The sequence below is a fragment of the Lacipirellulaceae bacterium genome (assembly GCA_040218535.1).
Lineage (GTDB): Bacteria > Planctomycetota > Planctomycetia > Pirellulales > Lacipirellulaceae > Adhaeretor.
Map to the genome: position 1 here is coordinate 1 of JAVJRG010000005.1, position 115,343 is coordinate 115,343.

Here is a 115,343-nt window from a genome sequence, read left to right on the forward strand (position 1 = left end):
GGCTACGAGACGGCGCACGAAGAACCCAAGAAAGGCTCGTTGAACTCTGCGGACAAGTCCTCGAACTCTTCACCGAAACCGAGATCCGAAACTACTTTCGACATTGTGGGTACCGCTACGAATAGATGTAACACGCTCTAGTCGATCTGGCATAATTGCGATCCCGGTATACTAACAGCCTTAGCATACAACTGAAGCCGGCTAGTTCTGTCCACCCCGCTGCTTTTTCTTCGCACCGATAATCGACTTGTACAGCTTCCCCCGCTGTCGGTCCTTCTCGCGTCGCTCGGCAAGTGACTGAGAGTTCCGAGCCTGTTCGCGGCTGAGCTTCATGAAGCTTTGATAACGCCGCTGGTCGAGTTCGCCTGACTCGATAGCCGCCTCGACTGCACACCCGGCGTCCCCTTCATGCGCGCAGTCGTTGAAACGGCAACCTTCGGCGATTTGCAGCACATCCTCGAAGAGGTCGCTGATCCCCTCTTCGCAGGCAGGCAGTTGCAGCTCTCTCATGCCAGGGTTGTCGACAAGCACGCCACCGCTGGGCAGCAGGTGGAGCGACCGCCAGGTGGTCGTGTGCCGGCCCTTGCCGTCGTGCTCGCGAATACCGCCGGTGGCCAATTCTTCATCGCCGATGCCCCGTGCACCCAGCGCGTTGGCCATCGTTGATTTTCCGACCCCGGACGAGCCCAGTAGCGCGACCGTCTGACCGGCACCGCACCAGGGGAGGAGGATCTCGACTTCGCTCCTCTGACGAGCATCGATCGTTTCGACGAGCAGCCCAGGGTGAAGCCGCTCGGTCTGTTGACGTAATTCAGTAGCGTTGTCGCAGAGGTCGGCTTTTGTGAGAACGACCACGGGTGTGGCACCCGCTTGCAGGGTCAGTGCAAGATAGCGTTCAATGCGTGAGAGGTTGAAGTCTTCATTGCAGGAACAAACGATGAAGATCGTATCGATATTCGCCGCGATCATCTGCGGCTTCACTTCCTCACCCGCAGCTTTGCGGTAGAGCAATGTTTGCCGCTCGAGGAGTTGCAGCACGCGGTGATTCTCAGCGTCGAGAACGAGCCAATCCCCCACGGCGATGTCACCGCATGACTCTGCAAGTTGAATCGGAATCCGAAACTCGTCCGCCTCGCCCAGCATGAGGAGTTGGCTGCCAAAGTGCGCGGAAACTCTCGCAACCACAAACGGAGGGTCATCCTCTGGCGGCAGTTGTTGCTCGAAGTAAGGCTTCCAGCCGAGCGTGCGAAGCTTTGCGTCGGTCATGCGTTTATTCCTGCGAGGAGGTGCTTACCGATCTTGCTCTGCGTGTTAATAATTATGATCTCAAACAAATCCGTGTCATCCGTGCAATCCGTGTCCGAAAAAAGAGAAACCATAGCGGCTGATTCGCTCCTCCAGACACAAGGCCTGCCGGTGAGGTTCGGTACGATCATGGCGGCATAAAAAAAGCCTCCGGTTCGCTGACGAACGGGAGGCTTGATGATTCGAAATGGTGCTGGGAGCTCGCTACACCTGAATGTACTCGCTCACCAGTGCCGGCAACGCCGAGGCACTACCCTTCACGGCTCCAAAGCCGCCGTATTCCTTGATTTCAAGGTACAGCAAAATATTGCAGACCAGCAGCGCAATCAGTGCGATGAGTAGTAGGACGGTGTAGATGTTCCAGGCCGACTTCTTCGTCAGCACGGTTGGAACGCTAGCCTGCTCGAAGCTTGGTTGCGACATTGTCGCCCTCCTGAATAGGTCCTTGCTGGAAACGTCGCAGCACTTTTGCCACTGCTTGGTCGGGAGCCGTGCGGATAATCTGAGCTCTTCCGAGATATTTCTCGCCTCGGAAGACCTCTACGGTTTGGTTCACTTTCAGCCCATCGTCGGCACCGACGGTAATCTCGATGAGCAATCCGCTTGTGTTTCTTTGCGTCTTGCTAACTAACCCGCGAACGCGTGGCTTCACTTCAGCGTTTGGATCGATATCGCTTTCGCGAAGTGCGGAAGTAGCGATTCCAAGTTGTTGAGCCAACTGCACGTTGCGCTCTTTGACTTGCTCCAGCTCACCCTTGGTGGTGTGCAGCTTGCTCGTCGCGGCGACCGCCTTGCTGAACGTTTCGTCGCGTTGCTGTTGGTTCGTGCGAATGTCTTCACGGAGCTTGGCGACTTCTTCTTGGAGCTTCTCGTTATTCTTCTCTGTGGAGGCAACCAACGCTTCAGCACGGCGGCGCTCCTGACGAAGTTCGTCGAGTTCGCGCTGAATCCCCGTGTTTTGGTTTTGCATCGCGACGCGTTCACTCTCCAGCTTGCTCAGGTCCTGGAGCGCGGCCTGTTTCTCAGCGTCGAGTTGATTGAGCTTGTTCTCGTAGGAACTGGTCAGCTTCTGATTTTCATTCTGAACCTTGGTCAGATTCGCCCGTAGGGCGTCGGCTTCCTCTTTCCAGTTGGTATGCGTCGAATAGACGAGCATAGCCATGGCCATCATGAAAATGCTCGCAACAGCAATGCCGACGGTGAAAATCTTTCCGAGTAGGTTCATAGCTTGATTCCGGACGAGACTCAACTGTGAATGTCGAGTCGGTTTTCAAGTGCAACTTTAGCGAGAGCGGCCCAGAACTGGCCCGCCCAAAACAGGAAATCTACCTACTAGCAGTATAGGCAGGGGCGAAAATGGGTGTCAAACTTTGCCCCACCATTTCGGCCTTCCCCAAGCGACGGGGGTAGGGTTCTACCGAGTGTGCGGGAATCAACAAGGAAAAGGCCCGTTCTCCCTAGGAAATCACTCGATCGTACTCAGCATGAGGGCCAATCCAAAACCAAGCCACACCCTCTGGGTGATCCCGACCGAGGACGCGATAATTGAGCCCTACCCGAGCCGACCAAAGCTCGTGCTTCCCGGTGATTTTCTTGAACTGGAGGGAAGGATGCGAGGAGTTTTCTTTGAGCAGAGCGAAGTTCTTGTCTGCTAATTTCTGGATCTCGGGCGGCAGTTGGTGGTAAAGCCGCCAAAAGCGAGGCAGGGCAAAGTGTTTCACAGAGGCTTCGCCTTACCAGCAGCTATCTCTGCGTCGACTTCGTTGATCAAGGCGTCAAGCTTGCCGGAGTTGAGGTCCTGCTCTATCTGTTTATCCCAAGCTTGAGCTTGGAACTCCGCAAACCAATGAGATAACTCCGCAAATTCCTCTTTGGAGAGTTGGCTAATCGCAGTTTCTAGTTCTTTGACGCTCATGCCCCAATTATAACATTCGTCTTGTCGGTGAGGCCAGCTTCTCACCCTGGAAAGCACCCGCAACCGGTGCCGCAACTGCCACTTGGTGGAGTGGGGTCGCTGATCACTTGAGTCGTTCCAGCCACGACGCTGAGCTTTTTGAGCAGCTTCTTGCTGCCGCACTGTTCGCACTCGGGCTGCTCCTCACCGCGAACAAGTAATTCCTGCTCCTCGTCGCAATCTCGGCAAATGAACTCGTAGAGCGGCATGGATTATTGGCCTCGACCCCTAAATACTGATCGGCCCGATTCTTAGAACTCGGGACGCTTCAAAATCTCGTTGGCGATGATCACCTGCTGCATCCCGCCAGGGCGGGTCAGCAGATCGACGACTTCTTCAGCTGCCGTCGGGGCGGCGACCTGTTTGGCCTCTTCGGGCTTGCGTTCCAAAGAACCGAGCTTGTGGTCGAACTTAGTGCGCAGATGTTCTTCGAGTCGTTCGTCTGCGTACCCAACTTCCTCTCCCAAGTGAGAAACGCGCTCGGCCGTGTCGAGGTGGCTGTCAATATGCGTGGCGACGTGCTCAGCGACGGTTTCTCCCCGGCGAATGGGGTCAACGCGGGAGGGTTGCTGGCGTGGGGGCGACTTTCGTTCAGGAGTTTGACGCTGCGAAGTCGGGCGTTGCGGTGCGTTTGGTCTGCGGGCCGGTTCTTGCTGGGGGCGGCGGGGTTGGTTGGCTCGCTCGCGACGCATTTGCCGTTCGCGCTCTGCCTGGCGCTCGGCGATTGGTTTCCGCTGAGGCACCTCTTCGAGCAGGACGGGCTCAGCCGGGGGGCGAGGTTGCTCGGCAGGTGCTTCGCCCCGAGCCCGTTTGAGAAAGTCTTCGACCTCTTGGCGGAGCTTCTCGTCGCCCCCGCCTCCACCTCCCGCACCTTGCGGACGAGGCACACGATTGGGGCGGTTTGGTTTGGGCTTCCCCTGCGGATTGCGATTCGCCAGCAACTGCGAGAGCCCAGCCATCACTAGGATGACGATTCCCAGGATCGACTCAAAGGCGTCGGCGATGAACAGGGGGATTTTCATGAATGGTTTTCGCGAACTCTAATTGCGTCGGCTGCCGCTAGTGGCAATAGCGTCTCGCATATCGGTATCGGCTTGCACGTTCTTCAGCTTGTAGTAATCAAGAATTCCCAATCGCCCCGACCGGAACGCCTCGGCCATTGCTTTGGGAACTTCTGCCTCCGCCGAGACGAGCTTGGCTCGGTTTTCTTCGATTGCGGCGAAGTTCTCTTGCTCTTGAGAAACGGCCATCGCTCGCTTGCCTTCGGCCTTCGCGCGGGCGACACGGGTGTCGGCTTCCGCTTGATCCGCCTGCAGGCGGGCTCCGATGTTGTCGCCGACGTCAATATCGGCAATGTCAATCGAAACGATTTCGAACGCCGTCTGGGAATCTAACCGCCGAGCCAGCACCGCTTTGGAGATGCTGTCGGGGTTCTCTAGTACATGGGCGTGCGTTGGGGCGGAGCCGATTGCGCTGACGATGCCTTCACCAACGCGGGCGATGATGGTTTCTTCGGTCGCACCGCCGATCAACTGGTCGAGATTTGCTCGCACCGTCACGCGCGCTTTCACCTTAAGTTGGATGCCGTCTTTGGCGATGGCATCCAGCGAAGGTCGCTTCGATTCCCGAGAAGGGCAATCGATCACGCGGGGGTAGACGCTTGTCTGCACGGCTTCGAGGATATTTCGTCCGGCCAAGTCGATCGCGGTCGCCTGTTTGAAGCCAAGATCGATGATCTTCGCCTTGCGGGCCGCAATGATCGAGCGAATCACCAGTGGCACGTTTCCACCAGCCAGGTAATGGGCTTCCAGGGCTTTGGTGGTGATGTCGCCATCGTATTCGTCCAAGCCCGCCTGGACGGCCATGATTTTGCTACGGGTAATAACGGTTGGGTTCACTTTGCGGAACCACATACGGAACAGGTCGAAAATGCCAATACCCGCTCCGGTCGTGATCGACTGAATCCACAACCGCATGAAGCGAGCCGCGATGGCAATGAAGATAATAAAGCCAATCAGCAGCGCGAAGAGGATAATCAGCCAAACGGTGTTGCCACCACCTTCGAAAAGTTGGGCGATTGGGAGAGACATATTTTCTAGGTTCGTGAAGAAGTAGGTGAGTGCTTTGAAAACGTTCCTAACTGCTGACAGCCCAATGGGTTGAGGCACTGCTGGCGTCGCTCAGGCTGTCTTATTCGCTTTGTAGTGCTTCCGCTGTCGAAATGCAAGGATGCGCCGTGGCTCAGTCTTATTCTCACCGCAGGAACCGCACAGTTGCTACAGCTTCTCAAAAGTAGAGGCGAAGTGCATGCTTATTGGCTACGAGTCCCATATTCCCGTCGATTACTCAATCCGTACTGACCGATGCAACCGAAGGAACTGATTCCACACTTCAGCGGGGCTTCGTCGGGACATGTCTTCAAGTTCACTAAGAATAACAGCTTCGGTCTGCCTATTGGCGAATCTTCTGTGCGGCCCGTTCGACGCGGTGCCGGCGCGTGCCGAAGACGGTTCGGACCCCCAAGCCAATCAGTTCGAGGCGGCCTTGGAGGATGCCAGTTGGGAGCAACTCGCCCTCAAAGTTGCCACTGACGCCCTGGAAGAAGCACCCACTCAACGGGACGAATCGGTTGAGCCTGCACAGGGTTTGGCCCCTTCGCTAGGAATCGCGCTAGGCACCTTGCCGTTGCAGCAACAACTACGGGCGAATCCGCGGCGGCGGAATCAGCAGCGCCCCGGCGTGGCGCTGGGGCTAGCGAGCACGCCTTTCATGATTGGTGATACTTCAGCAGGAACCTGCTTTTCCCAGCGGGGTATCATCTTCCAGGATTTCGGGCATCCTACGCTCACCTGTAGCCGTTTGAACGTTTCGGAAAACAATACCGCGATCCCCGTCGATCGTATCTATTACAGTTACCGCCATTTTCACAATGCGACGCAGTTGCAGTTGTTCCAGTTCCAGCAGCAACTGAATTATGATCGCCACACGATCGGCATGGAACGCACGTTTGCTGGCGGCATGGGGAGTGTCGAAGTTCGCTTGCCCATCGAACGACGCCTCCGTTCGGACGTGATTAGCATCATTGATCCGGCGGGCAGCGGCGTTGTCGATCTGATTGCTGACAATGATTACGAGACCGACATCGGCAATGTCTCGTTCATCTCAAAGATCGCTTTGTATGAAACCAACAACTTCCTGCTGACAGGCGGCCTGGGCGTCACTGTTCCTACGGCACGCGATGTAAATTACGCTTTTGCGGTCAACACAGGTGTCGACTTGAGCCCGCTGTTTCCCGGACTCACTTCGAACTCGCTTGGTACGTTTGTCTACGAGTACACGAACGAAACCACTTACCTGTCTCCCTTTGCAGCTTGGTTGTTCACGCCCGATTCACCCAAGGCTCGTTGGTTCCATCAAGGCTTTTTGCAAATCGAAGTTGCTGCCAATCCTTCTACCTTGGCCGCGCAGGGATCGATCACGAATAACTTTTTCGTCAACGGCTTAGGAGCTGGCGGAAACATCGTGCAGACTCCTGGTGCTCAGCAGGTGCTTGTCGATGTGTTTGCCCAAACCCTTATGCGTCTGAATCTTGGGCTCGGTTATCAAGTGACCGACGACACGGGCGGGTTGATTTCCAATGTTCGTGCATTGGCGGAACTGCATTACACCACCACGCTTCAAGAAGCCAATACCTCGGATGTTCCGCTGGAAGTTCCAGCCGCTGCTGGGGTCGGTTTAGCACCGGGACTGCAGGTCTCCAGCGTCGGGAATCCTGACCCTCGTACGGACATCCTCAACGCGGCATTGGGTGTTTCCGCCGACGTGGGCCGTTTCGTCATTACCCACGGTTTTATCGCTCCGCTGAAGAGCGCCCCCGATCGGGGATTCGATTTCGAGTACAATTGTCAGGTACAGTTGCCGTTTTAGGGCGACCTTCGAAAGATTCGCTCCAGAGCGACTACCCGTCGGCTTACGCCTGACGGCTCGTTGACTTGGACTATCACGCTACCCGACATGCCTGCACCTGAGTCGCCACGTTCCGAAAAGGATCTTTCCGATCCCCACGAGACCCAACGCGAAAGCCCTCAGTCGACGAAGGGGGGCGAGGCGAAGCACCGCGGGACTCACGCCACACGTGTCCCCGAACCTGAAGAGGTGCGCGGGGAACGTGAACGCTTTACGATCCTGCGGCCCCATGCTGACGGTGGGCTGGGTAGGGTAGTCGTCGCTTACGACTGGCAGCTCAGCCGCGAGATCGCGCTCAAAGAGATTCTTCCCGCCCACGCGGACGATCGCGTCAGCCGTCAACGTTTTCTTCGCGAAGCCGAGATCACTGGGGCGCTTGAGCATCCGGGCATTGTCCCCGTGTATAGCTTGGGCGAGTTTGCCGACGGGCGACCGTTCTATGCGATGCGGTTTATTCTGGGTGAGGATCTTCGCAAAGCGATTGAGCAGTTCCACGGAAAGAAACCGACGCGCCTCTCAGACAATTTCGAGCTGCGGCAGTTGCTCGGCCGATTCGTTGATGTGTGCCAGGCAATCGATTACTCGCACCATCGGGGAGTCGTGCATCGCGATATCAAGCCCGAGAATATCATGCTCGGCGACTATGGCGAGACGCTCGTCGTGGACTGGGGACTCGCGCGCCCCACCGACGACACGCCAACGGTAACTGATGCCGCCGAGACGACGGTCACTCGCTCGGGACGACTGACCTCGCGATCGAATCACCCTCAGTCCACACGAAAGGTCAGCCCTTCCCCCCAATCGAACCCCTCGCACACCCGCGACGGCCAGGTGGTCGGAACGCCAGCTTACATGAGCCCCGAGCAGGCCGTTGGCCGTCTTGATCTCTTAGGGCCCGCCGCGGACATCTACAGTCTGGGGGCGACACTCTATCATTTGCTTACGGGATCCTCGCCGATTGACGGCAGCACCAGCGACATTCTGGCACGTGTCCAGCGGGGTCATTTTCCACCACCGCGCGAGCGGAACCCGCTCGTCCCTAAACCGCTCGAAGCGATTTGTCTCAAGGCAATGCATCGTCAGCCAGAGGCTCGTTACGGCAGTGCAGCGGAGTTGGCTCTTGATCTGGAGCATTACCTCGCCGACGAGCGAGTCGAAGCCTTCGACGAGCCGCTGTGGATGCGAACTTGGCGTTGGGTACGCAACCATCGCACAGCCGTGCTGAGCACGATGGCGGCTGCAACGGTGGCGCTCGTCGCGCTGACCGCGGGGGTGATTCTGCTAGGAGCCGCCAACCAGCGAGAGCGAGCCGCCAAAGATCAGGCGACTGCTAATTATGCGGAGTCTGTCAAACAGCGTGACCGTGCTGAGGAGAACTTCCGGCTCGCTCAGGAAGCGGTCCGCGAGTATTACGTGCAAGTCAGCGAAGAAACACTGCTCAATCAACCGGGAATGCAGCCTTTGCGAAACGCCCTGCTCGAACGTTCGCTTGCCTACTTCCAGCGATTCTTGGAGCAACGCAAAGACGATCCGAGTGTCCGCAGCGAGTTGGCTTTAGCCGCTTACTATGTCGGGCAGATAACCGAGACCGTCGATTCACCGAAGGCGGCTTTGCCGTTTTATCATCAATCGCTTTCGCACTACGAAACGTTATTCGAGGAGTCGGAAGTCGCTGCGGAGTTAAAGTCTGCTTATGCGCGTGTTCTGAACGCCATCGGCGGTGCCCATCAGAAAATGCAAGAGCTTGATGAAGCGGAGAAGTTTTATCGTCGAGCCTTAGTTGAACGAGAAGCGATCGCCAAAAACAACACGGAGGATTACCAGCCGGCACGGGAACTGGCGAACTCGTTGATGAATCTCGCAACACTGTCGCACCTGCGGCAAAACTATCCGGACGCGATTCGTGAAATGCAGCATGCCCAAGCGATTCGCCAGGCGCACCTCACGGGCGACTCACCGCCCCTCAAATTGCTGCGGGACTCAGCCATGGGCTATTACAATCTGGCCTTTACGCAGCTTGTCTCAGGAGCGAATGCTGAAGCGGAACGCAACTTCACTTCGGCAGAGAAGACCTTCAAACAACTGCTTGAGCGAGAACCCGAATCACTCAATCACGCGCATCGGCTAGCGATGAGCCAACGCAAACTGGGTGACTTGGCGGGTGCCTCAGGAGACGAAAGCCGAGCGATCCGCCATTACTTGCAAGCCGAAAGCCGCCTGCAGACGCTGGTGGACAAAAACCCAAGTGTCCCCAAGTTCGCTGCCGATTTGTCGAGCGTGCTGATGAATTTGGGCGCTCAACAGTCGAAAGTGGCAGCCAAGACGCCGGCGCTAGAGACGCTAACCCGTGCGGCAACGCTGCTTGAACGATTAAATGAAGGCGAAAGCCCCACACCACGCTATCGCCGTGACTTGGCAGTGACGCAGCGAGCCATCGGCGAGTTGCTCATTCAGCTTGAACGGGAGGATGAAGCGACAGAGTGGCTAGAAAAGTCACGAGAATTGCTGCAACAACTCGTGCGTGAGTTTCCTGGGGAAGTGGAGTATGGAGAGTTGTTGCAGGAGACGCTGAGACAGATCGAGCAAATCCCAAGTGCCGGTTGAATCCGTAACCAACAAATAAGCAGAAGTTCTTGAACGAAACCCCTTCGGGGTAAGTGTTCGACGAACATCTAAGATTCGTTCAACTCATCAATCCCCTCGAGCCCAAACTCCTCGATCGGCTTATTGAGCAGATCCTTCTCGCTCGTAGCCAGCCCGGCTGCTTCGTGCTGCTCGGCGCGGCGGACTACCACGCGGTTGGAACTGACCTCGACGACCACGACCGCTTCACCCGGTTCGATGGCTCGGCCTTGGCTCACCGCATCGAGGAGCCTGTTGTCGACCAGCACATCACCGCTGGGGATCATTTTCGTCTTGGCGACGCCCACTTTGCCAACTAGCTCGCGGCGAGGATCGTGCGGCTTGGTTTCCTGCTCGTCAGGTAGCTCGCCAAGAAACGCTTTACCCATCGGCGTGTGAGGCCACGCCTTGAAGGCGAGCCCCACGACCGTCGGCACGGCGACCAGCGCAATGGCGATAAACGAGAGCCCTGTGGTTACGTCCTTGCGGAAGGCCATTACGAGACTGGCCGAGAATGCAACCAGGGCGAAAAAGCTAATCACTCCGCCCGAGGGAATGAACACTTCCAGCACGATGAGCCCGCAGCCCACCAACATGAAAACCACAGCCCAGCCAAGCGGATCGAGAAGCGTCATCGGTGTGAGAGTTTTCAGTTGGCAGTGTTCAGTTTTCAGTGAGGACGAGAAACTGAGTTTAGCATACCAGCAAGCTTCTACCTATCGGCAGCTTGATACCGAGGAGCGATCTCGTTCATCCTAACCCGAAGCGTGAGCGAGGGGCCACGCTATCACAACTTTTCCCTCGCTTACGCTTCGGGTTAGGAATGAGGAAGCCACTCTACCCCACAGCACGGACCACCACGCGCGTCGCTTTGGCGTCGACGACGATGATTGAAGTGCCGCGGTCAAGTGGTTCGCCTTCGGCGACGACGTCGACCAGTTCGTCGGCGATCAGTGCTTTGCCGGTCGGGCGAAGGTCCGTGCGGGCGACGCCCCCTTGGCCAATGAGATGCGAGTAGTCGGCAAGGACCTCGCGGTGCTCTTGTTCGATGCGTTCCTCCGGCGCAGGCGGTTCGAGCATGATGCGATTAAATACGGGTGCATTGGGAAGGTACCGACGGAACGTCATCCCCAGGGCAATCACGCCCACAAAGGCTCCGGCCACCACGGTCAGCGAACGGCGCAGCTCGCCCATTTGCACTTCCGTTCTCGGAATTACGAACGTCTGGCTAGCAAGTACAAGGGACAGGATGACCATCGCCCCACCACCAAGCCCAAAGATGCCAAAGCCGGGCAGAACGAAGACTTCGAGCAAGATAAAGAACAGTCCGGCGATGAAGAGCAACGCTTCCAACCAACCGGCCGTTTGATCGAGCGACTTGCTCCAGAAGAATAAGAGGAAAGCCACGGCGGCAACAAAAGCGCCGATGCCCACGCCTGGCGTCTTCACTTCGATGTAGAGTCCGGCCAAGCCAATCATCACCAGCAGGGTCGCGAGAGCTGGAGAGGCAAGTGCTTCGATGAGTTGTAAGGCCCAGTTCGTTTCGACTAATGGTGGAGCTTCTTCGAACCCGTAAAGCTGCCAGAGCTGGTCCGAGTTCTCGACAACGGTCGTCGCGACTCCCTTCTGTTGCGCCACATTCCCTTCGAGCTTCAACGAGCCACCATCGACAAGTGGAGCAGCGGCCCGCCGCCAGTCAGCGCTATCCTTACGCTGCTCGGCTTCCGCCTCGCTCATGAGACGCGTCTGTCCGGTGGTTTTGTTGGTGTACTCGAAGATCTCGATCGAGGGATCGATCGTTGCGCTCAAGAGCGACCAACTCTTTCGCCGAACGTCCGCCAGATCGCGAACGCTAACAAGCGCTGCGGAAAGCTCATCGAACTCGTCGTTCTCGTTTTTCTGGTTTGGAACCTGGAAAGGATTCTCGGGGGCGACCTTCCGATTGTCTTTGGGTGGCGGGGCGATCGGCTGACCCGCGGCAAGCGTTGCTTCGGGGTGCATGACCAAGCGGTCGCAGGCCAGTGCAATCAACGCAGCTCCGCCGCGGGCTTCTGAAGGAACGTAAGCGACGGTCAGCACGGTCGCGTCTAATCGACCAAGGATGTTGGCCAGTGCGGCACTCGCTCCAAGATCACCGCCGGAGCTCTCGATCCGCACGCCGATCCAATTCGCACCTCGTTTGAGTTCGCGCCCGATGAGAGTTTCTAGCTGGCTGGCGGTGCTCGGCGTGATACGACCACGAATCTCTAGCAAGATCGGCACGCGATCCTCGACCAACGTGCGATCGATCTCCAATGCTTTGACGGGAATGTCGAGACCACGAGCGACGGTCGTCAGGTCGTCGGCCAGTCGTTGGACGAAGCCGAACTGCCGCCCTTCGCGACCCGAGAACCTCGCCAACGCCCCAGGGGCGACAATGGTTTCCTCCGCGATTACTTCGCTGTCCTTCCGAAACTCTTCCAGCTCATCGGCGGTCAAGAAAAGCGTGCGGTTCTCGCTTTCGACTTGAATGACCTCCGCTCGGGGGTCGAGCATCGCGGCGACCAAAGCGAGAGGAACGTTTCTGCGTGTCTCGGCGATTTCCTGATACGCAGCACGGACCGTGGCGGTCAGGCCCTCGCGCTCGTCGACGCCGGCCTCGCCAATCTCGGCTTCCGACGCCATCAGGATCTGCTCGCAGGCGATCACGGGCAACACTGAGTGCCCGCGAATCGTTTGCGGGAGATAAGCGATCGTCTTGATTTCCGCCATTTCGCGACTGGCAAGAAAACGCGCGAGCGAAAAGGCACGTTCAAATTGACTTCCCGCTCCGCCCGCTGCATCAGCCGCCTTCGGCTCGAATCGAAGCACCAAGATTGGTCGATTGGGGTCGCCCTGCTCCCGGGCTTTGGCAATCAACTGATCGCGAACACGTAGTAAGCTTTGCCGCAGCGATTGGTCCGCGTTCCCAGTAATCGGAAGCGGCACGGGCAAGAGGGCCGCTGGCGTCGAAGAGACTTCTTGCTCTGGAGCCTCGCCGTCCAGTGCTGCCTCTTGTGCGGTCGCTTCGCCCGAGGGGAATGTCCCAGAGAGGAATGCAAGCGCGCAGAAGCACAGCCCTAAGCTCGTGTTCCAGATAATTGAGCGAAGGCTCGTCATGCTCTGCTCCTCGCACCCGATGGATTTTCCGTAGCCGCCTCTCACTAGCAATTATACGTTTCGCTCTTGGGGGAGCAAAGCAAGCAGCCGAGGACCGCGGTTTTGAGACCGTTTCTATTCGTATTCGTTAGGCAACCGCAGATATTGGGAGGAAAACAACGGCAGAGGCGTGCTAACGATAATCGGCCTGCGTTGCCATTCTAAGCTGGCCGGAGATTCCGTAATGGAGGATGCCACCTTCGGTTGGCTGGGTCGTCGACATGCCGATAGGGCCAGAGAGTTCGGCGGAGAGGATTCGGCAAGTTTCAATCTCAATGGCAACTTGGCCAGCAACAACCATCTGCATGGGTGAGGTTTCGTTAGGCATGGTTTCGATCTTTGCGTCAAAGATCGCCAGTGGGCTTTGGTTTTTGGCCGAGGGTTGGACCTCCCGGAGCGTCAGTTCGAATCGCTTGATGCCGCCCATGTCGTCATTCATCCCGAAGAGGCTCTTCGCCACTTTCCGTGGAACCAGCAGACGTTGTCCCACTTGTGGTTGCTTCTCTAGCAAGTGCTTGGCAAGCAAGTTGGGTTTGCCGAGTGTCTTCAGTGAGTCGGCGACGATCTTGTACTCCTCAAGCGGCGGCATTTCCCCCTTGAGGTCGGTGATCGTTGTTTTCTCACCAACGCGGCTAAACAGGTACGACTTGCCTTCGACCGGTTGAGGATCGTCGAGGGAGGGGCTCGTTTCGCCGGGCACCACCATACGCGACAGAGGAAAACTAACGCGTGCCGCCTTGAACTTTTCACCATCAACCTGTGTGACCTCAATGGCCCGTTTTTGGCGGCGAACCATCTTATCTTCGCTCTCGTGAGCCGTCTGGCCGGACTGCGAGATGACCGTCTTCAAGTTGATTTCAACGGCGACCTGCTGCTGGACGCGATCGCCGATGCGTGTGGGGATCTGGGAGAAGCGAACTCTTGGATGCCCGACTGCTGAATTGGCGAATGCGTTTGACGGCGAAACCGCAAGCGTCACGGCAAACGCCAACGAGAAACGAATGAACAGATCGTGGAATTTCATTTCAGCGCCTCGTTTCGCCGCGGTGCTTGCACCGCGCTAGTGTTGTTAAGAAAGCGCCGCGGATGATCGAAACCTTACGCGCAAGGGTCAAGAGCAAGTCAGCAGAACAACCCGAAGCGGACCCTACGAACGTAGCATCGCCTCGAGCGCCGCCAGTGCAACCGGCCAGCGTTGTTGTCCGTTTTGCACCGTGTTCCACCACTGCCAGAGCGTGTTGGCGGCACCGGCTGGTAGGTCGCTCGTGAGGTGCCAGGCGGCTAGGGCGGCTTCGATTTTCTGGGTGTCACACGTCGTCAACTCCACCTCTTCCCCGGCGGCTAGCGCTGCGGGGAGGTTTGCTAGCGGAGCAACCACGGCGAGCCGCGCTGGCGAGACTTGGTCAGTGAACGCTGCTAAGTCGTAATTCAATTGGGCCAGCAGCCAGGCCAGTCGCACGGTTTCGGGAATCTCTGCCACAGGGTTGGTCAGAACGGCTTCGTAGACGACTCGATTGTTCCTGGAATGTGCCGTCCCGTGGCCGCCGACGTAGGGCGAAACAAGGATCACCTCGGCAAACTCTGGCACAATCGCCGGGTCGGTCATTCGGCCCATCGCTCGCAGCAACCCAGGCCCGCGTGCTTCCCACTGCTCCTGCAGCGGGCGACCACGGACTGCGAGCTGCTCAGCCACTTCTGGTTGAACTTTCAGGAGCGCCGCTTCGAGGCCCGTGATATGGCCTTCCAAATGAGAGACCGCCGTCGGGTCGCCCGTGGTCAGGCGGGCAACAGTTCGCTCCGCTAGTTCACGATTGTTTTCGTATTCCGCGGAGAGGCTGCACAACTCAAGGAGAGCTTTCCGCGGATCACCGAGCATCATCAACTCGGTATGCAAAGCGGCTGCTACGGGAGCAATCGCAACTGCTAGCTGATCGTCAACGGTTGGCAGTCCTTGTTGCTGGCAAACAGCAGCGTGCAAGCACGTCGCCGACAGGCTCGTCCTCCAACGAAGTTCAAGGCTCATCCAAAAATCCCTGTTTCAAGTAGCCGAAAGCCACGATTCTAGTCGCTCTGGCGGTCTGGTGTCACGCCTGCTACTCTCCGCCGCACCCTCAGGTTCCCGGCTTACGGGTGCCGTGCCTTTCAGTTTGTTTCGAGTTCACTCCATGTTCAATTTCTTGCGTGCTGTTCGCTTGGCATTTGCCGTCATCCTAAGCTTGGTCACGGCGGCGAACGCTCAAACCTCGCCTTATCAGCAGCCAGCACAGCAGCGGTCTCAGAACGTTGCCGCGACGCCGCAGCGTTATCCCCAAGTCGATCAGCCGCAGATCCAACAGACGCAAGCGACCACCGACGCGCGAATTGCTGACAGCCGTGGTCTCGCGAACGGTGGTGTGAACCGGCAACCGAGTTATCAGCCCCTCGACCAGCGTCAGCCGGCAGGACAGCTCGGCCAACCCATTGCTCCCGGAGTACAGCAGGCAGTCCAAGCGCCGCCACAGCAAGCTCCGCCGTTTCAGTTGACGGACGTCGAGCGGCAATTCGTCCGGCAGATTCTTGAGATGTGGGAGAATCGCAGCAACGAGGTCAAGACGTTCAACGCCGACTTCGTTCGTTGGGAATACAATCACGCCTTTGGCGGAGTCGACCGTGCGATGACGCAAAGCGACGGTCAGCTCACTTACTCGAAGCCCGACAAGGGGAGCTTCTACATCAAGAAGATTCACCGTTGGGTTGCCGAGGTTCCAAAGAATACCGCCAAGGATGCACCCGGAAACTGGGTCGAACAGAAAAACGAAGTTGGAGAGCATTGGGTTTGTGACGGCAAAGCCATCTACGAATACGTCCAACGCGCCAAGGAGCTGCGCGTCCAGTCGATTCCCCCAGAGATGCGTGGCGAAGCGATCGTCAACGGTCCGTTGCCGTTCTTGTTTGGAGCAAAGGCAGATGATTTGGAGCGGCGCTATTGGATTCGCTCCAAGCAGTCGGATCCTGAAACGATTTGGCTGGAGGCTTACCCCCGATGGCAAGCCGATGCCGCGAACTACCGCATGGTGGACGTCATGCTTGATCGCAAGACCATGCTTCCTAAAGCGATCCAGGTGCACGAGCCCAACGGGCAGAGCCGTAGCGCTTATATGTTTAAGTCGCCGACGATCAACGGCAAGCTGGATGGCCTGCTTGGTAACATCTTCAGCGCCCCGCGGACTCCACTCGGCTGGAAACGTGTGGTCGAGCCAGCCCCAGCAGCAGCTCAAGGCTCGCTGCCCCAAGCCAAGCAATCGCAAGCGATCCAACGCTGAGCGACACATCAATACAAGCCCGACGCGCAAGCGAGTGAATCACTCGGTAGTCACCAGTTCACTCGCTTGCGCGTCGGGCTTGTATTTCGTTGCAATCGCTACAAGCGTGCTGATATGAATCGCATCAGCGAAGTTTGCCAATCGGCGGAGCCGGGAGCAAGTCGCAACTAGCTTGCGTAGTAGGCTTGAAGAGAACGTCCCGGCGAGCCCCAATCCGTTAGAATCGGGCTCGCGGCTAATCTCGTATTGCGATCTCTTCGATGTCCACTGACGCTATGCTTGCCGAGCAGCTTGAAGACGCCCCTACCACGATTCCTTTCCAGCCGACCAGTACCATCAAGGTGCTGCATGTGATCAATGGGGAGCATTTCTCAGGCGCCGAACGCGTGCAAGATTTGCTCGCGGTGAATCTGCCGCGCTGCGGATACGAGGTCGGTTTCGCCTGCGTGAAGCCCGACCGTTTCCCCGAAACACGAGAATCGGCGAGCCCGCTCTTTGAGCTACCGATGCGGGGCCGTTTCGATTTCGCTTGCGGTCGTCGCGTGGCTCAACTCGTGCGGGACGAGCAGTATGCGCTCATTCACGCTCACACACCGCGCTCATTGCTGGTGGGCAGCATCGCTGCGAAGCTCGCGGGCGTGCCCTTGATCTATCACGTTCACAGCCCAGCGGGGCGCGACTCGACGCGTCGCCTGGCCAACTGGGCAAACCTGTGGCTTGAGCGTCGCTCCGCTCGGCGTGCGGCACGACTTGTCGCCGTGTCGCCAAGTGTCCGGCAATACATGATCGAGGCAGGATTCCCGGAAGAGAAAGTGGTTTACGTTCCCAATGGCGTTCCGAAGATCGACGTAGCCCCGCGCACCGAAACGCCAAAGAGTTGGACCCTCGGCATGGCCGCGCTGTTTCGCCCGCGGAAGGGCATTGAAGTGCTGCTCGAAGCATTAGCTTCGGTGCGATCCACGGGGCTTGATGTTCGGCTACGTGCGATCGGCCCATTCGAGACTCCCGAGTACGAATCGGAAGTAATGGCCCTTGTCGAGAAGCTCGGCGTCACTGATGCGGTCGATTGGACCGGCTTTGTGACGGATATCCCTGCCGAGTTAGCCGAGATCGACGTCAGCGTTCTCCCGAGTCTTTTCGGCGAGGGTTTGCCGATGGTTGTCTTGGAAGCGATGGCCGCGGGCGTCCCAGTAATCGCCAGTTCGGTCGAAGGCATCCCTGAGGCAATCCGACATCGCCAGGAGGGACTGCTCGTTGAACCGGGCAGCGTGAGCCAGTTGGCCCTGGCGATCGAAGACCTGGTTGGCAGCCCACTGATCGCCCACCCTGAGCAACACCCGATCGACTACCCCGCCATGAGCGCCGCTGCTCAAGAGCGACATGCGGAGCGCTTTTCTGCCGAGGCGATGGCGGCGAATCTTGCTCAAGTCTATGACGATGTCCTCGGAGTGAGCTCCTGAGCCGAGAAGCGTCAGCTCTCGGGTCGAACTGCTTGAGGGAACAACTTGAGAGCTGACGCTTCTCGGCTCAAGGCTCTGTATTCAAAGCGAACGCGTCTCCACCACTTCAAGTCCTTGTTCGCTCGAGTAGCTCAGTCGTGTGACGTCCTGCACGCAATAGTCGAGCAGTACACCGAAGCGTCCGTCGGCAGAGCACTGCACGAGTGCTTCCAGGTGGCCATCGAGATCGTACACCTGCCAGACGGAACTCGCGGGCTTATCGTTTTCTTTCTGTTTCTCGATAAGGATGGCCACATTGCCCTGCTCCATCCGTACGACATCAGCAATACGACGTTTCGTACCGGCGGAGACACGACGCCAGCGGCTCACTTGGACATACTCAATTTCGCCTTGGACATCACGGACAACCAGGGCACCGCCGAAGTGAGGGGCGATGGTCTCAGCATCTGAGTCCTGCGGCAAAAAACGTCTCGCCGAGGATGAGTCGCTTCGCGAGTAGCATTCTGTCTTGGTTTCCAGGCGGTTTTTGGTGGAATTCAGTGCAACCATGATCGTCTCTCCTGCTCACAAGGGTCCAATTCCGCGGCTCGAAACAAGCCGCTACTAAAGAACTAAGCGAAAACAGAAGAAAGTTGTTACAAGAACTTCGACCCCGCGTGGCCAGAGATGCTGAGAGCCGAAAGCCAACAGCTAAGAAGAGCGGGTGAAGGGAATCGAACCCTCGTCTAAAGCTTGGGAAGCTTTCGTTCTACCATTGAACTACACCCGCGACGCGGCAGGCACTCTCGCTGAGTACCGTACCTCAATCCGCAGTCTATAGCGGAGTCTAACTTGCAGCAAGTTGTCGCCGCGTAGTTTTCAGTTGTCAGTGTTCAGTATATTAGCAGGAACCTGCGGAGGCATTTCATCTAACAGTTCCTACCGCCTACTGCCCACTGCCTACTGATTCGCGAGAAGATTCAACCGCTGCCTCAGTTGCTCCAACCGGCGCTGGGCAGCGCGGTCGAAGGGCTTGAGGAAGTCGCCTTCGTGGTTGCGCTCGGCATTGTCGAGCTGCGTTTGCACGCGTGCAACCAACGTATCGAGCGAACGAGGCTCTCGCAAGAAACGACGCTGGCGTTCTGTGAGCAGATCGTAGTACAGCGAGACCAATTGACGCTGACTTTCGAGTTGCTCGAGCGATTCAACCAATTCGATTAGGCTTCCTGCATCACCCGCGGCGGCGTTGATTAAGGAAGCTTCGATCTCTCGAATACCTTCGTGGTAGCCGGTGATCCGTGCTGAAAGTTCACGGAGGTTGATTTTAACATCAGGCGTTTCTTCGCGAGGTTGTTGGGCGAATTGGCTTTCTTCTTGGAGTGGTTCGACTTTCCGCAGTGGTTGCCCTGCGAAATCTCCTGCAATGGGTTCTTCTTCGAAGGGTTCCTGAAATACCTCGGCGACCGAGGCTTCTTCGCCCCATTCACGAGCGGCAACATACTCAACATCCACCCCTTCTTCTTCGAACGTGTTTGCAGGAGCGGGCTCCGCCAAGTCGGGGGTACGAGAAAAGCTGCTGTTCTTGCGAGTTTTCGGTTGATTCTCGAAAGGAACGATAATGTCAGCCAAACCTCCCGCGAGGCTCGATCCGGTTGCCAGTCGACCCTTCTCACGTGTTTCTTCATTCGCTTGCGGATTCGCCGTGGAAGTAAACTCAGGCGTCTCCGGCAAAGCACGCTTCGAGCCCGGCATCGAGCGGGCCATCGCTTCGCGAATCCAACGGGCGAGTTTCTCATCGCGTTCATCGGTGGCGGGAGCAGCATCCCACTGGCGGAGGACTTCGTTGAACTGTGCGACACGCTTGTCGAGCAGGCGTGTGTCGTGTCGATAGGCGATGTCAAATTGCGTCATCAATTCCGACTCAAGCTGCGCGAGATCTCCGATCGGAGCTTCATTAACTCGCTGCGCTGTGACCGCCACGCCCAAAATGCCGATGGCGAAGAGCGTACTTACGATCGCTGTGATCCGTTCGCTGGTGGACGAGTCGTGCATGAATTTCAATCGCATGGGTTTCATTCCTGAAGAGTGTTTGGATATTTCGCACAAGCCCAAAGCGCAAACGAGTGAATCAAGACGAATGCTTGGGAATTCACTTGCTAGCGCTTCGTGTTGGTATTCGATTGGCTGCTAGCCAGTCCTGTCGCCTAAAGCGTAGAATCGCCTGAGGCGTTGTCAAAATCCTTCCCACAACTGAAGAACGAATGCCCAACGATCTTTGGAAGCCGTTGCTACTGATTACGGTTGTGCTGGTTTTGCCGTTGGTGCTGCTGGCCGTTTGGGGAGAACCGTTCACGGAGCAGCTCGCACGTTGGGAGGAGTCTCCTCCGTCTCATGGGGTGCTGGCCCTTGTGATTGTGGGGGCACTCGCCAGCGATGTCTTTCTACCCATCCCCTCAGGACCTCTCTGCACATTGGCAGGGAGCGTATTGGGTGTTTGGCAGGGTACCCTGGTTGGCTGCGTGGGAATGACGCTTGGAGCAACGATTGCCTTTGCCCTGGCACGACGCTGGGGAAAGCCGTTGGCTGTTCGCTACTCATCGGCGGAGCGTATCGAGGAACTAGAAGACGCTTGCCGGAATCACGGCCCGTGGATGCTCGCCATCACACGGCCCTTGCCGATCGTTGCCGAGGCTTGTGCGCTGCTCGTTGGTGCGTTGCAGATGCCTTGGAGAACATTCCTTGTTACGACGACGATTTGCAATGGCGTTCTCTCGTTGGGGTACTCACTGCTTGGCAGTCAAGCGGTCACCCAAGGCTGGCTGCCTGCGGCGCTCTGCATGTCCGTCGCTTTACCGTTGTTGGCGACTTGGGTCTGGCAACGGGGCTTGGCGAGATAGTTCCGCTAAGAAGACTCATGCCATTTCTTGACAAAGTCCAGAATCCTGGTAGATTACGGGCATGTCAGACGAAACGGCCAAAATATTGCGGGAGCATGGCGTGCAAGTCACTGCTCAGCGTCTGGCGGTCCTGCAAGCCGTTTCAAGGCTTCCGCACGGTACGGCGGACGAAGTGGCCGACGACGCGCGAGCCGAAATCGGGGCGATTTCTCGCCAAGCCGTCTACGATGCGCTCAACATTCTCGTTGAAAGCAACCTCATCCGCCGCATCCAACCGGCCGGCTCACCGGCACGCTACGAGGACCGCGTCGGCGATAATCATCACCATCTGATTTGCCGTCAGTGTGGCGTTACTGTCGACGTCGATTGCGCGGTTGGTAAAAGGCCCTGCCTCACAGCGGCAGAAACTTCGGGCTACGAGATTGATGAAGCGGAAGTCATCTTTTGGGGCACCTGCCCGAAGTGTATCAAAAAGAAGCCTCGTAAGAAGGAAAAAGCGACTCGTTAGACCCTAGCCCCAGGCGCAAGCCTGGGGTTAGAACGCTTTAATACTCACGATTTCAAACCCCAGGCTTGCGCCTGGAGCGAACTCTCAAAAATCAAATTCTCAACTCACCAAAAAGGAGTTTCTCATGTCTACCAACCTCAGCCAATGTCCTTACCTAAACCCTTCAAGCCGCCACACGGCAGCGGGCGTTCAAAACAATGGGGATTGGTGGCCGAATCAACTTAACCTGAAGATTTTGCATCAGCACTCGCGGCTTTCGAATCCGATGGAGGAGGAGTTTGACTACGCAGAAGCTTTCAAGAGCCTCGACTACCAGGCGCTCAAACAAGATCTCCACAACCTGATGACTGATTCGCAAGATTGGTGGCCAGCCGATTACGGGCATTATGGACCATTCTTCATCCGCATGGCGTGGCATGCTGCTGGAACTTACCGGATTGATGATGGTCGCGGTGGAGCCGGCGGTGGTATGCAGCGATTTGCTCCGCTAAACAGTTGGCCCGACAACGCCAATCTCGACAAGGCGCGTCGGCTGCTCTGGCCGATCAAGCAAAAGTACGGCAAGAACCTCTCCTGGGCGGACCTGCTGGTGCTGACCGGCAACATCGCGCTCGAGTCGATGGGGCTCGAAACTTTCGGCTTTGGCGGCGGTCGGGAAGATCGCTGGGAACCTGATGGCGATGTCTACTGGGGTCCCGAGAGTGAGTGGCTCGGCGACGAGCGTTACACTGGCGAGCGCGAGCTAGAGCAACCACTGGGTGCCGTGCAAATGGGCCTTATCTACGTGAATCCCGAAGGACCCAACGGAAACCCGGATCCCTTGGCAGCAGCACACGACATTCGTGAAACCTTTGGCCGCATGGCCATGGACGACGAAGAGACGGTCGCCTTGATTGCCGGTGGCCACACTTTTGGCAAAGCCCACGGTGCCGCTCCGGACGATAATTGCGGCCCAGAGCCTGAAGGCGAGAGTCTCGAACGGCAAGGCTTTGGCTGGATGAACAGCTTCGGCAGCGGCAGCGGGGCGGACACAATCACCAGCGGCCTCGAAGGGGCTTGGACCAGCGAGCCGACCAAGTGGAACAATGAGTACTTCGATAACTTGTTTGGTTTCGAGTGGGAACTGACGAAAAGCCCCGCCGGTGCTCATCAGTGGAAGCCGAAGGATCCGGCCGCAGCCGACATGGTGCCCGACGCCCACGATCCCTCGAAGAAACATCCCCCGATGATGTTCACGACAGACCTGGCCCTCAAAGAGGATCCGGCCTACGGTCCAATTTCTAAGCGATTCCACGAGAACCCCGATCAGCTTGCCGAAGCTTTCTCCAAAGCGTGGTACAAACTAATCCACCGCGACATGGGCCCCGTTTCACGACTGCTTGGCCCTGAGGTTGCCCCACCGCAACTTTGGCAGGACCCGATTCCTGCAGCGGAACATGATCTGATTGACGATGCCGACGTTGCTGAATTGAAAGGAAAGATTCTCTCAGCCGGCTTGACGATTCCCGAGTTGGTGCGCGTCGCCTGGGCCTCAGCCGCCACCTACCGTGGAACCGACAAACGAGGCGGAGCCAACGGCGCACGGATTCGCTTTGCTCCGCAGAAGGATTGGGAAGTTAACCAGCCTGAAGAGCTTTCGAAAGTTCTCGCTGCTTTGGAGAAAGTGCAAAGCGACTTCAACGGCTCGCAATCTGGCGGAAAGCAAGTTTCCTTGGCAGACCTGATCGTCTTGGGTGGTTGTGCGGCGATTGAACAAGCAGCCAAAGCCGCCGGCCATGACGTGAAAGTTCCCTTCGCCCCCGGTCGCACCGACGCCACCGACGAACAAACTGACGCCGAGTCGTTCGAGCCACTGGAACCCACCTACGATGGCTTTCGTAACTACGTCTACCTCGAAGATGGTTTCGACCGCCCCATTGAGGAACTGCTCGTCGACCGCGCTTGCCTGTTGACGCTCACTGCTCCTGAGATGACGGTTCTCGTCGGCGGCATGCGGGTGCTGAACGCCAACACGGGTGGCGCTCCGTTCGGCGTCTTCACCGAAACGCCGGAAACGCTAACCAACGACTTCTTCGTCAATCTACTGAACAACGATCTGACATGGAAGAAATCCGAAAAGTGCGAGCACTTCTTCGAAGGTCGCCTCGATGGTTCTGATGACGTCAAATGGTCAGCGACTGCCGTCGATTTGGTATTCGGATCCAACAGCCAACTCCGCTCCTTGGCGGAAGTTTACGCGAGCGACGACTCGAAAGAGAAATTCGTCACGGACTTCGTTGCCGCTTGGGATAAGGTGATGAATCTCGACCGGTTTGATTTGAAGTAAGAGCCATCAGGCAAGTAAGGCGGTCACTGGCGGCCGCCTTACTTGCCTGTAATAATTTTGGCTTTGGAACTCACCGACTGAGTTGGTTATTTTCGTCTGGTGAAATCGGTGCCGACCAGAGTTCTTCGTACTCTGCTGCATCGACCTCGCGAGAAGTCATATTTAAGAAGCCCACCAAGCGCATCCCTTCAATACCGGTAGCCTCGAAAACGACCGGTGCGTCACTGCCCATGATGTTGCCAGGTACACCGTAGCGTACCTTGAAAGGTTGGCCATCCCGTTCGCTTACGAAGACTTGGTCAACCGTGCCTGGTTCGACCCCGATGTTGGCTAGCTTTTGAGGATTCCAGCTTTTGAGAAACGATTTGAGTTCCTCTTCAGACTTTGGTCCTCGCCAGTTATGGCGACTTTGGTAGGCTTCGTAGAGATTGGCAAGTCGTTGGATGTTTTGGTCGTTCGCTTCGGCGAGTAAGTCTTTCGGGTCCGTTTCGCTGCAGCCGGTGCCAAGGCTTAGGAGAACGAGGCAAATCGCAAGCTTACTTTGGAAACCGAACCATTGAGCGTGATCTTTCAAAATCAAGACTCCTCTCCGGACATTAAGAAATCGACTACCACAATGGGAGGTCGAATGGTTATAGCTCTGCAGGCAAGCCATCGGCACGTTTGCCCATGCGATCCAATACGATTAGGTCGGCGTCGAGCGATATCGAATGGGTCGAACCATCGCCAAATACGGCAAGGAAAACCCCAGAGTGTGCTGATCCGAAGCCCTTTTCGACTTTCAGGCTGCCCTGGTTATTGAAACTCGACGGACGTTGCTCGCCGTCGTTCAAGACCGGAACGGTCTCACGTGAGCAACTATCGACCGTTCTTGCTCCAAACATTCGCATCGTCGGCCAATCGGCGGCACTGTAGTAGCCTCGGATCTCCCAGAATTGGAACGGAGAGTTACGCGGGATCGTATAGCGATCCGCAGCCACAGCTTTCTCGGCAATCATGATGGTATTCGATGAGCCGTCAGTGACACTCTTAAAACCAATGCGGCTGAACTTCGTTACGTCTGTCGCGCCTAGGTCAGTGTGGCCGCCACGGGCGATGATACCCGTCCAAACTAGTTCCTCCTCAGTCCCTTGAGAATTCGACTTTGGAGGTTCGTCCGCTCTCCACTCAAATTCAGTCCACCCTAAATCACAATGGCTAGCCATCACGCCAGCATAGTCACCAAATCGAAAGACATCGGCACCGAGAATTCCGAATCGTTCGCTGCGCGAAGGGCAGTTGAATGCGGCCACCGGTGTGTCAGCCAAACCTGTATCGGTGAAGCCATTGCTTCCTACTGGGGCAGTCGCACGCTGGTCTGCCAAACTTTGTTGTTCCATAAAGGGCAAAATCTGGAACATCCAGCTTGCGTACTCATATCCGTAAAGAGGTCCTTGTTGCGAATCGCGGTCTAGGAACTCGGATACGGAACCTCCAGCAGTCGGATAGGCACCTTGAGAGGATTCCTGATTGAGGCAAGCCAACCCAATCTGCTTCAGGTTGTTGATGCACTGCGTCCGCCGAGCCGCTTCGCGTGCCGCTTGTACCGCGGGTAGGAGCAAGCCAACGAGAACGCCGATAATGGCGATCACCACTAACAGTTCGACGAGCGTAAAAGCGTGGCGTCGGGGGCTTAGTCGTTTGGGCATCATTGGTGTTCCGAGATCAGAAAAGAGGAGATGAATAAGCTGTTATGACGCGGGTGGCTTTGGGTCTCAGGTCCCGCTGACACTCATTGATAGGACTAAGTCTACCATCTATGTAACAGTTCCGCAAACTGTTTTTTGCCGTGGGCCGTTTAGGATCTTGCAGAGGTTCCCCGCAGTCATGCAATGAAATAGAGTATTGGCGACATTCATCAGTTAGACAGACATGGCCAAGCCCTCACGATCGCCAGACGATTCAGCAGCCAAGCCCTCTCCCGAGGTATTGAGTGCTGCGCAATTTGCGACCGAGTTCCAGAGCAGCTACGACCGCTTGTGGGTGTTGGCTGCAGCCATGTTGGGCGATCGCCACCTGGCAGAAGACATTGTTCAAGATTCAGGGATCGTCGCACTAAAACGTTTAGATGAATTTGAAGTGGGAACGAGTTTCGTCGCCTGGATGTCACAGATCGTGCGTTTTCAAGCTTACAACCAATCGCGAAAGCGCACTCGCCGGAGCACGCGCAGCGTTGACCCAATCACACTGGACTCTGAAGCGAGCAATCACCCAGCGACAACCCAGTTACCAGACTCGAAAGGAGTTCTGCCCGCCAACCAAACGCTTTTTGATGATCAAGTGATGCAAGCCTTGCAAGAACTAAGCGATGTGGCACGCGCGTGCCTGTTGCTGAGAACCCTGCATCAGCTCGCTTATGCGGAGATCGCCGCGATGCTCGAGATTGCCGAAGGGACGGCGATGAGTCATGTGCATCGTTCGAAAGCCCTGCTGCGGAAAAAACTGACTCAGAACGCCACCAAGACGGACAACCAGCGAACGAGCTAAATGACACGATAATGCCTGACTTCCACGAGTCAAAATCCGATCAGCCCGACGAGCGCCTCGAAGCGTATCTCGATGACTGCATGACGCCTGAAGAGCGTCAGGCATTCGAATCTGAAATGGCCGGCAATGAGCAGCTCCGTCAGCAGTACGATCTGCAACAGCAGCTCGATGCTTCCCTGGGGCGCTTATTTGTCGCTCCTGCGGCGCCGCCCGACATCCTGTCGCTGGCTGATCGTGAAGGTCCCACCAAAGCTCTTAACGAGTTGCCTGATCGTGACCAGGAGGCTGACAAGGAAACGTCGAAGAAGAATCGCAGAGCCATTTTCGCCCTCCTGGCCGCAATCATTGCATGGATCATCGTAGGAGTCGGAATCGACTTCGATAACCCTAAGAGCCCCTACGATCGCCTGGCATTGGCGGAGATTTACGAGAAGTCAGTCGCCGACGGATTTCAGCCGAAGTGGGTTTGCGACGACGATCGCGAGTTTGCCGAAACCTTTCAACAACGTCAGGGAGTTCCACTGCTTCTGAAGCCGGACGCGCAAGATCTGATGGTCGGACTCTCCTACTTGAGCGGTGTGACTTCGCGGACCACCACCATGCTCGCACGAGTTGATGGCAAGCCGGTTCTCGTTTTCGTCGAACGTCTCGCACTGGATACCAAGCCGGAAGCCCCCTCTTGGAGCAGCGGCCTGGAGCTCTTCCGCAAGGAACTTGGCGATCTCGTCCTGTATGAAGTCACGCCGTTTTCCGAGCCCCGCGTTCTGGAGCACTTCTACATTCCTGAGACGCTTCCTCCGCTGGAGGAATCTGAAGCGTCGGTCGGCGAGGAATAGACTATATCCGAGTATTGATTGTGACTAAGTCATCAAGGCGTAGCTCAAGGTCGCTTGAGCTACGCCTTTTCTATGCGCTCACTGCGAAGCTCATGTCCTTGTCACGAACTCCAAAGTTTTTTTTAAAATTCCTGCAAGAGATCCTGCGTGAGGCAACATCTGTCTCTTGTTAGCGCTAACAAACACTTGTGAGCAACAACGAATCGCTCGTTACTCAAGCTCATCTTTCGACAGACTCAAAACTAGAAAACTAACTCACGGAGAAGAAAAATGTTATTACGAAAAATCAAACTCGTCGCCGCAGTTGTTGTCCTCACTGTTTGCCAGTCGATCAGCGACGCCCAAGCCTCATCAACCACTTTTAGTGCCGCGGGTGGCGATCCGTCGTCGATCCAATCAACCGTCGACGATTTCCGCAATGCTCTAGGAGCGTTGAATCCTTTTACTCCTGTGCAGAATGCCGATGGTCGGCGACAAATCGACTGGGATGCCGCCCCAGCAGCCGTTTCGGCACCGAATCCGTTTCCGGGAGACTTCTTCAACTTCAACGCGAATCCCAGAGCCCGTGGCATTGAATTCACGACGCCGGGGTCGGGTTTTCAACTCAGCGGGGATGTTGATGACGGTACGCCAATCCGTTTTGAAAACATCAATCCAACTTATGTAGACGAGTTTCAGACGTTCAGTGCGGAAAGGCTTTTCACCGCATTGGATAGCACAATCGTTGAAGCGAAGTTCTACTCACCCGTCGATCAAACCACGCCTGCATTGACCGATGGTTTCGGAGCCGTTTTCACGGACGTTGACACCCTTGGTAGTACCACCATTGAATATTTGGATATCAATGGCAATACGTTGCTGACGGAAACGGTACCCGTTGCCGACAAAGGCCTGTCGTTCGTTGGCGTCAAGTTTGACGACAACGTGCTGGCTTCGGTCGTCATCACCAGTGGTGACTTCGTTGTTGGTCCTGATGACGGGATGCTCGGCTACGACATCGTCGTAATGGACGATTTCATCTTCGGGGAACCTATCGGGATTCCTGAGCCTGCCACCGCTGGCCTGGCAATCAGTGCCCTCGGATTGCTGGGCGTACGACGTCGTCGGTAATCGATGTTCGAAAAAAGGCGCCGAGTGCTAATGCTCGGCGCCTTTTTTGTTACGTACGTGCCTATCGGTTCAGCGTGGGCTGATGCCTTAGCTAAAGACTTGTTCAAGCAGTTCATCACTGAGCCAGGGCCCAACTGTTTCGTGCTGTTCAGCATCATCTGCTGCGGGGAACTCTTCAAGCTCGTTCGCGAAGGAGGCCAGTGCCAGATCGCGCCGGGTGTCACCAGAGACTGGGGCTGTCACTGGCGTGAAAGAAGAGAGGGCCAGTGATGGGGTCTCTGCTGGCGATACTACACTTCCTAGATTAGCGGCGATTGCCAACGGCACGAAATCGATACCAGAATCATCGCCTGATGTTGCCGCTTGTACGCTCGAGGCGGCAGAACCAGAGAGACCAACTGTGAAGTTGATGTTGTCGATATAGAAGGCAACCCCTGAACCGTTGCCGTTGACTGGCCCGCCGTTAAAACCTCCATCGGCGACAATGAAAAACGGCTGAGCGGTTGTGGCGTTTGATGGAACCGTATCGGTCAGCGTGATGGTGTTCCAACCGGAACCCGCCGCTGCTCCACTGACGAATCCCGCCGAGTGCGTATTCTGACCGTTGAAATTCATCTGCACGTAGAACACATCGGGGCTGTTGCCGCCCGGATCGTCCAGTGTGGTGCCTGGCGGCACAAAGTAATCGATCGTGTAGCTGTACTCAGTGCCCCGATATTGGGGATCGATTGTCAGCTCGTCGGTATTGATGTTCTTGAACCGAGGCCCACTCCCAAGGACTACTTGGCCGACCAGTGCTCGTGAGGAATCCCCCGTTGCTGCAGATCCGCTGACTTGAGTGACTTGCAACATGTTCGACGAGGTATTGGTGATGCCGCTCGCAGGGTCGTCGTCCTGCCATAAAGTGTTCGTCTGTGACGGAGCAGTCACGAAGTTGATTTCATTACCAGAGCTGAAGAACTTCACGTACAGATCGTTACCAACGACCGTGTAAACCGTGTTGTTGGAGTTGCGAAGTGTTGTCAGGCTCGCGACGAATGGAACACCCGCAGGAGCAAGCACGTTGCCTAGATCTTCGAAGCGAATAACGGTCGAACCATTATTCGGGCCGACGCGTTGGAAGTGCTTGACACGTAAGCCGCTCGAAATGCTGCCGACTCCCTCGGGGAAATCGACGACGTAGTCACCATCGTTTGTCTTAACGTGGGTATTGAAACTGCTGACGTTCTCTTCTGAGCCGGAATCGCCATCAGGCGAGGTGACTCGGATTTCCGCACCCTGATTCGTTGGGCGGAAGAAGAGTTGTGCGTAAACGTCGTCAGACACCCAGGCATTCCAGCCCGCGGGCTGGAAGTCGTTGGAGTCGTAGAAGAACGGATGATTGGTGACGACCGTACGACCGGCACCGCCACCGACGTGTCCTGTTAGCGTTCCATCGACATCGTAAATCGCAGCCGGTGACGCTCCACCGACCGCCTGATTATGGTTCGAACCGCCACTCTGAGTGGCAATGCTCACGCTTGCAGCGGTTCCATCATTCTCAAACGTGGTATTGCTCAGCACGTGGCTCGTAAAGCGGTTCGCTGCGCTGTGGACGCGGAAGGTGTGAGCATCGTCGTCAGCAAAACCGGCGAAGTGGTTACCGTCGAGGGTGTTCGCTCCATCGTAGATCGTATGCCCCGTCACGCGATCGGTAAGGTCCGCATTCCCTTGGCTGTGCCCAACAAACAGCGTATCGGTGATGCGCTGGGTGAAGGTGATAAACGAGGTGATGAAGTTATCTGCGTAACGATTCTCATGGAAATTCGCATCAAATCCACGATGGTACAAAGCAACGTTGTGCTTATAGCCCGTGTAGTAATTGACCTGCGGCTCCTGGGGCGGCAGGTAGTTGTCGCCATCGAAGAAGGCCTTGATCGGCGTTATCCCGTTGATCTTATTGGCCAGCGACTTCTCGATATCCGATCCGCGATCAAAGTTCAGTCCAGCCGGTGAGGAGTGTGACGAGTTATGATCGAACTGCCGCAGGTTCGTACGCTCGGCGTTGACATTGTTGTACTGGGGGTCGCCGGAAGCAGCCCCGATCGCCTCGTCTGGAAGAATAAACCAGAAGCCGGTTCCTTCGGAGCCTGCTGAAATGTTGCCGATCCAGGTGTTGTCGGGGTTGGTAATCCAGTAAGCGGAGGAACTCAAAAAGCGATTCGCATTCTGGCCAACGAAATCGTGCGTGTCCACGATAAACGGATCGTTCGGGTCGGGGGCGAAGTTGCCCACTGCGGCACTACGTCCCACCTTATGGATGCCGAAAGCGATATTGTGAAGGTACTGGTTGCCCGTCTCCACGGCATCTTCCATGAAGAATCCATGGCCGTGAATATCGTGCAGCACATTGCCTTCGACCAGCACATTGTGCGTCGTGTGGATCGTCACTCCGCGATTGTTCGAGTTAGTAACGCTCGAGCCACGCAAGATATCGCCGGAACGATCCCCGGCAATGTGCCAATGAACCGGGTAGCGACCCAGCCGTCCTGTTTGTCCCATCCGATCAAACTGAACACTGTCGATCGTGATCTGCCCGGCGGAGCCCATGATCATCGTGTGCCCGGCGAAGCCGTCGCCCGTGCCGGCGTTGAATCGTGCTCGATCCCCAAAGAAGTTATCGGTGTCGTGGCTGGCAAGCCCTTGGATGCGGACATTCCGGTTGAGGATTGCCACTTCCGCTCGCAGATCAATGTCCCAAGTACGCGTACCGTTGCCGTAGGTTTCAATTTCACCGTAATGGCGCTTGCTGAGCGTCTGATCCAAAGTGATCAGCGACGTGCCATTCCCTTGGTCGGCAATGGCCGTGATGATGCGGACCTCTTCATCGTCGTAGTCTTCCGAAGAACTGGCAATGACGATCTGATCGCCGACCTCCCAATTCAGCGAGCCATCGGTTGCATTGATATTGCCGTCATGGTTCCGGTCGATGGCGTTCTCAACAAGAATCTGCGAGGTTCCCGCTTGCGCCGTTGCTGCAAGTTTCGTGAATGTCAGCTTCTCTTTGCCGAAGAACTGGAGGCGGCCACCACCGGCTGCCATGAGGAACGCATTGTTGTTCGAGATGGTTCCAACGCCTGGCACATTTGTGAACTCGGCGTTGGGGTCTTCACCGGTGAGCGTTACGACAAAGTCGTTAGCGTCGTAGCGATTCGCTGCCGTACCAATTTGAAACACGCCGCCGCTGTTGACGTGGATCCAGTCGGCGGTCAAGGTTTTGGTTGCGCCGCCGCCAGTGCCCGCTGTAGCGTATTGCTGCTGCCAGAGTCCCAAGTCTGAGGCGTCGGTATTGGAATCTCCATCTGCGTCGCCGTTGCCCTGTTGCCAGGAAAGAAAGTCGGAACCATCAACGGTACCGCTGCCATCGAAATCCGCGCCCGCTGCCTCAGCAACTTCGAGCACGCCTTGGATGACGAGTTCTTCGGCAACATGATCCGTCCCGGTCAGCGTGACCGTGTAGCCAGAGGGAATCACCGCACGGTCGGTATCGTCGGGCACGCCAGCGCTCCAGACGGCCGGATCATCCCACTCGCCGGAAGCCACGGCTGTGGTGAGTGCGAGTAAGTTGCGCGCCTCCAACTCTTCAAATCGTAGCCGCACGCGATTGCGTTGCTCAGCTCCCACCGCCTTCATCCGGCGCATGCCTCGCCCTAAGAAATCCATAATGGTAGTTCCGAATCTCGACCAATGTTCCGATGGAGAAGTTTCGCGTTGAAGAGTGCCCCTGAGAAGCGTGAAGATAACGCCGCCAAATCTCTTCTGATCGCGGTTACTGTAGCATCGATTGTACACAATTGGGGCGGATTTGTCGATTGTCGACATCTCGCGTTGTCGGTTTTTTTGACGTTCTGGCGGGTAAGAAGTTGGTCTTTGCCCTATTTCCACCATTCCGCTGCGGAGTTCCACTCGCGCAGCGGACAGTTAGCCATTAGTGCTCCAAGCATAGTAGTGCCTGTTTGATCGCTACGAGCATGCTCAATTTGTGAGCAGCTATCTGGGCTCCTCATCGCTTCTTAACCTCTGGTTCGATCTTGCTTTACATTTCGAAGTTACATTTTGAACCATGAGCTACGACACTCGATCGATTCATCGATGCGAGAAGTGTACTCATCCTTGAAGCAACCTTCGAATTGGCACGAGGGATGCTGTACGGAATGCAAACCTTCCGTCGCGATCAGTGAATCGCGACACCCCCACCCACCCGGTTGTCAGGCGGCGACCAAACCTTCAAGCCGCGGAGACCGGTCTCATGAAAGTCGCATCTTTCGCCGTCGCATTGCTTTGCCCCTCAATGCTTCTGAGCAGCTCGAACGGTATCGCCGACGACTCTGCGACACACAATCTGCTAACGCAAGGCGAGTCCGTGGAAGTCGTGGAAAACGAAGCGGTGCTTGATCTTCCAACGCAGCCTATGAGCTTGCCTCTGGCCGACGGTTCCGTGAACTCCCTTTCAAACTCCGAAGATAAGAGCGAAGAAGACATTGATACTGTGACGGGACTCACAGTCGTTCACACGCCCTTGGGATCTCGCAAGCCGCATCTTTGGGAGCCGTTCGTTCAGAGCGAAGCCATGTCTTGGTGGAACTTTACCAATCTTGAGTCTCAAGAGCTCGTCGAAAGCACGATCATGGTCCACGAATCAGACGAAGCTGCGACACGAATTAGGCCTGCAGAGGCAGAGGAGATAGGCGTGCTGGAAGTCTCGAAGACCATCCCAACGAGCCGGTCCGGTAAGATCGTCAATCCCGGCAGCGCTTCGAGTCCGCTAATAGTCGCCTCATCGATCATGCTGCTGGGGCTGACGTTTGGATTCTATGGAACCGGGCTGGTGATTTGCCTCACTCGATTGAAGGTGGCGCGTCACGCCAGTTAGCAGTCCTAGACTCTGCAACGCCCACTTAAACCACTGGCCCCGCACGGCGGACTTCTTCGGAAGCATCGGCAGCGTATTTCTCGAAGTTTGCGGCAAAAAGTCCGGCCAGTTTCTTGGCGGTCGCATCGAAGGCTTTTGTGTCGATCCACATGTTCCGGGGAATGAGAATCGCGTTGGGGAGGTTCTCGCACTCCAACGGAACTTCCAGGCCAAACACGGGATCGGTCTTCGTTTCGACCTTCAGCAGCGAGCCATCATGGATCGCGTCGATAATCGCCCGCGTGTAGAGCAAACTAATCCGGGTGCCCACCCCGTACACGCCGCCGCTCCAGCCGGTGTTCACCAGCCAGGCGTTCGCTTTGTGGCGGCGCATTTTCTCAGCCAGTAATTCAGCGTATCTCGCCGGATGGAGTACGAGAAACGGCGCGCCGAAACAGGCAGAGAAGGTCGCTTCAGGTTCCGTGACGCCCACCTCGGTGCCAGCAACCTTTGCCGTGTAGCCACTGATGAAGTGATACATCGCCTGCTCAGGCGTCAGCTTGCTCACCGGTGGCAACACGCCAAAGGCGTCGCACGTTAGAAAGATCACATCGCGAGGATGATCACCGACGCAAGGGATCTTCGCATGCGGAATATAATCAATCGGGTAGCTGGCCCGCGTGTTCTCCGTACGCGAGACGTTCTTGAAATCGACAATGTGCGTTTCCGCGTCTTGCACCGTATTCTCTAGCACCGTGCCGAATCGGATGGCGTCGTAAATCTCCGGCTCGTTCCGCCGCGACAGGTTAATTGTCTTGGCGTAGCAGCCGCCTTCGATGTTAAACACACCGCGGTCGCTCCAGCAGTGTTCATCATCGCCGATCAGATCACGGTTGGCGTCGGCGGAGAGCGTCGTCTTACCGGTGCCCGACAGGCCAAAGTACAGCGAGACATCTCCTCCCACGCCATCCTTACCGCCTGGTCCTGAGTTGGCGGAGCAATGCATGGACAGGATGCCCTGCTTCGGCATCAGGTAGTGCATGATCGTGAAGACGCCCTTCTTCATCTCTCCGGCGTACTCCGTTCCTAAAATAACGAACTCACCCGAGGCGAAGTTGAGCGCGACACTGGTCGTGGTGTCGACTCCTTCAACGCTGGGGTCCGCCGTTTGCCGCCCCGCGTTGAAGATCACATAGTCCGGTTCGCCAAAGTCGGCCAGCTCTTCCGCGGTGGGACGAATCAGCATGTTGTGCATAAAGAGTGCGTGATAAGCACGCGTGCAAATCACACGGACCTTGATACGGCACTCCGTGTCCCAGCCCGCGTAGCCATCGAACACATGAGCGCGTTCGCACTGGTTGAAATACTGAATCGCCAGTTGCTTATTCTTCTCGAAGGACTCCGGCGAGAGCGGCTTGTTGACCTCGCCCCACCAAACATCGTCTTTGCTGGAAGGCTCCTCAACGATGCGCTTGTCTGAGGGGCTCCGGCCCGTCTTCTCCCCCGAGTCAGCCGCCAACGCCCCCGACGCGGCAATCGTCGAGCCGTCATGCAAGATGCCCTCCTCATAGAGTCGCGCAGGCGTAGCATTGCGGAGAACGTCGGTCGTGGCGATGCCGTATTGCTTGAGATCCATCGCAGGCATGGGGATTCCGTGGCGTGGTTGAGGTTGCGGTGTGTGAGCCCCCCAGTAAAGCAGATCGAACGCCTCCGTCCTAGCCCGCGAGCCTGATAATGCTTGAGTTGGCTCGCACGGTTTCTTGCAACTCAAACACCGTGGCCGCGCGAGGCGTAGCTCGCGGGCTAGTGGGTATTTGACGATCGCTTTCGACGAGACAATATCACAAGACTCATCGCGAGTAACATGATCCCACTCGGCTCCGGAACCGTCTCAGCCACGACCGCTGCCGAGCCGTACCCTCCAGTCCAAAGACTCAAATCGTCCGCGTCGACGTCACCGTCACGATTCCCATCAGCATCGCGGGCGTCTGCCGTGAAAGAGATTGCATCGGAGTCACGTTCTCGCTGCCAATGAAGGAAATCGCCCCCTTCGACAGTGCCCGAACCATTAAAGTCCGCGGTGGTAATGGCTGTCGCCTCAAAAGTGATTATCGTATTGGTGCTAAGCTGGTCTCCACTGTCAACAACACCAACCAAGAGCCAATTACCGTTGTCAAGCTTCGGCCCGACGGTAAGCCCCTCCAAATTTTGGCCAAATCCGCCACCAACCGTGCCTGACCAAAGCAGTTCTTTGCCCGCTGGTGTGTAAGTCGCTCCGGCGAGGCCTGAATCGTACGTGGCAGCACCGGTGTCGGTCGCGTTGTCAGAGTCGATTTCGTACAAGCGATTCTGAAAAGGTGGCGGCGAGAACGAGTTTGCCAAGGACCGTTCCATTGCCACAAGTGTCTTGTCCGGCATGGCGATCAGTTCAGCTAGACCGCTGCGTGCCCCATTGGCCGTGCTTGTGCCAGCGTGGATCGGATCAACTTCATAGGCGAATTGCTTGGTTGCTTGTGCCGTGACGGCAAACTCGGGATTTCCTAAGACTGAATAAGTCTGTACCCGCACAACTGTTCCGTTGGTAGTCGTCGCGGCGGGGCCATCAATGGTTAGTGCCTCCTCGTTGGCCGTCGCAAGGCGGGCACCATCTGGCGAGTTGCTCCAACTAGCCAGCGACTCGAAGCCACGGTTCACGCGGCGGTTTGCATAAACAGAAGGCGCCGCAATGGTAGAAATCACCGCACCGTCGGTGAACCGAATCTGTCGTATACTGGGATCGTCTTCGTTACTAACGTAGGCGATTCGCTGACCGGGGAGTGAGAAACCGCCCAACTCGACGGCTCTGGCGATCCCTTCGTCGTCCATGCCAGGGGTGAATGGAAAGGCATCAATCGCCGTCGCTGAGAGAATGGTTCCAAAATTCGGGTCTTGATTCAAACGAAATCGGATGCCGCCACTGCCATCGTCTTGCACCGCAAGAAAGTCAATCGCTGAGAAGCCTTGACCAGCGTGCATGACACCGCTCATTTCAGCAACACTCAAGCCATTTGTGTCGAGGGTGAAGGTTCCCGTCGGCGTGATCGACCAACGAGCGGCTCGGCTTTCAGAGATCAGACACGGCGAAACTGCAAGCGATAAAAGAGTGAAGCACGAAGCGATGCGCAGAAATGTCATTTCGTCTCCCCACGGGCTAGTCGACGCAGACTTTCGTCAGTCTAACCAAGCTAGAAGTCAAAGTCCCGCGTTTTTCTTCTTCGCGGCGACCTCTGCCTTTTCCTCAGTGCTTTCTTCTTCGGGGCCTGGCAGACCACTATCAACGACCAGATAGCCCGCCCAGAAGAACGGATGCTCCGCGGTCAGTGGCTCGTCGGGGATCTCCGCCGCCCGGCGTTCTTCTTTGACACGCATTTCGACCTTCGGATCGATCGGCATCGTGCGTAAGATCTGCACGCTCCGTTGCCAAGCATCGGCGGCAGACGAATAGGGCAACTCCTGGGCGAACTCACGTGTCGCATCCAGCGTGGTTTGGCCGCCAACCCGCCACCGGCTCATGAACAGGGTTTCGGCACCAGCTTCCATAAGTGTGCAGCTTGCCATGAACAGTTCTGAACCCGCGGCCCCAGTTGCTTGCTTCCGTCGAGAGCCTTTACCACCGTTCTCCGCGAGCGTGCGCATCCCAGGAAGAAAGATCCGCTGAGGTCCAAGGTCAGGAATGATTATCCACTCGCCAAGCGGCGCTGAGGAGCGGCGTAGTTGCAGTGGCGACCAGCCAACGGGATCGATCGTGTCGGCCTGAACCTCTTCAAGAACCACCAGCCAATCTAAAAGCGATGCGGCAAGCGGAGCTTCGGCGTTGGCATCATCCAAGGAAAGAGTTCGCTCGAATGAATCCTTAAATCCTTTCAAAGCGGCCTCGCGCTCTTCATCATCTTCGCCGGGAAGCAACTCCCCGCTCTTAATCCCCAAACGATTGACGCGTCGGAACCGTTCCTTCCCGGAGAAGGCCAACCCTGCGGTCGGTGCGTAACGTACCTGACTGAAATCGATCAGTGCTTCACTGCGGTCGTCGCTACTCGCGCTCAGTGCCTCGAATGGCACGTACCACAACGGTCCGTCAGGAATGATGACCAACTCGTTGGTCGAAGCAGGATCGAACGACGAGCCTTTGAACAGAGCGTCATACAGTTTGGCCCCTGACTTTTTCCAATCGTCCGAGGTGAGCTGCTCAACCGTCAGTTCGTGATTGCCGCCGTAATTGCCTAGGTCCTCAAGAAACTGCTTGATCGGTCCTGCAAGTCTGCCAGTAGGTCCGCAATTCCACTGGGTTGAGGCGCTCCGTGTGAACAGGAAGCCCAACATTCCCGCGGGAGTTTCATGAAATGCCACCACCGCTTGACCAGGACGCAACTTCGATTGCATCTCTTTCGTGTTAAGCGTCGGCGGGAAGACATAGTCCGCGGGGATACGCTGCAAGCTCAGTATTTGAAGTTCCTCCTCACGGGCTCGCACAGCGCTTGAGTACTTTTTCCAGAGCGATGCCGCTTGCGAGAGGGCCTGCTTCTCCATAACCGGCTGCCAGAGCTTGTCGAGTTGCTCGCGCGCATCGGCAGCCTTCCTTTCGATGGCGGCTAGCTTAGGTACGCGGACTTGCAGATCGTTTTGCTGAAGCCGTCGCTCGGGCGACAGCCGTTCCTTGGGCGTTGCCAGCAGGTTGCGGATCGACGAGAGCCGGCCTAGCCAAGGCAGCATGCGATGAAACCGCCGGCGCTTGCTGAGGTCGGCGATTTCCAAAGCAGCTTCGCGCTCTTTCCGTTCCAACAGGGCCGCCAGCCAGCGTTGGAAGGCCAGTTCATGCGGCGCTCGTAATACAGCTAGCGTATCGAGAGGTAGAAAGATCGTGTCTGCGGGGGTCGGATCGCGGAGCAATTCCGCATAAACATCTACTGCGTTGCGGTTGGTCAACGCTCGGGAATCGAATCGGTCATTCGCGAGTTGGATCTGGAAGTTTCGCAGCGAAATATTCATCCGCCCTTCGACGGCTGACGCTAACTTGCTGGGAGCCGAGCTACGACCCGCCAAATAGTCGAGCCGGGCATCCAAGTAGAGTGACCAATTCGCGAGAACGCCGTTGGCCGCTCCACGCCGGAGTCTGCCTTGGGCGGCTTTCAGAGCAACGGCAGCCCCGTCGAGATTCTTTTGGTCGAGTAACTCCTCGGCCAGCAAAAGCTGCAAACGAGCGAAAATGTGGTCGTAACGTTTTTGTCGGGCCCAAGCTGACGCGGCAGCCAGCGCCGGGTTCACGTCCGTTGCGCCGCTGGCGATCCGGCTCACGTGCGCAAGGCGAAACGCCTCGTCGATGACGTTCAAGTCCTCAAAAACGAAACCAGAAAAACTTGCCTCGGCGAGCAGGGCCGTTGCCTGCGCGGGCGCCGTGCCGTCTGCAATCAACAGACGTCCCTGTTCCAACAGCGCAACGCCAGTCAGCGGGTGATCGAATTTCCCGGCGACGAGGGTGCCCCGCTCCAGACGTTGCATCGCCTGCTTATGCTCACCCACCCCGGCGTGGCCGATGCCCCGGAGGATGTCGATCCACGCATTCGACCAATGGTTGGGTGGTGCCCCTCCACGAGAAAGCCGTGCCAGCATCTGCTTCGAGATATCATCGTGCGGCCCCAGCGGCCCCAGGATTTCATTGCGGCGGCGCATTACCAATGCTGTGCAGCGGAGAACCTCGATAGCATTGATTTGCCAGAGCTGATTGCCGGCGGCAACGCCACCACTGCGGAGGATCTGTTGCGGATCGAATCCGCCCATTCGGATTCGCATCGAGGAGGGGAACTCGCCCGGTGTGAACTGCCTTGTGCTTGTTCCCCAAGGTGGAATCCTGCGGACGAGGGAGCGATCGACTCGCGGGTCGCGCTGGAAATCAACATCCAGAAGCCAGCCGGAGTACTGCAAGTAGAGGCTAGCCGCGAGATTGAACTGCTCTAAAGCGAGCGCCGGCTGACCTTGCTGGTAGAACGTCTCGCCGAGATGGGCGTGGTAGCAAATCGAATCGATCCAGCGGGCATCAACGGTTTTGATCGCGCTGCGAAGCTCGCGCTGAAACGTTCGCCCCGCATCGCGGTAGTCGCCACGATACAGCTCCTCAACGCCCGCAAAGTAAATCTGCGTCGGCGTTGAGTTCCCTAGCTGAGCGTGAGCAACAGAGCACTGATTGCCGATGGGCAGCAGAAAAAGAATCAAAAGAAGGGATCGGCAGCGAAGGCGTGCTAGCATTGCTAGTGACTTTCTATAAGAGGCTCTGTTCCAGGCTTTCTATTCTACACGTTGCCGCATCAGAAACAGAGTGAGCACTTTTCGTGCTTCGTTAAGCCCAATTAGCCTCCCAGCGCGAGCTGGGGGTTCAGTACCCCTAGCTCGCGCTAGGGGCTAGGGCTTTCATGTTGGCTGCTTCCTTTTTAGCTAGCAGTGCGTACCTCGAAAGAGAACTCCGAGAAACTTCGACTCTCTGTGAAAGTTTGCCGGTTGGGGCGTCGATAACGATTGTGCTGGGCAATGTTGAATTGCTGCCAATCCAGCCACACCCTCCTCTGTTGTGATGTTGGAGTTAATGAAGTGAAGAATCAATCGAAGAACATGGGCTCGAAAGCCTCTCGTGGAATCCTAGCCGCAGGGTTGCTCGCGTTTGCCGCCATCGGCTCGACCGGTTGCCAAATCGACGTCGCGGGCCAAACGCTGCCCAGTGGCTACCACTTGGACGACGACGTGCAGTATTACGCTCCAGGGCCCGAGTTCAAACTGGCCCGTGAAGCGGCAGCGCTCGCTGAGCAAAATGCAGCCGTCGCCAGCGAACCACAACGTCGCTGAGCAAACTCAGAAGTCATTAGCCGCAGGGCGTTAGCCCCCGGTTGCCTAGAGAACCGGACGCTAACGCGTGTCGGCTAATGTTCTGAAACCGATTGTTAGGATCAAGATTTCGCCGCTTGTTGCGATGCGTGTCTGGAGGGGAACGCGCGCGGCAAGACCTGGGGGGGTACGGCGCCTCGTGTGGCAGGCGTCTGAGGTGTCGGTATGTTCAAGAACGTACGAACGTATCATGCCTCAGACGTCGTTGCCCCGAGGATAATTTTTTCTTGCTATGACTCCCGAGCCGTCAGGCGTCAGCCGACGGGTGGCAGCGTGTGAGAGTCTTTTCCCGACAGCTAACGCTAGTCGGCTCGCCTCGTGTCGTTCTCATTACCGACTTGCCACAACTCTCTTCGCCCACTGAGTCAGTCGCACGCCTTGCGACTTCAAGTCGGAAATAGGGTAGTGCGTAATCCGCTTGCTCTCTTCTACCTTCGTTCTATAGCGATGCTTGAAGTTGAAATCGTCCACACCGAGGTCGAAGCGGCGGTCTCCACGCTCGAAGCTATCTCGCAAGGAAGAGAGCAGCAAGACGGTTCCCACTCCCAGATGGCGGTACTTTGGATCGTAGCCCATGCGGAGGCCGCTGATTTCGTCGCGGTAGTGGTAGTTGTATCCAAACGCCACTGGCTTGCCCGCAAGCTTCAAGAGTGTTACGTCAAGCATCCCCAGCCGAGCCGCTGCTTCGTGGCAGTCTCTCAGGAAAGCGGCCACTCGGTCATGTGAGAGCGTGACACCGTCGGTGGCGTCCCCTTGCCAACTTTCGGCGGCGATCTGTAGGCAATCTTCATAGAGGTCCCACCGCGGATCGCCGTCCCCCTCAGTGGCTGGTAGTGGCCGATGGCGAATGAATTCAACACGGTCGTGCTTCTCAAAGAATCGCAGATGCCGGCGGATTTCGTGTCGACGTTTCCGTGAACGTGATCGAAGGTAGTCTTCCCATGAACCGTTGATTTCGATGACGAAAGTCTCGCGAAAGGGAGCAATTTCTCCCGCAATCCCAGCCGCCTGCATCGCAGCCGACAGCGAAGGAAGCTTCGCCTGCTGCTCATCGATCCAGCGGAGGTCCAGTAAATCCCAATCACGTTCTTGATTTGCCAGATATTGCATTGCCAGCCAGTAGCAAGCCGTTTGGTCGGGACCAATGGGCGAGTACCAGGCTCCCCAGTCGGCGAGTGGGTAAGTCAGTGTGCGGAGCGTGCCAACGCGGTACGGTTCCTCAACCACGCACAAAGGCACGAAGCCGATCGGTTTTCCTTCGGAGCGAATCACGAGCAGCCGGTAATCATGCTGCCCTTGTTGGCCAAAGTGTTTCCAAGCCAGCTCGAACCAATCGAAGGTCATGAAGAACGAGCGTCGCGGAGTCTCCTCGAGCAGCGCGTTCCAAGCCATGCGGAACGGCTGCAAGTCTTCAAGCCTGCGGATTTCGACCACGTCAGCCATGGGAGGCAGCACCAGCTCATTAGGGCAGGGTGTTTGCGACATGGCAGCGGCTTGAGTTTTCCGTTGAGGACTAGAAGACGGTGGCTTCCTCCAGCTCAAGCAGTCTGCCAACTGAGCAAGAGAGAATGCAACGATTGTGCCGAGAAGCTGAAAAGTGTTGGTCAGTCAAGAAAAGGTACGTCACTCCCCTGTTCACTGCGAAATAGATTACACTCAGAATTCATTCGAGTAATACGCTGTTGTTTTTTCGCAGCATTTCGATTCGCAAGGTGGCGAAAACTCAACCCGTTAGGTAGCGATCAATAGTCTCTGCGACTCTGCGCGAATACTCAACCGAAGATATTTAGGATAGTTTTGAACTCTGAAATCGACCTCACTGAGCATTGGCAGCCGATCGTCCAGGCGATCCACGATGGCGAGTTTCAAGCTGTGCTTGCAGTAACAGGCGGTGGGAGCGGTGCGCTCTCCGCCCTGCTAGAGACGCCTGGTGCCTCGCGAACGGTGCTCGAAGCGGTCGTGCCCTACTCGGCAGAGTCGCTTCGTCAATGGATCGGCGGAACGCCCGATCAAGCGTGTAGCGAGGCAACGGCCCGCGCTATGGCGATGGCCGCCTGGATGCGGGCGCGCGAATTCGCACCCGACGCCGACCCGGCGAAGCTCATTGGACTCGGTAGCACGGCAAGCTTGGCGACCGATCGAGCGAAGCGTGGCGACCATCGCGTGCACGTGGCGCTGCAGACGGGCGCGTTTACGCGAACTTGTAAGCTGAGCTTTGATTCAGATCGTAAGCGACCGGAAGAGGAGCGACTGGCCACTTGCTTGATCTTGTGTCTACTTGCTGAGAGCGCAGAGGTTGATTGCGAACGGGTAAGTATTGCCATCGAAGAAGCACTGCAAACGGACGAGAGGCTTACGAAGAAGGAGCAGGCAGCTCTTCCGCGCTGGTGGCGTTTGATCCTGCAAGACTTTCAGTCAACCAGTGTGCGCGCCCCTGATCAACCCGCGGGTCAGGAGGTGTCTTGGAGGAAGCTCCTCTTTCCAGGTTCGTTCAATCCGCTGCACAAGGGACATCTTCGCATGGCGGAAATAGCGGAACAGCGAATTGCCAAGCCCTTGGCCTGGGAACTGTCCTTGATGAATGTGGACAAACCGCCAATGGATTGCCTAACTCTCGAGGAACGGCTTGCCGCGATACACGAGATAGACCCTTCGCGTCCAATCGAAGTCAGCACTATGGCCACATTCGCTGAGAAAAGTGAAGTCAGCGAAGACATCACCTTCGTCGTCGGCCTCGATACCATCCTCCGTATCGACGACCTCAAGTATTACGCGAACGAGTCCGCCCGCGACTCCGCCTTCGCAACGATCAAATCAGCTGGCTGCAAGTTCCTCGTCTTCGGCAGAAACATTGATGGGAACTTTCAAGTCCTCAGCGATATCCAACTCTCCCCTGCCCTGCGTGAGCTCTGCGAGGAAGTCACCGCGGAAGAGTTTCGTGAGGACATTTCCTCGACCCAATTGCGAACCCAACCGTAGCCCACGCCTCTGGCGTGGGATGATTCACCAACGACGGCCGTATTTCACGCTCGGAGCCGTTTTTCTGGCGAAATCTTTCACGCGGTCCAAATTAGATTGGGAAAACTTCGAAGAAATGACATAAGTAAGTTGTGAAGAAGCTGCAACCCGATAGTGACAACTCCGAGTTCCCCATGCCTAGGCTCTTTTATTTCCTCACCCTGCTCCTGACTACGTTTCCTGGGGGTTCCCATGCCACCGAGACCGTCGAGTTAAGCGTCTATCCCCAGTACCGTCGCCAAATCGACGGTGTTTGCGAACTCGATCGCACTTCCCTGTTTGCCCTTTGCGATCACGGTGTCGGTTTTGATCAACGAATGCGCGATCCCGAGCGCGTGGAATACTTGCTCAAGGATCTCAACGCCACCTTCGGGCGGTCGCTGGGGCCGATCAGGTCCGTCGTCAGAAACGAGCAAATCGTTCGCGAAGATCCCGACCGTCCCGGATTCGCTGACCTTGAGCTTGTGAAGCAGGAAAGTGTCAGCAGGCAGCGACCCGCCAGCAAGGTACTTCAAGATTTCGTTGGTGAGAGAATGGACATCGCTGCCCACGGCTCGCACAACGCCTATCCTGAGTTCATGGGTGCCCACACGACGCCCCAGTCAACGCAAGATCCGAATCATTCGCAGCACTTACCTGAGAATATGGAGGCAGCCGCAGAACTGGCCGCTGCGGTCTTGCAATACAACTACGGCGACTTCACGCGTCCTCGCTATTTCGAACCGGTCAACGAGCCTCACTGGTCGTTCATCGGGGCAGAGCATCTCGCAAATTGGCACCTGAAGACACACAGCGCAGTTCACGATCGAGGGCTCGACGTGGAGGTGGGCGGGCCATGCAACTCGGTTTGCTATTTCTATCGTAACGATTTTAACGCGTTCAACGGCGTCAAGAATTTCATCAACAATACGAAGGGCCAGCTCGATTTTTATTCGTTCCACGCCTACGACTACCTGAACTGGAACGGTCAGGATCTGGTCGGGCGTATTTCGAGTGGCTTGCCGCTGGAAGGGATGATCGACCTCGTACAAAACCACCTCGTCAATGAATTTGGCGAGCAGAAAGGAATCGTCATCTCCGAACACGGCGGGTACGTCACAGGCTCTCAGGGACGACCCACTGCGGAAGAAGTCGGCGACCTGTTGGCAGCGAAGTACTTTCCAGAGGGCGAGGGATTCGAGCATGAAATGCGGAAGCGTTCGATCCAAAGCCACGTTCTGGTCAGCGCGATCATGGCCAACACACTGACCTTCATGGATCACCCGCACGTCATCAAGAAGGCTGTCCCTTTTATTCTGCCTGAGTCGATGGCTTGGGATCCGAAGTATTACTCCACGTTGTACGTGCCTTACGATTTCACCGACAGAAGCCGTTGGGTGGAGACGCGCAACTCTGACTTCTACAAGTTCTTTCGCGACGTCCAAGGAGAACGTGTCATCATCAAAGGTGGCGACCCTGACATTCAAGCTCGAGCGTTCGCTGACAAAGATCGTCTGATCATCGTCGTGAACAACTTGTCCGACGAACTTCATGATGTGAAGCTGGACTTTCCCCAACCAAAAGAGTCGACCGAGCCACAAGAAACGAAATCGAAGAAAATCGTCCTGCGTCGCTACGGTCGCAACGAGGACTACACGCCCTATCTGACCGAGGAAAACATCGAGTCGTTAGAACAGTTGCAGCTTGCCGGTCGAGAGGCAGTCCTTGTCGCGGTTGAGTACGACCAGGAGATTCCGGTCAAAGGCACTTTTAATGAAACCCCTCACTATGGAAGCCAACTCGCCGTAAAAGCCACCAAGGAAAAGCCTGCCCGTTTCCTTGTGGAAATTCCCGCGGCAAAGGAGCTGGCGTTCGCCACACTAAGGCTTAGTATTTCACGTCCCTTTGACGCTGATCCGAATGTCTTAGTCAAAGTCAATGGAAAACGTGTCGAGTTTCCGCTTGAAGATGCGGTGTCTCGACTGGCCGAAGAGGGTCGCGAATACGCCTCGACAAAGATCGTCCAGCTTGATCGCAAGCTACTCCGCGAGCAGAACCGCGTTGAAGTGAGTTTCCCCGACGACCGTGGCGGGACGGTTGGTAGCGTTGTCATCCGCGCAGGAACCAAGCTCTAGAGGCTGATATTTTGCGACCTTTTCGACCTGCTTTAAGGTTGCCCGCCGCTAGCAGACGAATTCTTGATTCGTCTAGCCGTAGTTGGCTCTCGTTTCTCACCTAGCTTGGTTATACTCAGGAGACATCCACAGACGTCTCGTTTCGACGGAGTTCTGGAGATGTCGAGTTGCCGTTTCAATCCCCTTGCAGCCGCAGTGCCAAGCCCTCGGTTGTAGAGATACTCCAGACGCTAGCCCCGACTCGTTGGGAGGTCTGAGCTCTTGAAACCGCTTTTATCATTTAACCGATGTCCGTTGGAGCGGTTCGAGGTTTTTGGTGTCAAATCGTACTCAGACAATGCCGAAGCACCGAAACGGTACGTCTTCGTACAATGCGACGCTTGACCTCTTCCGTTTTCTTGCTTGCTTGGCGATTGTTTGGATTCACGTGCCTGAGTCAGGCCTGCTGAAACCGACGACCATCGTTTCTCGATTTGCGGTCCCCTTTTTTTCTGCCGCCGCCATCTACCTCACCGTTCGCTCGCTTCACCGACGGCCTGATCTTTCAAGCTGGGATTATATCCGGGCACGCTTCCGCTCGATCTACCTACCTTTCTTGGCTTGGTCGGCCATCTACTACCTGGCTCGCTACTTGGCGAAGCAAGTGTCCGAAGTAGGAGGGCTCACTGCCACAACGTGCCTCCCGGCACTGTCATGGGAAACGCTACTCGATGGAACCGTCCATCACCTCTGGTTCTTGCCCTATATCGTGGTCGCTTCTGTCGCAGCCTTGGCTGCCACAAAACTCGTATTGAGCTGCCCCTTATTGCGTCTGCCGGTCGCACTTGTTTGCCTCGTGACAGGATTCACCACGGCAGTTCTCACGGCAGACGAAGCCCCTGTCCCGAATATCTACGCCGTTGAATTGGCCTACCAAACGCTTCCCTCAGCATGCTGGGCAGTCGCGATTGCGTTGTACGCAGATCGTTGGCAGTGGCTAGGAAAAGCCGATGCAGCGGGGATCTTGGGCAGTCTCTTGTTCTTCGCAGGTTCTGCTTGGTTATGGCAAAACGGCAGAAACAGCCTCGCCGAAAACCTTGCCGGGTGTGGGCTACTGCTGGCAACCTTACCCGATACTTTCACGAGGGGCTTGTCCGTATCGGGATCACTCGCGAAACAACTAGGGGCTTGGTCCTTCGGCATCTACGTCGTACACATCTTGTTTGTCGAGGGAATCCAAGATGTTTTACACGCATTGCAAATAGAAGCATCTCCGACGATCGACCTGATCATTTATGTGTTGTCGATCATTGGTTCAGTCGCGGTGACAATCCTTGCGTCGCAGTTTGCCGGTCTGAGCTGGCTCTTCAGCACGCGTCGTCAGCCCAAAACCGCGGCCGCGGGGACCTCATGAAATCCCGCGCCGAAGCGACATCTTGCTGCGCAATCATCACCGGCGCAGGGGGTGAATTGGGACGCGCGTTTGCCGATCTGCTATCGAAAACTCAGAACACACGGCTCATCCTGACAGATATTGACACTGACGCCGCGCATCAGGCTCGATCTTCGGTTGAGCGAAATGGCGGGGAAGCGGTCGCTGCCCCACTCGATGTAACGCAACCTTCGGCTTGGCAGCAGCTTGTCGAGGATCTGCACCACGAGTATCAGCGGGTGGAAATGCTCATCAACTGCGCGGGAATCGGCGCGGGTGGCATCGTCGAGGGCTTTTCTCCCGAGCAGTTCAATCAGGTCTTCAACGCAAACTATTTCGGTACGCTCTACGGTTGCCAAGCCGTGATCCCTCGGATGAAAGAACAAGGCCACGGTCATATCGTCAACGTCGCTTCAATCACCGGCCTGCTCGCCCCGCCATCGGTGGCCGCGTATGCCAGTTCGAAAGCGGCCGTCGTCTCGCTTACGGAAGCGCTCTACGGCGAACTCAAACCGTACGGGATCGGCGTCACGCTTTGTGTACCTGGTTTCTTCCGGTCACCACTGATCGAGAACGGAATCTTCACCGACGAGGGCACTCAGAAGCGTGGCGAAGACTACGCTGACAAGGCCACCCTAACTGCGAAGCAAGTTGCCGAAGAGACTCTCCGTGCCGTCCGCAAACGGCGCCTCTACGCCGTGATGGGCCGCCGCGCTCGCTGGTACTGGCGAATCAAACGCCTCGCTCCACAATGGCTAGCAGACAAGTTAAGCGCGAGATACAGAAATTGAGAGCCCTCTAATGACCAATGACCAAGCCCTAATGACCAAGTAATAAGAGTCAGACCGCTTGCATCAAACAATGGTCATTTGGACTTGGTCATTGGTCATTTCTATACTCTCCGTGTCCTCCGTGTCCTCCGTGCCTCCGTGGTTTATTACCAAGAGGAGTGAACCTATAATCGGGGCATGCTACATCTTCAATCCGAAACCGACGCTCGCTGGTTCGCCCAAGTCGATGCCCACTTGGACGAAATCCTCATCGACCACGCCCACTGCGAAAAGAAAGCCGCCGGCACGGCAATGAATCTCATTTTCCACTACGTGGATAATCGCGAGCTTTGCCAGGAAATGACCGAGATCGTCAACGAAGAGCTCGAACACTTTCACATGGTGCTCGACCTGCTTGAGAAGAAGGACATTCCGTTCCGCAGGCTCAAGCCAAGTCAGTATGGCCGCAAACTCAACGACTTGGTCAGCAAGCAGGAACCGCAACGGGCCGTTGATCGGCTGCTCGTTGCGGGGCTCATCGAAGCACGAAGTTGCGAGCGCTTCCACGCCCTCGCGCAACATGTCGATGACGAAGAACTGGCCAACTTCTACGCCAGCCTGTTCGAATCGGAAGCGCGGCACCACACCACGTACACGCGGCTCGCCAAGCATTTCGCGCCTGAGGAAGAAGTCATGGCAAGGCTCGACGAACTGGCAGCACTGGAGTCAGAGATTATCTCCGCGGGCGAACCCCTAGCGCGGATGCACAGCTAGCAGCACACCTAGCCGCGGTGCTACGCACCGCCGGAAGCCAGCGACTCAGCAGACTTAAGCTTCCTCTTTCTCTTCTTCCTCATCAACCGCAGGAGCCGGTTCTTCACCTTCAGCGGCGGCCGTCTTGGGAGCTTTACCGCGTGCGAACTCATAGGCGAGAAAGATTCCAATTGCCATGAACGCGAACGGCCAGACATCGTTTTGGCCGAGTTGCTTCGGAGCACCGATCGCACCTCTGTCGGGATCAATGTCGCCTGCCTTGGGAGGTTCGCTGGCGGTCACTTCTTCTTCGACTTCTGCCGCTTCCGCTTCACCCTCCTCAGCATCTTCATCTTTTGAATCGGCTTTCTTCTCAGGACCGGCCTTTGCACTAACAGCGGCGGCCTTTCTCGTGAGCACTTCTTTCGCCACGTAGTCACTGCCCAAGATTGCTCCAGCAGCGATCAATCCCGAGACGGCTCCGCGAGCATAGCTGACATTGCCCGCCGTCTTGCAGGCCTGCATGACGCCGAAGCCTACCAACGCACCTGTGACTACCGGGAACCAGTTGGCAGATTGCCCTGTCCCTAGCATCAGTGCCACGTAGATTCCGATGGCGACCGCCGCCCCGATAATTCCGCCAACTAATGTTCGCCCGAGATTCATAAGTTTTACCCTTAGGGACGTAGGAGACCCCGTTAGAGAAGAAATCGCTGCCCGCCAGCATAACGCTGCTAAGCCATAGTTTAGCCACACGATACAAACCGGGTCAACAATCGCCCGGCACTCGTTCGGAGATTGATTCGCTGTTACAATCGCAATCTTGCCTAAAACGAATAAGTCCTCACATTCAATTCAACAAATCTCCAAGAAAACATGTCCAATTCCACCTCGCTGAGAATCGCTGTCATCGCCGGTGATGGCATCGGCCCCGAAGTCGTCGGCACCAGTCTCGAAGTCCTGAAAGCGACCGCCGCGGCGAACGATTTTGTCTACGAAACAACCGATTTCCCCTTCTCGGCGAAGCACTTTCTCGAGAGCGGGCACATCCTCGACGACGACGATGTCGCGAAGCTTAGGGAGTTCGACGCCATCCTCCTCGGGGCCGTCGGCGGGCTGCCCAACGACCCTCGCCTTGCGGGCGGCGTGATCGAGAAAGGAATTTTGCTAAAACTTCGCTTCGACCTCGATCAGTACATCAATCTCCGCCCCGTGCAGCTCTACCCGGGTATCGATACACCGCTGAAAGACAAAACGAGCGAGCACATCGATTTCATCTGCGTCCGCGAGAACACTGAGGACCTCTACTGCGGCCTCGGCGGGATTGTTCGTAAAGGAACCGATCAGGAAGTCGCCAATCAAACGATGGTCGCTACGCGTTTCGGTGCCGAACGCTGCATCCGCTACGCCTTCGAACTGGCCCGCACGCGTCCCCGTAAGCACCTAACGCTGGTCCATAAGACCAACGTCCTCAACTTCGCCGGCGACACTTGGCATCGCACATTCGAAGACGTTGCCCAGGATTACTCCGACGTCGAAACCGGCTACCACCATGTCGACGCCTGTTGCATGTTCATGGTCGCCAAGCCCGAAGTGTACGACACGATCGTCGTGCCCAACATGTTCGGCGACATCATCACCGACCTGGGCGCAGCCATCGCCGGCGGCATGGGCATCGCTTCGAGCGGTAACCTCAACCCCGACGGAACGGCGCCCAGCATGTTCGAACCAGTCCACGGCAGCGCCCCCGACATCGCCGGCCAAAACGTGGCCAACCCCATCGCCACGATCGATTCCCTCGGCCTGCTGCTCCGCGAAACGGGCCGCATCAAAGAAAACGCCGCCGCCATCAAGTGCGGTGAGCAAATCGGCGCCGCCGTGAAAAAGGTGACGCCGAAGTTTGCCGGGAAGAGTTTAGACCGGAGTGGGTTTGGGACGAATGAGATTGGGCAGATGGTGGTTGAGGCGTTGTAATTTTGCACTTCGACAACGACAAACACCAAAACTAGCCGGCGAGCTACGCCTCGCCCGGTCTTCAGTTTCGTCAACGAATTGCACAAATCTCACGAATGCCTTTCAGCAGTGTAGGGTTCGTGAAACGCACCATGCAGGGTGATTTAACGGTGCTTTTCACACATCTTACTCTGCATGGTCTTCGATATTGAGTTCGGGAATATCCGAGGCAATCTCGTGTTCAACTCGCATGTAGACAGACTCTTCGCATCTTTCAATTGCTGCCTTCGCAGTATCCGCCGCTTGTCTCGTATTCCTCTCGATTTCGAAAACGCTGCTATTCTCAGTCCACCATCGATACCAATCCTCCTCGGATTCAACAGCCTTTATGGATAGATCGTCCAGAACCAACACTGCTACCCACTTCAGGGCGTTCTCTCTATTGCCAATTGTCTTCAACGCTTGTTTCTGCCACTCCCGTTCGGGAAGCATTTCCAGGCCTTCCAAGGCCCGCATGTTTGATATGGGGAGACGACTTCGATTGTGGTTATGAGTAATGAATTTGTAAGTTGTATCGGGTTTCCAGAATGAGTGCGGACACGCTTCGCCTACTATTCTCTCGTAGCTGTCAGAAAGCCAACCCTCTTGCATGAATAGATTTGGGCTAAAGGCGGTTGTCAGAAAGACGTGGCGACATGATCCACATTGGTAGCAGTAGTCGTACCTGTGGTAGCCAAACGTTGCGAGCAAGATGACGAGAAGCAAGCCAAATGTGTATTTCAATATCTTCACAGCATTTTCGACCTAATTATCCTGCCAGAGTTGCTCGAAGCGAGCCACCATGCACGCTACCGTAGACTTGGATGCTATGTTCCAAGAACAGCCCGCCGTCGTGATGCCAAAACTCGAATTGACCGTCCTTGTCGATGGTTACTGAACTTAAAGAGAAATGGTCTGCAAACTCATTGGGAGTGAGTTCTGGATCTTTTTCCTCTCGCCAAGTGCCGTTGTAGAGTTGGTGGAGATCTTCGATAGCTTGCTGCCTAATTCGTGTGTTCCACTCCTCTTGATCCGTCCACAGTAGCTCGGCGGTCTTTAGCATCTCCTTGAGTTCTTCTGGGTTTTCAGTATCGAACCTCAAATCAATCTCCTGACCGACCCACTCGCCTTCCCCTTCGAACCAGCCGATAGAGGCATCGAGGAAGAGCTCACCAAAGCGATCTGACTCAACGATTACCGATTGGCAAAGTTCTTGCGCGGCAGCGGTCAGTTCAAGGTTGGTCCCTTCGAGCGGCAACGATTTCTCATAGACAGCACGCTCTTGGTCCTGAGAGAGAATGACGCTCATTCTTTGGTAAGACATCTCTGGAAAATCTAGGGGATAGTCGTGCTCCTTAGGAATCGGTCTTTGCACGTAGAGTTTTTCTACGACAACCTCACCATCGATAGGCATCCAGGCCACCAATTCGAACCCATGAAGCATGTATTCGTGCTCTCCAAGAATTCCAGCTGACTGCGCTCTCTGAGATACGACACCTTCGATGATCTGAGGCTTCTTGCCGTACTCAACACCGTCAAAGGTCGCGTCTCCGAGGGATTCGTACTCCTGAAAGTCGAAGGACTGTGGCAAGGTGTTTCGATTGAGTTTGCCTCGAAGCCATTGGAGAATGCTGTCCCTAAAGTGCATGGTCGTGTGTCTTTGGGTAGTGCTGGCTATGGTCCTGAAGTCGCATTATAGTCCGTATAGCGATATCGATTGCACCCAAAACTCACCGACTGCCACTGCTAGCTCGCCTGGCGGTGCGAACGGTCAAGCTGAGTCACACGTCAATCAGGACAGCACGACATGGCCGAGAAGAACCGCCGAGACCTCCTCTCATTCGCAACCGCTTCACTCACGCTACCAGCCTTCCTTGGTGTCGCCAACACTTCGAACAAGGGTCACGCACAACTCGCCGAACCAGCGAAGAAGGCAGACAAAGAAGTCGCGATGGAGGTCGGATACTTGGAAATCGTCACCCCCGAAGTTGACGCCGTTTGCAAGAACTACGAGCAGTTGCACGGCGTGAAGTTCAGCAAGCCGAACGCGAACTTAGGCTTTGCCCGCACGGCCAGACTTGCCGGTGGCGGGCTGCTTGGTGTCCGCGCACCGCTGCGACCGACCGAAACGCCCGTCGTCCGTCCGTACTTACTCGTCGAAGACATCGACGCGGCAGTCCTCAAAGCTGCCGAAGCGGGCGGCAAGATTGCACTTCCGCCGATGAAGCTCGCCGGTTACGGCAAGTGTGCCATCTTTATCCAGGGCGGAATTGAACATGGGCTTTGGGAAGTGATGCCCGGAGGGCAGCAATAGCCCTAGCCGGTGCCGTTAGGCTCCGGAGAGAGTATCTGCTTGAAGTTCGAAGTCCCGCAGGGGCGACATAAATTCCGACGCGAAAAATATGTCGACCCTTCGGGCCTTCGTTTGTCTTGTCCAAATGATCCGGAGGCTTACGCCACCGGCTAGGGTTCTTTCGGCCCTCCGGGCCAGGTTGAGCGAACTGATATCTATCTGACAGCCACCAAGGCCGGAGTGCCTTTTCTCACTCGAATTCGAGCCACCTCATCAGGTAAAATGCAACGCCGGGGACTCGCATGAAGCGCGTCATCCGAGGGAAGTGAGCAGCGGAAGTGACCTCATTGGGACACCCCCTTTTGCTCGCGCCAGCCCCCATCGAGAGCAAAAGTCCATCGTCCGATTCGACGTGCATGACTCGAAGTCGTTTCCAGGTAAGAGCTAACGCGAAGAACTCTGCGAATGTGGAAGCGACTTTTGCACGCTAGAATCGTGTCGGCTTGCAAAAGTGCAAAACCTAACCGTCATGCCCAACGGGAGCAAAACCTGATTCGAACCCGCGACATCACCGAGATCACCTGCCTACCGCAGTTCCTCACGGCGGAACGATTGCCCGCCGGTGATGAAACTGCGCTCAGCACGATCTGCGCTGGCCAACTCAGTTCAGTGAGTTGGAACCAAGTCGCCCAGGATCTCGTGCGCTGGGTCCGCGGACTCGAACACGCTGGTGTGAAACGTGGCGACTACGTGGCACTCGTCGCAGAGAACTCCTACCCCTGGATTCTTGCCGACCTATCGCTGCAAGCAATTGGAGCTGTGAGCGTTCCCCTGCACAGCTCTCTCTCATTCGCCCAATATCGCGACCTGATTCGACATTCCGAGGCGAAGTTCCTGCTGGCAGACACGCCGACGCGAGCTTCTGAAATCGGCGAAGAAGCCGAGGTCGAGAATTGCACGTTCCAAGAGATTGAGGCCTCAACAGAGCAAGGCACGAGCGAGCTTCAGGAGTACACCTGCCAACGTAATGCGAACGACTTGGCGACAATCCTCTACACTTCCGGCACAACCGGCCAACCCCGCGGCGTCATGCTCTCGTTCGGCAACCTCGTGAGCAATGCGGTTGCCGTGAGCGACGCGGTGGCTTCAAACGAGCAAGAAACGCGTCTCGCCTTCCTCCCCTTCTCGCACATCTACGCCCGCACGTGCGACATCGGGAGTTGGCTCTATCGCGGCACGCACCTTGTGCTGGCCGAGTCGCGCGAAACAATCCTCCGCGATTGCCAACTTTGCCAACCAACCACTCTCAACGGCGTTCCCTACTTTTACCAAAAGGTTGCCGATGGTATTCGCGCAAAAGGAAATGAAGCCGAGAAGGATCCTAGCCGCAGTGCTACGCACTGCCGGAGCGACGCATTGAGAACTGCCTTTGGAGGCAAAATCCGCCGCCTTAGTTGTGGTGGAGCCGGTGTGGCTCCAGAGACTGAACGATTCTACGAACAGTGCGGCCTGCCGATCCTCTCAGGCTACGGCCTCACCGAAGCTTCGCCGGTGATTACCGCCACAGCGAAAGACGAATACAAAGCTGGTACGGTGGGAAAGCCAATCCCTGGCGTCGACTTGAAGATTGACAGCGATGGTGAACTGCTCGTCCGCTCGCCCGGCGTGATGCAAGGTTACTGGCGCGACGAAGCGGCCACCGCGGAAGTGCTCCGTGACGGCTGGCTCCACACGGGCGACCTCGCCGAATGGGCCGGCGAGAATTTGCGGATCATTGGCCGCAAAAAAGAAATCCTGGTGCTCAACACGGGAAAGAAAGTCGTGCCCACGGCGATTGAGCAGCAGCTCACCGGCTCGCCAATCATCGAACAGGCCTGCGTACTCGGCAACGGCAGAAAATACCTCACCGCGATCCTAGTGCCCACCCCTGAACGCCTGAAAGCAGAAATCCGCCGCCAACGCCTCTGGGTTTGGTCAAAACGCCGCGCGGTAACGCATCCGAAAATCCGCGATTGGTTCCGACAAGAAATCGACCGCTGCCTCGCCCAACTGGCACATCACGAGCAAGTTGCTAAGTTCGTAATCATCCCCCGCGGTTTCTCAGTGGAGCTCGGCGAGCTGACCCCGAAACTAAGTTTGCGACGAAATGTTATCGAAAAGAACCTGCACAAGGAAATCGAGTCCATGTATTTATCAACACAAAATGAATAGGACGCGGATAAACGCAGATTGGGCTGACATTCGCTGATTTTTTGAGAGGATCAATCGGCGCGAATCCGCCCAATCCGCGTTCTTCAGCGTCCCATTCCTACCTCCGTGCCCTCCGTGTCTCTGTGGTGAAATCAAAGATGCCAAAATTCAAAACTCTCTACACCGACTTCCCCTGGGCCGATGCCGACATCGAGCGTGACAGGCTTGCTGAACTAGATTGCGAGCTGGCCATCTCGCCCGATAACAAAGAGGAAACACTGATTGAGCTGGCTCCCGGTTCGGACTGCATCATTACCTGCTGGGCTCCAACCACTGCCCGCGTGATTGCCGCGACAGGCAAGTGTCGACACATCGCGCGGACCGGAATCGGGCTCGACAACATCGATGTCGAATATGCCACCGAGCACGGGATCGTCGTCACCAACGTGCCCGACTACTGCATCCTCGAAGTGGCTGAGCAAACGATCGCCTCAATTTTCTCACTGGCTCGCAACGTTCATGGCTACCATCTGGCCACCAAGTCGGGCGAGTACGATCTGGTGAAGGGACTGCCGGTGAATCGGGTAGCGGGCAAGACATTGGGCATCGTGGGCTTGGGGAAAACCGGCTCGCTCGTTGCCGAGAAAGCACTCGCTTTAGGAATGGAAGTCGTAGGCAATAACCGCTCACAGCAAGTTCCCGAGGGAGTCAAGTGGTTGCCGTTTGAGGAGCTATTGGCAGTCAGCGATTACGTTTCGCTCCACGCACCGCTGACCGACGCAACACGCCGTCTGATGAACCACACCGCCTTCGCTCAAATGAAGCCGACCGCCGCGCTGATCAACACTTCCCGTGGTGGTCTGGTCGACCATGATGCTTTGGCTCACGCGCTCGAGGACAACCGTCTCGCCGGAGCTGCACTCGACGTGCAAGATCCCGAACCGCCGGACCTCTCGCAGCCGCCGTGGAATCACCCGAAGGTCCTCATCACCCCCCACACTGCGTTCCTCTCGCCAGAGGCGGTCACCGAACTTCGAGAACGGGTCGGCCAACAAGTGGTTGATTTCCTTTCTGGCAAACGGCCAGAGAATGTTATCAATCCCGAAGTCTTTTGAATCATAAAATGGTCAATAATTGTCATTCCGACCGAGCGACAGCGACCGAGGAATCCAGTTTGTACCGGAGTTGACTCAACCAAAGTTCAAGCCGGATTCCTCGGTCGGCGAGCCTCCCTTCGGAATGACACGAGATTGGAGGTTTAAAACTCGTTACTCGCCTGAAAGAGTACGCATCACCGCAACAACCGTTACTAACCGAACTCCCCAGCCCCCCACTTTGACCGGGCCCCATCCATAACGTAGATATTCATGGACTATTCTCATCTTAACGCTAGCAAACAAGCAGTTTGGACCTTCGTTGCCGCGGTTGGCGACGCGGGGCCAGGGCACGTCCATGGAAGACACCGAGCAAAACTCAATCCCCTTCAACGAACGGTCAGCAGCCACCGTAGCCAAGCTGCGCGCTCTGCGCGAGCAGACCGATCGGGAGCTCGAAGGATATGCTCAGCAGTTGGAAGACATGGAGGCCGAAGTAAACCGTCGCGTTGAGCAGTTCATCGCGACCTACAAGGCTGAATCAGAAACCGCACAACCTGCGACTCTCGACACAGCCGACGAAGATCAACTCGCAGAATTTGAACGTCGCATTTTGGCGCTCAAGAAGAGTTTCGATGAACAGCTTGCCAATCGGAATCAAAAAGCCGAAGAGGACTCGCAAAGGATTCGCGAGCTCGAGCAACAACTCGAAAAGCGGGCTGAGCGACGAGCCGATGAACCGAAGCAAGATTCGGCGAAGGTACGCGAATTAGAATCGCAACTTGAAGAGCAACTGGCCGAGTTTGAAGGTCGCATCGGGGCACTGCAAGCCAGCTTCAACGAACAGTTGGCGAGTCGCAACAAACGGGCCGATGAAGACACCCAAAGGATCCGAGAGTTAGAGGAACAACTTGAAGAAGGGGCCGTCTGCCGGAACGAACAAGCTGAACTAGAGGCGACTCAGCTAAAGGAACTAGAAAAGCAGTTAGCTGAGCAAACAGCCAGTCAAGAAGAGCAAGCCGAACAGGATGCCGCTCGAATTGCTGACTTGGAGAAGCAGCTCGAGGAAGCACTCGCCAAGCGAGGTGATCAGTCAGAGCAAGCTGCCGATCGAGTTCGCGAGCTTGAGACTCAGCTTGCCGACCAGGCAGCCAATCATCAGGCGCAGTCCGAGGAAGATGCCTCGAAGATTGCTGAGCTAAAGAATAAACTAAGCGAGCAAACCAACCAACGAGATGCGCAAGCGGAAGAGAACAAAGCACGTGTTCTCGAACTAAAGGGACAACTGGCCGAACAAATCGCTGGTCGCAAAGAGCAAGCGGAACAAGATGCTGCGAGAATCGAAAGTTTAGACAAGCAACTCGACAAGGAAATTGCCAGGCGCGACAAACAGACCGAGCAAGAGGCGGCTCGAATTCAAGAGCTGGAGAAGCAACTCACCGAAAAAGACGCTGTTAGTCGCGAGCGAATCGAGCAAGATGCGGCAGTGATTGAAGGGTTGAAGCAGCAACTCAAAGAGCAAACTGCCGCATTGAATGGGCAAGCCGACCAAAGCGAGGCTCGAATACAGGAGTTAGAGTCGCAACTCCGAGAGCAATCCGACAGCAACAGTAAGCAGGCGGAACAAGATGCCGCGCGGGTTCGCGATTTAGAGAAACAACTCGAAGAGCAAATCGCTAGCCGGAATCAGCAAGCCGAGGAAGACTCAGCCAAGCTGCTCGAATTACAGCAAACGCTTGAAGAAGAAAAGGCGAATCGAGAGGAGCAATCCAAACAGGCGAAAGCCCGGATTGAAGAACTCGAAGGTCGATTGGAGGAGCAAGCGGCCAGCGGAAACGAGCATGCCCAACAGAATGCTGCCCGGGTTCTCGAGTTGGAAAAGCAACTCAGCGAGCAGAACTCGGTACGTTCGGTTGAGCAAGCGACGCTCACCAAACTCGAAAAGCAGTGTAAGCGACTTGAGCTAGAATTAGTCGACCAGAAAGCCGAGTACGAGTCACTCGCCGACCAAGCCTGCCAAACATGCGAGCAAACCCGGCAAACCTTGGCGGAAGCCGAAGACTCGCTCACCGACCTACGAAAGGAAAACGAGGTCCTCGCGGGGGTTAAAAATCAGTTCGAGAAGCAGCAAGAAAAACTCGAAGTAGAACTTGCCGAATCGGAGGCAAAACGCGAGCGGCTCGTTGAACTGGCAGAACAAGCGAAGTCGCAAATTGCGGATTTGCAGTCAGAAGCGGCCCAGTTGGATGAACTGGGACCACTGCAGCAGAAGTTCGACCTTGCCTTGGCAGACGTTCAGAAGCTGAAAAAGGAGAATGCCAGCTTAAGGGAAGAACTTGCCGCACGCCCCGAAGCCAATGAACAAGAGTCCGCCGAGTTGATCTCGATTCGCGCTGAACGTGATCAATTGGCAGCCAAGGTTGACGAATTAGAACAGCAACAACCTGCCGTCGTCGATGAAGATCTCCAGCAACAGTTTGAGGACTTGCAACGCCGCTTCGAGCTGTCCGTCGACGATGTGCGAACTTACAAGCAGCAAGTCTCGGAACTGCGTCAACAGCTTGACAAGGCAAGAGTCACTTCCCCTCAAGTCGAAGCAGAAACCAATGCGGGTGGCTTCGATTGGGCCGCTCAAAAAGCGCAGCTCATCGCGAAGCTCGATGAAGAAGCCGCCCGTGGAGAGATTACTAGTGATCGAAAGGCTGAACGGCTCTCTGTCGAAGACACGATCCGAGTCACGGACGATCTGGTCGCGGAGAAAGACCGCCAACTTGCCGAGCTACGCGAACAGCTTGAGCAAGGCCAAGTCGCCAGCAGCGAAGAGCAGGCCCGTGAACAGGCGGAGCGGGCGGTGCTTGACGTGGATGAACTGATCCAACGGGAGCGAGCGAAGCTAGAACAACTGCAAGATGAGTGGGAAGACAAAATCCGCCAGTCAGAACTGGAGTTCTCTCTGGAACGCGCCAAGCTCGCTCGCGAACGGGCAAATCTCGAAGAGAAACTCTCGCAACTTCCGACGCAGCAAGAGGACTCTGCTGAAGGTGCCGGAAAAGATGGCCAGCCCAAACGACGTTGGCTGGCGGCACTCGGGCTACGCGATGACAAAGATGGTCAGGAGGCCGGTTAGCCGACTATTTCACTCGCTCACCATCGAGCGCGTAAATCGCCAAGTGGTTGCCATTCACGGGATCGATGAGCTCCTCAAAGCGAAATCGGCCCTCGACAGCGATTTGCCGCGTTGTGAAGCTTGTTGTTGCTCCATCTTGCATCCGCACGTAGATGCAATCGTACAAGTAGGCACCCGGACCGAAACAACATTCCATGTTGTGCCTGACGAGCACGAACTCCTTGATTCCGTGGTCGCGCGGCGTGTTAAGCATCCAACCGCGAATCCGAATCCGCTTACCGAACATCTCCTCGACTTGTGGTGTGAAGAGTTCGCGCTTGAACGGATCCGTCTTCTCCATCTCGAATTTGATGTCGTCGAACGAAGCCTCTTCGATCCGGTCCGACCGAGCATCGCGGGTCTTCGCCGCGGCCGCCTCATTTTCAGATGCCTGTCCCGTTTCGCCCTCGTAGTTTTCGCTCGGCACCTGGGTTGAAGTAGCGCCAGGAGACTGATTGCAACCAGAGACGATCAGCGTCAAGCTACAAAGCAGCAGTAGTCGCTCAGCGAGGTTCATCAGTCCACATGCTCCGCTTCGAGCGAGAACACCGGATAGCCAGGGCCTCGGCGGGAGTTGCTGGGGGCGACATGCAAGGTGCCGTGAACGCGAAACAGGCCCCGCGAGACTTCGATGCCTTTCTTGTCTTTGACGTGTACAGCCAACTGGTCGTAGTATTTCACTTTGCTCGCGTCGCCGTAACAGCACTCGTTGTTGTCTCGCACCAACAGAAAGTCGCGCACACCTTTGGAAAACTGTACCGAATCAGGCCGGATGAAGCCTTTGATGAAAACCGGTTTGCCGTCCAAAGCATCGATATCATCCGGTACGGGATCGCCGAGGTCGAGCTCGCTCTGATCGGGTGCGAAGTCAATAAATGAAGTCCGTTGGTAACCTTCGCGCACTTCGGTCGCTTCGACGTAACCCGCATAGCCGAGCCCGCCGAGGAGGCTCACGAGTCCGAGTGCAATACCCAGCTTTGCGATCCCACCTCCGCTGAGTGTCTCGGATTGGGAGCGAATCTTTCGGTAGGAGACAAAGCCAACAACGAGTGCCAGGATCCCAAACGGAGCCATCATTGCTGCTGAAGCGAACGAGGTGCGTGCCGCGAGAAAGATCAGCGTCGAGAGGCCACCAAAAATGGCAGCGACTACGGCACCGGTGCTGAGGGCACGGTAGTCGAACTCTTCGGTCTCGTAGGTAGCGGATGATGGGGATTCAATCGTTGACATGACTGCTAAGCTTGGTTCTCCGGTCGAGATGTTCGAGGGTCAGAGCCGCGGATGAGGATTCCAAACACGATAAACATGATCACCGCTGCCAGGACTGCCGTGCCGATGATGGCGATGCGACTCGGCGCTTCCACGGTGGGAGAATCTGCGGCTTCGATTTTCTGCGATCGCGCTTTGGTCGTCTCACTGGCGACCTCACGTTTTTCTTGTTTGGCACCTGAGTTTTCTACGGACTTTGAAGTTTCCGAGTTCGCCGCTTCGGGTTCTGTTGCTTCCGTCGCTTGTGTGTCGTCGTTTTCTTCGACTTTTCGACTCTTCGCACCGCTGAGCATGCTGAAAGCGAGGGGCAGTTCGGCCCGTTTCATGGTTTCGGGGTCGAGTTCCCTCAGCTTCTCAATGTGCGTATCCGCTTGCTTCCCGACGGGCCCTGATTGCTCCGAGGCGACCAGCAAGTAGGAAGCCACCGGCAAGCGAATATAGGCATCCTCCTCCGACTCGACAAACAGGTTCACGAGACGATCCATGATTTCCCAGTCTTCCCAGCGGGTGAGATCGGTCACCACTTGGTCAGCAAACTTCGGGTGATCAAGCACCAGTCGCATCGTGTCGAGCAGATCCTGACGCGGAATCACATCGGTTTCTTCCCCATGAAAACGCATCGCCATAATCGCGGAATGTAAGTGGTAGTACCTGACGTTTGGGTTGCCGAAAAACCGTTGGTTCACCAACTCGAGACCATCAGGTCCCTTCAGCTTCAAGAAGCAAGCGATCAGTGCATCAAGGCATTCCTTCTTGCGGCGATCTTCAGCGCGGACCAGCGTGTCCAAAATGCCTGTTCCCAGCGGCGAGCCCGTCAGCCCTACTGTGCTGATCGAGGCAGCCACCAGCGGCTTGATCTGGTCGTAATCGAAGTTCAACAGCTTCTCGAGCATTGCCACGTCCTCGGGCTGCCCACAGACACCCAGCATCGTCAAGTAAAGACGACGGCTCGAAGGCCCCACCTCGGGCGACTCAATCCACTCCAGCAGCTTGTCGCGTTTCATTCGGTCCTTGAAGGCAATGATTACTTCGTAAGGCGCACGGGCGAATTCGTCGTAGGCGTCTTGCGCTAGCAGCGGATCGGGGTGTTCAAAATACTCCTGAAAGAACGCCAGTCGATCAGGACCTTTCTCGGGAACCGACTCTAACTGCTTCACGTACTCAACGGCTGCGTCGGAAAGCGGCAAGGGGGTTCCCCATTCGACACGCTCCCCAGTGATCGGTTTGTCCTCGCCCAGGTTCAAGCTGAAACTGGTGATCATAAATCGCTTCTCGGGAGGATCCTCACCAAAGTAAACAATTTTCAATTCGTCACCCGGCTGAGAGGAGTTGCCTCGTAGTGGCTCAACGACCACAAACAGAGCCGTATCGTCAACGGGCTCGGCCGGTTCCTCCTCGGTTGGCAGCTCTGCCTCGGGCAGTTCGGGCATTGGTTTTTCGAGCCGGGCAATCACTGCCGATTCGGCCTCGGCGAGTTCTTCGCTGAGGGTCTGCATCGGCGTGGCGCAGAACGGGCAGGCGGCGGCGTTTGTCATCAATGATGCGATCAGAGTAATGGTGAGGAAGTATCGCATGTGAGCGGTTTTCGTTTTGGCGACTGAGTTGTTATGAATTGACCTGTTCGCGGAGTCTTGGGTTTCGTCGTCCAAGATATTGGCGAAACTAACAGTCGCGGAGCGACGAAAGCACGTAGCCAGGGGCGTGAGCCCCTGGGAATTATTGATTCTGCCAGGCAAGCCCCGAAGGGGCGACAGTGGTTCTCAATTTCGAAACAGTGTCGCCCCTTCGGGGCTTCCAAACCTCTTCATTCTCGGACCAGGGGCTTACGCCCCTGGCTATGGGTTGTCGGCCCTTCGGGCCTAGTCACCAACTCTTTATTCTATCGAACTTCCTTACCGCGTGCCGCCCAGCGTTTTGGCCACGTCGGTCCGATAAGCCGTCAATGCAGGCAGGAAACCGACCAACGCCGCGAAAGCCAGCAGCCCGGGGACCAGCAACCATTCCTCGGGGGTCGTCTGCCAGGGGGCGACGATCACTCCGGTGTAACTTTCCACGAGCGGGCTGGCTATCGCCAGGATGCCGTGGCCGAGCAACATGCCTGCCACGCCACCTAGCAATGCTAGCAGGACCGACTCGAAAAGCACAATCAGCATCACGGCAGAACGCTTGGCTCCCAGGGCTCGCATCACGGCGATGTCGTGGCTCCGTTCGCTCATCGAGTTGTAAATGCTGACCAAAATGCTGATCCCCGCGACAATGACGATCATCACTGTCAGCACCAGCAGAATCATTCGCATCGGGGCGAGAAAACCTTCGGCCAGTTGCTCGACAACTCCGCGGGGGGAAACGACTTGGACAGTTCGGTCGGCACCTTTGTTGATCTGACGATCGATCTCGCCGGCGAAGAAGGGGTTCTTGCACAGAATCAGAATCGAAGTCACTTCCCGTTGCGCTCGCGGCAAAGGTTCTGTCCCGTCAGCAGCCAAGGGAAGCGGCTCTTCAACGACTTCGGCTTGGGAGGCGGATGCGTCGTAATCGTTGGTCGGGGCGTAAACCAGTTCGTCATTCGCGGTACCCGTGGGACCAAGCACGGCTAGCACGTTGCCCTCGGTCTCGCCCGTCGAAGGCAACTTCCCGCCGACGTCGACACGTCGTTTCTTCGCCGCGTCGGAACCCAACACGACGGGGTTCTCAACCGGCTTTCTCGCCGTCAGCGAATGGCCTTCTTGCAGATAAAAACCTTCCATGTTGATGAACATCGCACGGTCGTTCGCCGTGCCCGTTGGCTCCAGCACGCCGACGACGGTGAACTTATCGTGCTCACCCTGATCGCTGCTGATGCCGTGCGCTGGACGGAACTTATCGCCGACTTTCAGGCCCGTCTTATAGGCGGCGACGGAACCTAGCACCGCTTCGTAGAAGTTCTCTCGCTTGAAGTTCTCACCTTCGGCAAACTTGTACTCTTTGTCTGCCGCGTAGGAAATCTTAAACATATCCGGCGTGGTCGCCACGACGCGAAGCCGGCTGCCGTCGTTCGCCTCGTAGCTGTCGCCCAGGCAGATGGGCACGGCAAGTTCGGTATAGCCTGCGAACTTGCCGACGGTGAACTGTTCGTAGTAGCTGTAGGAAATCGGATAGAGCGGCGTTCCCAAATGGAAGACGGTACTCAGCACCACTTCAAACTTACTCCCTTTCCCTCCCCCGACGATCACGTGGTAGCCCTGGGCGTCGTTGGAGAGCTGATTCACCACCACGCCATGAATCACCAGCACGAGGATCATCAACGCGACGCCCAAAGCCATCGACAAACCGGTGAGCGTCGACGCAAGTGCCCGCTGCTGGAGGTTTCGCCAGGCGATCTTCCAATAGCTCATGTCGCCGCCCCCCCGCTGACACTACGATCACTGACAACTCGATTGATGTCTTCGAGCTTCTCCACGCGGGAAAACTGATCGGCCACTTCGTCGGCGTGAGTCACCAGCAGCAACGCGACTTCTTCTTGCTGACAAGCGTCACGGATGAGGTCGATCACTTGCTGCTGATGGGCCGGATCGACATTCGCTGTCGGTTCGTCGGCCAGTAGTAGCACGGGGCGATTCGCCAACGCCCGGGCCACGGCAACGCGTTGCTGTTCGCCCACTGAGAGCGCGGCCGGCTTGTGTGTGAGGCGGTGCTCGAGCCCGACCTGCGCGAGCAGTTCCCCAGCACGTGCCGGATCGGCCTTCTGCTTCGTGAAAGTCATTCCTAGCAGGACGTTTTCCAAAGCCGTAAACGCTGGCAGTAAATTAAAAGTTTGAAAGACAAAGCCCAGATGCTCCGCCCGGAACCGATCTCGCGTCGCCTCGGGGAGTCCGACGAGGTCGCGCCCGTTGAGTTCGATCCGTCCCGAGTCGACGGTCGTCAGCCCGGCGATGCAGTTCAGCAGCGTCGTCTTCCCGCAGCCGCTCCGCCCCCGCAGGACAACCTGCTCCCCCCGCTCAACGGCCAGCCGCGGCACATCAAGAATCTCCAGCCGCCCGCCGTCGGGTTCTGGGTACGTTTTGCGGACGTCTTCAAGCAGCAGCATGGCTTGTGTTAGGGACTATTGTTGAACCGCCAAGGACGCCAAGGCAGGGGAATTTAGGATTGGTGGAAGGAACGATGATAGCGAGGAAGGCTCAGGCGTTATAGCGGAGTAATGGGACGTGGAGAAACGCGGATTGGGCTGATAAACGCTGATTTTTCCTGAGATTCATCCGCGTATCCGCCCGATCCGCGTTCGTCCGCGTCCTATTCAACCGCGGAATGCTAGCATCAGGGCAAATCTTACAACTCTACGAGGGCAAGATTTACAAGGTTCAGCCGGCGAGCATGCCAACCTGAGAAGCCCGAAATACCGTATTTTCAAGGCCCTGGACGAATCGTGCCGCGTGGGGACCCGTTTGGCATCACATTCGCTGCTACTGTGATCAACGATCAATCGCACTGGCTCACTTTTGTCCGCAGTTTGAAGTGGTGCCACCACGCGATCAGCCATCACGGCTTAAAACCGCAGTTTGTTCGCTCTCCCCGCAGAAAGGGCCGCGCGAGGTACCCGCACCTCACGCGGCCCTTTTTCGTTTTTGCTGTCCCTCAGCCAAAGAACATAATCGAAGTCTATTCACATCATATAATCTGACCAACGCGGTATCACTTTGAAAGAGAACGCCATGGACATACAGGTCACATTATCTGAACAAGAAGCAGAGCAATTGAAAGAACTCTCATCTGCTCTGGAGATCGATACTGATGAAACCATTCGAACGATGCTGAGGACTCACCTCTCGGCAGGGCGTACGCTTAGCTTCAGTCCTGGTCAGTCACTCAGCTACGAAGAAGCTGTCGAAACTGTTCTCAGTTGTATCTGGAGTCACAAGGGCACGTTTATGCAGTTACGTCTAGGAAACGATCCTGGAGAAACCGCAATATCGCGCCTACTATCTGCCCTTCGACTTCTGTGGCATCGTTACCGAGAAAAGACTTCAATTCCAAATCCTATTTGCCATGCTGCGGCTTCGATTCTTCACTTTCGAGACGAAGCAAAGTCAAATCTGCTTGAAAGCGGTTCGGAAGCCAGATACAGATTGCTCGAATCGCTCGCGGAAATTGGCATGGCTGCATTCAACCTGCTCTCTGGTGCAAACGCTGATTCGAATGAGGTGTGTCGAACCGACTTAGGTGAACGAGCGGGTAGCATCGACAGTCGACCGCTAGAACCGTAGCCACTTCGCAAAACTCAGCCCGGTCGATTGTCGGTGTGCGCAGCACAGGAGGCAAACTCGCTCGACCTCTTGGACTTCGACCACCGACAATCGGCCGAATCGTGCGTCAGGAGAGGCAAAGTCAACTGCGGCCGACTGTCGGTGCTAGCCGATTCTGCAATCCACTAGCGACGGTGCCTCTAAGCCTCTGTTCTAGTTGAACTTACGAGGATTCTGCCACCATCGCCACGACAACCCGCACCGCGTTTTCCGCGGTTTTTATCATTTTTCCATACCAGAATCCGCCTTCTCGTGACTTACCTAGCATAACGGGCGGAATGGCAGAGACATTATCTTTGATGCGAGGCTGAGTGTTCTCTTCAGCTCCTATGCTTCAACCCCGTGGTGTGACGCCACGTGATGCCGTTGCCCACTCTTCGCTAGGGAAAACCGGCTTTGCTAGGAAAAAACGGATTCATGCGAACACGATTCAGCTTTTCGAGATTCATCCTGCAGCTGGTTGCCAGCTTGACGCTAGCCGTGAACTGCGGCCAATTAGCCGAGGCCCAGCAGAAGTCGCCCGCACCGATTTTGCAGTGGTTCGAAGCGTCATGGGAAACCATTGAGCACCGCACGCCCGATCTCTTCATTGCCGGGTACGGTTCGCTGTGGACACCGCCGCCGGGGCGGTCGGTTTATCTGCCTCAGGGGGGTGGAATCGGCTACGACCCTTACGATCGGTTCGATCTTGGTGCACCGCGTGACGAGACACTCTACGGCACCGAGGCGGGTTACATCGCGGCAATTCGCGAAACGCAAAAGTTTGGCGGCAACGTGTTCGTGGATTACGTGCACCATCACCTTGGTTCGTTCGACTTGGGGATCAACGGCTACACCTATCCGCAGGCGCTCATCAACCAGGGGGCGCCCTACCTGCAAGACCGCGCGGATTACCCCGGGTTTGAACTCTCCGACCCGAACAACTCCGTCACCAGCCAGTTCCATCGCGATACTTACGCAGCACTTTATGGCGCCAACGCGGGGCAGACGCCGTTTGGTGATGTGTTTGAGTACTGGTTTCGGCTCGGTGAGAATTTGGTGACGATCGACTTGGCGAGCAACCGTGCGTTCGTCCGCCATCCGGTTCCAGGGGAGTCGCAAAACATCCGAGAAGCTTCCGGTGCTTGGGCTTTCCCAACGACGGCGATTTTCCCCGACGGAAAAGTGGGCTCTTCAACGATTCTCCGCCAAGCGAATGTGCCGACCGACGAGAACCGTCAGTTCTATCCCGACCTAGACGGCCCTTCCCGCACGGTGATTGATGACGGCGTCACCTACACCGTTTACGACTTCAACTTGAACGACCTGGGCCAAGGCGACCCGGTCGCAGAGACGAACCGTGCGTACATGATGCGTTACGCCCAATGGCTGACGCAGGTGGTGGGCGTCGACGGGTTGCGGGTGGATGCGGCTCGGCATGTACCGCTGGGGGATTTCAACTCGGCCTACAATCCGCAGTCGCTGGACATCCCCAAGCTGGTCGACCGTGCCGTGGCCGGTTCGAGCAGTCGATTCAACCTTGATGGAACGCAGCGGGACGTTTTTCAGTTCCAAGAAGTCTTCGACTACAACGCGGGCACTCTGGCGTCGTTCGTCCGCAAAACGCAGCCCGCGGGCGACACGGTCAATCCGAACCGCGACGTGCTCGACTTCAGCCTGTGGGCGGCGATGGCGAGCAACATGACCGGCGATGGGACTGCGAACAACTGGTTCAACATTCGCTCGGCAAGTGTCAACGCGACGATCAACGGCACGAGCGACCCGAACATCGCGAACAACGGGGCCAACGGCATCGGCTTCGTTTACAACCATGACGAAGGCGTCTCGCCGCCGGGGCTGGGGGCCAGTATCGTCCTCGATAACGTCGCCCACGCCTGGGTGCTGATGCGGCCTGGCAATGCGTACGTCTATTACCGCTCCGATGAGTTCGATCGCAGCGACAACAACCTGTTCTTTCTTAAGCAAGGACGCGGGGACGCCCTCGGGGGTACCTTTGGCAACATCATTACCGACCTGGTCGACCTGCGCAATAGTTACGGTCGGGGCGACTTCGTGGAACGCTTTATCGACAACGCGTTCTCTCAGCCGCAGGATCAGAAGAGTGCAATCTACGTCTTCGAGCGCGAAGGCTCGGCGCTGGTTGCCTTGAACGTCGGTTTCAACCCCGGCGCAACCAGTCGCACGGTAAACACCACGTTCCAGCCGGGGCAGTGGTTGGAAGAAGTTACCGGTAACTGGCAAGACCCTTCCGGGCAGGTACGTCGCTACACGGTCGTTGACGGTAGCCAACAGGCGACAGTCGACATCCCGTGGAACAACGCTGGCAATGGCAACAAGGGCTACGCGATCTACGGACTTCCCCGACCGCGTGGCACGCTCTCGCTCACCAACGTCACGCAAACGCTTGATGAAACGCCAAACGCCGCCACCAACGGCACGGCACGCATAGCTGACATTGCCGTGGTGACCGCCGACTCGTTTGACGTGACGCTCGCCACCGATGCGGTGACGCTCGACGGCGGAGTCCTCGGCACGTACCGCGACGTGCACGCCGATGGCAATCGGGCACTGCTGCGGATTAACGAGGGCTTCGACGCCAACGGCAATGGCGTGGCCGACTATCCGTCGAGTGCCGCCTCGAACGAAACCCAGTACGGCTTCGAAGAGTTCCTCACCGTCAATTCGCCCGGCTTCACTAGCCCCAGCGGCAACGGCTTTTACACACAGACCGTCGACGCCACGCAGCTGAGCGAAGGTTATCACTACATCACCACCCGTGCGTGGCGTGCCCCGCGACCGGGCGAGAGTGAAGTGTTCACCGACTTCCGTCAGACGGTTTACGTCGATCGGCTGGCACCGGAAAGCGTGATCGCTTCCACGGAGCAGTTCGGCGCGCTCGACACCACCCGCGACTTCCAGGTGCAATCGGTCGACCAAACGGCCGAGGATGTCCACGTATTGCTGAACCTGCCGGCGTCACTCACCGATGCGGAGATTCTCAACCTGGTCAGTTCAGGCAATCTGGCCGAGCAGATCGATCGCGACCTGTTCAGTTGGGTCGAGTCCGACGTGATCGATGGCAATCACGTGGCAACCGTCGTCACGTTTGAGATCACCGGCAACTTCAGCATCGACCGTTTCACGGGACTTCGCCAAACAACAAGCCTTGGCCTAGGGTTCGGAGACCTCGACGCCGACAACCTATTCGAGACAGCCGACATCGACGCTTTCGAGTCGATCTTCCTCAGCGAGAACACGCTGTTCTCTCCCGCGGCAGACCTCACCGGCGACGGCTTGGTGCTTGTGGACGACTTGTTGGCCCTCGGCAATGTCCTTATGGACGGCGGCGCTGACCAGGCAACGCTTGACGCGTATGCCGCCCTGACCAACGAACTGCTCTTCCCCGGCGACTTCGACACCGACGGCGACTCTGACGGCCAAGACTTCCTCCTCTGGCAACGCGGCCTGTCGCCCACGCCCTTGAGCGGCAGCGACCTGGCCGCCTGGCAAACCGAGTACGGCAGCAGCGCAGCCAGCGCCGCGGGCAGTGCTGTGCCGGAGCCTGCAGGATTGGTGCTGCTGTTGCTCGGCTTTGCGAGCGCGGGCGTTGCGAGACAACGACGCAAGCGTAGGTAAGGTGCTTGGCTTGAGGCGCCAGCCCAGAGCAGTTAGTCTGAGACCAGAAAAGGTGTGATCTATAGCAGCTTTCTCTTGGTTCGAAACGTCTCCACAGCAATACTCGCTCCATCAGTTCCTTTCAGTTCATCAATTCGGCGTGTAGAACAATACGCGTGCATGTTCTTCTCAAGACCGAAAATCGCATCAATTGGCATCAATAACCAAAGCAGGCTATTATCGTTTTGGAGAAAGGCAGAACCCACCCCACATGATGCTGGCCGCTTCTTGCGGATACACAATTTTGAACTTCAGAACAAACGAGAAACGTCAGTTTACACTTGCGCAAGGCTTGCTTTACGTCACGACGATCGGATTGTTGCTAGGCATCCTTGGGGCATGCGACAGATCTAGTACCGCTGGGAGTCTCGTAATCTTTATCGCGATTCGGGTCCTGGGCATGGTCGTGGTCGCCGGGGTTGTGGGGATATTCACCGGAAGCTTTTGGAAGTGCATGATTGGTGCCTTCCTAGGTGTTTTGATGGGAGATCTTGCGTGGATTGTTGTTTGCCTTGGCATGGGTGCCAGTATCAGTTTGAACAGCATGTCCTCTAATCCGCTTGTTGGAATTGGGCTTATTACCTGCTCGTGCGCGACAGCTCCGAACCGAACTCGAGTATTAGGCGTCGGTTTTTTGCTGTCTTGGTTTCTGCCCATCGTCGTGCTGATCTGGGGGATGGTTGACCTCTCCATAGAGGCTGAGAACTCGAACACTCAAGGACTCGGGTTAGCTGGTGTAGTGCTTTTCATTCTTTCGCTCGTAGCAATCTTTACTGGTTGTATCGGTGCGATAATAACGAGATCGCTATTTGAAATCGTGGAGCGAAGATTCATTCGCAACAACCAATCAGATCAGGCGAACGAAGTACAAACCCCTGGTGATGTCGAATAGTAACAGCCTGGTGGCATTGCTTGCGGGTCAAATCGGCGTCGACTGGACTAGTACGAATTGCCTTCGTTTCGTTGGTTTCTGTGCTCCTACAAACGGACCAAAGACTTCGACAGCAATTTATTGCGAGATTACAATATGCGTATGAACAGATACAGCCCCCTCCGACTCTTCGCCCTGCTCTTTCCTCAGCGGTTCCATCGCAGCGCCGGCGCAGACGCTTTTCTTCTCCGACCAGATGAATGTCGGCACCGGCTGAGAGTTCTAGCACTCTAGGGGCATTGTCCCCCTCTGCTTCCATTTCTCAAAAGTTGGCATCACTCAGTTCGCACGGCGAGAACAGAGTCGGAATAAGTTCTGCAACGATTATCGTTTTCCGAAACTTTGCGTGTCTGGCAGGGATGCACTAGAATAGAAACCTCTGGCGACGCTTCGGGAGTATTTCTAACGACTCGCGTTAGTACGAGCAGTGTCACATCGCCGCGGATTTCATTCTTCTGCAAGGTACCGAGGGCAAAGATGCCGCGTCACATCCGACGACACATTTCAGGGGTTCGCTCCGCACGTTTGTTACGATACGAGCCGCTCGAAGAGAGGCGTCTGCTAACAACTTTTTACGTCGATGGAGAAAACGGTAGTGACCTGCAAACCGTTGGATCGATGGAGCAACCTTTCGCCACAATCTCGCAAGCGGCGGCTTTCGCTCTCCCTGGAGATACGGTGTCAATCCGTGCTGGCGTATACCGTGAGCAGGTAAGCCTTTCACGTTCCGGGACCCCTTCTGCCCCGATCACTTTCGAAGCGTACAACGGTGAGGAAGTGTTGGTTACGACGACTGATCTGCTGACCGGATGGACGCTCTCGAGTGGTAATATTTACCAAACAAGCTTCGATTCCAACGTCCGTGGCCGAAACAACATGACATTGTTTATCGAGGGCCAACTAATGGACGAGGCGCATTGGTCAGACCTCGGTGGCAACATCGATCGACTTGATAACCAGACATGGGCGTCGATGAGTTCAGGCACTCGAACGACGATCACCGACACCGCACTAAGAAACATGTCTGCTGATCGATGGGTCGGCAGCTTTGTGCAAGCACAAACAATTGACTGGTCGATCGAGGTCAAGCGAATCGTCGACTTTACAAGCAATGGGACGAGCGGCACGATTACCGTCGAAACTCCGTTCTTTTACGATCCGCGGGCCGGCGACCGCTACCTCATTTACAACGATCTCGACGCACTCGATGCGCCCGGTGAATGGTACTTTGATGAAACAGCCGACACGCTTTACGTTTGGGCCCCGGACGGCAGCGACCCTGACATGCTCCAAGTTGAAGCGAAAGGCCTTCGTGATGAAGCCTTCGACCTCAATGGCCACGACCACATACATATCCGTGGGATCGACATGAGGGGCGGCGATCTTGACATGAGTGGTTCCAGCCACATCTTGCTCGAAGGCGCCCATATTCAAATGCCCGATTACGGCTTCGGGCCTGAGGGCAGCGGTGGCGTGCGGTCGCTGATTGTCGATGGATCGTTTAACACGATCCGCGGCAACGAGTTTGACGGCGTTCATGGCACGGCAGTCTGGTTGGAGGGTTCGAACAACGCGATCTACAACAATTACTTTCATGACATCGGCTATAACAATGTCAACGGTGCGGCATTCAGCCTACGCACGGAATCCAACGAGAACCTCATCAGCCACAATACGATGACGCGTGTTGGCAGGGCGGCCATCGGTGGGCCAGGTGGTCAACGCAACGTCATCCAATACAACGATTTTTCTCAGATCGGGTTGATGTCTGGCGACGTTGGCGCTCTTTACTTTGCCAATAATTCGCTTGGCAATATGACGATCCACCATAACGTGCTGCACGATATCGATCGTTACAAAGCTTTTGGAATCTATTTTGATAATTATTCCACTGACGCCGCGGTCCACCACAACATTACCTTCAACACGCAAGACAGGGCAGCTGCAACGAATCGTCCGAACAGCTATGTCCTGTGGTTCAACAACACCCATTACAGCTCGGGAAACATCACAGGTTTTGGGGCCTCGGGCAGTAGTGGCACGGCGACTGGCACTAAGTTCTACAACAATATCCTATCCTCGATCGCCCCTGAATTACTCACGGGGACTAACCCTGCCGAAGAGAGCAATAACGTATTCACGACGAGCAGTAGCAACTTCGTGAACGCGGCGGCAGGCGACTTCCGCTTACTGACAACCTCTGCCGCTGTGGACGCAGGTCGCGAGATCGCTGGTATTACCGATGGTTTTGTGGGGTTAGCACCCGATGCCGGAGCTTTAGAACTCGGTGAGTCGATGTGGTCTTATGGACACGATTTCAGCCTGCCACCCAATCCCGTCTACCAATGGTCGCCGATTCCATTCACTAATCGAGTAGATAACCCAAGTTTCGATGCGAGCTTGTCATTCTGGACAACGACGAGCGGGTCGCCAACGCATTACAATGGCAATGCATGGAACTATCGCTTGGATGGCCTAGCTACGATTGGTTCCGGCTCGTTGCAACTTCAGCCAGGGGACCGAATCGAGCAAACTATCGGCAACCTGCTACCCAACACCACTTACCAGGTAAGCACGCGTGCTCGGCTTGTTGAAGATCTGCAACTAGAAGATTACGCCAGCGCATTGGGCTCATTCACAACGGGCAACCACCGAGGGGAAAACTACCTTGGCGGCATCGATGCGGGTGAGTGGGTCAGGTTTAAAAACGTCGACTTTGGCACGAGTATTCCACGCTTCGACCGTATCGAGATTGGCACTCAACAGAATTCCTCGCTCGATGTTCAACTGCGAATCGGTAGTCCGACGGGCCAGTTGATCGGCACGCTAAATGTGCCCAGCCGAGGCGAACCTTGGTTCATGACCCGCGAGGACATATCGTCGGTCACCGGAACGCATGATTTGTACCTGGTATTTCAAGGTGCTGGCGGATCAATCGGTAAGTTTGACCGCGTTCGCTTACTGCACACAAGCGTCGGCGAACGCGTTACGTTAGGCGTGAAGGACTACGGCGATCAGGCAACCAAAGACATAGGCGGCGCATACTGGGCCGACTCTCCTGAGGTACTGACCTTCACAACGGGTCCGAACGCGACTTCGGCGACCATTTTCATCGCGAAGCAAGGGGGTAACCTAAATGGTTACGTCGATGAGGTCGCCTTCACAGGCAATGCCTTTCAAGTCGTCGGTTTGCCAGGTGACTTCAACGGAGACACCCAGGTCGATGAAGAGGACTTGCCATTTTGGCAAAACGATTTCGGTCAAAGGGGAACAAGTGGTGGAGATGCCGACGCTGATAGCGATAGCGACGGTAAAGATTTCTTGATTTGGCAGCAAAACTTTGGTGTTGGAGTTCCCAGGGAGCTTATCGGCGAAACGATCGGCAACGGCTCGTTTGAGAACTTCGCGGGAGGCCAAGGCGCTCCGGAGCAAACAAATACGAACCGAGTCTCGGCCTCATTTGATACTTCAAACGTTACTGATACGCAGGTTGCGACAATTCCCGGCTGGACCGTATTCTTGGAACGGTATCTTGACGGAAGTTCAGGGAACGTGTTCGCCGGTTTCGACTCCGCTGAGAATCGCTCGTTGGACGGGACACGTTATGCTTTCGCCAACAAACGCTCGCGGGCAACACTGACATCGGATCCGGTCGCACACGCTACGCAGGCAGGGGACGAATTCACTCTGACATTCAACACGGGTAGCTTTACGAGCGATGATGCGGCATACATCGTTCGATTGCGCTTTGGAACCAACACACACGAGATCGATACCTTTACCGAAACGATTAATGGCAACGGCGTCACTCCAGCCTATTCACTGGCGAGAACTTATACTTACACAGCCACTGCGTCCGATGTCGGTGCGGCACCGGTTGTCGAGTTTGTTATCAACGCCGAACCAAACATCAACGGTACCCAGTGGTACGTGGATGCCGTGCGAATGGAAGTCAGGAACCGTGCGGCTCCCTCCGCATTTTCTTCATCGCTGGGCAACCTACAAGAATCGGTAGAATCAGCAGGATTCGCTGCCGCCCCGGTCGCCACAGACACGTATGAGACACCAATATCTGCTTTCAGGTCTGGTTCCAAAAACCAGGTATTAGCGGCCGCAATCGCAGGCTATCTCATTTCCGAGCGAGATTCTCCTATGGCCAAGACGGAAAGCGCGGAACCGTTGTATGCCTTTGAACTTCGAACTCGTTATAAGCGTCCCTCGGGAACCTCTGCATGGTCCGAGTGGGTTGACGAGAGCATGGCTGCTTACGGAGTTGCAACAGAAAAGCAAACGATACAAATCAGCCGTGCCATGAGCGAACTTTTTGAGATCGAATTTGACGGCTCGCTCGATCAAGACAACGTCATGCCGCCTTAGCGGTTTGTCAGGCTTGGGCAGCTGCTCACCGGCAGTCAGTGTTGCTCTACTGATCCGAGTAACCGCCAAGGTGTTTGAATGTAATTCTAATCACGATTGATAAAAAGGTATGAACAGACAAAGGCTTTTCCAATTCTTCGCCGTGCTCTACTTTCTCGGAGTTTCCACCGCAGCGCCGGCGCAGACGCTCCTCTTCTCCGACCAGATGAACGTCGGCACCGGCTGGGAGTTCTCGCACTTTGGGGGCATCGGCGTCCCCGAAGCGTCAGACACTAGCGATGCTGCGTTTGGTTTCGACTATTCAGCACTCGGCATCCCTGAGGCGCCCAATACCAACGTCGGCGACGCGGCGACGCGTGGGTTGCGGTTAGCGACGAATGTCCCCGGCGGTTGGGGGGGCGATCAGATTGCGGCGATCTATGAGGATGCCAGTTTCGCCGGCCAGTACACGGTGACGGTCGATGTTTGGCTCAACTGGGCGGCGATTGCCTCGGGCTCCGGAACCACGGAACACGCGGGGGTACTCGCCGGGTCGAAGGTCGACGATGCGCAACTCAGCTTCGCCCCCGGGCAAAACGGCGCTGGGGTACTCTTCAGCAGCGACGGCGACGCAGCCTGCGGCACCAGTGGGAGCGCCTGTGACTATATCCTGGTGAAGGACGGCGCTGAGCTTGATACCGCCAGTGGGCAGTACGGTGACCCGACGGCTACGGCAACCAATCGAGCGGGCTACAACGAGTCGTTCACCTCTGCCGGTTTGGATTTGCCGAGTTTGTTCCCGTCCTTTGATATCGCCGCGGATACGGGCGGATTGAACGCGACCGGCACGCAACCCGCGGGCACGCTCGGTTTCCAATGGGTTGGCGTCACGCTGCAAGTCGACACCGAAGCGACCGGAGCCGGGAGTGGAACCGATCTTGGTACCGTGCAAGTGACGCTTGAGAGTTATCGCTCTGGAAACTCTTTTGTTTTAGGAACGATCGATAACAGTATTGAGCAAGACCCCAGCGACGGCATCAATACCGGAGAGCAAGCCGCGAATCTTGAAGGCGGGATCGGCCTGATGATCACTGACTTCTATAGCAGCGCGGCAACGGATCCAGCGTTGGCATTTGCCCTGTTTGACAACGTGCGCGTTTACGATGGCTTGGCTTTTCCAACACCCGTGCTGGCGGTTCCAGAGCCCTCCGCGCTGGTGCTTGTTATGACTGCCGTTTGCTTATTCTCGTTTGCACGAGTGAACCGAAGTTCACGAAAGGCACTGGTCGGCTTACCGATCCTCGCAATGTGCTGCCTGGCAACGCAGCAGGCTCACGCGGTGTTGAATCTCTTCAGCGACAAGGACCACTACGCGCTCGCAAGTTGGTCCGGCGACGTGAACAACATCGACCTTGTTGCTCGCGAGAATCACCCCACCACCAATGGCTGGCGGTGGATGTACTTTGAGGCGACGGGCCTGAACGGTGCACAAACGCAGTTCTCCATCGATCAGGCGTTCGCCGGCGGGAACAGTGCGCTCAACAACCATGAAATGGTTTACTCGTACGATAACGAGAACTGGCTGTTCTTCGACAACAACCAGCGGAGCGGTAATCTCTACACGTTCTCAAACAACTCCGCGTTCACCTCGGACACGGTTTACGTTGCTTACGCGCAGCCGTATTCCTACGGACGTTCGGCGGCTCACACGGCTGCGGTTTTAGCGACGCCCTGGGCCGTGCCAACCGTCAGCGGCGACGCGAACGGCAAGATCGGCGAAACGCCACTCGCTTTCGACGATGTCGGACGGCTCGTGCCGAAGAAAGATATCTTCGCTTACCGAGTGACGAACCCGGCGACGGACTCCGCAGCCCCCAAGCGTAAAGTCATGCTGACGACCGGCATGCACTCGGGTGAAGTCTTGGGCACGCACGCGTTTGAAGGGTTGATCAACTGGCTCGTCTCCGACGACGCGCGAGCCACGCGCCTACGCGACGATGCTGAGTTCCTCGCCTATCCAACGCTCAACGCCGCCGGTCGTTTTGCGGGCACCAGTCGCGCAACGGTTGAGAATCCCACCCAAGACCCCAATGGCCGTTGGCATCCCACCCAGTGGGTTGGGCATGAAGACATTCAAGCCAACGGCGAAGCGATGATGGCCGACGTCGTCTCGACACCCGGCGGGTTGGACGCCTTTATCGACTTCCATTCGACCATCCCCTCGTCGATCGGCGACGACTTCGCGTTCATCGAAATCGACCAGGGTGATCACCTCGCCGACTGGTGGCTGGAATTTCAATCGCTGCAGCCCAACGTTTTGCAAACAGATTCCACTAGCACCGGCTGGACGGCTGCCAATTTCGGCGACCTAGTGCTAGGGGCCGAAGTCGACATCACCTTCGAGACCGAGTTCGGCAACAGTCGTCCGCTTTCTTACTATCACGACCTGGGCAAGAACTTCGGCATCGCGTTCTACAATGCCTGGATTCAAGTTGCGAACCCGGCCGACGGTGACTTCGACGAAGACGGCGACGTCGATGCCGCGGACCTGGGAACCTGGCAAAGCAACTACGGACTCGCGACGGGCGCCGAACACTACGAGGGCGACGCGACGGGCGATGGTGCTGTCTTCGGCGGAGATTTTCTCACTTGGCAGCAAGATTTCACCTTGTCGGCAGCGGTAGTGTCATCGCAAGCCGTGCCCGAACCGGCGGCGCTTCTCTCAGCGGTGCTGATGTTGGCTTCCCTAACTTATTTGCGTCGTAGGGCCATGGCTTAACGATATAGGCAATGGGTGCCACTGGCTCTGCCAGTGTTTCCTCTGTGCAAAGGCGATTTCTTAAACATCTTGGGGGCCTGAGCAACCTGAACAGGTAATAATCAACAAGCTGAGAGCAAGAATACACCAGCTTGCTGTCTAGCCTTACTAACGTTCTAGGATAGTGGTTCATTGTTGCAAATATCTGGCACTGGCAGAGCCAGTGGCACCCAGAATCTCGGTATTGCCACACGTTCACAAAACCTAGCACGGTTCAAACATCTACCTAATCGGAAAGTCAAAATACGTTTCCGGATAGGGCTCATCCTGCAAAGTAAAATGCCACCATTCTTTGTCGTAGGGACGGAAGCCGTGCTTCGTCATGATTTCTCTAAGCAAGAGTCGATTGGCCCGTTGCTGCGGAGTGAGCTTGGTGTTGTCGATCCACGACTCTCGACCGAAAAAATCAAACGGGGTGCCCATGTCCAATTCCTTGCGCGCATCGCCTTTCCCAAGCGAAACAATCGTCAGGTCGACCGTTGAACCTCGACTGTGGCCTGACCGGGTGGCAATATACCCCTGTCGGAAAAGGTCTCCTTTCGCCACTTCGGGATAGTACTTCTCTTTGGTTTGCTGATCCGATGCGTCTCGTGACCAGCGCACGAAATGGTCGACGGCCCTTTGCGGGCGATAAGCGTCGAACACTTTCAGCCCCAACCGGTAGGGGCGTAGCTCATCTTGCACTTGCTTCAGCGCTATGGCGGCCTCGCGCGTCAGCACGCAGCGAGACTTCTCATAGCCATCGACAGGGCGTCCCAAGAAGTTGTTCTTGGTCACATACCGAAGGTCGACCTCGATCGAGTGGATCTCTTTCGCGACGTCGACGAACTCCTCGGGCAGTTCCGACTCAGCGAGACAACTCGAAGGGAGCATCATCGACATAGAGGCTATGAGTAACCTGCGAACAAGGGGCTGCAACTTCATTGTCGGACTCTAATAACGGAGATGTGATACCTCAAAAGACTGCCTTGAACGGCAGTAACAGTACACTTTCCCTCTTATTCTCGCCAGTTTTCTTCTTTCGTGACTCGAATGTGTCACATCATGCGTTTGAATCTTGAATGGAGGAGTAATCGAATCATTGCCGCATTGAAATGTGTTCTAGCCGCTGCCTAGCTGCTAGACAGTCGCAAGTGACCGTCCTATAGTGCGGCTTTCCGCTAATGCCCTCGAATAGACAACTGCAGCAATCAACTGCCCCAACCAATGGAGTCTCTCATGGCGTCTCGCAAAAGCTTTTCTCATCACAGCCTTGTTTGTCTGTTAGCGATTCTGATCAGTGTACCGGGCTGTAGTGGAGACTCCGCAGAGAGTGGCGGAGGCGGTGGAGCCGGATCAAGCGTCAAGGTCGCCAAGCATGAAACACCGGAAGCCACGTTCGAAGCCGCGAAGAAGGCGATGGAGTCAGAGGACTACGCGGCATTAGTCGGTTGCTTCACACCGGAAAGCCAAGACTTCATGGTGTTCGGGCTGACGATGGCAGGAACGATGGCGAAGGCCTTCGCAAGCATGGGCGAGAGTTTTGGAGCTGAGCCCGACGCGGATGCGAAGGCCGAACTCGAAGCGAAGTTCGCTCCGCTGGATAAAGTTCTGGAAAAGTACGGACTGACCGAGGACAAGCTCGAAAGCCAAGGACTCGATGCCATGCAAGACCCGAAAGCGGCAACGCAAAAGATTGCAGCGTTGGTGGACGACAAACCGGCTTTCGTAGGCGAAATGATGAAAGCGCTCAAAGCTGCTAGCGATGGCAAGCCGCAGGGTCCTCAGCAGATGTTCATGGCGAAGCTGAGCGATATCAAAATCGATGGCGATTCAGCGTCCGCGATGGCGACCGTACCGGACTCGCCTCGACCTCGGCCTATTCATTTCGCAAAAGTTGATGGGGGTTGGCTGATCGATCTCTCGAAGGAGTTCGAGGGTGAGGAAGAGCCCATGCCGCTCGAAGACGGCGAATAGTAGCTTTTGCCTCAGCGGTATCGTCCGTTGACGTAGACATCGTCGTCGAGAAATTGAACGTTCAAGTCGCGCAGCTTCCCGGTGGGGATCTGGTCGAGACCTGCACCAGCAATCGGCGATGACGCTCCGCCCCCGCCAACGAGCTTGGGGGCGATGAACGCATGCACTTCATCGATGGCTTGGTTGTCGAACAGCGAACCGAGCAGTTGCCCGCCGCCTTCGACGAGGATGTTTGTCCATTGTCGGCGACCCATTTCATCGAGTGCCGCCTGGAGGCGTTGTTCGTGGTTCTTTCCTTCAATGGCTAGGACTTCGACGCGGTGGTTTTCGAGCGCCTCGCGTCGCTCGGCAGGTGCCGTTTCTGCACAGATAAGTAGCACAGGTGTTTCTGCAGCGGTGAGCACGAGTTGGCTTTCTAGCGACAGGCGCGCTTCCGTATCGATGACCACGCGGGTTGCTTGTCGCTGGCCAGCGGGTCGAGCCGTGAGGAGCGGATCGTCCACTTCGGCCGTTTTCCTGCCGACAACGATCGCGTCCATCCGACCGCGTAATTCGTGGACCAGGGCTCGCGACTTTTCGCCAGAAATCCACTGGCTGTGACCCGTACGGCTGGCGATCTTGCCATCGAGAGTCATCGCCCATTTGGCGATTACCCAAGGGCGTCCAACCTTTTGCAGTTTCGCAAATGGAGCGATCAGAGCTTCAGCCTCTTCCTGCATCACACCGGTAGTGACTTCGATGCCTGCTTCCTTGAGGGCTGCGATTCCTTTCCCCGAAACTCGAGGATTAGGATCGACCGTGCCGACAGCGACCCTGCGGATACCGGCTTTGATCAATGCTTCGGTACAGGGAGGGGTTTTGCCCGTGTGACAGCAAGGCTCGAGCGTTACGAAAGCGGTAGCCCCTTGGGCAGCATCGCGGGCTTCTTTGAGTGCGTTGCGTTCTGCGTGAGGTCCGCCGAACTTCTTGTGGTAACCCTCTCCGACAACCTCGCCTTCTCGGACCAGTAGGCACCCGACCATGGGGTTAGGCTCGACAAAGCCTTGCCCCCGGCGGGCAAGCTCTAGAGCGCGAGCCATGTGCAAATGATCGGCTTCGCTCGGCATGCGCTACCCTTTGTGGCTCACGAACCTACGGTGTCCAGATCGCCGACTTCGTTTCTTCAGGAGCCGCGGCGGCTTCGCTGTCAGGAGTCCACAGACCGCTGGCGTTTTCTGCCGGCTGCTGCGGTCCGCCTTGCATTTCTTCTGGAGGGAACAGACCTGCTGAGTAAAGCAACTTGTAAACCGCTTCGGCGACGCCCGGTTCTTCGATGTGTTTCTGGCGAATCGCGTCGAGCGAGCGTTGCAACCCTTCCGCATCGCCTCGTTCGATCTGAAGTTCGAGTTCCAACAGGGCCCACTCCGCGGCGGAGTTTTCGGTGTTGTTCTCGGTCCAGTGGGCAGCTTTGCTTACCCACTCGAGAGCGCGGTCGGGGGCCGGCTCAGCACGGATCAACTGACGATACGCTGCAGCTAAGTCGACGCCTTCTTCGATCGTGTCGCCTGCTTCGGCTCGGCCGACTAACTCTTCCGCGACGAGCAGCGTCGCCAGATTGGCACCGGCCATCACGGTTCGATTGAGGAGTTTCTGTAGCTGAAGACTCCTTAGTGGCTTCGTTTCGACATGTGTAAGTCGAACCAACGGAACTCGGTCGATTTCCTCGTCGGAAAGTTCGACCGTCACTCTTTCAGGCAGCCCCAAGTTCTCCCTGAGTGTCGTAAACAGTTCGAACTCTGAGGCGTCTGCTGCAGCCTGCTCAACGATCAACACACTACCCAACAAAGGAAGCAAGGCTTGCGGATCGCCAGCAGCTTCCTGTGGGCTCTTGCCATCGAGTGCACCGCGTGGCGCGGCAACCCAGTCTTCGAGGATCGCTTTCCGGCGTCGCTCTCCCAAGAGTTTCCGGCGATGCTCGGGCGGTGTGTCGTCGGGCAGACGCCAGCGCCAGCTAAGCGCCTCTTCCGCCGCCGGTTTCTCAGCGACGACTTCAAGCTCGGTACGCTCTTGAAAGGCATCTCCGAGGATGTCTTTCAACAACGCCTCGACTTCGTCAAAGTGCTCTCCCCGATCAGTGGTCAGTTCGACCTGAGCCTCACGGTCCGTCCGCTTTCCGTAGAGTGACAGGAAGGCTAGGACATTGGGAGCATCTTCAATAGCCAAATCCAAGCCGGTGTCTGGCACGGGGCGGTCGATGAGGACGTAACTCTCACGAGGGTGGGCTGCCGATTCGCCCAAGGACTGCGGGTCAAGCTCGTAATGCTCAGTTTGTTTGTGGACTGCAAGCCGATCCGCAACGACGTCGGCATCAGCAACCGGATAGGTGAGCCTTACCGTTTCCAACTTCGGTTCATCGAGATCTGGATCAACCAGTTGCGCGAGCGCCTCAGCTTCCACAGCACTGTCAGTCGGTGAATCGGCTGCGGCTGTGGCTAGCTTGGCGAACTCACGCATTCCGCTGGAGAATTGGGAAGCATCACCCAACCAGCCCCGCACGAGCGCGAGGTTGTAGGCGATTGCCGGATCGTCGCTGGCTTTCTCGGCGAGCTTCACATACTCAGCCTCGGCACGCCGCCAGAGTCCGCGACGCGCTAGGCGATTGGCTTCGTCAAATGAGGTTTTCCAATCGACCTTACGATCTTCTGGCAAATCGGTCAGGTAGAGCGTGTCGCGCAACAGCAGCGGAAGTCCGCCCTGTAGGTTCATGCGTAACAGCAACTCGATCGCGCGGTTATCCTCTTCGGGAGAGATCCCCGCGTAGAGAATCAGGTGCCCCCGTGCAGCGACCAGATCACCGGACAGCAACAGCGCGTGCCCGACAGCACCGATCGCTTCAAACACGCGCTGGGGCATGTCGTTGGCGGGCACCCGCTCGAGCGCTTCCTGCAACGCCCCCACTGCCGCTGCCGTTTGTCCCTTGGCTGAGGCCATGATGGCGGCTTGGCCGTAGGCGGACGGATTATCGGGGTGGGCGAGCAGATAAAGCTGAATCGTTGCCTGGGCTTCTTCTAGCTCTTCGAGTCCCAGCTCAATGGAAGCCTTCAAATCGAGCAGCGAGGCCCTTTCGGGCTGTTTCTCCAAGAGTTGAGCAACGTGCTTGAGAGCCGCATGCGGCTGTTCGCCCGAGACGAGCTTCTCAATCTTTTGGATCTCGCTCGCCAGATCGGAGCAACAGAACTTCAGTTTCTTGCCACTGCCGCAAGGGCAGGGCGAATAGGGATCAATGGCCATGGGGGAGACCTGTGTGCGGTAGGTAACCACGGGAGCACGCTCGATGGTGGCGGCTCAACCGTGGGCGTTGGTTTGTTCCAAGAGAGGCATCTTACCATAGCCAGGGCCACGCGACGAGGCGGGGCAGATTTGCATTTTGCGGTGGTTTCGCTTAACGTATCGTGTACCTGCGGTGGGCTACAGCCAGAGCCCACGGCTTTCTCGGTTACAGTTTTACCTTCCTGGCACTTTTCTAAAGAACGCTACTGCTAAAGACCAACCGCTTCGTCAAGCTCGATCGCACCATGAATTGTGCCATCGAACTGCGAAGTAGTTGGTCTTTTTTTGCGCCGAACTCAAGAGACCACTCCCCACTTACTAGGACCCAACATGAGTAGCCCCTCTGCGCTGAGAATTGGCACCTTCGCTGGAACTTTGACTGCCTCATTGGTTGTCGCTGCGTGTGCCGTTGCTCAAGTCGTCATTAACGTTCCCGACGCCGACCCGCCGCGGTTGGTTCGTGACGGGGAGACGGTCAACTTTCTGCCGGGCGGTAGCACGTTTAGTTCCGTCGAGGTTGAACAAGGTGGAATACTGAATGTGCGAGGTGGCACGCTTTTTCGCGGGTTCGTAGCCAGGCCGGGAAGTCTGGTCAATCTCGAGGCAGGGCTCGTCGATGAAGGCTTTACCCTTGCTGGCGGCAACGGCACGATGTCAGGCGGTCGTGCCGTTGGCATTAACGTGGGTCGAGCAGAAGGGATTGGGTCGCAGTTGCTTGTCACCGGTGGCGCATTAGGTGAACTGACAATTAGCACCTTTAGTGATGGAGCGCGAGCGACGCTCGAAGGCTTCGACTTTAAGCTCAACGGAATGCCGATTGCCGGACTTGGTAGCGTCGGGCAGGAAGTGCAGTTCAATGTGCCTAGGGATTCCGTCTTCACCGGAGTACTCTCCGATGGAACTCCTTTCGCTTTACTCGGCAGAGCCGGAATGCCAATCAGAGATGATTCGCTTTTCTTGCGAAGAAGTGCGACTGTTGATGTCGACCCGCAAACCTTTGTCGATCCCGGCGATCTACTCCCCCTCGGACTTCGCGGCCCTCAGAAACTCGTTCTTAACGACCCTGGTTTTCGACTTCCTGAGTTTTATACGATCACCGATGGTGCGGAATTAGAGATCAATGACCTGCTGGGAAGCGAGAGCCTGAGAGTGATTGATAGCACGGTTAATCATGCGGGGGGCCGGCTGGGGCGTGATGTTTATGCCGCTGGCAACAGCGTGTTGAATATCTCCGGCGAAACCTCGGCAGGCTCGGTACGAGCTTTCGACGAGACAGAAATCAATATGACCGGTGGCGATATGGAGAGCTTCGCGCTCGCTGGTCGCTCAAAGATTAACATCACAGGCGGGTTCACTCGAGGCCTGCGACTCACTGAAAACGCCCAAGCTGAAGTCACGGGCGGCTATGTTCGCGAGTCGTCGTTCAATCCGGGGACGCGAGCCGTGATTCGTGGGGGGAATTTCGGTTTCCGTCTGACTTCGCAGGGAGCGGATGTAACGATCCACGGCGGCGCTTTTGGGGACCAAACGCGCTTCTACAGTCAAGGCACAACAACCTTCCATGGCACGGATTTCCATTTCAATGGCGTCCCACTGTCGGGACTTGCCAACCCTGGGGATACCGGCTCAATCACGATCAACTCTGGCGACGTTTTCTCGGGGACCTTTGCTGATGGCACTCCTTTTGTCTTCTCCGATATCGAAGATCGCTTCGAGGGTGATCCTATCCAACTCGTTCAATCCGCTGCCCCGGCTGCCGGGCCTACAGTGATTGATTCGGCCACCGATGATGTTCCACTTGGCATTCGAGACGGCCAGACCCTCATCGTGCGAGAAGGAACCACCGTGGCACAGAATTTTAACGCCGGACCGGGGAGCGTCGTTCGCATTGAGGGCGGTTTTGTTGATGAGAATATTGAAGCGAATGGGGCGGAAGTAATCCTAAACTCGGGCACAGGTTTACGGAGTTTAGGACTGTTTAACGGAGCTTCGTTAGTGGTGAACGGAGGAGAAACAGGCCCCCTCATCCGTGCCTACCGCGATGCTACGATCACGGTGAATGGAGGGCGACTGGGGAGTAGCGCCGAAGCGGTTGAGAGCTCGACGTGGGTCGTCAACGGGGGCGAACTGGATTTTACGACGCTTCATGAATCAAACTTTACTTTGAATGACGGAAGTGTAGACGTACTTCAACTCAGAACGAATAGCGACGTCGTGGTGAATGGAGGTGAGATCGGCAATAGCGACCTGTTCGATTCCGACATTACAGTACGAAATGGCGATCACGGTCAGATCGTTGTGAGTGAGGGGTCATCAGCAGACTTGCAAGGCGGCCGCGTGCGGTCCCTCACAGTTCAAACGGGCGGCCATATCGAAGTTCATGGTGGCAACTATGGCGCACATGTCGGGGAAAACGGCGGCTCCCTGAAAATCTTCGGTGGCACCTTTGCGGATTCATTTAATGGGAACGGGGGCGTCATTGAGTTCTATGGTTCCGATTTTCAAATTGACGGCGTCAGCGTTACAGGATTGGATAGTACAGGGAACACGGTTCAGGTCACCATTCCTGACGATGCCCACTTCACGGGAACCCTCAGCGATGGAACGCCCTTTTCATTCGTGGATGAGTTTACTCGAGGATTCAATATTTCCAACAGCACGGTGCGGTTGATCCAGCAACCGGCTCCAGCAGCGAGCACCGCTCCACAGTCTTTCGACAATGGACAAGGCCCGTTGGGTGCACGCCGTGGTGAAACCATCGTGCTGGAAGAGGGCGGGTTCTTTGACGATAACTTCGTCGCCGGACGTGGCAGTACGGTAGTGATCAATGGCGGAGAGGTCGGTAACAACTTCGAGGCCGTTGAAAGTAACGTGACGATCAACGGTGGAAGCATCGGTGACGAGCTCAGTGTCCTGGCTGATGCGACAGTGACAATCCACGGCGGCACCGTCCAAGACGCCCCAGAAGTCTATCCCGGCGGAACCTTGCATATAGCGGGTGGAGTACTAGCCAGTGGTGCATTTTCCCGTGGCGGTAACTTCGAGATTTCCAGCGGTCAAGTCGAGAGCAGTGTCAGGATTTTCGATGGCGGGCAAGCACTGATCACGGGAGGAACGTTGCATAGGCGACTGAATCTCGCGCAAGGTACCGCTGCCCAAGTGAACGGTGGAGTCGTTCGATTAGGCACCGACATCGAAGGCGGAGCCTCACTGGTAATTGATGGAGGCAGAACCGCTTTCGATGCCGATTCGGGTGCAAGTGTGAAAGTCTACAGTGGAACCGCTCTCAGAAACTCCCGAGCATCGGCCGGTTCCCAGGTCGAACTGCGCGGCGGCGGGATTGGCGATGGTCTGAACAACTTCGCCGGCGAAGCCTTCGAAATCTATGGCCAGCATTTCGAGATTGATGGCGTTCCCATTGCTGGGCTCGACCAACCGGGCGACACGCAGGTTGTTTCCATTTCCGAGGAGCAACTCTTCACAGGGACGCTTTCTGCGGGCAATCCTTTTGTGTTCACACGTGATGAGGACGATCGGCTCAACACGGTGAAGCTGATAAGAACAGACGATCTCCCCAGGTCATCCTCCCCGCTGGTGATCGATTTCGACGCTGGGTCTACGGGAGCGTACCAAGGACGTTCACTGCGGGTCGTTGAAGGAGGAACTCTTGGCGAAAGCTCAGGAGCCGGTCGTGGCAGCCGCGTCTCGATTGAAGGCGGGGTCGTCGGGCCAGACTTCGAAGCATACGCAGCGGAAGTTGAGATTACCGGGGGGCAGGTTGGCTTCGGGTTCGATGCGTTTCTCGACTCGAGAGTCGTTATCGAAGGTGGTCAGATCAGGGAGGACTTCCAGGCCCATCAGAATGCGATCGTTGAGCTTCGAGGCGGCTGGGCGCAGGAGCTAATAACAGAAGACGAATCTCGGGCTGCGCTAGAGGGCGGGAGACTGGAACGGTTGGAAACCAATGATAGCTCGCAGGTGGTTTGGCGTGGCGGGGCTGTTGGCGCGGTACAAGTGACCGACTCAACGGCCAGCCTTGAGATCCAAGGCTCGAATTTTCAGTTCAATGGCGCTGAAGTTTCAGGACTCGACGAAGTCGGTGATCAACGAGGCTTCAATATTCCGACGGGCTCCTACTTATCAGGCACGTTGACTGACGGCACGCCGTTTTTACTGAGCCAGGGCTTTTCGAGTTCTCGACAGCTTCGGTCATCGATTGCGACGGGCACTTTGACGCTGGTACAAGCCGAGAGTCGAATATTCTCAGGGCCCGCATTAATTAACGTGAGTGACGATCAGTCGCCCCTGATCATTGGCCGGGGGCAACGACTTGTGCTGGAAGAAACAGGCATGCTGCCCGATAACTTTCTGGCTAGTGAAGGGAGCGAGCTAATCGTTTCTGGCACGACAGGATTCAGTATGAAGTCGCTAGGAGCGAAAGTGATTCTGGATGGGGGAACCATCGAGGATGATTATCATGCCCTTCACGACACCGAACTTGTCGTCAAATCCGGAGAGCTCAACCGTTTTCACTTGCATGCCAACAGTCGAGCGGAAATCCGCGGGGGAACGATTTCTGAGAGCTTCTTGATCGATTCTCTGGCGACGGTCAACATCTACGGCACCTCCTTCATGGTTAACGGGCAACCAATCCGCGGGTTTGAGGGTATCACCGACACCTACGTAGAACGACGGCGGGGGAACTTCTTTTTAGAGGCCACGCTGACAGATGGTTCATTACTTCGTTGGAGCCTTGACAGCATCGATACGCGACGAGGTAGGGGAATCTCCCCAAATGCGACGCTCATCTTTCACTTAGTGCCTGAGCCAACGAGCGCCGGGCTCATTCTAATCATGCTAATGGCCACGCTGACGAAACGTCGGCAAAGATAGCTTGCTTACCGATCGATGCGACTCGGGGAGAGACTTGCAAACCTACCGCCCCGATGATTCCCGCCGCAACTTCCGCAGCTTGGCGTGCAACTCGGCGTGTGGACCGTGGGTGATGGATTGGCGGCCATCCGAAGAAGGCTCTTCAGAGGAATCTACCGCTGCCACTTGCTTTGCGGCAGCTTCTTGAGGAGGTGGGCCTTCAGGCTCTTGGTCGATCATCGCGTGCGAGCCGGGCTGGTCATCAGGATCGCTCTGCCAATCGTCGCCCATTGAAAGGCCGCCGTCGCCTTCGCTGGCTGCGTTTTCAACTTCCGGCCACTGTGCTACGTCAGGGCTGGCTTCGCCCCCGAAGAATCGTCCAAGTGGACTGCATAAGATTGCTGGCAGCAGGAGCAAATCGCCGACCAAGGCGGTGCCGAGCATTGTGACCAACAAGTAGCCTAACTGTTGGGTTGGTGTGAAGGAGCTCGTCGCGAAGACGGCCAGCCCGAGCCCACCGATGATGGTGGTCTGCAACATTGCTGTCGCGCAACGATCGTAAGAGAGCATGGCCGCCTCTTTACGATTCAGCCCCTGGGCTACGCCGCGTCGGTACCAAGTGAGAAAGTGCACCGTATCGTCCACGGCAACGCCAAGGGCAACACTGGCGGCCATCATGATGCCGATGTCGACCTTGATGCCCAGCCAACCCAGTGCCCCAAACACCATGACGATCGGGAACACGTTGGGGATCATCGAAATCAGCCCCGCTAGGGGACTACGCAAGACGACCATCATCACACCGGCGATCAATACGGTCGCCCAGCCGATGCTTTCGCCCAGACTTTTGAGGAGCTCTCTTTGCGTTTTATAGACGACCGGGACCATGCCGGTGTAGACGGCACGGATGGGTCGCGGTAAGTCTGTGCGGAGTTGAGGCTTCGCTGCAGACGTTTCTGCTGTTAGGCTGAGCAGCGGAGGAGCTGTGACATCGATCACCGTGAGCCCCTCTTTCGCAAGCTGCTTTGCCGTGGGGTCACTGCCTGCAGAGACGAGAACCATCGCGTCGTAGCGATTCATCAAGCCTTCAATGGCTGCGTCTCGATACTTGTCGTCGGCTTCCTGGCTGCCTCGGTTGGGCTTGTCGAGCTTCGCCAGATTGAATTGCACGACTCCGCGACGATCGGCACCGCTGGCGAGCAGTAGCTCTTTGAGGATCGCTTCTTGCGAATCATCGCCGAGTTTGTCCTCCTTGTCATTCGAACGATACAGCATGACAAACCGGGCACCACGCAGCTTCTTGTCTTGCTTCGCAAGCTCTCGGACGATGACGTCGCGTTGATCGAGTGCAAGTAGGACCGGGTCGACTGCTTCTGCAAGTTCTTTGACGAACAGGCCGTAGTCGACGCCTTCGTTATCTTCAGCGAGGGCTGCAACGCGCGCACTGATTCGCCAAAGTTCGCGGTCAATCTCGTCACTGGCCTCATTCTCTTTCTCGAAGCGAAGGTAGTCGCCATTGCGGAGCTCGTCTCGCAGTTCGGTGAGGCGACGATTTGTGGTTGAATCGAGCGATCCATCAAGGACGGCAAAACCGGAATCGCTTTGCTTGGGGGCGAAAGTAGCAAGTGAGAGCGAGTTGCTGACTTCTTCGAGCGACTCGATGCGTTCTTGAATCAGTCGGACGATCGCGATCCGATCGACCATCGTCAGACGATATTGTTTGCCGTCGGCGTCGGGGGTCTCGCCCGGTTCGGCGGTTCGTTCTTCAGGGATCGTCAGCACGACTTCCATGGGGACCAGATTCCCCATGTTCTCTTCAAGCCAAGCGTAGTCGTGGATGAGGTCGGCGTCTTCGTCAAGTAACTTGAGCAACTGGACCGACGTGCCAATCTTGGTCATACCGTAGCCCACGCCTGCCATCACGCAGAGCCAGATAGCAAACGCAGCCAGATTGTGATTGATCACCACGCCGAAGATTCGCTGAGCCCAGCCGGGGAGATGTGCGTCGCGTTTGCCGCTTGATTGCCGTTTAACCAAGTCGTCGCTGATCGGGAAACGATGGAGGAAGACCGGCAGAACCGTAAAGAGAACGCCCACGGTCCCTAAGACCGCGATCGCGCTGAACATGCCGAACTTTTTGATCGGTAGAATGTCGCTGGCGTAGAGTGAACCGAGGCCGACGGATGTCGTGAAAGCGGCTAAGGCACAGGGGCCCCACCCCATGCGGACCGCGGATTCAGCGGCCCCATGCAGGCCGGTTTCGCGTCGCGCATCCCGATAATAATTGACCGTGTGGATGGCACTTGATAGTCCAAGCACAAAAACAACTGCAGGCATGGACATCAGAATGGCATCGACGGTGCCTAACCTCGCCGGTTGGCCAGTTAACCAGTATTCAGCGATTCCAAAGTAGAACACGATCGCCAGGCTCATGCCCATGCTGATCACGCCCACGGCAAAGACAATGCTTGTGAGCTTAACGCTTCGAAAACACCAGTAAGAAAGCACGAAGCCAACAAGACCGGAGAGTCCCGCTAATCGGATAAGCGTCCGTTCTCCTTCGATGTCGATCTGAATATTGTCAACCGGAGGGCCACCCATACGGATCTCTTCTTCGGGGATCGCGCATTCGTTGACCAAGACCTCAGTGATTCCCTCGATCGCTTGCCGCATGGTGCGGTTGTCTTGCGTGGCCTTTTCGGTCAGGAAGACCACGGCGCAAGTCGTCCGCGATTCGTTTCCAAGCGTTTCTCCCGATTCGTCAACTTTCTTAGGTCCGACGAGAACACCCTCGATACGCTTACAAGCAACGCCGTAGGGGATGCCTCCTTCGGGACCCGACATGCGCTCCAGAACGCTGGGCCCAGTCATGATGCTTTGATACCAAGCGGCCCGTTGTGCTAGGTCGCTATCCTTGGGGGCAGCGGCAGCCGCTTCTTTGCTGGGGATAAGTTTCTTGACGAAGAAGTTCAGTTTCTCGTCATTCCCCAGGGTACAACCGTCCCAACTTACCAGAGCAAATTGTTGGCCAACGAAATGGTCGCGAAACCAACGGAGATCAACGGACTCGGGGTAGTTGTTGGGAAGCCAATCTTCTGCCTTGTTCGTGTTGCTCTCAATCGCCAGCCGTGCGCCGCGGGGCATCAGCGCAACAAGAAACGCGACCGCCATTGCGATCAGAAAGTAGTTGGGTTGCCCCAACGTCTTGCGGGCCAAGAACGAGGGTTGCTTCATCTGTGGGCAGCAAAGTTGGCGAGGGAGGACCCGACACCGCCTACCTTAAGTTGGGGCGTATGAGCCGGAGGACCGCTAAATGATAGTAAGGCTAGCGGTTATCGAGAGTTGAGTCTACGCCGACCGAAGAAGGTAGGCGAGGTGGGAAGTCGCTAGCAGGCGTGCTGGCTGCCGGTGGTAGCGGTTGGTGAAAGTCTGTCTGCGGCAGGGCATGATGCCCCGGATTGATTTCAAGAGGAGCAGCTACGAGACACCGCTAGAGTGGCTGGGGACGAGTGAAGCCCTAGCTCAATTTTCTTGGTCCAGGCCTTTTTGAACTGGGGGCAAGCTCCACTTGTCCCCAGCCACCCAGCCAATTGCTCTGGCGTCTATACCCTACCAATAACCTTCGATACCCAACGAGGTACCTAGGTAGACGGCGTCGCCTGACTCGACTATCGGCAGATTGGCATCTTGAATGAAATTCACCTGGAAAGGCGCGAGAGCTATTGTGTTGACATACAGCAATTCAAGACCAGCTCGGATCGATAAGTTTGGCTTGAGGTGCCAACGGCCGGTGACACGTGCTTCGCCAACGAAGGAGAGGGTGTCTTCTTCGCCATTTGCTTGATTCCCATTGGTCGTCCCAATATTGAAGTCTGTATTCGTATCCATGGCGTTCCAGTAGCCGCCGGCTTTACCCATGATCTCGATGCTCCAGCGATCACGCTCGGTGGCGACACTGCCGCCAAGTTGAGTGCCAAGCAGGTTGTTATCCGTCGTTACAAAGTAGCGACCGTCAAGAGTTGGACCACCAGCATTGGGGATTCCACTCGCTTGCCAATCAAGTGCCTCACGCAGGTTGATGTAACGTAGCCCTGCAAGATAACTGTAGGTAAGAGTACTGTTCGCTTTGCGAACCCACTGTCCGGAGGGCTGTAGTTCCATGCGGTCCCGTGCCATGCGCTGCTTGACGTGATAATTCCACTCGAATGAATCAAGGTGACTCTCGTAAACGAACCGCGAGAAGCTAGCCCCGTCAAACGAGCTGTTGACGCGATCAATAAAGTCGCTGACTTGGAGACCAACAGCCGTGCTTACTCCATTAGCAGTGGCCGCTCTGAGTTGTGCTTCTTGATTCCAGTGGCCGTCTCCCCACCAAGAGAATTCGGTGGTGTGATCGCGGTTTTCTCCGTCGCGAAAAAGAAAGCGGCCGAGTGTTAGTCGAAAAGTCGCATCGGCACCTGGCTTATCACCGTCAATGTTTAAGTAGTTACCAACTTGGAATTGGAAAAGTCCGCCGCCACTGATACCAGTGCCTTGTTCGCTCATCAGGAGTACACCTTTGCGTTCCCAAGTACGATTGAGAATCACCGTGTCGGCTTGGGCATACCAGAAACCTCGCTCCAGCCAAGTGCCTGAACTTTCTAATAGTGCTGGATCGCACTGGAACTCGCGGACATTTTCACCTGGGATGAAAGGATCAATGGCATCATCTTCACCGCCGCTGCGTGCTGCAAAAGGCGACGAGTCCATTGCCGGATCAGGAATCTCCGGCGGCATCAAATCGGGGGTCAGGGGGCTCGAAGCCCCGAGATCTCCCTCGGGTAGTTCCATGCCGGGAGGCACAGCCTCGGCAGGGAGTCCCTCGCCCACGGGTTTTGCCCCGCTCCCGGCGGGAACTTGTGCGACAGCTTGTCCTACGGACACGCCTAGAAGAGTGATGATCGCTAAAGCAATGTTGTATTTCACCGAACTATTCCCCTCGAACAGGTCCCCCCGCGGCGCAAAATACGCCGGTGGCTTCAAGGGTTTCATCGACCTTCGCATGCCGTCGGTATAGGAATAACCGTCAGATTCCGCAAAAATGCGATAATCGCGCCAATCGTCAAAGTCTGACATGCGGCCATCTGCTATCAAGGAAGGCTCTTTTATGCGAACCACGAATCTCACGAATCCACACGATTAGGATTGGTTATCGAGGTCGGTCTACGCTCCTTCCCAAGATGCATGGAGAGGCTAATTCGTGCGATTCGTCTTATTTGTGGTTCAAAAGGAGATGCGGGGGACGGCTGACTGCAACCCGTTGGAAAAACCTTTATACTGCTTTGTTGTCAGGCGGATTTGCGAATCCACCCCTGTACCTACTTAAACGAAGGATGCGTTTCCCGATGGCAGATTCCTTGAAATCGATCATTGATGCTGGCACCAAGTTGTGGCTCGACTCGGTGGACCCTGACCTGGTGAAGACCAATCGTGAGTTCGGTGCAACTGGGGCGACCTCGAATCCCATCATCATCAGCAACCTGATCAAGACGGGCCGCTATGACGATCAGCTAGCGGAACTGCTAGCAGGTGATAGCACCGACGAGCAGGCAGCTTGGGCACTGACTGACCAAGTGGTGAAAGCAGCTCAAGAAGTCTTTCACCCTGTCTGGCAGGAGACCAAGTGCAATGACGGCTGGGTGAGCTTCGAACTCGATCCACTGCTCGAAGATCCCGAGAAGAACATTCCTCACGAGGAGCGTGTCGCCAAATACATTGAACTGGGCACTTCCTGGTCCGAGGGACAGGACAACCGCATGATCAAGGTCCCCGCCACCGAAGCGGGCCTCGGGGCGTTGGAGGAACTGGCCGCACGGGGTGTCACGCTAAACGTGACGCTCATTTTCACGCAGGATCAGTACGAGCAAGCCCGCGATGCCATCTGGCGGGGAGCACAGCGGCGCGATTCGTTGGAAACCTTTAAGAGTGTCTACAGCATCTTTATCTCGCGAGTCGACGTCTACACCCAGCAGCATGTGCCAGAACTGTCTGAAGCTGCTCAAGGGCAAGTCGGTTTGGTGAACGTCAAACAAATGTGGCAGGCGAACGAGGATTTCTGGTCCGACCACGAGACGCCGCTCGAGCAGGAGATCGTCTTCGCTAGCACGGGTGCTAAGCTGGAGGGCGATTCGGAGTGGAAGTATGTTGAAGCGCTCGTCGGCAGCGGGATCCAAACCAACCCACCCGCCACAAACCAAGCCGTCGCCGACAGCGGACTCGAATTCTCAAAGACGGTCCATCAAATGCCAGGGCAAGCCGTCATCGACGAGATCGCCGCCAAAGTGAAACTCGATCATCTGCACGAGACGCTAATGCGAGAAGGCGTGCAGAAGTTTGTCGATCCGCAACAGGCACTGCTGAAGTTGGTTGCTGAGAAACGGGAAGGTTGACGATCGTGTCATTCCGACCGAGCCCCAGCGACCGAGGAATCTGGTTTGGACTCTTGTTGATAATGGATTACCAACTCAGGATGAAACTGGATTCCTCCGGTGCTGAGACACCTGTCGGAATGACACGATAGCGAGCCTCCCTTCGGAATGACAAGTACGCGGGCTTTCGCTAGGCTGCTAATAACAACTTATGTCCCACCGTAACTTCCTCATCCTGATTGCCGCGACGCTCGTTTGCTACGCCTGCTATGTGCGGGCGGAACAGAATCCTTATGCACGCTACGTGGCGGCGGGCTTTTCTGTGATCGACCGCTGGGCCCTCGAACAACCACCCGATGAGGAACTGTTCGATGGTGCCATGCGGGGAATGATCAAAGTGTTGGAGAAGCACGGGGACGAACATTCGCAGTTTGTCGAAGCCAAGCGGAGCAGCACGTTCCAGGAGGACATCACCCAAGAGTTTGGCGGTGTGGGTATCCGGCTGCGGTTACTCGGAGAGCCAACCGTCCCAACCGTAGTTGGTCCGCCCGAACCGGGCACGCCCGCGTTTTCGTCGGACATCCGTTCCGGCGACCGGATCGTGGCGATTGATGGTCAGACGACCGTAGACCTCACTCTCGATGAGATTGTCCGTCGTGTGCGCGGGCCGCTGGGTGAAGAAGTCGTGCTGACCGTGATCCATGAAGGAGAAACCAAACGCGAGAAGATTCCTCTGGTACGAGCAAGGATCGTCGTTCCCTCAATTCTCGGCGATCGGCACGACGGCAACAATCAGTGGACGTATACGCTCGAAGAGCATCCCCACCTCGGCTACGTGCGGATCATCAAGTTCGGCGAGAAAACCGTCGACGAGCTGCGCGAAGTCCTTGCTTCTTTGCGTGAGCAGAAAGTGAAGGGTCTGATTCTCGATCTGCGTGACGACTACGGCGGAGCCTTAGACGCGGCCGTATCGATTTGCGACATGTTACTGCCCATCGGAGCGACAATCCTCACCACACGCGATCGCCATGAGCAGACCCGCGAGCGATATGTCTCCGAGTACGACGGCGAGTATCGCGATCTTCCCCTAGCCGTGTTGATCAACCATAACAGTGCGAGTGCCAGCGAAATCGTCGCTGCTTGTTTGCAAGACTACGATCGCGCGATCATCGTCGGCGAGCGCTCCTACGGCAAGGGAACCGTGCAGCGTGTCTTACGGCTCGAGTCAGGACGCAGTCTCTTAAAACTCACCTCGGCCAGCTTCTGGCGACCCAGTGAGAAGAACATCCACCGCATGGCCGACGATGATGAGGCGGACCAGTGGGGCGTTTCGCCGAACAGCGGCTATGAAGTCGCGCTCGATGAGGAAGAGTACCTCGCCTGGCGACTGTATCGCAGCCGACGAGATGTGCTAGGTGACGGAGAGTCCGATCAACAGGGCAACGCCGCCTTGCTCAAACAGCTCAATTCGCAAGATGGGAAGGTGCCTGAGGACTTCCAAGATCGAGCGTTGCAGAAAGCGATCGAGGCTTTGAGAAGTGAGATCGGAGATTCTGCTTCGGCTGGTGAGTGACGTTAATCGTTGCGCAGCGGAGGGGATCGGATCATACGCTGAGCGGGGATAGGCTCCCGAAGTATCAAGGCCTCCCCGACTTGCTAGATTTGGGGCCGGCTTTCAACTCGGCGCTTCCGCATCGTCTGGGGAAGCGTCCGCCTCATTTGATCTCTGGCGATATTGTGTCGACTCGATTCATTGCCGTCGTATCTAAGGAGGAGGCTGCTACCTGTGCGAATTGGTTGCTCTTGATCGGTACCGAAGTTGATGTAACCTCAGCGCGTTGCTCCGCGGTCAAATCGCTCCATTTGGCTTTCACTGGTCGAAGCAGAATCAACTTGCAACTGCGACGAAGACCACATGAACCTAGCCATTCGTGCTATTCTCCCCTGTTTCTTGTTCTATTATTTGGCCAAGCAAGTGGTCCGCGGTAGACTGTTGGGATTGCAGCAGTTTCGAGAACAGTGCAAGGCGACTTTGATTGCCGAAGAGTATTATTTGTCACCACAGTAGGTTTGTCTTGGCGTCCAGGTCATTAGTTTGACGCCCTCATTCCTGAATACGGTCTACTATCCGCTAGGCACACTCGCAGTTTGTGGAAATCACATGAAACAATCACAGTTTACGATAATACTAATCCTAGTTTTATTGGAATATTTCGTAGCTACTGATCTCAGGGCACAGGACGGTATGGAACCTCTAGGCGGCCAGCCGCCCGCGGGCAGCAAGCCCTCCGTCGTGGACTTGGAGTACCAAGTCAAATACCAGCGGGCGTTTGAAGCGGTGCTATGGGGCATGCCTGCGGTTGCGATTTATCGCTTCCGCGCGGCTGCAATGGAAGACCTGGAGATGAAGGATAATGACATCATCACTTACTCTGAGACGGCCAAACCGAATCTTGAAGCAATAACCGCTAACAGCAGCACACCCTACATTGCAGCGTACTCGGACCTGCAGCGGGGGCCTGTCGTACTCGAAGTCCCCGAAGCGGGTGCCGAGGGAAGCCTTTATGGGCAAGTTGTTGATGCCTGGCAATTCACGATTGCCGACGTCGGGCCCGGGGGGCTTGATCAGGGCAAGGCTAGCAAATACCTATTCACTCCTCCAGGATTTAGCGAGCCTGTCCCCGAAGGGTACATCCATGTTCCCTCACCGAACTATCGCATTGCTTTAGCGTTTCGGTCGATTGTCGCCCCGGGCAAGACGCAACGAGATGCCTTCGACTACGCCCAGAAACTGCGGCTCTACTATCTGTCCGAAGCAGAGAATCCGCCTGAGCAGAAATTCGTCGATCCCGTGGACGAGCGATACGCGACGATCCCCTTCTTTGATGAGCGACACTTTGACGACATCCATAGCATCGTTTCTGTCGAGCCCATTCGACCTATCGATAAGCACATGACGGGCTTGCTGGCGTCGTTAGGTATCGAGAAGGGTAAGCCCTTCAAACCGGACGCAACTACCAAGAGGGCAATGCGACAGGCGGCCATTGACGCTTGGTACTATTTGCAGGCCAAATTCGACAGCTTGCCAGAGGAGGAACGTTTTTGGCCCGACCGCCACTACTACCCGCTGATGCTGGCCGACGATAATCGGACCTTCACTTACGAGTACGATGACAAGATCGACGTTGATGCCCGCGCAATGCAGTACCTCTGGTGCACGTACGTACCCAAGGTTCTCTCCGATAATCCCTCTACGCAATACGCTGTCGCACTCGCGGATTCCACCGGAGAGCTTCTCAAGGCCGGTAGGACGTATCGGGTCACCGTACCCGCCAAGATGCCGGTCAAGCAGTTTTGGGCTCTGACCGTTTATGACCATGCAACGTATGGGTTTATCTATACGGATTCCAAACGCACAACGCTCTCAAGCTACGACCTCGACAACCTAATAAAGAACGCTGACGGGTCCGTGACGCTCTATGTCGGTGCTGAAGCGCCTGACGGATTAAAATCGAATTGGATCCCGACAGCCGGAAAACGCCCTATGCCAACGTTCCGCTTCTACGGTCCGACCGATGACCTAAACAACCGGACTTTCAAAATGCCCGACTTCGAACTGGTAAAGTGACGCCATCAGTCAGAGTGCCGCAAGAGCTTAACCTTCGGCAATTCTGTTCAGCTCCCGCAGTCAATTAAAGTGAATGGCCATGTCACGTCGGTTGGACCAGCGTCGGCGACTTGGCACGTCGTGAAGCTCGCTTCGGTCTCTCCTCGTCAGGAACAACTCCTGCAATTCGCCGTCCACCGTCGCATCGTCTGATGCAGCCCTCAGCGTCGCGGCGAGCGTCAGAATTCGCGGCGGTCGACATCACGGCCGCGAACGTCGTCCCACCGATTTCTGGAGCGGAAGACCGCGAGAGTCAGTCCGCGGCCTGCTTGACCTTCTCCGACTTCGCCTCGAACTGGTAAGTCCATTCGTCGAAGTAAAGATTGCGGCCATCGATCTCGATTTCGCCACGCTGGAAGTCGTTCGGCTCGCTACGGAAACTCGTCTTGGGCGGCGCGAGCTCTCGGGCGTAATCGAGATTGACAATCAACCGATACGGGTCGGCGTGCCCGCAGAGGAAATCACGGACCCGAGGATCGGCGTGGTCGCGGGCGCCGTGCGACGCGTCGGCGGGGAGCCAGCCCCACGGCTCGATCAGGCGAAACTTGATCTGAAGCGAACCAAGGTATCTGCTCCCTTCGATGGTCGCGTGCAAACCAAGATGATCGGCCTGGGGCAAATGGCGGGTCCCAACACGCCACTGGGTCAGATCTTTGCAATCGATTACGCGGAAGTTCGTTTGCCGATTTCGGCAAGCCAGCGCGAGTTCCTTACGCTCCCCGAATTTGCCGATGACCCGCCCGTCGAAGTCGAGTTGCGTGACCCCATCACTAAAGCCTCAGATACCGTTTGGAAGGCGAAAATTGTCCGGACCGAGGGAGTGCTCGACACGGACTCGCGTGATCTCTACGCCATCGCACGAATTGATGATCCTTTCGGCCGGCGCTCCAAACACCCTCCGCTGAGGATTGGCCAACCCGTAGTTGCCTCGATTGATGGTGTGACCCTTAAAGACGTGATTGCTCTGCCGCGTGCTGCCGTACGGCAGTTGGATAAAGTCATCCTGGTACGAGAAGATGAACTGACATTATTACCCACCACGATCACTTCCCTGTGGTCGGACGATGAGCATGTGATTGTTGACCGTTCGAATATTCCCCCTGGAATGAAGCTTGCGACGACACCTATGGTGTTTGCCCCAGAGGGTGCCAAAGTGGATCTCATCCCTGAGGCGATGCCAACCGAGGCTGTAGCGAATACGACGTCCTCTGACAGTGAAGCCTCTGCAACCCCGTAGTGATACCCAGGATGATTCGCTGGTTTACAAAAAACGGAATCGCCGCGAATTTCCTGATGCTGGGCATTCTGGTGGCAGGTGCTTATACGCTCTTCTTTGAGATACCACTTGAAGTTTCGCCAGCACGCGACTTTGAGTCCGTTCGTATCGAGATGGAGTATCGCGGTGCGACGGCCAAGGACGTGGAACGAGCAATCCTGATCCCAATTGAGGAGGTCCTTGAGGCGATTGATGGGATCGAGACGATCAATGCCGATGCGGGCCGCGGTAATGCTCGCTTCTGGATTGAAGCGGTGCCTGGTACCGATGTGCGATCATTGATGGACGACATAACGGCACAGATCGATACCATCACCACCTTCCCCGACGAGACCGAACGTCCGAGAATCTCGATTCCCGACACCTCGAATTGGTGGGAGGTACTGAGTATCGCAGTGACAGGACCGCTTAGTCCTCGAGAACTACGTGAAGTAGCACGCCGTGTTCAGCAAGACGTCCTAGCACTACCGGGCGTAAGTCGCGCAACAGTTATGGGAGATCGTCGCTACGAAATCTCCGTAGAAGTAAAGCCCGACAAGCTGCTCTCCTACGGCTTGAGCTTTCAAGATCTCGCCACGGCAATCCGACAGTTCTCGATCGATCTTCCCGCAGGTGCCATCGACAGCGCGAGCGGAACCTTCGTCATCCGGACGCGCGGACAAGCGTATAACGAGTTTGATTTCCGCCAGGTGCCAATCCGCGCTGCCGACGGAGCCGAGTTACTTTTAGGGGAAGTTGCGACCATTAACGACGGATTCGAAGAAGGGGAAAAACGGGTCACGTTCAACGGCAAACCGGCATTGTTCGTTGAGGTGCTGCGGACCGGGAAAGGGAGTGCGATCCAAATCTCCGATCAGGTCCGTGAATACGTGCGCAACTCGGGCAGTCGCTTTCCTGATGGAATCAGTCTGTTTGTCTGGGACGACGAATCGATCGCCATCCGTGGCCGCCTGAGCACGCTGGTGCGGTCGTTGTTACAAGGCGGCATTCTCGTGATGATTTTCTTGGGACTTTTTTTGAGGCCAGCATTGGCGTTCTGGATTGTGATCGGTATCCCCGTAGGTTTCGCTGGCGGCTTGATTCTGATGCCTTGGTTTGGGATTACGGCCAACCTGATGAGTCTCTTTGGCTTCATTATTGTCGTGGGAATCGTTGTCGACGACGCAATCGTCACCGGAGAAAACATCTATCAAAAGATCAAAGATGGCGTCCCACCGATGGAAGCCTCGATCGAGGGAACAGTCGAAGTGGCGACACCCGTGACCTTCGGTGCGTTGACAACGATCGTCGCTTTCATTCCCTTGTTGTTTTTTGATGGCATGTGGGGCGATTACGCCAGACAAGTCCCTCCCATTGTTGGGCCCGTCCTGCTATTCTCGTTGATTGAGTCGAAACTGATACTCCCTTCGCACTTGAAGCATCTGCGACGCGAGCCCCGACGGAACTTCTTTGCACGACTCCAAGCGTCGATCGCTGGCGGCCTGGAAACCTTTATTCAACGTGTTTATCAGCCGACTCTGGATTTCGCGGTTCATCATCGCGCCTCGGTAACCGCTGCCTTCGTTAGCGCTGGTTTGTTGATGGCGGGCTATTGCATGAGTGGGCGGATGAAATTTGTGGCGTTTCCGCAGGTGGATACACAACGAATCTCGTGTGATTTGGATATGCCCAACGACACTCCCTTGGAGACGACGCAGCGCTACATGGATCGGATTGAAGCGGCCGTGCACCAACTCAAAGAGGAATACGTCGATCCGGGGAACGGCGAGCCGATCGTGCAGAACATTTCCAAGCTCGTCGGCGCGGCCAGGCTGCATCGAGACTACGATAAATCGCGCGGTGCGATCCGCTTCGAGGTTCTCCAGCCTTCACTGCGGACAGCACCCGGCCCGAAAAACAGTGAATTGGTAACCCGTTGGTCAGAGCTGGTGGGTCCGATCCCCGAAGCATCGGAATTCAGGATTCGGGCAGACTCGGGCATCCGTCACGACCGCGATTACGACAGCGAGAACCTCAACCTCGAACTGCGCGGACCTTCTTCCCCGGAGAAAGCCGAAGTCGCACGGGCGATGCGTAAGATTCTGCAGGAATACGATGCCTTCGCCAGGACTTGGGCCAATGTGAATTACGGGCAGGATGAATTGGAACTGACACTCAAGCCCCAGGCCGCTGAGTTAGGTTTGACGCAACAACTGCTAGCTCAACAGATTCGCCAAGCGTTCTTCGGCGAGGAAGCCCAGCGGTTGCAGCGCGGTGTCGATGACATCCGTGTCATGGTGCGGCTGCCTCGCGAGTATCGGGATTCTCTCCATACGCTTGATCGATTGCGTATCCGCACGCCTCGAGGTGCCGATGTTCCCTTGTCGACGGTGGCCTCGATCGCCTTCAAGAAAGCTCCCTCCCACGTGCAACGCAAGGATGGCGACGAGATCCTGAGAGTAGGTGGACAACCACGAGACGAAACCGTGGACGTGTTGGGGATCGCTGAGGAAATCGGTCCACGATTTGACGCACTCTGCGCGCCCCACAATCTTACCTATCGGTACATTGGCTATGTCGCGGAAGCGGAAGAAGCGCGGAAGAATACCATCGTCGGATCGTCTCTTCTGGCGTTCGTGCTTTATGGCCTCCTGGCAATCGCGCTCAAGTCGATGGGGCAACCTTTCTTTGTCATGTTGGCGGTCCCTTTTGCCATCATTGGAGCCCTGCTGGGGCATATCATTCTTGATATCACCCCCTCCTACTTATCGATCTTCGGCATGCTGGCATTGGCAGGTGTCTCCGTGAATGACACTCTGGTGATGGTCGATTACGTGAACCGACGGAAACGCGAAGGGGCGACACTTCGCCAAGCCGCGCTTGAAGCTGGGGGGCGTCGTTTTCGCCCAATCATGCTGACCTCGATCACGACGTTCGTCGGCCTGATGCCACTATTAATGGATAACTCCCTGCAGGCACAGTTCTTGATTCCTATGGCGGTTTCACTTTCTTTCGGCGTGATGTTCGCCACCATCGTGACACTGTTCCTAATCCCCTGCTCGCTCCTGCTCGCCGACGATTGTCGTCGTCTACTCACCAAGGCAGGTAACTGGTACCTTCGACCTTTCCACAGCACTTCGACTCGAGCGACCGCTGAAATCCGCGCGTGAACGGCACCGTCGCGACGAGCTTTTACCTTGCTGAATAAAGCACTTGCGGTGGTTCCAGAGCAGTCCGTAGTTGCTGGCCATTGACTGCTGCTAGGATCATGACTGCGTTCAACCTGAGAGCAACCGCGCTCAAGGTGAGCGATCCTGATTCGGTGGCCCCATGGAGATTGAAACGGGCCTCAAGGTGCCTCCGAACCCCACAGAACAGGTGGCGGTCGGTGTCACCTCTGCAGTTCTGCACTGGTAGCTTCCGAAGGTCGGGTGATGCAACCGCCAGTAGGAAGAAATCCAAAAAATTTGCGTCGGTCTTCGAATTCAACTTGAAGTGGCTGACATCCAGCGAGATCCGCTAGCCACCTAACGATAGCCTGGCATTCGGTAGATTGCTAAGTCATCAGATTTCCCAACGACGCTGAACCTCAGTTTCGCGGCCATCGGGATGTGATCGAACTGACACCCCTTGATTGCGCCTCTAGCTGCAATATCCCGTCTCCTGGCGCGGTGCTCTACGGTTCGCTATCCAGCTTCAAAGAAATCATCCTCCGCTATGTAAGCTAGAATCTCTAGAAAGGTTTAGACTAAGGGGCCAGGGTTTGAAGTGTGCCGGAGAAATGATGAGAACTATCACTCCCGCTCTTGATGTGCATTCAGGCCGCGATCAGCGTCGATTTTTGGGCCGCTTGCCTAGCTCGCCGTCGAGATCGAAGTTTGCCTCGTTCTTTCCGTCCGTCGACACTTCAAAGGTCAGAGGTGTTTTTTGATAGTTCGTATAGGGCCGAGGAATCGTTTCAGGGGAGTCGACGATTTCGATGTCTCGGTTTTCAGGGTCCAGGTGAGTTTTGCGAGTACTGATCACGATGCGATGATTGCCAACAACGGCACCTTCGCGAGGATCTGTTGCCACCGAACTTAGCTGAAAGTTCCCCTGTTCGTCCGTTTCGCCATTGGAGTAGGGTCCGGCCTCACGACTGTCACCACTCGCTTGTGGCATGAAAACGACACGTGCCCCGCTTACGGGCTGGCCATCGAGCTTCACAGAGCCGGTAACTGGTGCGTACTCAAACTTGGAGTCACTGCAGCCTAGGAACATTGCAAGCACGAGCAGGCTGAGAATAGATCTGGTGACAGTGGGTGCTTTTCGAATCGGTTTCTCGAATTGATTCGCGGCGTGCACAAGCGACCTCGTTTCAGGCTTTGGAGAACGGAGCAAATATTCAATTCTAAAGTCTGTCAACTAACACGAAAGACTAGAGATCGCTAAGGTTGACAAGTTCCTCGCCCGCAATCGTTGCCAAGGCTTCGTAAACGGCACCATCGAGCGACCATGAGATGAATGTCACCGAACCGTCGATCTTCGCCCAGTTTCCTCCGTTACCAGCATGGGTTGAGCCGAACGCCCGATTGCAGGACCAAAGTGGTGCCGTCGTCATATTAGCAAGGCAAAGTTCAACGTCCGCGCTGCGTAGTAGCGGATCGGCGAAGGCTTCGGCTTTATTGCTCCACCGCTGGGTTACTGCCCAGTAGGCAGGGAACGCAGGTTCAGAACGACCTAGCCAATGGTACTCGCCCATGAGCAGCGTGTTGCTGGTACCGTCAACCACATTCTTGAGCCTCTCCGCGGGCATGCCCGGTTGCCCCATGGAGTAAAGCAAGCCTCGTCTTGAAAAGTTCAAATCCTGGAGAACCTGATCCACAGGTGGATTGCTGTTGGGGCCCATCGGGCTCGTCCAGTTTACCCATCCGCCTCCGACAGCATTTTCGGTGATCACTCCAGCCATAGCTTTGTAAGAACTAGCAGCAAGGGCACCACCCCATTCGTTGGCAAAAGCATCTGACGGACAGAGCATCTGCTCCAGCCTTGTGTCGCGGACTTTCTGGTTGATCTTGCCGTTACCATTGGGGTCCCCGACTTCAAAATTGGTTTCCTCATGATCGTACAGGTCGTAGAGAGACTGCTGTTCGAGGTAGGGAAGAATCTCAACGCCCCAGTTGGTGCCATTGCAGTCAAAACTTTTGCACTCAAATGGTATGTCGTTTGCGTTCGTGAAGCCGTACCTACCGTAAGCGACCCCTCCGGGTGGAAACTCTCTCTTAGCAGATTCGTGATTCATGATCGCCAAGGCAAGTTGCTTCAACTGGTTCGTGCACTGGATGCGACGGGCAGCTTCGCGTGCGGACTGCACTGCCGGCAAGAGCAATCCCACGAGAACACCAATAATGGCGATCACCACGAGAAGCTCGACGAGAGTGAACGCGGCCTTGTTTCGGATTGTTTGGCTTGGGCGACGCTGATCCATTATCGAATCCTGAGTACGGGGAGTTAAGAACCGTATGCATCACTTGCAACTCTGTTGCTGATGATCGATTCTAAGTCTTCTATCTTGTTCGCATTGACTCAACTCGGCTTAGCACGGCCCCAGGCACTTCCTCGCAGGCGGACACCAAAACAGCGAAGGAAGCACCTGGAAGTGTGTTTGCGTGCTTATGTCTTCTGCTTAAGAGCTCCGCTTTCTTACGCAGGTTGCCGTCAGCAGACTGCCAAACAGAAGTACAACCGCACTTGGTTCGGGCACACTAGCCACGGCGGGTGCTTGAGCCGTTACCACAGTCATCTCAAGTGAACCTGCCCCGTAGTTGTCGGTGAAGTCGCTGAGGTCACCTACATTCGTATCACGCTGGTAGGCCAGAAAGTCTGCACCGTCAATGTCGTCATCGTTGTCGAAGTCACCGGGGCCTCCGGGGAGCAGAACTACATTGATATCGACTGCTCCGTTGACGCCATTGCCAATGATCTTATTCGCGTCGACGTAATTTTGGATGACCGCTTCAAAGTTACCAGGCAGCGTTAGCTCGCCAGTTCCTTGAATATCTATCACCGAGCCGTCCTGAATGGAGCCGAGGCGAGGTGATCCACTGACTTCGCCTGCATCAATGTTGTTAAGATTAAGTGATCCACCACTAAGAATATTGACGGTCGCCGTTCCCAGTGAGGGATCCACAGCGTTCAGAGTACCGAGACCAAGGATACCGCCGGTCTGATTGAGCGTACCGCTGATATTAATTTCACCTTGCTGGAAAACACCCCACCAGAGGTGACTGGCCACATTGACCGTGCCACCAGTGTTAATGTTGAGCAGGCCTAAGGAGTTCGTTCCTACAAGATCTCTCGCGACCCATAAAATCCTGCCGACGTTCACTTCGCCGCCATCGTTGACATTCATCGTGGCAACAACATCAAAGCCATTGTTGCCAACATGAATGTCTTCGGTGGCTGTTAGAACGCCTCCATTATTGACATCGACAATACCAGACTCGTCGACGCCAATACGCAAGCGGAGAACATCTGGAACATCGGAGTCGACGGTCACTGTGTTGTTGCCGAAGTTCACCCGAGTTTCGTCACCAGGACCAGGGAGCGAGCCCGGCGGGTTGCCCGGGCCGTTGTTTGGGTTTAGTCCCCAGCCGGGACTGGTTCCGTCGGTGACGTCTGTCCAATTCCCATCAAGGCGAAATCGATAAACGTCTTGGGCATTCGAAGTCTCAGTCACCGTGAAGGTCGCCACGATGAATGCAGTAACGAGGCTCAATTTGAACGTGCGTGCTAACATTTCTACTCTCCCTCTCAGATCAAATATGCGGAACGCTTGGGGTTGTTGATTTCCAGAACTGTGATCTTTCACGGTTTTGGATTCTCACTGGCTTGAATCTGGCTCGTGTCGAGTAGACAAGTTGCCACGCCGAACGGTCGAGTCCGACGTGGCAGCTGTCATAGGTCGCCAGGCTAAGCTGCCCCAATAGCCGGGCATTACTCCCATCTTGCTTGAACGGTTTGAGCTCGCTTTGGAAAAGTCATTGTCGAGCGAGCGCGACGTGATCAGTCATGTCAATAATCCAGAATATACCAAATATGGTCTATTCGTCAAGCATTCTCCAATTCAATTCCTGCATTTATTTGAAATCCCTTGTTTCAAGCCATTTTTTAACACTGCTCGCATTGCCTTGCTAACCAGATGTTCGCCCTCTATGATGGTCAGTGTACCAAATTTGGTACATTTTGAGGCCGTCAAATAGTTCTCCTCTGGGTGATACTCAAATGATTACCGCCGCTGTTCCGAAGCTCTTTTTTTTGTTGAGTCTCTATCTGGCGCTCGTGACCACGGCCTTTGGGGACGTCCCCATGCCGAATGTCGCTAGGCCGAATATTGTGCTGATCCTCGTTGACGACATGGGGTACGGCGATCCTGCCTGCTTCAACTCAGAATCCAAAATACCGACACCAAATATTGATACGATCGCGCAGGCAGGCATGCGATTCACCGATGCGCACGCTCCTGGCCCGCTTTGTCACATGTCACGGTATGGGCTGCTAACGGGACGCTATCCGTTCCGGACTGATGTCACCATTTGGCCGAAGAAACCGTTGGTCGCCCCCGGCCAAACGACACTCGCATCACTAGCTAAACAAGAAGGCTACGCGACAGCAATGGTTGGGAAGTGGCATTTGGGCTTTGACGAGCAGGGATACGATCGGCCACTGCGCGGCGGACCCGTCGATTGCGGGTTCGATCGCTTTTTCGGAATACGTGCGTCCACAGACATCCCGCCTTACTTTTACATTCGCGACGATCAGGCCGTTTCGCCACCCACTGAATACATCGCTGCAAGCAACAGCGAGGACTGGTCGCCTATTCAAGGGAAGTTTTGGCGGGCCGGTGGGATTGCTCCTGACTTGCAGTTAGAGGATGTATTACCTCGTTTTACTGACGAAGCAATTGCTGCCATTAAAGGGCATCAAGAGAGAAGTACCTCCGTCGATCAACCGTTGTTGCTTTATCTCGCCTACCCTGCACCTCATACGCCGTGGCTTCCGGATGAAGAGTTCTTGGGAAAGAGCGGGGCTGGAACCTACGGCGATTTCGTCGCGATGGTCGATGCTGAGATCGGTCGAGTGCTGAAAGCTCTCGACGAAGCAAACATGGCCGAAGATACGTTGCTGGTCTTCACCTCCGACAATGGGCCGGCGTGGCGAGCAAAGGATGTCGCCCGTTTCGGGCACGAGTCCGCCGGCAAGTTTCGTGGCATGAAGGGTGATGCGTGGGAGGGTGGGCATCGTATGCCAATGATTGTGCGGTGGCCGGGTCGCATTGAGCCAAACACAACTAGCGACCAACTCGTGTGCTTCACCGATTTTCTTGCGACCTTTGCTGACGTGATGGGAACGCAATTGCCTGTCCGAGCGGGTCCGGACAGCGTCAGTTTCCTTCCTGCACTGTTGGGTCGCTCTGGAGACCACAATGCTATGCGGCAGCAACTGGTGATACAGGCTGGCAGCTTGCCGTCGATGATGACGATTCGGCACGGAGCTTGGAAACTAATCACGCAACTTGGCTCGGGCGGATTCACCAAGCCAAAGTACATTTCTCCTCAGCCAGATGGTCCGAATGGTCAGCTATACAATCTTGAGGTTGATCCTGGTGAGGCCGACAATCTCTACCAAGCTCATCCAGAAAAAGTTGCCCAGCTAGCGAGCCAGTTGGAAGAAGCTGTCGACAAGGAAGCGTCTGGGACTCAGAGAGCTATCGAAGGAGACGTCGTCGACAGTAGCACACTGACAGGTAAAGTCATCTGTGGCTACCAAGGTTGGTTCAACTGCGAAGGGGACGGGGCCGATTTGGGTTGGTTTCACTGGGCTCGAGGCGAAGAGTTGACCCCGGAAACCGTAAAGGTCGATTTGTGGCCAGACGTTTCCGAGTTTGATGCCGACGAATTGTTTGCTACCGGGTTCAAACATGCTGATGGTAGTAGCGCTAAGGTTTTTAGCAGTAGAAATCAGAAGTCCGTCGCTAGACACTTTCGATGGATGCAGCAGTATGGAATCGACGGTGCTTTCCTACAAAGATTCGCTTCAGAATTGCCGCACAAACGCCGGCTGGAGAATCGCAACGTTGTTCTTGATAATGTTCGAAGGGGAGCGAAACAGGCCGGCAGAACTTACGCGGTGATGTATGATCTCTCCGGCCTGAAAGCTGGTGAAGTAAAGATTGTTCAAGAGGATTGGGCAACCCTCCGCAGGACGTTAAACCTGACAAAAGACAAAGCTTACCAACATCACGAGGGAAAACCTGTGGTGGCCGTGTGGGGTGTTGGTTTCGGCACGGAACTAAAACCCCGCGAGTATTCGCTCAAAGAGTGCCGCGAGCTGGTTGAATTTCTAAAAGCGGACGGTTGCAGTGTGATGCTAGGCGTCCCTACAGGGTGGCGTAAATTGGAACGAGACGCTAATTCCAATTCTAAACTTCACGAGGTTCTGCAACTGGCAGACATTGTGAGCCCTTGGACCGTGGGTCGCTATCGCAACCAGGAAGAGGTTGCCCGCCACGCAAAAGAATATTGGCGGATCGATAATCGTTGGTGCAAGCAGCGGGATCTGGATTACATGCCCGTTATCTTCCCTGGGTTCAGTTGGCACAACCTACATGGTGGCGATCTTGATCAAATTCCGAGGCAGAAAGGCGAATTTCTTTGGTCGCAAATCCTTGCGGTCAAGAAGGCACGCTGTGATATGCTTTACGTGGCAATGTTCGATGAAGTCGATGAAGGGACCGCGATCTTCAAATGCACGAATGATCCCCCGAGAGCTAATGGTGGTAAGCTCATCGACTATGAAGGGCTGCCGAGCGACTTCTACCTCGACTTGGTCGGCAAAGCGGGGAAGGTTTTGCGGGGCGAAATCCCACAGACGAAAGAGATCCCGTAAACTCTTGATCTCTTGAAGCCCATCGACGGCCCAAATAGGGCATCTTATCTCTTGGAGTAAAGTATGCGTAAAGGATCACTGAAACTGCTGTTCCTCTGGGTCATTCTAATCGCAACAGACGCGTCAATAGTTTTCGGGGACGCAGACGGCAGGCGTCCGAACATTGTGTTCATCTTTTCCGATGACCACGCGCCTCATGCCATCGGCGCCTACGACGGTTGGTTAAAATCCATCAATCCCACGCCTAACATCGACCGGCTGGCCTCAAGGGGGATGCTGTTCGAGAAGAGCTTCTGCACGAACTCGCTCTGTGGACCCAGCCGCGCGGTGATCCTGACCGGCAAGCACAGCCACATCAACGGTTTTACGAATAACTCGACGCGCTTCAATGGTGACCAGCAGACGTTTCCGAAGCTGCTACGAGCAGAAGGTTACCAGACGGCCATCTTCGGCAAGTGGCATCTGCAAAGCGATCCGCAAGGCTTCGATGTGTGGAAGATTCTCCCCGGGCAAGGGCTCTACTATAACCCCGACTTTTTGACGCCTGAAGGCAAGACACGCGTTGAAGGCTACTGCACGGACATCGTTACGGACATGACACTTGAGTGGCTAACGAAAGAGCGGGATAAGGACAAGCCGTTCATGGTGATGTGCCAGCACAAGGCTCCACACCGTTGCTGGATGCCACCACCAAGGTATCTCAATCTTTACGACGATATCGATATCCCTGAACCCGCTACGCTTTTCGATCAGTGGGAGGAGAACGCATCGCCGGCTCGCAAACAGGAAATGGAAATTGATCGGCACTTAGATCCTCACTATGACCTGTTCCTCAATCTCACGCCCGATTTTTCTGGAGAAGCGATTCAGAAACGGCAGGATAAATCGGCGCTTGAAAACATAAAACGGTTTTCGCCCGAGCAACTCAAAGTTTGGAGAAAGGCTTACGGTCCTAAGGACGAAGCTTTTCATGCTCAAGACCTCAAGGGCAAGGACCTTATCAGGTGGAAGTATCAGCGATACGCGAAAAACTATCTCCGCTGCATTAAGGGTGTGGATGATTGCGTCGGCAGAGTCGTGGCGACCTTAGAGAAGAACGGGTTGGCTGAAAACACGGTTGTGATCTATTCGTCTGACCAAGGTTTTTTCGTGGGTGACCACGGCTGGTATGACAAACGTTGGATGTACGAAGAATCGCTGCAGATGCCTCTCATCGTGAGCTGGCCCGGCCAGATCGAGACTGGTTCGAATTGCCAAGCGATGGTTCAGAACTTGGACTACGCCGAGACCTTTCTCGAACTCGCCGGAGCGTCCGTTCCGGACGACATGCAGGGTGCCTCGCTCGTGCCTTTGCTTAAAGGAGAGACTCTCAAGGCGTGGCGCGACAGCATTTACTATCACTACTACGAGCACCCTTCATTCCATATGGTCGCGCGGCATTACGGGATTCGCACCGAGCGATACAAGCTGATGCACTTCTACGAGGTGGGTGAGTGGGAGTTTTATGACTTGCTAGAAGACCCCGATGAACTGACCAACCAATATGGAAATACCGCTTACGCTGCAATCATCGGGCAACTGAAACTACAGTTGGCCGATCTCCGTGCCCGCTACAAGGACGAGACAGGTGTCTCTGTGGTAGGGAAGTAACACGATTCATCTCGCGTACAGAAAACTTCGACAGTACTGGTCAAATCGAAATGAAGTTTTGGATCTATTGCTGTTTGTTGCAGGTTGCGGTGGCCAGCCTCTCATACGACTGTCCTGCAGAAACGCAGCAGCCAAACGTTCTGTTCTTCGCCTTGGACGATCTCAATGACTGGGTTGGTCCCTTAGCGCACCGTCAGGCGGTCACGCCGAATATGGATCGCCTAGCGAGCAGAGGCGTTACGTTTACTAACGCCCATACCGCGGGAATCTTCTGCGCACCTTCCCGCTCGGCCATTTTCACTGGGCAGCACGCGCATAACACAGGTTGCTACACGACTCAGGTTTATTTCCACCACCGTCCTGAGATTACTCCGCTGCAGCAGGTGCTGCAGGAGGCAGGTTATGCGACCTATGGTGCTGGCAAACTCTTTCATCACCCGGCTGGTTTTATTGATCGGCGTGGCTGGGATGAGTTTTTCTTGCGAAGCGAAGATCTCAAGCAGCGGGGGTGGCCGTTGGATAGCTGGACAGTCGACAGCCCTGCCCTGCCCCAGCCTTATCCGAACAGCATCTTCAATCACGATCGGGCTCCTGCGAACGGATTCTTTCTTGAGTGGGGAAAGGTACCCAATGAAAAAGAAGAACTGATGGCGGACACCATCCGCACGAACTGGGCATGCGGACTCTTGAAGCGAAGACATGATCAGCCGGTATTCGTGGCGGTTGGACTCTACACTCCTCACTTTCCGAATTACGCTCCAGCAAAGTACTTTGATCTTTACGATCCTAAGAAGATCGAGCTGCCAGCCTACCGTGCCGACGACTTGGAAGACCTACCGCCGAAGGTGCGTAAAGCGAAAGAGGCACGAGCAGCACATCACAAACGCCTAGAAAGTCTAAATGCGGTCGACGACGCGATCCACGGATACTTGGCCTGTATCTCTTACGCTGATGCCATGCTAGGACGCTTGCTCGACTCGATCGAGTCAGGGCCGAATGCTCAGAACACGATCGTCGTTCTTTGGAGCGATCACGGTTATCACCACGGAGAGAAGTTCGACTGGGGCAAGCACACGCTGTGGGAGCGAACCTCGAACGTACCGCTTATCTGGGCTGGGCCGGGTATGAGTCGCGGGGCAACGGTTGATGCGACCGTGAGCCTTGTCGATATGTTCCCGACACTCACAGAGCTCTGTACCGCTAAGGATGAGTTGGGCCGTGATGGGGTTTCACTAGTTCCGGCATTGCAGAATCCATCTTCAGCAGATGACCGTAATGTTGTTGTGCCCGGAATGAAGCCGCACGAATACGCAGTAGTGAATCAGAGGTGGCGCTATATTCGCTATGCGGATGAAACTGAGGAGCTCTACGAGATCAGGAAGGATCCCAACGAATGGGACAATCTGGCAGCGCTATCAGAATACAAAGGCGTAATGAAAAAACTCCGAAAGGTTGGCCCTCAATCATTCGTAAGCCCTGGTCCTGATAGAGCCAAACTAAAGTTGGTCGTTGGCGGGAGTAATTTTCATTGGACCACGAAAGAGTGAGGGCTAGAGATGCATCATCCACGGCATACACCTGAAGATGCTTGCCGTCGGTGAAGAGCTTACCGAGGATCGAGACTTCTGCAGTATCCCAAGTAACCAAAAAAGGCTGATCGAAGTCGCGTGCGACCTCGATCAGCCGAAGAATCTCGTTTCACACTGCTTTTAACGACGTCGACGAGCAAGAACTCCAGATAGCCCAAGGCTCAACAAGAGCGCTGAGGTCGGCTCAGGAATCTGGCTTAAGTAAGCTGTCGTAAAGCCAGGGTTCTTGGTGAGGTCGATGATTACGTCTGACGCACCCCCATCACCGGTGATCTTGCCGGCGGCTTCATAATCGTTCAACAGTCCCACAAAGTCGCCCGGCAAAGTCAGCTCGCCAGTGCCTGTGATATCGATAACCGATCCGGCTTGAATCGAGGGCAGTCCCGCGGCACCAGAAATGTTATTCAACGCCAGTAGGCCACCGCTCATGATGTTGACGGTAGCGGTACCGCCCGAAGCAGTGGAAGCGTTACTTGTACCAAGGCCAAGAATGCCACCGGTCTGAGAAAGTGTGCCGCTGATATTTGCGATTGCGGTACCTGTTACGCCCCACCAAAGATGGCTGGCAACATTCACTTGCCCGCCTGGATTGATGTTGATGTTGCCATTTGAGTTGTCGTTGGCAGCCCACAAGATCCGCCCAACATTCACGGTCCCGCCGTCGTTGACCGTCAGCGTACCGGTTGCATTTGCATTGTTGTTGCCAGCAAGAATGTCAAGGTTTGCTGTAAGGTTTCCTCCATTCTGAACAATGAGGATACCGCTCTCATCAACGCCAATTTGAACTCGACTGACGGTTGGAACAGTTGAGGTCACCTGGACGGTGTTTCCGCCAAAGTTAATTCGGGCGTCATCACCTGCTCCCGGTAGGCTCGTTCCCACACCGACAGGATTCGGCCCCCAGCCTGGGGTAGCACCGTCCGTTATCTGAGTCCAATCTCCGCTAGCACGGTAGCGAAGTGTCGCAGCGTAAGATTGCTCAACCGTCATCGCCATTATGGCGACTAGCGCAGCAAGTGCGCAGAAAAATCTTTCTCGTCTCATTAGTTCATCTCCCTCTAGAAAACAGAAAAGTAAATCTCGAACTCAAGGGTGAATGCACATGGAGCACTCATCCTGGAAAAAGCGCATCGTAGCGAAGCGAACAACTCGATTAGCCGAGTCCAGCCGGGGGACGCACGGCACTCACGGGTGCGAGAAGGTTTTCGATCGCCGGAGTTTAGTGTACCAATATTGGTCTACTTGTCAACTTTTCCGATCGGGATTCTCGACAACCGCCTAATAGGAGTCTTAGAGCCCGATCAATCCCTCTCACTTCAGCACAAAATGCTGGGAGAAGCATACCATTTTTGGTATAGTAGGGGCTTGGATGTGCCAAAACCGGGACAGTAGAAGAAGCGCGGCAGAAGATGGGACGTACCTACAACCTTAGAGGCTTGCAAAACGGTAATGGAAGGAGGGATAGCCATCGCCGCCCCTTATTCGAGCTACTTGAAGAGCGACGCCTCTTAACGACCGTTACGTTTAATTCTCCCTCCTCAAACAGTGGCGACGGCACTTGGGTTGCCGAGCAGCGCGAGGGAACCACGGTTCATGTCGGTCCCGCTTTTCTCTACTACAACACCACGCTCAATGCGTTTCCCGGAGCTCAAGCGGGAGACACTTTCTATCTGAAGGTCAACTATTACGACGAAGGCTCGGGACGACTTCGTGTTGAGTATGACAGCCTCACGGATAACTTTGACGATACTGAGTTCCACTCGCGTTCAAGCGTTGTGGACACCCAGCAATTCGTAAGCACGTATCACGTATTGGAGAACGTGCAGTTTGCTAACGGCAGTAATGGTCGTGACTTTCGCGTGAACACTGGTGGCGTACCTGTCTCAACAGTTGAGCTTTCTGACCAACCTTTTCCTGAAAGCGGTCTCGACTGGGTCTTCTCGCCACCTTGGGAGTCACCCTATCAGGGCCCAAGCCGAGAGGTCGATGCCTCGACTCTTAGTGGCAAGGTGCTGGCCGGCTATCAGGGGTGGTTTAACACACCCAACGATGCGGCTGATGAAGGATACGTCCACTGGGGGCAGCCTGGGAATTGGTCGATTGAGCAATGGCCCGATGCGAATGATTACGACGCGAACGAAGTCTTTGCCGTGCCGGGCGTGACGACTGCCAGCGGCGAACAAGCCTATCTTTTTTCTTCAGCGAATGCGTCGGTAGTGAATCGACACTTCCGTTGGATGCGTGAGCACGACATTGACGGAGTTTTCGTGCAGCGATTCTCCGAGTCGTTCATGTTTAATCAGCCCGATGGCTCGTATCAAGGGGAGCCCCAGTGGCCGGTCGTTAACGCTCGCGACGCAGCCCATCGTGAGGGACGCACGTGGGCCATCGAGTACGACATTCAGAATGGCGGAACGGAAGCTCAGCGGTGGCAGAAAATCCAACAAGTCAAGGACGACTGGGAGTTTCTGACCGACACCAACGGTTTGGACATGCTGAACGACTCGCATTATCAGCGAGAAGACGGCAAGCCGGTCGTGGCGATTTTTGGGTTGCATGTCACCAGTGGCAACACTTACACGACCGCGCAGCAGACAGACCTTATCAACTATTTCCAGTCACGTGGCGTCTACGTGATCGGTGCCGGGCGACATACTCAGACTCCTGGACAAGTGGCGAATGCTGGACTGCACGACGCTTATATTCCTTGGCAGGGATATTGGGCGGGTGGAGACTCTTTCGCTCCTAACGAAGCAATCTTAGACGGCGTCACCGATCACATACCACATATCTTCCCCGGCTTCTCTTGGACCCATTTGCAGAATGACGACACGGCAACTTCGATTGACCGTGAGGATGGCGAGTTCTATTGGCGGATGATCAGCGATGCTGCTAATGAAACCGACGCGCCGTGGTACTTCATCGGGATGTTCGACGAATACGACGAAGGCACGAATCTCATCCCCGGGACCGACGATCCGCCAGTGCCCGACACGGACCCGCAGGGCGATCCGCTCACCTATCAAGTAAGCGACCCGAGGCCGAACGACTGGTGGATGGCGCTTACTGGAAGAGCAAAGCAAGCACTTCAGGGCAAGATTTCTATCAACGATACGATGCCAACCGAAGCGGAACTTGAGAATCGTTCAAATACTGGCGGCGAGGTCGTTTGGGAGGGCTCTGGCGGTGATCGGCTTTCAACCGTCGACAACCCTGATGGCCAGATCCAGAGTATGTCGTTCACGGTCGACGGTGAAACCTTCGATGCGATTTTCTCTGCGGACGATTACCTGTACTTCGCTTTAGACGACGATTTTCTCCTGGACGAAACCGACGGTCGTGATGTGACGATTGAAGTGGAGTATCTCGATAATTCCGTTGGTCAGTTTGGTGTCGGGTACGATTCCGCATCGAGTGCGTTCACAACAAGCTCCGTGGCGTCACTGACGGGCAGCAATCAATGGCGTAGACACCGTTTCCAACTTTCTGATGCTCGTTTCGACAATAATCAGGCGGGTGGAGCCGATTTTCGCATCGAAAAGGCGGGTGGAAATCTGTTCATCCGCCGAGTGCGTATTATCAAGGAAAGTATGCTGACCGTCGACGCGGATCTTGGGACGACGAACACCATCAATGGCCTAAGGCAAGTCGATCAGTCTGGCGATGGGCAGACAGCGGCAACGACCGTCGATGGTCGTAGCGTTCGTGTAGTGACTGGGGCACCGACCTCTCTCTATATGTACATGCGAGTCGACGACGACTTCGCTCATGAAGTTCAAGCAGGCTTGAACGCGATTGTCGAAGTCATCTACCG

76 protein-coding genes and 1 tRNA gene (1 of these 77 running past the window's edge) are annotated in these 115,343 nt (G+C 55.9%); 37 read left to right on the top strand and 40 right to left on the bottom strand.

The window, feature by feature from the left end; genetic code table 11:
• Nucleotides 1-201: 201 nt before the first annotated feature.
• The 8 genes from rsgA to floA all read right to left on the bottom strand — a co-directional run bounded on the left by rsgA (nt 202) and on the right by floA (nt 5,349).
• Nucleotides 202-1,266, bottom strand: coding sequence for a ribosome small subunit-dependent GTPase A (rsgA, locus tag RIB44_00285; protein ID MEQ8615010.1), 1,065 nt, complete (start codon nt 1,264-1,266; stop codon nt 202-204).
• 243 nt (nt 1,267-1,509) lie between these two features.
• The gene (locus RIB44_00290; protein MEQ8615011.1) at nt 1,510-1,728 is read right to left on the bottom strand and encodes a hypothetical protein; all 219 of its coding nucleotides are present in this window, start codon (nt 1,726-1,728) and stop codon (nt 1,510-1,512) included.
• A complete protein-coding gene (locus RIB44_00295; protein MEQ8615012.1) occupies nt 1,700-2,530 on the bottom strand; it encodes a hypothetical protein in 831 nt (276 codons plus the stop codon). Before RIB44_00295 ends, RIB44_00290 begins: the two co-directional genes overlap by 29 nt.
• A gap of 232 nt (nt 2,531-2,762) precedes the next feature.
• Nucleotides 2,763-3,026, bottom strand: a complete 264-nt coding sequence (locus RIB44_00300) for a hypothetical protein (GenBank protein ID MEQ8615013.1) — start codon at nt 3,024-3,026, stop codon at nt 2,763-2,765.
• Entirely contained in the window at nt 3,023-3,220 is a 198-nt protein-coding gene (locus RIB44_00305; protein MEQ8615014.1) for a hypothetical protein, read from the bottom strand. The genes RIB44_00300 and RIB44_00305 overlap by 4 nt, the downstream gene beginning before the upstream one ends.
• Before the next feature lie 41 nt (nt 3,221-3,261).
• Complete coding sequence (locus RIB44_00310) at nt 3,262-3,468, bottom strand: zinc ribbon domain-containing protein (GenBank protein MEQ8615015.1); 207 nt, start codon at nt 3,466-3,468, stop codon at nt 3,262-3,264.
• Between the two features lie 42 nt (nt 3,469-3,510).
• Nucleotides 3,511-4,281 carry a hypothetical protein gene (locus tag RIB44_00315; protein ID MEQ8615016.1) on the bottom strand — a complete coding sequence of 257 codons (771 nt, stop codon included), beginning with the start codon at nt 4,279-4,281 and terminating at the stop codon, nt 3,511-3,513.
• A gap of 18 nt (nt 4,282-4,299) precedes the next feature.
• Nucleotides 4,300-5,349, bottom strand: a complete 1,050-nt coding sequence (gene floA, locus RIB44_00320; GenBank protein MEQ8615017.1) for a flotillin-like protein FloA — start codon at nt 5,347-5,349, stop codon at nt 4,300-4,302.
• Between the two features lie 322 nt (nt 5,350-5,671).
• Here floA and RIB44_00325 point away from each other — a divergent pair, with 322 nt between their 5' ends.
• Both RIB44_00325 and RIB44_00330 read left to right on the top strand, forming a co-directional pair.
• Nucleotides 5,672-7,186 carry a hypothetical protein gene (locus tag RIB44_00325; GenBank protein ID MEQ8615018.1) on the top strand — a complete coding sequence of 505 codons (1,515 nt, stop codon included), beginning with the start codon at nt 5,672-5,674 and terminating at the stop codon, nt 7,184-7,186.
• A gap of 87 nt (nt 7,187-7,273) precedes the next feature.
• On the top strand, nt 7,274-9,829 hold the full coding sequence (locus tag RIB44_00330; GenBank protein ID MEQ8615019.1) for a protein kinase: 2,556 nt from the start codon (nt 7,274-7,276) through the stop codon (nt 9,827-9,829).
• Between the two features lie 68 nt (nt 9,830-9,897).
• Here the strand turns inward: RIB44_00330 and RIB44_00335 are convergent, their stop codons facing one another.
• The 4 genes from RIB44_00335 to RIB44_00350 all read right to left on the bottom strand — a co-directional run bounded on the left by RIB44_00335 (nt 9,898) and on the right by RIB44_00350 (nt 15,047).
• A complete protein-coding gene (locus RIB44_00335) occupies nt 9,898-10,482 on the bottom strand; it encodes an NfeD family protein (protein ID MEQ8615020.1) in 585 nt (194 codons plus the stop codon).
• Between the two features lie 202 nt (nt 10,483-10,684).
• Nucleotides 10,685-12,985: an NfeD family protein gene (locus tag RIB44_00340; protein ID MEQ8615021.1), complete on the bottom strand. Its 2,301-nt coding sequence runs from the start codon at nt 12,983-12,985 to the stop codon at nt 10,685-10,687.
• A gap of 172 nt (nt 12,986-13,157) precedes the next feature.
• Entirely contained in the window at nt 13,158-14,048 is an 891-nt protein-coding gene (locus tag RIB44_00345) for a hypothetical protein (GenBank protein ID MEQ8615022.1), read from the bottom strand.
• A 123-nt stretch (nt 14,049-14,171) separates the two neighbouring features.
• Nucleotides 14,172-15,047, bottom strand: coding sequence for a hypothetical protein (locus RIB44_00350; protein MEQ8615023.1), 876 nt, complete (start codon nt 15,045-15,047; stop codon nt 14,172-14,174).
• A gap of 142 nt (nt 15,048-15,189) precedes the next feature.
• Here RIB44_00350 and RIB44_00355 point away from each other — a divergent pair, with 142 nt between their 5' ends.
• Both RIB44_00355 and RIB44_00360 read left to right on the top strand, forming a co-directional pair.
• Nucleotides 15,190-16,326: a TIGR03009 domain-containing protein gene (locus RIB44_00355; protein MEQ8615024.1), complete on the top strand. Its 1,137-nt coding sequence runs from the start codon at nt 15,190-15,192 to the stop codon at nt 16,324-16,326.
• Between the two features lie 260 nt (nt 16,327-16,586).
• Nucleotides 16,587-17,786 carry a glycosyltransferase gene (locus RIB44_00360; protein ID MEQ8615025.1) on the top strand — a complete coding sequence of 400 codons (1,200 nt, stop codon included), beginning with the start codon at nt 16,587-16,589 and terminating at the stop codon, nt 17,784-17,786.
• A gap of 81 nt (nt 17,787-17,867) precedes the next feature.
• On the opposite strand, the gene RIB44_00365 is transcribed toward RIB44_00360, so the two are convergent.
• The 3 genes from RIB44_00365 to RIB44_00375 all read right to left on the bottom strand — a co-directional run bounded on the left by RIB44_00365 (nt 17,868) and on the right by RIB44_00375 (nt 19,832).
• Nucleotides 17,868-18,335, bottom strand: a complete 468-nt coding sequence (locus RIB44_00365) for a hypothetical protein (GenBank protein ID MEQ8615026.1) — start codon at nt 18,333-18,335, stop codon at nt 17,868-17,870.
• A gap of 149 nt (nt 18,336-18,484) precedes the next feature.
• Nucleotides 18,485-18,555: transfer RNA gene (locus RIB44_00370), tRNA-Gly, on the bottom strand.
• Nucleotides 18,556-18,725: 170 nt separating this feature from the next.
• Nucleotides 18,726-19,832 carry a hypothetical protein gene (locus tag RIB44_00375; GenBank protein ID MEQ8615027.1) on the bottom strand — a complete coding sequence of 369 codons (1,107 nt, stop codon included), beginning with the start codon at nt 19,830-19,832 and terminating at the stop codon, nt 18,726-18,728.
• Between the two features lie 194 nt (nt 19,833-20,026).
• On the opposite strand from RIB44_00375, the gene RIB44_00380 reads away from it, so the two are divergent.
• The 3 genes from RIB44_00380 to katG all read left to right on the top strand — a co-directional run bounded on the left by RIB44_00380 (nt 20,027) and on the right by katG (nt 23,496).
• Nucleotides 20,027-20,662, top strand: coding sequence for a VTT domain-containing protein (locus tag RIB44_00380; protein MEQ8615028.1), 636 nt, complete (start codon nt 20,027-20,029; stop codon nt 20,660-20,662).
• A 61-nt stretch (nt 20,663-20,723) separates the two neighbouring features.
• On the top strand, nt 20,724-21,170 hold the full coding sequence (locus tag RIB44_00385) for a Fur family transcriptional regulator (GenBank protein MEQ8615029.1): 447 nt from the start codon (nt 20,724-20,726) through the stop codon (nt 21,168-21,170).
• Between the two features lie 124 nt (nt 21,171-21,294).
• Entirely contained in the window at nt 21,295-23,496 is a 2,202-nt protein-coding gene (gene katG, locus RIB44_00390) for a catalase/peroxidase HPI (GenBank protein MEQ8615030.1), read from the top strand.
• Between the two features lie 70 nt (nt 23,497-23,566).
• On the opposite strand, the gene RIB44_00395 is transcribed toward katG, so the two are convergent.
• Both RIB44_00395 and RIB44_00400 read right to left on the bottom strand, forming a co-directional pair.
• The gene (locus RIB44_00395; GenBank protein ID MEQ8615031.1) at nt 23,567-24,070 is read right to left on the bottom strand and encodes a hypothetical protein; all 504 of its coding nucleotides are present in this window, start codon (nt 24,068-24,070) and stop codon (nt 23,567-23,569) included.
• A 58-nt stretch (nt 24,071-24,128) separates the two neighbouring features.
• Nucleotides 24,129-25,184, bottom strand: coding sequence for a DUF1559 domain-containing protein (locus RIB44_00400; protein ID MEQ8615032.1), 1,056 nt, complete (start codon nt 25,182-25,184; stop codon nt 24,129-24,131).
• Nucleotides 25,185-25,407: 223 nt separating this feature from the next.
• On the opposite strand from RIB44_00400, the gene RIB44_00405 reads away from it, so the two are divergent.
• From RIB44_00405 to RIB44_00415, 3 genes are all read left to right on the top strand, one after another.
• Nucleotides 25,408-26,022, top strand: coding sequence for an RNA polymerase sigma factor (locus RIB44_00405; GenBank protein MEQ8615033.1), 615 nt, complete (start codon nt 25,408-25,410; stop codon nt 26,020-26,022).
• Between the two features lie 11 nt (nt 26,023-26,033).
• The gene (locus RIB44_00410) at nt 26,034-26,858 is read left to right on the top strand and encodes a hypothetical protein (GenBank protein ID MEQ8615034.1); all 825 of its coding nucleotides are present in this window, start codon (nt 26,034-26,036) and stop codon (nt 26,856-26,858) included.
• A gap of 270 nt (nt 26,859-27,128) precedes the next feature.
• Nucleotides 27,129-27,968 carry a PEP-CTERM sorting domain-containing protein gene (locus RIB44_00415; protein ID MEQ8615035.1) on the top strand — a complete coding sequence of 280 codons (840 nt, stop codon included), beginning with the start codon at nt 27,129-27,131 and terminating at the stop codon, nt 27,966-27,968.
• A gap of 87 nt (nt 27,969-28,055) precedes the next feature.
• Here RIB44_00415 and RIB44_00420 read toward each other — a convergent pair whose 3' ends face one another.
• Complete coding sequence (locus tag RIB44_00420) at nt 28,056-31,670, bottom strand: G8 domain-containing protein (protein ID MEQ8615036.1); 3,615 nt, start codon at nt 31,668-31,670, stop codon at nt 28,056-28,058.
• A 586-nt stretch (nt 31,671-32,256) separates the two neighbouring features.
• Here RIB44_00420 and RIB44_00425 point away from each other — a divergent pair.
• Entirely contained in the window at nt 32,257-32,880 is a 624-nt protein-coding gene (locus tag RIB44_00425) for a hypothetical protein (protein ID MEQ8615037.1), read from the top strand.
• Nucleotides 32,881-32,905: 25 nt separating this feature from the next.
• Here the strand turns inward: RIB44_00425 and pckA are convergent, their stop codons facing one another.
• From pckA to RIB44_00440, 3 genes are all read right to left on the bottom strand, one after another.
• The gene (gene pckA, locus RIB44_00430) at nt 32,906-34,504 is read right to left on the bottom strand and encodes a phosphoenolpyruvate carboxykinase (ATP) (protein MEQ8615038.1); all 1,599 of its coding nucleotides are present in this window, start codon (nt 34,502-34,504) and stop codon (nt 32,906-32,908) included.
• 158 nt (nt 34,505-34,662) lie between these two features.
• The gene (locus RIB44_00435; protein ID MEQ8615039.1) at nt 34,663-36,033 is read right to left on the bottom strand and encodes an esterase-like activity of phytase family protein; all 1,371 of its coding nucleotides are present in this window, start codon (nt 36,031-36,033) and stop codon (nt 34,663-34,665) included.
• Between the two features lie 57 nt (nt 36,034-36,090).
• Entirely contained in the window at nt 36,091-39,138 is a 3,048-nt protein-coding gene (locus RIB44_00440; GenBank protein MEQ8615040.1) for a CHAT domain-containing protein, read from the bottom strand.
• Between the two features lie 339 nt (nt 39,139-39,477).
• Between RIB44_00440 and RIB44_00445 the strand changes: the two genes are divergently transcribed.
• Nucleotides 39,478-39,729, top strand: coding sequence for a hypothetical protein (locus RIB44_00445; GenBank protein ID MEQ8615041.1), 252 nt, complete (start codon nt 39,478-39,480; stop codon nt 39,727-39,729).
• Between the two features lie 369 nt (nt 39,730-40,098).
• On the opposite strand, the gene RIB44_00450 is transcribed toward RIB44_00445, so the two are convergent.
• On the bottom strand, nt 40,099-41,253 hold the full coding sequence (locus RIB44_00450) for a GNAT family N-acetyltransferase (protein ID MEQ8615042.1): 1,155 nt from the start codon (nt 41,251-41,253) through the stop codon (nt 40,099-40,101).
• Between the two features lie 312 nt (nt 41,254-41,565).
• Between RIB44_00450 and RIB44_00455 the strand changes: the two genes are divergently transcribed.
• The 5 genes from RIB44_00455 to RIB44_00475 all read left to right on the top strand — a co-directional run bounded on the left by RIB44_00455 (nt 41,566) and on the right by RIB44_00475 (nt 47,855).
• Entirely contained in the window at nt 41,566-42,747 is a 1,182-nt protein-coding gene (locus tag RIB44_00455) for a hypothetical protein (GenBank protein ID MEQ8615043.1), read from the top strand.
• 173 nt (nt 42,748-42,920) lie between these two features.
• Nucleotides 42,921-44,900, top strand: coding sequence for a beta-agarase (locus tag RIB44_00460; protein MEQ8615044.1), 1,980 nt, complete (start codon nt 42,921-42,923; stop codon nt 44,898-44,900).
• Between the two features lie 337 nt (nt 44,901-45,237).
• A complete protein-coding gene (locus RIB44_00465; protein MEQ8615045.1) occupies nt 45,238-46,293 on the top strand; it encodes an acyltransferase in 1,056 nt (351 codons plus the stop codon).
• Nucleotides 46,290-47,102 carry an SDR family NAD(P)-dependent oxidoreductase gene (locus RIB44_00470; protein MEQ8615046.1) on the top strand — a complete coding sequence of 271 codons (813 nt, stop codon included), beginning with the start codon at nt 46,290-46,292 and terminating at the stop codon, nt 47,100-47,102. Before RIB44_00465 ends, RIB44_00470 begins: the two co-directional genes overlap by 4 nt.
• Before the next feature lie 177 nt (nt 47,103-47,279).
• Nucleotides 47,280-47,855, top strand: coding sequence for a tRNA-(ms[2]io[6]A)-hydroxylase (locus tag RIB44_00475; protein ID MEQ8615047.1), 576 nt, complete (start codon nt 47,280-47,282; stop codon nt 47,853-47,855).
• A 54-nt stretch (nt 47,856-47,909) separates the two neighbouring features.
• On the opposite strand, the gene RIB44_00480 is transcribed toward RIB44_00475, so the two are convergent.
• On the bottom strand, nt 47,910-48,500 hold the full coding sequence (locus RIB44_00480) for a hypothetical protein (GenBank protein ID MEQ8615048.1): 591 nt from the start codon (nt 48,498-48,500) through the stop codon (nt 47,910-47,912).
• Nucleotides 48,501-48,710: 210 nt separating this feature from the next.
• On the opposite strand from RIB44_00480, the gene RIB44_00485 reads away from it, so the two are divergent.
• The gene (locus RIB44_00485) at nt 48,711-49,808 is read left to right on the top strand and encodes a 3-isopropylmalate dehydrogenase (GenBank protein MEQ8615049.1); all 1,098 of its coding nucleotides are present in this window, start codon (nt 48,711-48,713) and stop codon (nt 49,806-49,808) included.
• Nucleotides 49,809-49,973: 165 nt separating this feature from the next.
• Here RIB44_00485 and RIB44_00490 read toward each other — a convergent pair whose 3' ends face one another.
• Nucleotides 49,974-50,279, bottom strand: coding sequence for a hypothetical protein (locus RIB44_00490; GenBank protein ID MEQ8615050.1), 306 nt, complete (start codon nt 50,277-50,279; stop codon nt 49,974-49,976).
• 316 nt (nt 50,280-50,595) lie between these two features.
• On the bottom strand, nt 50,596-51,417 hold the full coding sequence (locus RIB44_00495; protein MEQ8615051.1) for a DUF2262 domain-containing protein: 822 nt from the start codon (nt 51,415-51,417) through the stop codon (nt 50,596-50,598).
• Nucleotides 51,418-51,633: 216 nt separating this feature from the next.
• Between RIB44_00495 and RIB44_00500 the strand changes: the two genes are divergently transcribed.
• The 4 genes from RIB44_00500 (at nt 51,634) to RIB44_00515 (ending at nt 58,530) form a co-directional block, all read left to right on the top strand.
• A complete protein-coding gene (locus tag RIB44_00500; GenBank protein ID MEQ8615052.1) occupies nt 51,634-52,140 on the top strand; it encodes a hypothetical protein in 507 nt (168 codons plus the stop codon).
• A gap of 444 nt (nt 52,141-52,584) precedes the next feature.
• Complete coding sequence (locus RIB44_00505; protein ID MEQ8615053.1) at nt 52,585-54,330, top strand: AMP-dependent synthetase/ligase; 1,746 nt, start codon at nt 52,585-52,587, stop codon at nt 54,328-54,330.
• Between the two features lie 137 nt (nt 54,331-54,467).
• Nucleotides 54,468-55,424 (top strand): C-terminal binding protein, encoded by a 957-nt coding sequence (locus tag RIB44_00510; protein MEQ8615054.1) that lies wholly within the window; start codon nt 54,468-54,470, stop codon nt 55,422-55,424.
• Between the two features lie 337 nt (nt 55,425-55,761).
• Nucleotides 55,762-58,530: a hypothetical protein gene (locus RIB44_00515; GenBank protein ID MEQ8615055.1), complete on the top strand. Its 2,769-nt coding sequence runs from the start codon at nt 55,762-55,764 to the stop codon at nt 58,528-58,530.
• Nucleotides 58,531-58,534: 4 nt separating this feature from the next.
• Here the strand turns inward: RIB44_00515 and RIB44_00520 are convergent, their stop codons facing one another.
• The 5 genes from RIB44_00520 to RIB44_00540 form a co-directional block, all read right to left on the bottom strand.
• Nucleotides 58,535-59,086 carry a DUF3299 domain-containing protein gene (locus RIB44_00520; GenBank protein MEQ8615056.1) on the bottom strand — a complete coding sequence of 184 codons (552 nt, stop codon included), beginning with the start codon at nt 59,084-59,086 and terminating at the stop codon, nt 58,535-58,537.
• The gene (locus tag RIB44_00525) at nt 59,086-59,799 is read right to left on the bottom strand and encodes a hypothetical protein (GenBank protein ID MEQ8615057.1); all 714 of its coding nucleotides are present in this window, start codon (nt 59,797-59,799) and stop codon (nt 59,086-59,088) included. Before RIB44_00525 ends, RIB44_00520 begins: the two co-directional genes overlap by 1 nt.
• 5 nt (nt 59,800-59,804) lie before the next feature.
• Nucleotides 59,805-61,412 (bottom strand): hypothetical protein, encoded by a 1,608-nt coding sequence (locus RIB44_00530; GenBank protein ID MEQ8615058.1) that lies wholly within the window; start codon nt 61,410-61,412, stop codon nt 59,805-59,807.
• 318 nt (nt 61,413-61,730) lie between these two features.
• Nucleotides 61,731-63,212, bottom strand: a complete 1,482-nt coding sequence (locus RIB44_00535; protein ID MEQ8615059.1) for an FtsX-like permease family protein — start codon at nt 63,210-63,212, stop codon at nt 61,731-61,733.
• Complete coding sequence (locus RIB44_00540; GenBank protein MEQ8615060.1) at nt 63,209-63,904, bottom strand: ABC transporter ATP-binding protein; 696 nt, start codon at nt 63,902-63,904, stop codon at nt 63,209-63,211. Before RIB44_00540 ends, RIB44_00535 begins: the two co-directional genes overlap by 4 nt.
• A 1,630-nt stretch (nt 63,905-65,534) precedes the next feature.
• Between RIB44_00540 and RIB44_00545 the strand changes: the two genes are divergently transcribed.
• The 4 genes from RIB44_00545 to RIB44_00560 all read left to right on the top strand — a co-directional run bounded on the left by RIB44_00545 (nt 65,535) and on the right by RIB44_00560 (nt 76,858).
• A complete protein-coding gene (locus tag RIB44_00545) occupies nt 65,535-68,753 on the top strand; it encodes a PEP-CTERM sorting domain-containing protein (protein MEQ8615061.1) in 3,219 nt (1,072 codons plus the stop codon).
• 190 nt (nt 68,754-68,943) lie between these two features.
• Nucleotides 68,944-69,684 carry a hypothetical protein gene (locus RIB44_00550; protein ID MEQ8615062.1) on the top strand — a complete coding sequence of 247 codons (741 nt, stop codon included), beginning with the start codon at nt 68,944-68,946 and terminating at the stop codon, nt 69,682-69,684.
• Nucleotides 69,685-70,200: 516 nt separating this feature from the next.
• The gene (locus RIB44_00555) at nt 70,201-74,100 is read left to right on the top strand and encodes a carbohydrate-binding protein (GenBank protein MEQ8615063.1); all 3,900 of its coding nucleotides are present in this window, start codon (nt 70,201-70,203) and stop codon (nt 74,098-74,100) included.
• Between the two features lie 109 nt (nt 74,101-74,209).
• Nucleotides 74,210-76,858: a M14-type cytosolic carboxypeptidase gene (locus RIB44_00560; GenBank protein MEQ8615064.1), complete on the top strand. Its 2,649-nt coding sequence runs from the start codon at nt 74,210-74,212 to the stop codon at nt 76,856-76,858.
• A 261-nt stretch (nt 76,859-77,119) separates the two neighbouring features.
• Here the strand turns inward: RIB44_00560 and RIB44_00565 are convergent, their stop codons facing one another.
• Nucleotides 77,120-77,779 (bottom strand): M15 family metallopeptidase, encoded by a 660-nt coding sequence (locus tag RIB44_00565; protein ID MEQ8615065.1) that lies wholly within the window; start codon nt 77,777-77,779, stop codon nt 77,120-77,122.
• A 336-nt stretch (nt 77,780-78,115) separates the two neighbouring features.
• On the opposite strand from RIB44_00565, the gene RIB44_00570 reads away from it, so the two are divergent.
• Nucleotides 78,116-78,853, top strand: coding sequence for a hypothetical protein (locus tag RIB44_00570; GenBank protein MEQ8615066.1), 738 nt, complete (start codon nt 78,116-78,118; stop codon nt 78,851-78,853).
• An 11-nt stretch (nt 78,854-78,864) separates the two neighbouring features.
• Here the strand turns inward: RIB44_00570 and ribD are convergent, their stop codons facing one another.
• Nucleotides 78,865-79,959, bottom strand: a complete 1,095-nt coding sequence (gene ribD / locus RIB44_00575; GenBank protein ID MEQ8615067.1) for a bifunctional diaminohydroxyphosphoribosylaminopyrimidine deaminase/5-amino-6-(5-phosphoribosylamino)uracil reductase RibD — start codon at nt 79,957-79,959, stop codon at nt 78,865-78,867.
• A 25-nt stretch (nt 79,960-79,984) separates the two neighbouring features.
• Nucleotides 79,985-82,123, bottom strand: a complete 2,139-nt coding sequence (locus RIB44_00580) for a hypothetical protein (protein ID MEQ8615068.1) — start codon at nt 82,121-82,123, stop codon at nt 79,985-79,987.
• Between the two features lie 369 nt (nt 82,124-82,492).
• Here RIB44_00580 and RIB44_00585 point away from each other — a divergent pair, with 369 nt between their 5' ends.
• A complete protein-coding gene (locus RIB44_00585) occupies nt 82,493-87,055 on the top strand; it encodes a PEP-CTERM sorting domain-containing protein (GenBank protein MEQ8615069.1) in 4,563 nt (1,520 codons plus the stop codon).
• A gap of 42 nt (nt 87,056-87,097) precedes the next feature.
• Here the strand turns inward: RIB44_00585 and RIB44_00590 are convergent, their stop codons facing one another.
• Both RIB44_00590 and RIB44_00595 read right to left on the bottom strand, forming a co-directional pair.
• The gene (locus RIB44_00590; protein ID MEQ8615070.1) at nt 87,098-90,268 is read right to left on the bottom strand and encodes an MMPL family transporter; all 3,171 of its coding nucleotides are present in this window, start codon (nt 90,266-90,268) and stop codon (nt 87,098-87,100) included.
• Nucleotides 90,269-90,643: 375 nt separating this feature from the next.
• Entirely contained in the window at nt 90,644-92,149 is a 1,506-nt protein-coding gene (locus RIB44_00595) for a BBP7 family outer membrane beta-barrel protein (GenBank protein MEQ8615071.1), read from the bottom strand.
• 269 nt (nt 92,150-92,418) lie between these two features.
• Here RIB44_00595 and RIB44_00600 point away from each other — a divergent pair, with 269 nt between their 5' ends.
• The 3 genes from RIB44_00600 to RIB44_00610 all read left to right on the top strand — a co-directional run bounded on the left by RIB44_00600 (nt 92,419) and on the right by RIB44_00610 (nt 97,069).
• Nucleotides 92,419-93,462, top strand: coding sequence for a transaldolase family protein (locus RIB44_00600; GenBank protein ID MEQ8615072.1), 1,044 nt, complete (start codon nt 92,419-92,421; stop codon nt 93,460-93,462).
• Between the two features lie 190 nt (nt 93,463-93,652).
• Entirely contained in the window at nt 93,653-95,014 is a 1,362-nt protein-coding gene (locus RIB44_00605) for a S41 family peptidase (protein ID MEQ8615073.1), read from the top strand.
• Nucleotides 95,015-95,686: 672 nt separating this feature from the next.
• Complete coding sequence (locus RIB44_00610) at nt 95,687-97,069, top strand: DUF1214 domain-containing protein (GenBank protein MEQ8615074.1); 1,383 nt, start codon at nt 95,687-95,689, stop codon at nt 97,067-97,069.
• Between the two features lie 292 nt (nt 97,070-97,361).
• On the opposite strand, the gene RIB44_00615 is transcribed toward RIB44_00610, so the two are convergent.
• Nucleotides 97,362-97,538, bottom strand: a complete 177-nt coding sequence (locus tag RIB44_00615) for a hypothetical protein (GenBank protein MEQ8615075.1) — start codon at nt 97,536-97,538, stop codon at nt 97,362-97,364.
• 15 nt (nt 97,539-97,553) lie between these two features.
• Between RIB44_00615 and RIB44_00620 the strand changes: the two genes are divergently transcribed.
• Both RIB44_00620 and RIB44_00625 read left to right on the top strand, forming a co-directional pair.
• A complete protein-coding gene (locus RIB44_00620; protein ID MEQ8615076.1) occupies nt 97,554-98,345 on the top strand; it encodes an HlyD family efflux transporter periplasmic adaptor subunit in 792 nt (263 codons plus the stop codon).
• Between the two features lie 11 nt (nt 98,346-98,356).
• Nucleotides 98,357-101,533 carry an efflux RND transporter permease subunit gene (locus RIB44_00625; protein ID MEQ8615077.1) on the top strand — a complete coding sequence of 1,059 codons (3,177 nt, stop codon included), beginning with the start codon at nt 98,357-98,359 and terminating at the stop codon, nt 101,531-101,533.
• Nucleotides 101,534-102,191: 658 nt separating this feature from the next.
• Here the strand turns inward: RIB44_00625 and RIB44_00630 are convergent.
• The 3 genes from RIB44_00630 to RIB44_00640 form a co-directional block, all read right to left on the bottom strand.
• A complete protein-coding gene (locus tag RIB44_00630) occupies nt 102,192-102,623 on the bottom strand; it encodes a carboxypeptidase-like regulatory domain-containing protein (GenBank protein ID MEQ8615078.1) in 432 nt (143 codons plus the stop codon).
• Between the two features lie 157 nt (nt 102,624-102,780).
• Nucleotides 102,781-103,830 (bottom strand): DUF1559 domain-containing protein, encoded by a 1,050-nt coding sequence (locus tag RIB44_00635; GenBank protein ID MEQ8615079.1) that lies wholly within the window; start codon nt 103,828-103,830, stop codon nt 102,781-102,783.
• A gap of 198 nt (nt 103,831-104,028) precedes the next feature.
• Nucleotides 104,029-105,141 carry a PEP-CTERM sorting domain-containing protein gene (locus RIB44_00640; GenBank protein MEQ8615080.1) on the bottom strand — a complete coding sequence of 371 codons (1,113 nt, stop codon included), beginning with the start codon at nt 105,139-105,141 and terminating at the stop codon, nt 104,029-104,031.
• A gap of 485 nt (nt 105,142-105,626) precedes the next feature.
• Here RIB44_00640 and RIB44_00645 point away from each other — a divergent pair, with 485 nt between their 5' ends.
• From RIB44_00645 to RIB44_00655, 3 genes are all read left to right on the top strand, one after another.
• A complete protein-coding gene (locus tag RIB44_00645; GenBank protein ID MEQ8615081.1) occupies nt 105,627-108,290 on the top strand; it encodes a sulfatase-like hydrolase/transferase in 2,664 nt (887 codons plus the stop codon).
• Between the two features lie 63 nt (nt 108,291-108,353).
• A complete protein-coding gene (locus tag RIB44_00650) occupies nt 108,354-109,940 on the top strand; it encodes a sulfatase (GenBank protein ID MEQ8615082.1) in 1,587 nt (528 codons plus the stop codon).
• A 50-nt stretch (nt 109,941-109,990) separates the two neighbouring features.
• Entirely contained in the window at nt 109,991-111,487 is a 1,497-nt protein-coding gene (locus RIB44_00655) for a sulfatase (GenBank protein ID MEQ8615083.1), read from the top strand.
• A gap of 162 nt (nt 111,488-111,649) precedes the next feature.
• Here the strand turns inward: RIB44_00655 and RIB44_00660 are convergent, their stop codons facing one another.
• Nucleotides 111,650-112,573: a PEP-CTERM sorting domain-containing protein gene (locus RIB44_00660; protein ID MEQ8615084.1), complete on the bottom strand. Its 924-nt coding sequence runs from the start codon at nt 112,571-112,573 to the stop codon at nt 111,650-111,652.
• Nucleotides 112,574-112,938: 365 nt separating this feature from the next.
• Between RIB44_00660 and RIB44_00665 the strand changes: the two genes are divergently transcribed.
• On the top strand, nt 112,939-115,343 hold the 5' portion of the coding sequence (locus tag RIB44_00665; GenBank protein MEQ8615085.1) for a hypothetical protein. Its footprint extends 1,144 nt past the window's final position; the window shows 2,405 of its 3,549 coding nt (coding positions 1-2,405); the start codon lies at nt 112,939-112,941; its stop codon lies off the right edge, out of view.

Bases quoted from the DNA above. Each gene is read 5' to 3' on its own strand.
- RIB44_00650 (MEQ8615082.1), top strand. From the start codon at position 108,354: ATGCGTAAAGGATCACTGAAACTGCTGTTCCTCTGGGTCATTCTAATC.
- RIB44_00465 (MEQ8615045.1), top strand. From the start codon at position 45,238: ATGCCGAAGCACCGAAACGGTACGTCTTCGTACAATGCGACGCTTGAC.
- RIB44_00360 (MEQ8615025.1), top strand. From the start codon at position 16,587: ATGTCCACTGACGCTATGCTTGCCGAGCAGCTTGAAGACGCCCCTACC.
- floA (MEQ8615017.1), bottom strand. From the start codon at position 5,349: ATGTCTCTCCCAATCGCCCAACTTTTCGAAGGTGGTGGCAACACCGTT.
- RIB44_00440 (MEQ8615040.1), bottom strand. From the start codon at position 39,138: ATGCTAGCACGCCTTCGCTGCCGATCCCTTCTTTTGATTCTTTTTCTG.
- RIB44_00350 (MEQ8615023.1), bottom strand. From the start codon at position 15,047: ATGAGCCTTGAACTTCGTTGGAGGACGAGCCTGTCGGCGACGTGCTTG.
- RIB44_00590 (MEQ8615070.1), bottom strand. From the start codon at position 90,268: ATGAAGCAACCCTCGTTCTTGGCCCGCAAGACGTTGGGGCAACCCAAC.
- RIB44_00460 (MEQ8615044.1), top strand. From the start codon at position 42,921: ATGCCTAGGCTCTTTTATTTCCTCACCCTGCTCCTGACTACGTTTCCT.
- RIB44_00400 (MEQ8615032.1), bottom strand. From the start codon at position 25,184: ATGCCCAAACGACTAAGCCCCCGACGCCACGCTTTTACGCTCGTCGAA.
- RIB44_00565 (MEQ8615065.1), bottom strand. From the start codon at position 77,779: ATGTCGATGATGCTCCCTTCGAGTTGTCTCGCTGAGTCGGAACTGCCC.
- RIB44_00545 (MEQ8615061.1), top strand. From the start codon at position 65,535: ATGCGAACACGATTCAGCTTTTCGAGATTCATCCTGCAGCTGGTTGCC.
- RIB44_00345 (MEQ8615022.1), bottom strand. From the start codon at position 14,048: ATGAAATTCCACGATCTGTTCATTCGTTTCTCGTTGGCGTTTGCCGTG.
- RIB44_00475 (MEQ8615047.1), top strand. From the start codon at position 47,280: ATGCTACATCTTCAATCCGAAACCGACGCTCGCTGGTTCGCCCAAGTC.
- RIB44_00525 (MEQ8615057.1), bottom strand. From the start codon at position 59,799: ATGTCAACGATTGAATCCCCATCATCCGCTACCTACGAGACCGAAGAG.
- RIB44_00290 (MEQ8615011.1), bottom strand. From the start codon at position 1,728: ATGTCGCAACCAAGCTTCGAGCAGGCTAGCGTTCCAACCGTGCTGACG.
- RIB44_00505 (MEQ8615053.1), top strand. From the start codon at position 52,585: ATGTGGAAGCGACTTTTGCACGCTAGAATCGTGTCGGCTTGCAAAAGT.
- RIB44_00595 (MEQ8615071.1), bottom strand. From the start codon at position 92,149: ATGTCAGACTTTGACGATTGGCGCGATTATCGCATTTTTGCGGAATCT.
- RIB44_00485 (MEQ8615049.1), top strand. From the start codon at position 48,711: ATGTCCAATTCCACCTCGCTGAGAATCGCTGTCATCGCCGGTGATGGC.
- RIB44_00600 (MEQ8615072.1), top strand. From the start codon at position 92,419: ATGGCAGATTCCTTGAAATCGATCATTGATGCTGGCACCAAGTTGTGG.
- RIB44_00310 (MEQ8615015.1), bottom strand. From the start codon at position 3,468: ATGCCGCTCTACGAGTTCATTTGCCGAGATTGCGACGAGGAGCAGGAA.
- RIB44_00385 (MEQ8615029.1), top strand. From the start codon at position 20,724: ATGTCAGACGAAACGGCCAAAATATTGCGGGAGCATGGCGTGCAAGTC.
- RIB44_00380 (MEQ8615028.1), top strand. From the start codon at position 20,027: ATGCCCAACGATCTTTGGAAGCCGTTGCTACTGATTACGGTTGTGCTG.
- RIB44_00355 (MEQ8615024.1), top strand. From the start codon at position 15,190: ATGTTCAATTTCTTGCGTGCTGTTCGCTTGGCATTTGCCGTCATCCTA.
- RIB44_00570 (MEQ8615066.1), top strand. From the start codon at position 78,116: ATGGCGTCTCGCAAAAGCTTTTCTCATCACAGCCTTGTTTGTCTGTTA.
- RIB44_00490 (MEQ8615050.1), bottom strand. From the start codon at position 50,279: ATGCTTCCCGAACGGGAGTGGCAGAAACAAGCGTTGAAGACAATTGGC.
- RIB44_00515 (MEQ8615055.1), top strand. From the start codon at position 55,762: ATGGAAGACACCGAGCAAAACTCAATCCCCTTCAACGAACGGTCAGCA.
- RIB44_00630 (MEQ8615078.1), bottom strand. From the start codon at position 102,623: ATGTTCCTAGGCTGCAGTGACTCCAAGTTTGAGTACGCACCAGTTACC.
- RIB44_00340 (MEQ8615021.1), bottom strand. From the start codon at position 12,985: ATGACGAGCCTTCGCTCAATTATCTGGAACACGAGCTTAGGGCTGTGC.
- RIB44_00325 (MEQ8615018.1), top strand. From the start codon at position 5,672: ATGTCTTCAAGTTCACTAAGAATAACAGCTTCGGTCTGCCTATTGGCG.
- RIB44_00540 (MEQ8615060.1), bottom strand. From the start codon at position 63,904: ATGCTGCTGCTTGAAGACGTCCGCAAAACGTACCCAGAACCCGACGGC.
- RIB44_00585 (MEQ8615069.1), top strand. From the start codon at position 82,493: ATGAGTAGCCCCTCTGCGCTGAGAATTGGCACCTTCGCTGGAACTTTG.
- RIB44_00645 (MEQ8615081.1), top strand. From the start codon at position 105,627: ATGATTACCGCCGCTGTTCCGAAGCTCTTTTTTTTGTTGAGTCTCTAT.
- RIB44_00470 (MEQ8615046.1), top strand. From the start codon at position 46,290: ATGAAATCCCGCGCCGAAGCGACATCTTGCTGCGCAATCATCACCGGC.
- rsgA (MEQ8615010.1), bottom strand. From the start codon at position 1,266: ATGACCGACGCAAAGCTTCGCACGCTCGGCTGGAAGCCTTACTTCGAG.
- pckA (MEQ8615038.1), bottom strand. From the start codon at position 34,504: ATGCCTGCGATGGATCTCAAGCAATACGGCATCGCCACGACCGACGTT.
- RIB44_00330 (MEQ8615019.1), top strand. From the start codon at position 7,274: ATGCCTGCACCTGAGTCGCCACGTTCCGAAAAGGATCTTTCCGATCCC.
- RIB44_00660 (MEQ8615084.1), bottom strand. From the start codon at position 112,573: ATGAGACGAGAAAGATTTTTCTGCGCACTTGCTGCGCTAGTCGCCATA.
- RIB44_00605 (MEQ8615073.1), top strand. From the start codon at position 93,653: ATGTCCCACCGTAACTTCCTCATCCTGATTGCCGCGACGCTCGTTTGC.
- ribD (MEQ8615067.1), bottom strand. From the start codon at position 79,959: ATGCCGAGCGAAGCCGATCATTTGCACATGGCTCGCGCTCTAGAGCTT.
- RIB44_00450 (MEQ8615042.1), bottom strand. From the start codon at position 41,253: ATGTCGCAAACACCCTGCCCTAATGAGCTGGTGCTGCCTCCCATGGCT.
- RIB44_00375 (MEQ8615027.1), bottom strand. From the start codon at position 19,832: ATGCGATTGAAATTCATGCACGACTCGTCCACCAGCGAACGGATCACA.
- RIB44_00295 (MEQ8615012.1), bottom strand. From the start codon at position 2,530: ATGAACCTACTCGGAAAGATTTTCACCGTCGGCATTGCTGTTGCGAGC.
- RIB44_00410 (MEQ8615034.1), top strand. From the start codon at position 26,034: ATGCCTGACTTCCACGAGTCAAAATCCGATCAGCCCGACGAGCGCCTC.
- RIB44_00405 (MEQ8615033.1), top strand. From the start codon at position 25,408: ATGGCCAAGCCCTCACGATCGCCAGACGATTCAGCAGCCAAGCCCTCT.
- RIB44_00530 (MEQ8615058.1), bottom strand. From the start codon at position 61,412: ATGCGATACTTCCTCACCATTACTCTGATCGCATCATTGATGACAAAC.
- RIB44_00480 (MEQ8615048.1), bottom strand. From the start codon at position 48,500: ATGAATCTCGGGCGAACATTAGTTGGCGGAATTATCGGGGCGGCGGTC.
- RIB44_00315 (MEQ8615016.1), bottom strand. From the start codon at position 4,281: ATGAAAATCCCCCTGTTCATCGCCGACGCCTTTGAGTCGATCCTGGGA.
- RIB44_00610 (MEQ8615074.1), top strand. From the start codon at position 95,687: ATGGAACCTCTAGGCGGCCAGCCGCCCGCGGGCAGCAAGCCCTCCGTC.
- RIB44_00580 (MEQ8615068.1), bottom strand. From the start codon at position 82,123: ATGGCCATTGATCCCTATTCGCCCTGCCCTTGCGGCAGTGGCAAGAAA.
- RIB44_00425 (MEQ8615037.1), top strand. From the start codon at position 32,257: ATGAAAGTCGCATCTTTCGCCGTCGCATTGCTTTGCCCCTCAATGCTT.
- RIB44_00510 (MEQ8615054.1), top strand. From the start codon at position 54,468: ATGCCAAAATTCAAAACTCTCTACACCGACTTCCCCTGGGCCGATGCC.
- RIB44_00415 (MEQ8615035.1), top strand. From the start codon at position 27,129: ATGTTATTACGAAAAATCAAACTCGTCGCCGCAGTTGTTGTCCTCACT.
- RIB44_00335 (MEQ8615020.1), bottom strand. From the start codon at position 10,482: ATGACGCTTCTCGATCCGCTTGGCTGGGCTGTGGTTTTCATGTTGGTG.
- RIB44_00500 (MEQ8615052.1), top strand. From the start codon at position 51,634: ATGGCCGAGAAGAACCGCCGAGACCTCCTCTCATTCGCAACCGCTTCA.
- RIB44_00655 (MEQ8615083.1), top strand. From the start codon at position 109,991: ATGAAGTTTTGGATCTATTGCTGTTTGTTGCAGGTTGCGGTGGCCAGC.
- RIB44_00535 (MEQ8615059.1), bottom strand. From the start codon at position 63,212: ATGAGCTATTGGAAGATCGCCTGGCGAAACCTCCAGCAGCGGGCACTT.
- RIB44_00555 (MEQ8615063.1), top strand. From the start codon at position 70,201: ATGCCGCGTCACATCCGACGACACATTTCAGGGGTTCGCTCCGCACGT.
- RIB44_00520 (MEQ8615056.1), bottom strand. From the start codon at position 59,086: ATGAACCTCGCTGAGCGACTACTGCTGCTTTGTAGCTTGACGCTGATC.
- RIB44_00365 (MEQ8615026.1), bottom strand. From the start codon at position 18,335: ATGGTTGCACTGAATTCCACCAAAAACCGCCTGGAAACCAAGACAGAA.
- RIB44_00435 (MEQ8615039.1), bottom strand. From the start codon at position 36,033: ATGACATTTCTGCGCATCGCTTCGTGCTTCACTCTTTTATCGCTTGCA.
- RIB44_00560 (MEQ8615064.1), top strand. From the start codon at position 74,210: ATGAACAGACAAAGGCTTTTCCAATTCTTCGCCGTGCTCTACTTTCTC.
- RIB44_00640 (MEQ8615080.1), bottom strand. From the start codon at position 105,141: ATGTTAGCACGCACGTTCAAATTGAGCCTCGTTACTGCATTCATCGTG.
- RIB44_00625 (MEQ8615077.1), top strand. From the start codon at position 98,357: ATGATTCGCTGGTTTACAAAAAACGGAATCGCCGCGAATTTCCTGATG.
- RIB44_00420 (MEQ8615036.1), bottom strand. From the start codon at position 31,670: ATGGATTTCTTAGGGCGAGGCATGCGCCGGATGAAGGCGGTGGGAGCT.
- katG (MEQ8615030.1), top strand. From the start codon at position 21,295: ATGTCTACCAACCTCAGCCAATGTCCTTACCTAAACCCTTCAAGCCGC.
- RIB44_00635 (MEQ8615079.1), bottom strand. From the start codon at position 103,830: ATGGATCAGCGTCGCCCAAGCCAAACAATCCGAAACAAGGCCGCGTTC.
- RIB44_00305 (MEQ8615014.1), bottom strand. From the start codon at position 3,220: ATGAGCGTCAAAGAACTAGAAACTGCGATTAGCCAACTCTCCAAAGAG.